Annotated in this window: 108 protein-coding genes, 3 pseudogenes and 1 riboswitch (2 of these 112 cut by a window edge); of the genes and pseudogenes, 25 read left to right on the forward strand and 86 right to left on the reverse strand. The window is 36.3% G+C overall.

Translation table 11 applies throughout. The features are described 5' to 3' along the window. On the forward strand, positions 1-323 hold the end of the coding sequence (locus tag ACQKMI_RS04400; RefSeq protein ID WP_427487478.1) for a DUF4097 family beta strand repeat-containing protein. The gene continues 343 nt to the left of window position 1, outside the view; only the last 323 of its 666 coding nucleotides appear in the window; the start codon falls outside the window, past its left edge; its stop codon occupies positions 321-323. 321 nt (positions 324-644) lie between these two features. Here ACQKMI_RS04400 and lepB read toward each other — a convergent pair whose 3' ends face one another. The 13 genes from lepB to ACQKMI_RS04465 all read right to left on the reverse strand — a co-directional run bounded on the left by lepB (position 645) and on the right by ACQKMI_RS04465 (position 13,061). Continuing rightward, positions 645-1,238, reverse strand: coding sequence for a signal peptidase I (gene lepB, locus ACQKMI_RS04405; RefSeq protein WP_427487479.1), 594 nt, complete (start codon positions 1,236-1,238; stop codon positions 645-647). Positions 1,239-1,478: 240 nt separating this feature from the next. After that, complete coding sequence (locus ACQKMI_RS04410) at positions 1,479-1,712, reverse strand: hypothetical protein (protein WP_427487480.1); 234 nt, start codon at positions 1,710-1,712, stop codon at positions 1,479-1,481. Between the two features lie 14 nt (positions 1,713-1,726). Next, entirely contained in the window at positions 1,727-1,930 is a 204-nt protein-coding gene (locus tag ACQKMI_RS04415; RefSeq protein WP_427487481.1) for a hypothetical protein, read from the reverse strand. A gap of 33 nt (positions 1,931-1,963) precedes the next feature. Beyond that, positions 1,964-2,620, reverse strand: coding sequence for a TetR/AcrR family transcriptional regulator (locus ACQKMI_RS04420; protein WP_427487482.1), 657 nt, complete (start codon positions 2,618-2,620; stop codon positions 1,964-1,966). Positions 2,621-2,840: 220 nt separating this feature from the next. Next, positions 2,841-2,978 carry a hypothetical protein gene (locus tag ACQKMI_RS04425; protein ID WP_427487483.1) on the reverse strand — a complete coding sequence of 46 codons (138 nt, stop codon included), beginning with the start codon at positions 2,976-2,978 and terminating at the stop codon, positions 2,841-2,843. A 441-nt stretch (positions 2,979-3,419) separates the two neighbouring features. After that, entirely contained in the window at positions 3,420-4,232 is an 813-nt protein-coding gene (locus ACQKMI_RS04430) for a helix-turn-helix domain-containing protein (protein WP_427487484.1), read from the reverse strand. Between the two features lie 33 nt (positions 4,233-4,265). After that, on the reverse strand, positions 4,266-5,786 hold the full coding sequence (locus ACQKMI_RS04435; protein ID WP_427487485.1) for an aldehyde dehydrogenase family protein: 1,521 nt from the start codon (positions 5,784-5,786) through the stop codon (positions 4,266-4,268). 14 nt (positions 5,787-5,800) lie between these two features. Then, complete coding sequence (locus tag ACQKMI_RS04440) at positions 5,801-6,346, reverse strand: hypothetical protein (RefSeq protein ID WP_427487486.1); 546 nt, start codon at positions 6,344-6,346, stop codon at positions 5,801-5,803. Positions 6,347-6,367: 21 nt separating this feature from the next. Further along, complete coding sequence (locus ACQKMI_RS04445) at positions 6,368-8,314, reverse strand: primary-amine oxidase (RefSeq protein WP_427487487.1); 1,947 nt, start codon at positions 8,312-8,314, stop codon at positions 6,368-6,370. Between the two features lie 429 nt (positions 8,315-8,743). Continuing rightward, complete coding sequence (locus ACQKMI_RS04450; RefSeq protein ID WP_427487488.1) at positions 8,744-9,289, reverse strand: N-acetyltransferase family protein; 546 nt, start codon at positions 9,287-9,289, stop codon at positions 8,744-8,746. A 20-nt stretch (positions 9,290-9,309) separates the two neighbouring features. Further along, positions 9,310-9,837: a cysteine hydrolase family protein gene (locus ACQKMI_RS04455; RefSeq protein WP_427487489.1), complete on the reverse strand. Its 528-nt coding sequence runs from the start codon at positions 9,835-9,837 to the stop codon at positions 9,310-9,312. Between the two features lie 294 nt (positions 9,838-10,131). Continuing rightward, complete coding sequence (locus ACQKMI_RS04460) at positions 10,132-11,064, reverse strand: stalk domain-containing protein (protein ID WP_427487490.1); 933 nt, start codon at positions 11,062-11,064, stop codon at positions 10,132-10,134. A gap of 224 nt (positions 11,065-11,288) precedes the next feature. Beyond that, positions 11,289-13,061 (reverse strand): glycerophosphoryl diester phosphodiesterase membrane domain-containing protein, encoded by a 1,773-nt coding sequence (locus ACQKMI_RS04465; RefSeq protein ID WP_427487491.1) that lies wholly within the window; start codon positions 13,059-13,061, stop codon positions 11,289-11,291. 257 nt (positions 13,062-13,318) lie between these two features. Between ACQKMI_RS04465 and ACQKMI_RS04470 the strand changes: the two genes are divergently transcribed. Continuing rightward, complete coding sequence (locus ACQKMI_RS04470; protein ID WP_427487492.1) at positions 13,319-13,537, forward strand: hypothetical protein; 219 nt, start codon at positions 13,319-13,321, stop codon at positions 13,535-13,537. A gap of 83 nt (positions 13,538-13,620) precedes the next feature. Here the strand turns inward: ACQKMI_RS04470 and ACQKMI_RS04475 are convergent, their stop codons facing one another. Both ACQKMI_RS04475 and ACQKMI_RS04480 read right to left on the reverse strand, forming a co-directional pair. Next, the gene (locus ACQKMI_RS04475) at positions 13,621-15,195 is read right to left on the reverse strand and encodes an amidohydrolase (protein ID WP_427487493.1); all 1,575 of its coding nucleotides are present in this window, start codon (positions 15,193-15,195) and stop codon (positions 13,621-13,623) included. 141 nt (positions 15,196-15,336) lie between these two features. Further along, entirely contained in the window at positions 15,337-15,906 is a 570-nt protein-coding gene (locus ACQKMI_RS04480; protein WP_427487494.1) for a biotin transporter BioY, read from the reverse strand. Between the two features lie 517 nt (positions 15,907-16,423). Here ACQKMI_RS04480 and ACQKMI_RS04485 point away from each other — a divergent pair. Together ACQKMI_RS04485 and ACQKMI_RS04490 are read left to right on the forward strand one after the other, a co-directional pair. Next, complete coding sequence (locus ACQKMI_RS04485) at positions 16,424-16,633, forward strand: hypothetical protein (RefSeq protein ID WP_079560252.1); 210 nt, start codon at positions 16,424-16,426, stop codon at positions 16,631-16,633. Positions 16,634-16,663: 30 nt separating this feature from the next. Further along, positions 16,664-17,623 carry a DUF2167 domain-containing protein gene (locus tag ACQKMI_RS04490; protein WP_427487495.1) on the forward strand — a complete coding sequence of 320 codons (960 nt, stop codon included), beginning with the start codon at positions 16,664-16,666 and terminating at the stop codon, positions 17,621-17,623. Between the two features lie 287 nt (positions 17,624-17,910). On the opposite strand, the gene ACQKMI_RS04495 is transcribed toward ACQKMI_RS04490, so the two are convergent. The 6 genes from ACQKMI_RS04495 to ACQKMI_RS04520 all read right to left on the reverse strand — a co-directional run bounded on the left by ACQKMI_RS04495 (position 17,911) and on the right by ACQKMI_RS04520 (position 23,110). Beyond that, positions 17,911-18,573 (reverse strand): TIGR04104 family putative zinc finger protein, encoded by a 663-nt coding sequence (locus ACQKMI_RS04495; protein ID WP_427487496.1) that lies wholly within the window; start codon positions 18,571-18,573, stop codon positions 17,911-17,913. Continuing rightward, a complete protein-coding gene (locus ACQKMI_RS04500; RefSeq protein WP_427487497.1) occupies positions 18,560-19,075 on the reverse strand; it encodes a sigma-70 family RNA polymerase sigma factor in 516 nt (171 codons plus the stop codon). The genes ACQKMI_RS04495 and ACQKMI_RS04500 overlap by 14 nt, the downstream gene beginning before the upstream one ends. 232 nt (positions 19,076-19,307) lie before the next feature. Then, the gene (locus ACQKMI_RS04505) at positions 19,308-19,484 is read right to left on the reverse strand and encodes a hypothetical protein (protein ID WP_427487498.1); all 177 of its coding nucleotides are present in this window, start codon (positions 19,482-19,484) and stop codon (positions 19,308-19,310) included. A 12-nt stretch (positions 19,485-19,496) separates the two neighbouring features. Next, positions 19,497-20,945 (reverse strand): diguanylate cyclase, encoded by a 1,449-nt coding sequence (locus ACQKMI_RS04510; RefSeq protein ID WP_427487499.1) that lies wholly within the window; start codon positions 20,943-20,945, stop codon positions 19,497-19,499. A 457-nt stretch (positions 20,946-21,402) separates the two neighbouring features. Then, complete coding sequence (locus tag ACQKMI_RS04515) at positions 21,403-22,611, reverse strand: hypothetical protein (RefSeq protein ID WP_427487500.1); 1,209 nt, start codon at positions 22,609-22,611, stop codon at positions 21,403-21,405. Then, positions 22,604-23,110, reverse strand: coding sequence for a sigma-70 family RNA polymerase sigma factor (locus tag ACQKMI_RS04520; RefSeq protein WP_427487501.1), 507 nt, complete (start codon positions 23,108-23,110; stop codon positions 22,604-22,606). The genes ACQKMI_RS04515 and ACQKMI_RS04520 overlap by 8 nt, the downstream gene beginning before the upstream one ends. A gap of 257 nt (positions 23,111-23,367) precedes the next feature. Between ACQKMI_RS04520 and ACQKMI_RS04525 the strand changes: the two genes are divergently transcribed. The 3 genes from ACQKMI_RS04525 to ACQKMI_RS04535 all read left to right on the forward strand — a co-directional run bounded on the left by ACQKMI_RS04525 (position 23,368) and on the right by ACQKMI_RS04535 (position 24,550). Continuing rightward, entirely contained in the window at positions 23,368-23,808 is a 441-nt protein-coding gene (locus tag ACQKMI_RS04525; protein WP_427413288.1) for a MerR family transcriptional regulator, read from the forward strand. Continuing rightward, positions 23,795-24,148: a DUF4260 domain-containing protein gene (locus tag ACQKMI_RS04530; RefSeq protein ID WP_427487502.1), complete on the forward strand. Its 354-nt coding sequence runs from the start codon at positions 23,795-23,797 to the stop codon at positions 24,146-24,148. The genes ACQKMI_RS04525 and ACQKMI_RS04530 overlap by 14 nt, the downstream gene beginning before the upstream one ends. A gap of 72 nt (positions 24,149-24,220) precedes the next feature. Then, on the forward strand, positions 24,221-24,550 hold the full coding sequence (locus tag ACQKMI_RS04535; protein ID WP_427487503.1) for a YrdB family protein: 330 nt from the start codon (positions 24,221-24,223) through the stop codon (positions 24,548-24,550). A 109-nt stretch (positions 24,551-24,659) separates the two neighbouring features. Here the strand turns inward: ACQKMI_RS04535 and ACQKMI_RS04540 are convergent, their stop codons facing one another. The 7 genes from ACQKMI_RS04540 to ACQKMI_RS04570 all read right to left on the reverse strand — a co-directional run bounded on the left by ACQKMI_RS04540 (position 24,660) and on the right by ACQKMI_RS04570 (position 31,283). Next, positions 24,660-25,607, reverse strand: coding sequence for an MBL fold metallo-hydrolase (locus ACQKMI_RS04540; RefSeq protein ID WP_427487504.1), 948 nt, complete (start codon positions 25,605-25,607; stop codon positions 24,660-24,662). 239 nt (positions 25,608-25,846) lie between these two features. Further along, positions 25,847-26,068, reverse strand: coding sequence for a hypothetical protein (locus ACQKMI_RS04545; protein ID WP_427487505.1), 222 nt, complete (start codon positions 26,066-26,068; stop codon positions 25,847-25,849). 11 nt (positions 26,069-26,079) lie between these two features. Next, the gene (locus tag ACQKMI_RS04550) at positions 26,080-27,147 is read right to left on the reverse strand and encodes a LolA family protein (protein WP_427487506.1); all 1,068 of its coding nucleotides are present in this window, start codon (positions 27,145-27,147) and stop codon (positions 26,080-26,082) included. 2 nt (positions 27,148-27,149) lie between these two features. Further along, complete coding sequence (locus ACQKMI_RS04555; RefSeq protein ID WP_427487507.1) at positions 27,150-28,595, reverse strand: HAMP domain-containing sensor histidine kinase; 1,446 nt, start codon at positions 28,593-28,595, stop codon at positions 27,150-27,152. Beyond that, the gene (locus tag ACQKMI_RS04560) at positions 28,592-29,290 is read right to left on the reverse strand and encodes a response regulator transcription factor (protein ID WP_427487508.1); all 699 of its coding nucleotides are present in this window, start codon (positions 29,288-29,290) and stop codon (positions 28,592-28,594) included. Before ACQKMI_RS04560 ends, ACQKMI_RS04555 begins: the two co-directional genes overlap by 4 nt. A gap of 340 nt (positions 29,291-29,630) precedes the next feature. Then, positions 29,631-30,647, reverse strand: coding sequence for an inorganic phosphate transporter (locus ACQKMI_RS04565; RefSeq protein WP_427487509.1), 1,017 nt, complete (start codon positions 30,645-30,647; stop codon positions 29,631-29,633). 15 nt (positions 30,648-30,662) lie between these two features. Then, on the reverse strand, positions 30,663-31,283 hold the full coding sequence (locus ACQKMI_RS04570; protein ID WP_427487510.1) for a DUF47 domain-containing protein: 621 nt from the start codon (positions 31,281-31,283) through the stop codon (positions 30,663-30,665). A 606-nt stretch (positions 31,284-31,889) separates the two neighbouring features. On the opposite strand from ACQKMI_RS04570, the gene ACQKMI_RS04575 reads away from it, so the two are divergent. Both ACQKMI_RS04575 and nhaC read left to right on the forward strand, forming a co-directional pair. Further along, a complete protein-coding gene (locus tag ACQKMI_RS04575) occupies positions 31,890-32,657 on the forward strand; it encodes a sulfite exporter TauE/SafE family protein (RefSeq protein ID WP_427487962.1) in 768 nt (255 codons plus the stop codon). Between the two features lie 122 nt (positions 32,658-32,779). After that, positions 32,780-34,162: a Na+/H+ antiporter NhaC gene (nhaC, locus tag ACQKMI_RS04580; protein ID WP_427487511.1), complete on the forward strand. Its 1,383-nt coding sequence runs from the start codon at positions 32,780-32,782 to the stop codon at positions 34,160-34,162. A gap of 64 nt (positions 34,163-34,226) precedes the next feature. Here the strand turns inward: nhaC and ACQKMI_RS04585 are convergent. Then, positions 34,227-34,340, reverse strand: a pseudogene (locus ACQKMI_RS04585) (IS3 family transposase); the annotation flags it as partial. Between the two features lie 3 nt (positions 34,341-34,343). Between ACQKMI_RS04585 and ACQKMI_RS04590 the strand changes: the two are divergent. Then, the gene (locus tag ACQKMI_RS04590; RefSeq protein WP_427487963.1) at positions 34,344-35,015 is read left to right on the forward strand and encodes a copper amine oxidase N-terminal domain-containing protein; all 672 of its coding nucleotides are present in this window, start codon (positions 34,344-34,346) and stop codon (positions 35,013-35,015) included. 701 nt (positions 35,016-35,716) lie between these two features. Here ACQKMI_RS04590 and ACQKMI_RS04595 read toward each other — a convergent pair. The 4 genes and pseudogenes from ACQKMI_RS04595 to ACQKMI_RS04610 all read right to left on the reverse strand — a co-directional run. Then, positions 35,717-36,232, reverse strand: coding sequence for a hypothetical protein (locus ACQKMI_RS04595; protein WP_427487964.1), 516 nt, complete (start codon positions 36,230-36,232; stop codon positions 35,717-35,719). Between the two features lie 745 nt (positions 36,233-36,977). Further along, entirely contained in the window at positions 36,978-37,907 is a 930-nt protein-coding gene (locus ACQKMI_RS04600; RefSeq protein WP_427487512.1) for an LCP family protein, read from the reverse strand. 30 nt (positions 37,908-37,937) lie between these two features. Next, positions 37,938-38,594: a helix-turn-helix domain-containing protein gene (locus tag ACQKMI_RS04605; RefSeq protein WP_427487513.1), complete on the reverse strand. Its 657-nt coding sequence runs from the start codon at positions 38,592-38,594 to the stop codon at positions 37,938-37,940. Between the two features lie 168 nt (positions 38,595-38,762). Next, positions 38,763-39,005, reverse strand: a pseudogene (locus tag ACQKMI_RS04610) (sporulation membrane protein YtaF); the annotation flags it as partial. Between the two features lie 516 nt (positions 39,006-39,521). Here ACQKMI_RS04610 and ACQKMI_RS04615 point away from each other — a divergent pair. After that, complete coding sequence (locus tag ACQKMI_RS04615) at positions 39,522-40,976, forward strand: copper amine oxidase N-terminal domain-containing protein (protein ID WP_427487514.1); 1,455 nt, start codon at positions 39,522-39,524, stop codon at positions 40,974-40,976. A gap of 142 nt (positions 40,977-41,118) precedes the next feature. On the opposite strand, the gene ACQKMI_RS04620 is transcribed toward ACQKMI_RS04615, so the two are convergent. Continuing rightward, entirely contained in the window at positions 41,119-42,090 is a 972-nt protein-coding gene (locus ACQKMI_RS04620) for a sensor domain-containing diguanylate cyclase (protein ID WP_427487515.1), read from the reverse strand. Positions 42,091-42,389: 299 nt separating this feature from the next. On the opposite strand from ACQKMI_RS04620, the gene ACQKMI_RS04625 reads away from it, so the two are divergent. Then, positions 42,390-43,148: a class I SAM-dependent methyltransferase gene (locus ACQKMI_RS04625; RefSeq protein WP_427487516.1), complete on the forward strand. Its 759-nt coding sequence runs from the start codon at positions 42,390-42,392 to the stop codon at positions 43,146-43,148. 92 nt (positions 43,149-43,240) lie between these two features. Here ACQKMI_RS04625 and ACQKMI_RS04630 read toward each other — a convergent pair whose 3' ends face one another. From ACQKMI_RS04630 to ACQKMI_RS04715, 18 genes are all read right to left on the reverse strand, one after another. Then, positions 43,241-43,654, reverse strand: a complete 414-nt coding sequence (locus ACQKMI_RS04630) for a GNAT family N-acetyltransferase (RefSeq protein WP_427487965.1) — start codon at positions 43,652-43,654, stop codon at positions 43,241-43,243. A 146-nt stretch (positions 43,655-43,800) separates the two neighbouring features. Beyond that, complete coding sequence (locus ACQKMI_RS04635) at positions 43,801-44,406, reverse strand: zf-HC2 domain-containing protein (protein WP_427487517.1); 606 nt, start codon at positions 44,404-44,406, stop codon at positions 43,801-43,803. Further along, on the reverse strand, positions 44,396-44,911 hold the full coding sequence (locus tag ACQKMI_RS04640; protein WP_427487518.1) for an RNA polymerase sigma factor: 516 nt from the start codon (positions 44,909-44,911) through the stop codon (positions 44,396-44,398). The genes ACQKMI_RS04635 and ACQKMI_RS04640 overlap by 11 nt, the downstream gene beginning before the upstream one ends. Before the next feature lie 199 nt (positions 44,912-45,110). Beyond that, entirely contained in the window at positions 45,111-45,434 is a 324-nt protein-coding gene (locus ACQKMI_RS04645) for a YnfA family protein (RefSeq protein WP_427487519.1), read from the reverse strand. Between the two features lie 256 nt (positions 45,435-45,690). Then, the gene (locus tag ACQKMI_RS04650) at positions 45,691-46,596 is read right to left on the reverse strand and encodes an aminoglycoside phosphotransferase family protein (protein WP_427487520.1); all 906 of its coding nucleotides are present in this window, start codon (positions 46,594-46,596) and stop codon (positions 45,691-45,693) included. A gap of 108 nt (positions 46,597-46,704) precedes the next feature. Then, positions 46,705-47,274 carry a hypothetical protein gene (locus ACQKMI_RS04655; protein WP_427487521.1) on the reverse strand — a complete coding sequence of 190 codons (570 nt, stop codon included), beginning with the start codon at positions 47,272-47,274 and terminating at the stop codon, positions 46,705-46,707. Between the two features lie 156 nt (positions 47,275-47,430). Then, positions 47,431-48,306 carry a LysR family transcriptional regulator gene (locus tag ACQKMI_RS04660; RefSeq protein ID WP_427487522.1) on the reverse strand — a complete coding sequence of 292 codons (876 nt, stop codon included), beginning with the start codon at positions 48,304-48,306 and terminating at the stop codon, positions 47,431-47,433. 135 nt (positions 48,307-48,441) lie between these two features. Beyond that, a complete protein-coding gene (ptsP, locus tag ACQKMI_RS04665) occupies positions 48,442-50,151 on the reverse strand; it encodes a phosphoenolpyruvate--protein phosphotransferase (RefSeq protein ID WP_427487523.1) in 1,710 nt (569 codons plus the stop codon). Continuing rightward, on the reverse strand, positions 50,148-50,414 hold the full coding sequence (locus tag ACQKMI_RS04670; protein ID WP_323646327.1) for an HPr family phosphocarrier protein: 267 nt from the start codon (positions 50,412-50,414) through the stop codon (positions 50,148-50,150). The genes ptsP and ACQKMI_RS04670 overlap by 4 nt, the downstream gene beginning before the upstream one ends. Further along, entirely contained in the window at positions 50,411-51,115 is a 705-nt protein-coding gene (locus ACQKMI_RS04675; protein ID WP_427487524.1) for a glucosamine-6-phosphate deaminase, read from the reverse strand. Before ACQKMI_RS04675 ends, ACQKMI_RS04670 begins: the two co-directional genes overlap by 4 nt. Positions 51,116-51,167: 52 nt before the next feature. After that, entirely contained in the window at positions 51,168-52,313 is a 1,146-nt protein-coding gene (nagA, locus tag ACQKMI_RS04680) for an N-acetylglucosamine-6-phosphate deacetylase (RefSeq protein WP_427487525.1), read from the reverse strand. Positions 52,314-52,526: 213 nt separating this feature from the next. Next, the gene (gene nagE / locus ACQKMI_RS04685) at positions 52,527-54,473 is read right to left on the reverse strand and encodes an N-acetylglucosamine-specific PTS transporter subunit IIBC (protein ID WP_427487526.1); all 1,947 of its coding nucleotides are present in this window, start codon (positions 54,471-54,473) and stop codon (positions 52,527-52,529) included. A gap of 245 nt (positions 54,474-54,718) precedes the next feature. After that, positions 54,719-55,642 (reverse strand): ABC transporter permease, encoded by a 924-nt coding sequence (locus ACQKMI_RS04690; protein ID WP_427487527.1) that lies wholly within the window; start codon positions 55,640-55,642, stop codon positions 54,719-54,721. Beyond that, positions 55,620-56,543, reverse strand: coding sequence for an ABC transporter ATP-binding protein (locus tag ACQKMI_RS04695; RefSeq protein WP_427487528.1), 924 nt, complete (start codon positions 56,541-56,543; stop codon positions 55,620-55,622). Before ACQKMI_RS04695 ends, ACQKMI_RS04690 begins: the two co-directional genes overlap by 23 nt. Before the next feature lie 5 nt (positions 56,544-56,548). Continuing rightward, positions 56,549-57,244: an ATP-binding cassette domain-containing protein gene (locus ACQKMI_RS04700; protein ID WP_427487529.1), complete on the reverse strand. Its 696-nt coding sequence runs from the start codon at positions 57,242-57,244 to the stop codon at positions 56,549-56,551. Positions 57,245-57,254: 10 nt separating this feature from the next. Then, entirely contained in the window at positions 57,255-57,611 is a 357-nt protein-coding gene (locus ACQKMI_RS04705) for a GntR family transcriptional regulator (protein WP_079560220.1), read from the reverse strand. Then, on the reverse strand, positions 57,608-58,378 hold the full coding sequence (locus ACQKMI_RS04710) for a hypothetical protein (protein WP_427487530.1): 771 nt from the start codon (positions 58,376-58,378) through the stop codon (positions 57,608-57,610). Before ACQKMI_RS04710 ends, ACQKMI_RS04705 begins: the two co-directional genes overlap by 4 nt. A 337-nt stretch (positions 58,379-58,715) precedes the next feature. After that, the gene (locus tag ACQKMI_RS04715) at positions 58,716-59,351 is read right to left on the reverse strand and encodes a hypothetical protein (protein WP_427487531.1); all 636 of its coding nucleotides are present in this window, start codon (positions 59,349-59,351) and stop codon (positions 58,716-58,718) included. Positions 59,352-59,673: 322 nt separating this feature from the next. Between ACQKMI_RS04715 and ACQKMI_RS04720 the strand changes: the two genes are divergently transcribed. Further along, on the forward strand, positions 59,674-60,057 hold the full coding sequence (locus tag ACQKMI_RS04720) for a hypothetical protein (RefSeq protein WP_427487532.1): 384 nt from the start codon (positions 59,674-59,676) through the stop codon (positions 60,055-60,057). Positions 60,058-60,316: 259 nt separating this feature from the next. Here the strand turns inward: ACQKMI_RS04720 and ACQKMI_RS04725 are convergent, their stop codons facing one another. From ACQKMI_RS04725 to ACQKMI_RS04770, 10 genes are all read right to left on the reverse strand, one after another. Then, positions 60,317-60,994 carry a hypothetical protein gene (locus ACQKMI_RS04725; RefSeq protein ID WP_427487533.1) on the reverse strand — a complete coding sequence of 226 codons (678 nt, stop codon included), beginning with the start codon at positions 60,992-60,994 and terminating at the stop codon, positions 60,317-60,319. Positions 60,995-61,386: 392 nt separating this feature from the next. Then, positions 61,387-62,937 carry a hydantoinase/oxoprolinase N-terminal domain-containing protein gene (locus ACQKMI_RS04730; RefSeq protein ID WP_427487534.1) on the reverse strand — a complete coding sequence of 517 codons (1,551 nt, stop codon included), beginning with the start codon at positions 62,935-62,937 and terminating at the stop codon, positions 61,387-61,389. Continuing rightward, positions 62,930-64,033 (reverse strand): DUF917 domain-containing protein, encoded by a 1,104-nt coding sequence (locus ACQKMI_RS04735; RefSeq protein WP_427487535.1) that lies wholly within the window; start codon positions 64,031-64,033, stop codon positions 62,930-62,932. The genes ACQKMI_RS04730 and ACQKMI_RS04735 overlap by 8 nt, the downstream gene beginning before the upstream one ends. Further along, complete coding sequence (locus ACQKMI_RS04740) at positions 64,030-65,298, reverse strand: cytosine permease (RefSeq protein WP_427487536.1); 1,269 nt, start codon at positions 65,296-65,298, stop codon at positions 64,030-64,032. Before ACQKMI_RS04740 ends, ACQKMI_RS04735 begins: the two co-directional genes overlap by 4 nt. Positions 65,299-65,431: 133 nt before the next feature. Beyond that, complete coding sequence (locus tag ACQKMI_RS04745) at positions 65,432-67,033, reverse strand: PucR family transcriptional regulator (RefSeq protein ID WP_427487537.1); 1,602 nt, start codon at positions 67,031-67,033, stop codon at positions 65,432-65,434. A gap of 508 nt (positions 67,034-67,541) precedes the next feature. After that, entirely contained in the window at positions 67,542-68,411 is an 870-nt protein-coding gene (locus ACQKMI_RS04750) for a hypothetical protein (protein WP_427487538.1), read from the reverse strand. 242 nt (positions 68,412-68,653) lie between these two features. Next, on the reverse strand, positions 68,654-69,412 hold the full coding sequence (locus ACQKMI_RS04755; RefSeq protein WP_427487539.1) for an ABC transporter ATP-binding protein: 759 nt from the start codon (positions 69,410-69,412) through the stop codon (positions 68,654-68,656). 3 nt (positions 69,413-69,415) lie between these two features. Next, positions 69,416-71,734 (reverse strand): ABC transporter permease, encoded by a 2,319-nt coding sequence (locus ACQKMI_RS04760; protein ID WP_427487540.1) that lies wholly within the window; start codon positions 71,732-71,734, stop codon positions 69,416-69,418. Next, complete coding sequence (locus ACQKMI_RS04765; RefSeq protein WP_427487541.1) at positions 71,719-73,029, reverse strand: MFS transporter; 1,311 nt, start codon at positions 73,027-73,029, stop codon at positions 71,719-71,721. The genes ACQKMI_RS04760 and ACQKMI_RS04765 overlap by 16 nt, the downstream gene beginning before the upstream one ends. Positions 73,030-73,031: 2 nt before the next feature. Next, positions 73,032-73,661 (reverse strand): TetR/AcrR family transcriptional regulator, encoded by a 630-nt coding sequence (locus ACQKMI_RS04770; RefSeq protein ID WP_427487542.1) that lies wholly within the window; start codon positions 73,659-73,661, stop codon positions 73,032-73,034. Between the two features lie 256 nt (positions 73,662-73,917). Here ACQKMI_RS04770 and ACQKMI_RS04775 point away from each other — a divergent pair, with 256 nt between their 5' ends. Continuing rightward, positions 73,918-74,781 (forward strand): pentapeptide repeat-containing protein, encoded by an 864-nt coding sequence (locus tag ACQKMI_RS04775; RefSeq protein ID WP_427487543.1) that lies wholly within the window; start codon positions 73,918-73,920, stop codon positions 74,779-74,781. 192 nt (positions 74,782-74,973) lie between these two features. Here the strand turns inward: ACQKMI_RS04775 and ACQKMI_RS04780 are convergent, their stop codons facing one another. The 3 genes from ACQKMI_RS04780 to ACQKMI_RS04790 all read right to left on the reverse strand — a co-directional run bounded on the left by ACQKMI_RS04780 (position 74,974) and on the right by ACQKMI_RS04790 (position 77,300). After that, positions 74,974-75,177, reverse strand: a complete 204-nt coding sequence (locus tag ACQKMI_RS04780; RefSeq protein WP_427487544.1) for a hypothetical protein — start codon at positions 75,175-75,177, stop codon at positions 74,974-74,976. Between the two features lie 172 nt (positions 75,178-75,349). After that, positions 75,350-75,757, reverse strand: a complete 408-nt coding sequence (locus tag ACQKMI_RS04785; protein ID WP_427487545.1) for a hypothetical protein — start codon at positions 75,755-75,757, stop codon at positions 75,350-75,352. 151 nt (positions 75,758-75,908) lie between these two features. Next, positions 75,909-77,300 (reverse strand): PLP-dependent aminotransferase family protein, encoded by a 1,392-nt coding sequence (locus ACQKMI_RS04790; RefSeq protein WP_427487546.1) that lies wholly within the window; start codon positions 77,298-77,300, stop codon positions 75,909-75,911. 212 nt (positions 77,301-77,512) lie between these two features. Between ACQKMI_RS04790 and ACQKMI_RS04795 the strand changes: the two genes are divergently transcribed. Beyond that, entirely contained in the window at positions 77,513-78,727 is a 1,215-nt protein-coding gene (locus ACQKMI_RS04795) for an MFS transporter (RefSeq protein ID WP_427487547.1), read from the forward strand. Between the two features lie 365 nt (positions 78,728-79,092). Here the strand turns inward: ACQKMI_RS04795 and ACQKMI_RS04800 are convergent, their stop codons facing one another. The 10 genes from ACQKMI_RS04800 to ACQKMI_RS04845 form a co-directional block, all read right to left on the reverse strand. After that, positions 79,093-83,568: an endonuclease gene (locus ACQKMI_RS04800; protein WP_427487548.1), complete on the reverse strand. Its 4,476-nt coding sequence runs from the start codon at positions 83,566-83,568 to the stop codon at positions 79,093-79,095. A 695-nt stretch (positions 83,569-84,263) separates the two neighbouring features. Then, positions 84,264-85,979 (reverse strand): FTR1 family iron permease, encoded by a 1,716-nt coding sequence (locus tag ACQKMI_RS04805; RefSeq protein ID WP_427487549.1) that lies wholly within the window; start codon positions 85,977-85,979, stop codon positions 84,264-84,266. After that, positions 85,954-87,213, reverse strand: coding sequence for an iron uptake transporter deferrochelatase/peroxidase subunit (efeB, locus tag ACQKMI_RS04810; protein WP_427487550.1), 1,260 nt, complete (start codon positions 87,211-87,213; stop codon positions 85,954-85,956). The genes ACQKMI_RS04805 and efeB overlap by 26 nt, the downstream gene beginning before the upstream one ends. Before the next feature lie 31 nt (positions 87,214-87,244). Further along, positions 87,245-88,111 carry an iron uptake system protein EfeO gene (gene efeO, locus ACQKMI_RS04815; RefSeq protein WP_427413231.1) on the reverse strand — a complete coding sequence of 289 codons (867 nt, stop codon included), beginning with the start codon at positions 88,109-88,111 and terminating at the stop codon, positions 87,245-87,247. Between the two features lie 162 nt (positions 88,112-88,273). Next, positions 88,274-89,473: an MFS transporter gene (locus ACQKMI_RS04820; protein ID WP_427487551.1), complete on the reverse strand. Its 1,200-nt coding sequence runs from the start codon at positions 89,471-89,473 to the stop codon at positions 88,274-88,276. 11 nt (positions 89,474-89,484) lie between these two features. Beyond that, positions 89,485-89,904 (reverse strand): MarR family winged helix-turn-helix transcriptional regulator, encoded by a 420-nt coding sequence (locus ACQKMI_RS04825; RefSeq protein WP_427487552.1) that lies wholly within the window; start codon positions 89,902-89,904, stop codon positions 89,485-89,487. Between the two features lie 215 nt (positions 89,905-90,119). Continuing rightward, positions 90,120-91,127: a FecCD family ABC transporter permease gene (locus ACQKMI_RS04830; RefSeq protein ID WP_427413226.1), complete on the reverse strand. Its 1,008-nt coding sequence runs from the start codon at positions 91,125-91,127 to the stop codon at positions 90,120-90,122. Next, positions 91,120-92,121 (reverse strand): FecCD family ABC transporter permease, encoded by a 1,002-nt coding sequence (locus tag ACQKMI_RS04835; RefSeq protein WP_427487553.1) that lies wholly within the window; start codon positions 92,119-92,121, stop codon positions 91,120-91,122. The genes ACQKMI_RS04830 and ACQKMI_RS04835 overlap by 8 nt, the downstream gene beginning before the upstream one ends. A gap of 25 nt (positions 92,122-92,146) precedes the next feature. Then, positions 92,147-93,064: an iron-hydroxamate ABC transporter substrate-binding protein gene (locus ACQKMI_RS04840; RefSeq protein ID WP_427487554.1), complete on the reverse strand. Its 918-nt coding sequence runs from the start codon at positions 93,062-93,064 to the stop codon at positions 92,147-92,149. Positions 93,065-93,078: 14 nt separating this feature from the next. Then, positions 93,079-93,867 carry an ABC transporter ATP-binding protein gene (locus ACQKMI_RS04845; protein WP_427487555.1) on the reverse strand — a complete coding sequence of 263 codons (789 nt, stop codon included), beginning with the start codon at positions 93,865-93,867 and terminating at the stop codon, positions 93,079-93,081. A gap of 148 nt (positions 93,868-94,015) precedes the next feature. On the opposite strand from ACQKMI_RS04845, the gene ACQKMI_RS04850 reads away from it, so the two are divergent. Further along, positions 94,016-95,062: an NAD(P)/FAD-dependent oxidoreductase gene (locus ACQKMI_RS04850; protein WP_427487556.1), complete on the forward strand. Its 1,047-nt coding sequence runs from the start codon at positions 94,016-94,018 to the stop codon at positions 95,060-95,062. Positions 95,063-95,142: 80 nt separating this feature from the next. On the opposite strand, the gene ACQKMI_RS04855 is transcribed toward ACQKMI_RS04850, so the two are convergent. Continuing rightward, complete coding sequence (locus ACQKMI_RS04855; protein WP_427487557.1) at positions 95,143-95,385, reverse strand: hypothetical protein; 243 nt, start codon at positions 95,383-95,385, stop codon at positions 95,143-95,145. A gap of 267 nt (positions 95,386-95,652) precedes the next feature. Between ACQKMI_RS04855 and ACQKMI_RS04860 the strand changes: the two genes are divergently transcribed. Further along, on the forward strand, positions 95,653-96,324 hold the full coding sequence (locus tag ACQKMI_RS04860) for a class I SAM-dependent methyltransferase (protein ID WP_427487966.1): 672 nt from the start codon (positions 95,653-95,655) through the stop codon (positions 96,322-96,324). Between the two features lie 165 nt (positions 96,325-96,489). On the opposite strand, the gene ACQKMI_RS04865 is transcribed toward ACQKMI_RS04860, so the two are convergent. Both ACQKMI_RS04865 and ACQKMI_RS04870 read right to left on the reverse strand, forming a co-directional pair. Then, the gene (locus tag ACQKMI_RS04865) at positions 96,490-97,089 is read right to left on the reverse strand and encodes a WHG domain-containing protein (RefSeq protein WP_427487558.1); all 600 of its coding nucleotides are present in this window, start codon (positions 97,087-97,089) and stop codon (positions 96,490-96,492) included. An 11-nt stretch (positions 97,090-97,100) separates the two neighbouring features. Beyond that, on the reverse strand, positions 97,101-97,817 hold the full coding sequence (locus ACQKMI_RS04870; RefSeq protein WP_427487559.1) for an MBL fold metallo-hydrolase: 717 nt from the start codon (positions 97,815-97,817) through the stop codon (positions 97,101-97,103). Positions 97,818-98,074: 257 nt separating this feature from the next. Here ACQKMI_RS04870 and ACQKMI_RS04875 point away from each other — a divergent pair, with 257 nt between their 5' ends. Genes ACQKMI_RS04875 through ACQKMI_RS04885 form a run of 3 tightly spaced genes read left to right on the forward strand, consistent with a single transcriptional unit; the run spans position 98,075 to position 100,936 of the window. Then, complete coding sequence (locus tag ACQKMI_RS04875; protein WP_427487560.1) at positions 98,075-99,205, forward strand: DUF418 domain-containing protein; 1,131 nt, start codon at positions 98,075-98,077, stop codon at positions 99,203-99,205. Positions 99,206-99,254: 49 nt separating this feature from the next. After that, on the forward strand, positions 99,255-100,334 hold the full coding sequence (locus ACQKMI_RS04880; RefSeq protein WP_427487967.1) for a histidine kinase: 1,080 nt from the start codon (positions 99,255-99,257) through the stop codon (positions 100,332-100,334). Further along, entirely contained in the window at positions 100,331-100,936 is a 606-nt protein-coding gene (locus ACQKMI_RS04885; protein ID WP_427487561.1) for a response regulator transcription factor, read from the forward strand. The genes ACQKMI_RS04880 and ACQKMI_RS04885 overlap by 4 nt, the downstream gene beginning before the upstream one ends. A 58-nt stretch (positions 100,937-100,994) precedes the next feature. On the opposite strand, the gene ACQKMI_RS04890 is transcribed toward ACQKMI_RS04885, so the two are convergent. The 5 genes and pseudogenes from ACQKMI_RS04890 to ACQKMI_RS04910 all read right to left on the reverse strand — a co-directional run bounded on the left by ACQKMI_RS04890 (position 100,995) and on the right by ACQKMI_RS04910 (position 104,891). Continuing rightward, positions 100,995-102,350 (reverse strand): PepSY-associated TM helix domain-containing protein, encoded by a 1,356-nt coding sequence (locus ACQKMI_RS04890; RefSeq protein ID WP_427487562.1) that lies wholly within the window; start codon positions 102,348-102,350, stop codon positions 100,995-100,997. A gap of 189 nt (positions 102,351-102,539) precedes the next feature. Next, positions 102,540-103,559 carry a 2,3-butanediol dehydrogenase gene (locus ACQKMI_RS04895; RefSeq protein WP_427487563.1) on the reverse strand — a complete coding sequence of 340 codons (1,020 nt, stop codon included), beginning with the start codon at positions 103,557-103,559 and terminating at the stop codon, positions 102,540-102,542. A gap of 17 nt (positions 103,560-103,576) precedes the next feature. Next, on the reverse strand, positions 103,577-103,957 hold the full coding sequence (locus tag ACQKMI_RS04900) for a hypothetical protein (protein ID WP_427487564.1): 381 nt from the start codon (positions 103,955-103,957) through the stop codon (positions 103,577-103,579). Positions 103,958-104,041: 84 nt separating this feature from the next. Next, positions 104,042-104,176, reverse strand: a pseudogene (locus tag ACQKMI_RS04905) (TetR/AcrR family transcriptional regulator); the annotation flags it as partial. 532 nt (positions 104,177-104,708) lie between these two features. After that, positions 104,709-104,891: a hypothetical protein gene (locus ACQKMI_RS04910; RefSeq protein ID WP_427487565.1), complete on the reverse strand. Its 183-nt coding sequence runs from the start codon at positions 104,889-104,891 to the stop codon at positions 104,709-104,711. A gap of 214 nt (positions 104,892-105,105) precedes the next feature. Next, positions 105,106-105,295: riboswitch (cobalamin riboswitch) on the reverse strand. A 393-nt stretch (positions 105,296-105,688) separates the two neighbouring features. On the opposite strand from ACQKMI_RS04910, the gene ACQKMI_RS04915 reads away from it, so the two are divergent. From ACQKMI_RS04915 to ACQKMI_RS04930, 4 genes are all read left to right on the forward strand, one after another. Next, complete coding sequence (locus tag ACQKMI_RS04915; protein ID WP_427487566.1) at positions 105,689-106,261, forward strand: TetR/AcrR family transcriptional regulator; 573 nt, start codon at positions 105,689-105,691, stop codon at positions 106,259-106,261. A gap of 16 nt (positions 106,262-106,277) precedes the next feature. Next, positions 106,278-106,670, forward strand: a complete 393-nt coding sequence (locus ACQKMI_RS04920; RefSeq protein WP_427487567.1) for a DUF5367 family protein — start codon at positions 106,278-106,280, stop codon at positions 106,668-106,670. A gap of 504 nt (positions 106,671-107,174) precedes the next feature. After that, on the forward strand, positions 107,175-107,537 hold the full coding sequence (locus ACQKMI_RS04925) for a VOC family protein (RefSeq protein ID WP_427487568.1): 363 nt from the start codon (positions 107,175-107,177) through the stop codon (positions 107,535-107,537). 1,072 nt (positions 107,538-108,609) lie between these two features. Then, positions 108,610-109,542 carry a C40 family peptidase gene (locus tag ACQKMI_RS04930; RefSeq protein WP_427487569.1) on the forward strand — a complete coding sequence of 311 codons (933 nt, stop codon included), beginning with the start codon at positions 108,610-108,612 and terminating at the stop codon, positions 109,540-109,542. A 59-nt stretch (positions 109,543-109,601) separates the two neighbouring features. On the opposite strand, the gene ACQKMI_RS04935 is transcribed toward ACQKMI_RS04930, so the two are convergent. Both ACQKMI_RS04935 and ACQKMI_RS04940 read right to left on the reverse strand, forming a co-directional pair. Next, on the reverse strand, positions 109,602-110,987 hold the full coding sequence (locus tag ACQKMI_RS04935) for a UDP-N-acetylmuramoyl-tripeptide--D-alanyl-D-alanine ligase (protein WP_427487570.1): 1,386 nt from the start codon (positions 110,985-110,987) through the stop codon (positions 109,602-109,604). A 148-nt stretch (positions 110,988-111,135) separates the two neighbouring features. Beyond that, a complete protein-coding gene (locus ACQKMI_RS04940; protein WP_427487571.1) occupies positions 111,136-112,530 on the reverse strand; it encodes a UDP-N-acetylmuramoyl-tripeptide--D-alanyl-D-alanine ligase in 1,395 nt (464 codons plus the stop codon). A 149-nt stretch (positions 112,531-112,679) separates the two neighbouring features. Here ACQKMI_RS04940 and ACQKMI_RS04945 point away from each other — a divergent pair, with 149 nt between their 5' ends. Then, positions 112,680-113,885, forward strand: coding sequence for an ATP-grasp domain-containing protein (locus ACQKMI_RS04945; RefSeq protein WP_427487968.1), 1,206 nt, complete (start codon positions 112,680-112,682; stop codon positions 113,883-113,885). Positions 113,886-113,982: 97 nt separating this feature from the next. Here the strand turns inward: ACQKMI_RS04945 and ACQKMI_RS04950 are convergent, their stop codons facing one another. Continuing rightward, positions 113,983-115,343, reverse strand: the 3' portion of a protein-coding gene (locus tag ACQKMI_RS04950; RefSeq protein ID WP_427487572.1) for a YheC/YheD family protein. Its footprint extends 922 nt past the window's final position; 1,361 of the gene's 2,283 nt are visible here — the last part of the coding sequence; its start codon lies off the right edge, out of view; its stop codon occupies positions 113,983-113,985.

Genomic DNA, 115,343 nt, shown 5'->3' on the forward strand with positions numbered 1-115,343 from the left:
ATGGATCTTCTGGTAATGTTACTGGAAAGGATTTAATTCAAAATGACATTGAAATACGTTCAAGCAGCGGTAATGTTAAACTTCATTTTATAGAATTGAATAATGATGTAAAGATAACAACTACAAGTGGTAAAGTATCAGTGAATTTTGATGAAGAACAGCCTAATTTAGAATTAGATATTAATACAAATAGTGGTAGACAATCAATTGACTTCACTCAATACGGCAATTCAAAGACAAAAAAAGGATTACAAGGTATTTCAGGTAATGGCGAGCATAAGATGCAAATTGGAACTAAATCAGGAAATATAGATTTACATTAATAAAGGACAGATAAATTTAAATGGCATAGCATATTTAAAGTTCAATATGCTATGCTATCTCTTTTCAATGAAGTGACACTTACTAAACATTCCCTTCCTTTTAGTCAATTATTGTTACCTGAGTGCATCTTGAGCAATCCCCGGATACCACTGAATCATAAATAATTACTAAGATTTTCACGAATGAAATGATACCCTTTGACTGTCTGCTTTCCACAGATGTTGATTTTACAAATGACAATACAAAAAAACCACTCATGTGGAGTGGTCATGTTTATTATCTTTATCAAGATTTAGACTTTGGATAAGTTTTGTTTAATTCTAGTTAAAGTTAAGGTCAATATGCTTAAGCGGCCAACAGACGATACTTGTTGTACCCATTATTTTTTCTTTTGGGATAAACCCTACCACAGGATTTCTACTATCATTACTTACACGACGATTATCACCTAATGCAAAGTAATGCCCTTCGGGTACCGTAGTTTCACCTAAGAGTTGGTCTAGCGTAAAATCATAAGTGAGTGATCCAGTATCTTTTAATTCCTTCTTGAATTGGTCTAAATAAGGTTCACTGAATTTCTCTCCGTTTATGTATAATTGATCATCCTTATACTCGATTTTATCTCCTGGTAGACCAATGATACGTTTAATAATATTTTCTTCTTCATTTTTGTTAAGAAGAACATTTTCAACAACGACAACGTCAAATCGATCAATAGACTTAAATTTCGGACCGATTCTGTTAATAATAACACGGTCGTGGTCTTCCAGTGTCGGCATCATAGAAGCACCTTTTACGAGTACTGGCGTAAATAAAAACTGTTTGATGACAAATGCCACCAATAAAGCGAATGCAATCGCCTTTATCCATTCGACTAACTCATTCTTTTGTTTTCCCTGTACTTTTTCTTCCAAAATTTCACCTCCTACTATTTCTCTTATTTAATACGAAAAAAAGTGGAAAAAGTTTCAATTTTCTATTCATATAATAAAATATTTATTCTCAAGAAACGTCAAGAAATCATTTTATGCGATTGATGCTATATCCGTTAGTATCGCTACCAGAAGCGATTAAACGACCTGAGCACTTTAAATTCAGCACTCAAGCCGCTTCTTACATCTTTTATTCCCCTGACCGGGTGTAATTCAGTCATTCTAATATTTTCTTATTTCATTGGTTGTTGCAATAGAACTTAAAATACCTATTGTCCCGAGAACTAACAACGATTTCGATGGTCCAATAATTCCCAATGTTAATCCTCCAACTCCTACGACAGTTGTAAAAAACCTACTATATTTCAGTTTTGATGTTGTTACTTTCGGCGTTTTCACATTTACCCCTACCATCTTATTTACCTTATTCAAAGCAGTATCTAATTGTTTAATCATTTAAATTACCTCCGTTAGAATTGATTCAATAAATAATCTATAACTGGATTAATTAATAGCAAGAAGCTAGAGGCCAATACATATATGCCATATTTTTTCTTTGTTAAAATACAAAACAATCCAATAATAAATACTACAAGTGCTAGTCCAATTGATATGTAGCTGAATATTCCTAAATTATTATTTTGTTGTAAAATATCTAATATTAAATTTTTCAAAGCAAATACCCCCAATTTTAATGTTTGTTTCTGCTAGTTAACACAATGGTCAATATTAGTATTTTTGTTTGCTAAAGAAGACGAATTTGCAAAAATTTTATCTATTGAACTTTCGAGTAGAAAATTGAATATTTCGCATTTGTTATAAACTAAATCTGAATTCATCGCTGCGGTATATAAAAGTGTACAAAAGATTCCATATGCTTTTTCCTTGGCAATTCTCAAATCTAGATTTGAACGCTCTAAAGCATCCTCAAAAAATTTCTTATCATTTTCTCTTAGACTTTCAATTTTTTCTTTAGGTAGCTTTTTTAAAAACAAATGGTAATCTGGATTATTGAAATTATATAATGTAGGATGCTTTACATACTCTTCAAAAAGCCCGTTCATAGCTCTTTTAAACCCTTCTACACCTGGGTTAGTCTTTATCATAGAGTGCCATAGTTCTTTTAATTGATTTTGAATCATTGACAGTACTTCTAGAAAGAGCTCTTCTTTTGATTTATATAGCCTGTAAAAAAATTCAGTTGATATGCCAACTTCATTCGTAAGAGTATCGATGCTAGTTAATTTGTATCCTTTCGTTTTCCAACTCTGAGCACAACTTTCACGTAACTTTTGTTTAAGTAATGGAATATCTTCCTCAGTAAAATTTTTAGCCTTTAGATCGGTTCCTCTAATTAGTATCATTTAGATCAGTCCCTTTCATTTCGTACTTTCATTGTAAGAATCGATATTCTCTTTTTTCTTACTAATTCCTTACGAGTTTATTAATTTTATAAAACTAAAGGTGAACCAACTGAAAAAGTAGAAATATGGATTAGGCTTAATCAAGCTGAAAAAAGCCCACCACAGTAGATTGTGGAAGGCAATAGAAATATTTTTATTCGAAACTTGTCCTTATAAATAGTTAAAGGGAGACAAGCTTGCCTCCCTCTTCAATATAGGGCGGTTTATCAAAATCCCCGCCTCGTGCCAATACTTCTACCGCCGTCATTTTCCCAACGATCAATGTCCCAAACAACATCAACATCTTCCCTGCCGTCATGTATTTCTCCGTTAGGAAGGGTACCAGTTCTTACTATAGAAATAATACATCATCCTTTTTTTATCAATTTCGCCTTGGCATAATTGAGTCTGGATTTTGAATTGTGTCAGCACAATTCATTCCTTTCAAAATCCATGACATCCGCCGGAGGCTTTATCTTCATTCAGTAGGTGTTTGACTGAATGAAGATAAATATTTCATGTTTCTATTTTATGTAATGTTTTTTGTTTTGTTCATCGCCAAATATGGGGGGGTGGAGCTAATAATCCAACCAGCCACAGAACATAGAACCATTTAAGTATCGCTGAACTGCTTGAAATCGTTGTTCAGCATTTACTTTTGTCATAAAAAACCCCCCGTAAAAGTTAGATTGATGTCTAACTTTTACGGGGCAGTTCACATTAGAATGTTTTTTATAAGAAAGAGTGAAAGCTTTGGCGGCTAATAAGACAGAAACTTTCGTTTTATATTTTTCCAACCTAAAAATTCTTTTATATATTCAGCCGGTGTTATGACAAGTAAGCTTTTAAATTCTTTGTAATAATGTGAAGGATCATAGTAACCATACTGGTCAATGTTTACAGGTGTCTCTTCAAAAGTAAAATGTTGAAGTAAGAGTTGAATACGTATGAATTTACTTAATTTTTTTGGTCCAAAACCGGTTTTTTTGTAGAAAAGTTCTCGGATATATCGCTCAGAATAACCTGTTTTATGCTGAATTACGTCTGGTAAGAACAGCCCATTATTTTCAATAATAGAATCAAAACAAGTAGTGAATATTTCATCACCCAAGCTTTTTTCCTTTTTTCGAGAGCCAAAATACTCATTACAAATCTGCACTCTTTGTTCGAAATCTCCTGCTTCAAAAACAGCTTGTATAAATTTAGAGTCTAGTGTGCAGCCTAATTCAACATTAACAAACTGATGTTGAACAATTTGTTTTAATGCGCAATTGTATTGAATAACTGTTTGTTTTGGATTTAAACGAACACCAAAATATTTACCTTTTGGGGTAAATGAATAAATTTCACGTGTAGTCGGGGTATTCCCTAAGACAACCTTTTGATCTTTGCCCATGTAAAACATTAAATCTTGGCAAGCATCAGGAATGACATGAATATCACTATTAATGTCTATTGGTTCAAACTCATAATAAAATAGTATATCCTGGTTTAACTTGCTGTTTGGAGTCAGTTCTCTATAAGAATACGTTTTTTGGACCAATTCAGGTTGGATTGGATAATAGCTACTCAATAAGCCGCCCCCTCACTTCACTCTTAGGTAAAATTAAAAGAATCCTTGCGCCTGTTCATTGTAACTAGCTAAGACACATTTAGTTGATTGATACGATTCTAAAGCTTTTAAATGATTTTCTCGACCGACGCCTGACTTTTTGTAGCCGCCAAATGCTGCACCAGCAGGGTATTGGTGATACGTATTTATCCAAACACGTCCTGCTTGGATCTCTCGACTCGCTTTATAGGTAACGTTTGTATTACGTGACCATACAGCTGCCCCTAATCCATACATCGTATCATTTGCAATTTCAATCGCTTCCTCGAAAGTTTTAAACGTAGTCACTGCCAATACAGGACCGAAAATTTCTTCTTGGAAAATACGCATTTTGTTATTGCCTTTAAAAATAGTTGGTTTAATAAAATAACCATCTAAATTATCAAGGTGATTTTCGGCGCCACCGATTAAACATTCTGCGCCATCTTGTTTGGCAATTTCAAAATAAGAAAGAATTTTTTTATGTTGTTCTTCTGAAGCCTGTGCACCCATCATTGTTTCAAGTTCGAATGGATCACCAACTTTAATTTGCTTTACTCGTTCAATGGCTTTTTCCATGAAACGATCATAAATAGACTCATGGATCAAGGCTCTAGATGGACAAGTGCAAACTTCACCTTGATTTAAAGCAAACATAACTAATCCTTCAATCGCCTTATCTAGATATCCGTCATCAGCATCCATGACATCTTCAAAGAAGATATTAGGAGATTTGCCACCTAACTCTAGTGTAACAGGAATTAGATTCTCAGATGCATATTTCATAATCAATTTGCCGACATCTGTAGAACCCGTAAACGCCACTTTGGCAATACGTGGGCTGGAAGCTAACTCTTTCCCTGCCTCTATACCAAAACCATTAATGACGTTTAATACACCTTTTGGTAATAGGTCTTGAATAAGTTCAACTACGAATAAGAATGATACCGGCGTTTGTTCTGCTAATTTTAAGACAACACTATTTCCTGCAGCAAGTGCTGGCGCCAATTTCCAAGCTGCCATTAAAATAGGAAAGTTCCATGGAATGATTTGCCCAACTACACCAATAGGTTCTTGGTAATGATAAGCTACGGTATCCTCATCAAAAGGTGTCATTTGCCCTTGTTGTGCGCGAATGGCACTTGCAAAATAGCGGAAATTATCAATTGCCAATGGAATATCAGCATACATAGTTTCACGAATCGCTTTCCCATTATCCCAAGTTTCTACCCTTGCAATTTTTTCAAGGTTTTCTTCCATACGATCAGCAATGGCTAGTAAGATACGTGCCCGTTCTGCTACGGGTGTTTTCCCCCAAGTTTTTTGGGCTTCATGAGCTGCATCTAATGCTAGCTCTACATCTTCTTTTGTTGAACGAGCTACACGTGTAAATACTTCTTTCGTGATAGGCGTACTATTATCGAAATACTCTCCATTTACAGGTGCTACCCATTCACCACCAATAAAATTGTCATATTTCTTTTTGAATTGAATGCCAAATTCTTCAATATTCGGTTTAACATTTACCTTTACCATAATGATCGACCCCTTTAATGATGATTATGATGCTGTTGTTCTTCTTTGACAGGTACCTCATGTTGAATCTCAAAACTACTTACTACTAGTACACAAATCATTAAACCAGCCACAATGAAAATATGCCTTGGAATGGCTTTTATAAAGATAGGAAACATCTCACGATTCCATACACCGATAGAAATGATAGCACTTACAATAAACATCATTGTAAAAAAGATAATGCTTAACGTTAAATATTGGGTAGTCATTAATGTTAGCATCGCGCCCATCATCGCTCCCATAAAACTAGATCCTACACTTTCCATGAATAGGTACATTGGTAAGCCTGTTGACAGTAAATAGCCTAATGCAATAGAAATAATAATAGATGCTATTGCACCTAGTACCATATCGGGAAGCCAAGTAGCCATATTCATCCCAATAGCAGTACTCATTGTCATAGAAATCAGCATTATACAGCACTTGGCCATGCCATGATTAGCAAAACGCTGTTTTAATAAACGATTAGTGATTACCGTAAAAGTAACAATCACCAACATGCTTAGGAATGGTAGCATATAATCACTCCTTTAAGAGTTTCATTGTATATGACAAGACGAAGTTGTGTGACACTTCTTGTCCGGTCTAGGAACGTCTAATGCTGGGTTTCGATCAAAGAATCCAACTGGTTTTAATTGGAAATTAATGTATGCAGTTGGCATTACAGGCCAATCTTCAGGGCGCGGGATATGATGATGGCCCATTGTGTACCAAACGACGATATCTTCATCATCAATTGAACGGTTATTCTCAACGTATTTTGGAAGTCCATCTCCTCCAGCATGTTGATTCGGATACATACCTGTTGCATATTTTTCATTTTCATCAAATTGCGTAACGTGTAAATGGTGTTTAAGGAAACCAGCACGTTTCATAACGCTTGCTTCTTCATGAGCAAATGGGAAGCAATTTTCGCCAGGCAAAATTTTATATCCAACAGGTTGATTCACTCGGTTAAGTGAGTTTTTATTGATAATTTTCCAAGTACGCTGCGTTTTTAAATCTAAATTACGTAACGCTTCCTTCTCCGTTTTAAAGATACGTGAAACAGGATAGAAACCATTGCTATTCGGATTGTGTTCTCCCAATGTTTCTGATACTGTTTCTGTTTCAACTACTGAGTTATTTTCACCGTCTAACATCGTATCTAGTCGGAAGTTAAAGAAGTGTTGATGATGTGATGCGTTTAATCCTGGAGAAATCTCAGATCCATATTTTGTTTGGATGCCATCTTCACATGTACCAGTGCTTAAAATACCTGTTAGTTTGACTTCAGCTTCAATCGTACCGTCTTGGTAGAAACTCCAATAGAAGCCGTAATCATAATTTCCAACTGTACAGAAGAATGAAATCACTAGTCGACGTGAGCGCCGTACTTCTACATGGCCTGTACGCCAATCTGTATGTTTCCAACCAATCCCGTAATCTTCTTCGTGTAAGCAAATCGCATTTTTGATCGTACGCGCATTTCCTTTAACATCAGCTACAACACCATCAAAGTATTGAATTTCGCCTAAGCAGTCGCAACCTAGTTCTAACGAATTGGCCAATTGACCCATTCCATATTCACCAGCATCAAAGGCATTTTGTGTGTTATGCGAAAATGTTGGTTCACCATAAGGGACAACCATTTCTGATAATGCTGCACGATAAAGAACTGGACGATCCTTGCCTTTGTCATGGTAATTAATTGTGTATAATACAAGGCCCTCACGCGGTGTAAATCCATAGCGGAAACTCCACTTTTGCCATTTGATCAAATTACCTTCAATTGTAAAGCTTGGACCTTCAGGTTGAATGATTTCTAATGGTTTTAAGTCATTTCTAAATACAATTGATTCATCAACTTCAGGATGGTAATTACCTGATGTTGTTGGAATTGGACGTGCCCCGTGATCTTCTACTTTGTAAACTTCCATTTTGTTTAGGTCTACATACGTTACAATACCAGTTAAAGGGTAAGCATATCCGTTATCTTCTAGTGAATGTTTTTGCCAACAAATCGCACGAAGTAAACGTTTACCTTCATGTTCCTGAACGCCAAAATTCCCCGCTGACCAAGGATCCACCATGATTAAATCAGGATTATCAATGCCACGTTTCTGTAAAGCTGCTACAAAATCAGGGTGGCTCTTTACTAATTCTTCACATTGCTCAAATTCCTCTAAGGCTACATTTGGTTGTACGCCAGGAATATATTCGTAGGAATCAACTTTTTCTGAAGTTAAATTTACAACTGCTTCAAAGGTTTTCAATTCTTTATCATCTAAAATCACTAAAAATACTTGGCGGTCTACAGTATTACCTGGTTTATAATTTAGTACTTCTGATTTTTTAGGTTCATGTAACATCACCGACATAAATCGTACATGTTCAGACAACTGTTGCTGTTCCTTGACTATTTGAACAGCTTTTTCAATTTCTACTTCAGATAATGGTGATAATGGGTGGCTTAGCTCAATGTTTGGATTAACCTTTACTGACATTCTATCAACCCCTTATAATTTGTTCTCTTTAATTATAATCAGAAAATTCAGTGAAGGGATTGTAAATAACGGCATTTTTATAGATAAGTCATTTTTAGCTAAAAATATATAATATTCTCTACTTTAAGCGCTATTTATTCTCATAGAAATACTAATTTAGCTATTTTACATAATCACTAGTAATCTACCAATCTATTTAGAAGCGAACAGATGGGCTACCACCATTTAGACCGTCTTCCATCTTGCCATAGCGATTCTCAATATACGTATCACAAACCCCCTTTAATTTCGTTAAAATTAAATATGCATACGTGTTTGTATAGGATCGTATGTCCAGGTCATTTTTTCGTAGCCAATTTACGAAGCAAGTTGTTTTTGGTGTAAAAAAAACAGCTAAGCACTATTTGCTTAGCTGGGTTTATTTTAAAATTATGCCTTAATTCTTCCCATTACAATCGTATTATAATAGTTGCCATCTGAAAGGAGTTTATCATTTTTTAAGACGCCTTCAACTTCAAAGCCAAGCTTTTTATAGAGCAAAACCGCTTTGTCATTTGTCTCTACAACAGTCAAGGTCATTTTTTTAATGTCATTAGCGTCAGCCCACTCTATCGAAGCTTTCATGAAATTTTTTCCTATCCCATAGCGCCAAAATTCCTTTAAAACACCTACACCAAATTCTACTTTATGAGCAATTCTTTTAAATGGTGAGCCCGCACATCTAGAAAATCCGACAATGCGATTATCGACCACTGCCACTAAACACAAATTTCTTGGACTTTCTGTGTCTTCCTTAATGATTGCTTCAAATCCTTTGGCATTGATAAAGCCTTCCCCTTGTTCCCTATCGAAGTTTTCCGTTTCTCCATCAAGTTGTAGTCTTAAATCTGATAAAGCTTGGGCATCTTCGACATTGGCGGATCTAATTGTATAGTGAAGTTCATTGACAATAAATTCTTGGCTGTTTATGAGCATTATTGAAACCCCTCTTTACTTTATTTGAAAAAAGTACATGGCTGAATGTTCACGAATCGATTGTGCCAAATGGACTCGTGGTGCTTTATAATTTGCTGTGCGGTTAATACGTGACTATGTAGGGTTGTATGTGCACCTTCAACTAAAATATTATGATGATATCCATGGCTGTAAGCATTTCGAATCGTCGTATCAAGGCAAAATTCTGTCTGAGCACCAGTGAAAATAAGCTGCTCAATTTGTTGTTCTTGTAAGTATTGCGCTAATTCCGTTTGATAGAACGCATCCCACGTTGTTTTTTGAATCACTTTATCCTCGGGTTGTCGCAGAAGTCCATGATATAGATCCCAGCCTGGCTTACCAAACGCAAAATCGTCATCCTTATTTGAATCCGTATGTTGGATGAAAATAATAGGGGCTTCACTATTCCGGGCCCAGGTTATTAACATATTAATATTATCTAACACTTTTTCATAATCAAATAAGTAGTTTTCACTATCCAAAAAGAATGCTTCTTGCATATCCACGATAATTAATGCCTGCTTCATATAGTTCCCCTTTAAGAATCTGACTTTAATTATCTTATTGTACAAAAATTCATTTTCTATTTAAAGAGAATTATGAGAAATAAATATGAATAGCTCATCAACATGACGTGTCGTTGATTTCCGTTCCGAAGAGCGCTTTCTTGGGTCCATTCAGTCGAAATGGAAATCAACTCACAATAAAAAAACCAACTACAATGCTAAGGCTCATTTTTATGTAGTTAGCGTTTCATTTTCGCTTCTAAAAAAGAAAAACCCCCTCCACAGCGCGATGCCATGAAGGGGATAAACAACATTTTATTTCATTAATTCTTCAACAAATTCAACTGGTACATATGTTTTTGTTGGTTCTAATAAAGCTGGTGCTACTTTAAAATAACGAAGTGCTTTATTATAGCCATATTCTTTTTGACCACGAGTAATTGTATAAGATAATGCGCCTTTAGAAATAATTGCGCCTTTTCCTGTTGATTCTACTTTAAAGCCTAACTCTTCGGCAATTAAACGTAATGGTACCATTTTAGTACCTTCAACCTCATAAAAGTCATTGTTAATAATTTCTTGTACAGCAGCTTTAGACGGATCTACATGACCAGGCTCTTGTGCAATCGTATCTAAAACAACAACTTTTGATGGTGGTGTTTGTGCTGGAATGCTCATTGTTGTAATTGTGTAGAACACTAGTAAATGTTGCTCTGCTAAATCCTTAGCTTTCACTTTTTTACCAGATAGGCTAAGTATTTCAGTTTCTTTGCCAACATTTAGTTTTAATGTGTTATCAGTATTCACTAATTCTTTATTGAAAAAGTCTACTTCAACAATTCCCATTTCTTTTGTTTCAACAATAATTACTTCAGGGTTATATTGTGGTGGATAGATCATAAGCATTGGCTTATTTGCATACGTGTAAGCTGTTATTTGATCACCCTTTTGTAGTTTAACTTCTTTTCCAGTATTATCGAAAACTAATGTCTCGTCATTTACGACAAAAACATTTGTATTTTCGTTCTCTTTCACAGTGAAATAGGTTGCATCCTCACGTTTTTCAACATTCTCAATTGTTCCAGCTATTTTAATAAAAGTAGGTTGAACTTGTGGATTTTGCTCCTTATTATCAGTAGCGTTCGTCACAACTGCTTCACCTTCGTTTGCTGATGCGGTTGGAGCTACTAAAGCGCCCCCTATTAATAATGCTGACATGGCAAATGGTACGACTTTCGTCATTTTCATAAAAAAGCATCTCCTTCATATCCCGAATTCATAGTAGTAGTCGGTTATAAAAGAAAAAGGTTACAATATTGCCAAGTTTTTTTGCATTCCCCTATAAAAGCCGCGATTCTTTTACGAAAAAGAATCGCGGCTTTCACTTATACTGTTTGTGTCGGTTCGCGGGTATTCACTCATCTTCCGCGGGTATTTCATTTAATCAGATGCTACATGTACTCCATATAAATTTAAAACATGAATTGAAATAGGTTTAGTATACGCTGTAAAAAGTATTCACGCTCATTTTGTTTCGTTCGTATATCCAAAGCTATATCGGGGAGATCGGTAATGACTCCATTGACATTTTTCCTAATAAATTCATGTATTGACTGATTATTATTCAATGTCCATACGAACAAATCAATTTTTTGTTGCCTCATCTCTGAGATTAGCTGGTCTGTCACCCATGCTTCCTCAAGCGAAATAAAATCAACTGTTTCATCCATCGGCCCGATATTTAATGCATAGACAATCCCAACACGTAAGTTCGGGGCCAATTTTTTTAACTGTGACATCATTTGTGGATCTGATGATTGCACATAATATTTATCGAGAACCTTGTAAGCCTTTAGTTTTTTTACTAACTTGGGCAATACATCTTCCTTTTCTTTACCATGAACTTTTAATTCAATCAGTAAGGAAACATTTAGTGCTTTTGCTATTTCAATAAAATCATCTAATGATGAAATTTTGTCGTTAAAGCCATTAGCATGAACTGTTAACGTCTTTAATTCACCGAGCGTCATATTGGCGATCACGCCATTTTTACCTGTAAGTCTTCTTAATGTTTGATCATGAAATACGACGAATTGTCCATCAACGGTTTGTTGAATATCGATCTCGATTAAATCTGCACCCGAACTTGCTGCACTGACAAGGCCGCTGATTGTATTTTCCACATTCCCTTTCGTGTAGCCACGATGTGCAATAATTTTTGTATCTGGTGCATAGACACTTTTCTCTAATGAAATAACATTCATCACACTTAATACGATGAAAACAACCACAATGATGAGAGTTAATGGCTTATTGCGCCTTTTCTTAAATTTCGGTTTAAACCAAGACTTGCTTAAAACATGCATATTATATAGAAAAGCTACCATTACTTGTGAAAACATTGCTTGTAGGAAACTAAATAACACTACAAATACCATTTCTAAAAAAGCGAGAGTAATTCCCGCTGTGACATGCGCTGTACTCGGTATCAAACGCTCCAAAATATATAATGGCAAGGTGCTTATAAGCGTAACTCCAAGCATTACAAGTAAAAGAACCGAAACAAGCATTGCTAATATTCCAATGAGTTCAAACAAGCCCCGCTTTGAAAAATGCCAGCTCTGTATGAATGAACGAATTATTGATATTTTTGGCTGGATTGTAAAAATCGGCAATGCCATAATGCTTCGTATCCCCACTATTATTAAAACAATTACAACAGCAGCATAAAGTAAACGACCAGAACGACTGCTCATTATTTCATCTGTCAAAAAATGAGGAATGGACATTATTTGGGTTAACGTTAGTGGAAATATAAATGAAGCTAATGGCCACAAAAGTGCAATATATATAAATAAAAAAATTACTTGAATACTAAAAAATGAAATAACCTTCCGATTAAGCTGCTGCCATATGTGTAGAAATCGATAGCGAGAACCTCTTTGTTGATGAAAGGCCATTAAAAAAAGAAAGCCCATTTCATAATAAATAAATAGCAAAATGAGCATTATTAAAAGAATGATCATTGAGATGACAAAGGGATGCCCCATAAAACTTTGAATATTTTGTTCAGTAATATGTGTGTATCCAGTAACTCGTAGCATTAGCTTAAATACGATAGCTGTTACAGGAACAATTAATAAAAACTGAAATAATCTAATCAGTGCGAAAACCTGTATATAATCAAAGCGATACATATAAATATTGTAGACGGCTTGTCGCATTACTTGTCCCGTTTTGTGCATTTACTCACCCCAGTCATACCTATCGTATCCCCTATCTTAAGCATCTTTGCGATTTTTATAAGCTCTTCCCTATAGGATATGTAAAGCCACTTATTTCAAATACTTTTAGCTCTTGAAATACAATTTGTCCCATATAATATGCGAGGAAAAATGATAAGATTTCTGTATTTATAGTGTCTAAAAATATTTTCTTGAAACTTTTTTGTAGGTAACTCGGTAAATAATAGAACCGATACAATTTAAGGGGGCAAATAATTATGAGACATACAGTGTTTAACTTTGGAGATATCATTAGTACAACCGTCATTCTTATAATTTTCTTCGCCATTTTTTTCGTGATGATACATATGATTAAAAAAATGAAATCGACAGTTCCTCTGCCTCCTGAAGAAACACTTCAGCAAAAAGTAGATGATTTAACAACAAGGGTGAAAACGCTAGAGCATCGAGTGGAAAGTTTATCAGAAAGACAGTAGCTCCAAATAAGAAAACATTAACGGGAAAGACCTCATTACAGCCAATCTCTTTCTTTTTGTTAAATGAAAAAACGCTGTAAAGTTTATTCTTTACAGCGTTTTTCATAAACGATACGGCCATCCACAACCGTATATGCGACTTTTACTTGTGGTAAGTTTTCAATAGCTATCGTAAAAAGATCCTCTTCTAAAATAGTGAAGTCTGCTGTGTAACCCTTTTCAATCTTACCTCGAATGTGGTCTTGAGCGATTATTTGTGCAGCTCCTACAGTATAGAGCCGTACTGCTTCAAAACGTGATATTTTCTCCTCTGGGCCGTAACCGTTATGGGATTCTCCAAAATTCCGTCTTGTTACTGCAGCGTATATACCATATAAGGGATTTGGTACTTCGATCGGAGCATCACTGCCACCCGCAACGACTAATCCGCGATCAAGTAGTGATTTTAACGGGTGCAAGCCTTTTGCTCGTTCCTCCCCTAGCCTAGCTAGTTCTGCCGTATACTCGCCCTGCACAAATTGCGGCTGCATATCCACTGCGACAGGCAACGTTGCAAGCTTTTCTAAAATTTCTTCATCAACTAAGCTACAATGAATAACACGATCTAATTGACCTTCCCGCGGCGGATAAGTAGCAAATACGTTTAAAATTGTTTCAATGGCTAAATCTCCAATGGCATGCACTGCCACTGTTTGTCCATGTTGACGTGCAAGTTGAACATATTTCTCTAATTGTTCTGTTGAATGGACAAGCATACCGCAATTGCCCGGCTCATCACAGTATGGTTCTCGTAAGGCTGCAGTACGTCCTCCAAAGGCACCATCGATAAAGATCTTCATTGCACCAAACTCTAAATAAGGAGAAGATGGTTCTTCCATCTTGGCAACTTCCTTAAATACTGTGTGGTGTTGTAATAAATGAACTTTAAACGATTGCTCTGCCTCGACAATCTTGCGAAAAGCATTTATTGGTTGAAGTGGAGGTCCGTAATAGCTTAAATCCTCAGAATGACCACCCACTAAGCCATATGATTGCAAAGATTTTATCGACTTCTCAAGAGCATCCTCCATATACTCGGGCGTAATATGTGGCATATGGTTTACAATCATATACAATGCTGCATCTTTTAAGACGCCTGTTAGCTGCCCATCCACCTTCTCAATGACGCCACCCTCTGGTGATGGTGTATTCTTTGTGATTCCTGCAAATGCCAATGACTTGGAATTAGCCAAAATTAAATGATGGCAGCTACGTTTAATTATTAAATGAGCTTCCCCTAGAGCATCAAGCTCAGCTAGTGTTGGAAAAATTGGAACTTCAAATTGTGTTTCATTAAGCCCTATTGCAATTACCCATTGATCTGTGGGAACTTCCAGCATCCTTTCACGAATAATGGCTAGTAGCTCGTCCTTACTTCTAACGTTCGATACATCAATATGCTTTAATTTCTCACCGTAGCCAATAATATGTAAATGACTATCGACAAAGCCTGGATACATCACATTTCCTTGTAAATGCCGAATAGAAGTAGCTTGTGGCGACAAGCTCTCAACTGAGCCTGTCGCCACAATTTTTCCTTCTTTAACAAGGACTGCTTCAACTGTTTCGCCAACTTGTGCCATCGTGTAAATTTTTCCACCTGTCCATAACGTTGCCAAAACAATTCCTCCTATGCAATCGCTTCTAATCAATTATGCCTCGGCATAATTTCGTCCGGAATCGTCCGGAGGCTTTGGTCCAACGTGATGTTGGTCACTCAGTCGTTGCCACAGGACGTGGAGGTCTTAGACTGAGTTCCTCTATTCAGCGGGTGTTTGGACCCCGCTGAAAGAAATTAAATGAGCTCGCTCTAGGCGAAGACGAACAATTACGCCAAACCATCCTGCCAGAACTGCTTTCACAATACCTACAATGATAAACGGTGCTGCACCACCCATAAATGCAGCTGTCCAAGTTAAATCTCCGACAATTTTTAACCAAGTCGTTCCAAATGCCAATGTCACAACCATCCCAATGATGTTCGAAGTAATAGCTTGGAAAATTGTAACACCGAATTTATCTAAATATAAGCCCATAATGATTGCTGTGACAAGGAATCCGACAATATAGCCACCTGTAGGGCCAACTAAGACCCCAAATCCTCCTGACATACCACTAAATACTGGAAGACCTGCCGCTCCAAGCAAAATATAAATCAATACTGATAATGTTCCAATTTTTGTCCCTAAAATCGTTACGACTAGGCCTACTGCTAATGTTTGCCCTGTAATTGGAATAAGTGGTAACGGAATCGTTACTTGTGCAAGAACAGCAATAATTGCTGCACCAAATGCCGCTAACACATAATTATATGTACTACTCTTTTTCAAACTAAATTTCCTCCCCTTGTGCGTTAACTATAGATGAAAATAAGTTAACACAAACATAAAGCAAATGAAAACTGTTGTCAATCTATTTCGAAAAATTGCTATAAAAAAAGAAATTACTATAGTAAACTAGCAATTTCTTATCATATGTCTTCATGTAATTTAAATAAATCAGGAACTATTTGATAAGAATATCACACCAACTAAAATCCAAATCCAAAAATGCTTATTAAAAAATGCGTAAATATAATTAGTCACATATGTATATTGAATGTACGATTCGTTAACATTCTACAATTAATGCTGGTTTTTTGACTATAATTAGTCAATTCGGATAAAAATCATTCGGAAAAAGACCCGTATTTTGAAAATGGAGAATAGGTATCTCAGTCTCCAATCGTGTGCAAGCAAGTAGTAGTAATTGTGCCAGCATATTAATAGTTGGAAGAACGCGCATTGTAACATTTTGGTTTATATGGTAACCTACTTAAGTATTTTTCCATTATTAAGGAGGTAAGTTATGTTACGCACTGGAATCATTCTTTTAATTTTAGGTTTAGGGGCATTTATACTGCCGCAATTCGGTCTACAATTCAAATTATTTACCGTTTTTAACGACATTTTTGGCGGAGGCGAAACCTATGTCGAAATTGCTCTTGCAGGTATAGGCGCCGTCCTAGTATGCATTCATTTATTTAAAGGAAAGAAGGACAAGTCGTCCGCAGCATAAGAACATGTGATTTTTGGGAGGAAGATATTTTTGAAATCGTTAATTGCAAGACTATTAAAATCAGTAACTGTTATGACTTTAATTATGATGGTGTGTGCGGTTCCCGCATTCGCCGAAGAAGAGCTAAATTGGGTCGAAGGTGGACAGAAAGTTGACGTGGGGACCAATTTAGCGGAACTGGAGTTAGACAGTGATTTTATTTTTCTTAATGCCGAAGATACGAAAAAGTACCTAACGCAGGGCGGAATGGAACCGAGCGGGTCAGAAATCGGCGTGGTTTTTCCAAAGGATGAAACTCAGACTTGGGCCGTTTATTTCGAATATGACGAATCTGGATATATAGAAGACGACGAAAAAGCGGAAATCGATGCTGATGCCTTGTTGGAAAGCTACAAAGAAGGTACTGAAGAAATGAATAAGGAGTTAAGCCCTGAAAATCAGTTATTCGTTGACAAATGGGATGTTGCTCCATTCTACGACAACCAATTACATAGTTTGTCGTGGTCTTTATTAGCGCATGATAATCAGAACAATGGTGTTATTAACTACAATGTGCGAATTCTATCCCGCCAAGGCTATATCTCGGCGATACTCGTCTCAGATCCGGCGAATTTGCAGGCCGATCGTATAGTGTTTAACAACAAGATACTAAAGCAGTTTAACTTAAAGCAAGGTCAGCGCTATGAGGATTTTGACAAAAAAACCGATAAGGTAGCTGAATTCGGCTTGACTGGTTTAATTCTCGGAGGAGCGGGTCTGGCAGTTGCCAAAAAAGCGGGCTTGCTTGCTATACTCATCCCTCTATTGAAGAAGTTTGGGATCATAATTGTGGTGGCCGTCGGCGCGATTTGGGGCTTTATTCGGAAAAAAACCGGATTGAAGAAAGATCAGTCGGAGGAACAATCGACACAATCTGAACAGCCAGAACAATCGGAGCAACAATCTGAACAACCGGCACAGGACCAGGAGATTGACAAGCAGAAAGTTTAATTTGCAAGGGTAGTAACCGCTCAATGTTTCGCATACGTGGTTATTAAATTGTTTCAAAAATAAGAATAATCAAAGCCCTTCCTAATCGCTCGATAGCCGAGTAATTAAGAGGGGCTTTTCATATCGTTTATTCATTCAAAGAATCCGATAGCGAATAACTATGGAGCCTCTGCTCTTTGAAATAATTGCAGCTCGAAAAGTCGTTACTCATATTAATATGTACTGCTCTTTTTCGAACTAAATCGCCTCCACATTTACGTTAAGAGCTAGCAATTTCTCTTTACAAATTACCAAAGAGGATCGTTGATAGGATCATCTTCTTGTAAATCAAATACATATGGTGCTAGTAGTCGAAAATAAATAAGAACTCCTGCCATAAAGAAAATAGTTCCAATAGAAATATTATCAAAAATCAAATGCATAAATACCATCAGAGGAATCGGGAACGTTAAAATACCACCCATTTTCATTGATTTTTTTGAGCGATATTGTTTTTTTCCACAATAAGGACATTCGATTTGTCCATTTTTCCGGTACATTTTTCGAGCTTGCTTCTCTGACCAAGTTTCCCCACATTCAATGCACACCGGTAGGCCATATCCTTTCTTTATTAACACCCATTTAATAAAAAAAGCAAGCCCCACCATAAAGCTAAAAAGCAATATACCTTTTACTAAATCGTATTGTAAAATTGACCATAGGCTCCATGTATCCGTTTCTTGCTGTAAACTAGCTGCCTGATGACTTCCTGAATGTTTATTCTGTGATAATAAATAACTAAAACCAATAACAAATAGCGTAAACGTTGCTAACACCACGCGATATTGCCACGGACTACTTCTTCTTTGTTTAGTTTTACTACGAGCTTTTTGGGCAATCATCAGTTTTTTTTCATCTGTAAGCTTTACTTCCCGAAGTTCTTTTAGCACATCTTCTTTAAATTGATTCATGGCGTAACACCTCCCAATCATAATCACCGATTGCTGTTGCAAGCTGCTTTCTAGCACGCTGTAATCTTGTACGTATGGTTGCTTCTGGACAACATACGAGCTGTGCAATCTCCACTGTCGTCATATCCTCAAAATAATAGAGAATCAGTACTTCCCTATAGGTCACGGATAATGTAAACAAAGCTTCTACTAGCTCTCTTTTTGTGGACTTAGCAAGCAATTCTTTTTCAGGCGTGACTGCTGTCGTTCGCCCTGTTATTTTTTCAAAGAGTGTCAGGCGTTTACTTTTCCAGCTACGCAAATAATCATGGCTTCGATTGACCGTCATTTTCACTAAATATGTACGTAATGATGATTCTTGACGAAATTGCTCTTGCTTTTGATAAAAGGCGATAAACACATCCTGCACAATGTCCTCAGCTGTTGCTTCATTTTTCACATATAAATAAGCAACCTTTAGTAAATAGTCACCGTGCTCTGCAATAATTTTTTCGATATCCATCGTTGTCCTCACCTTCTTTCTAAACTACTGACGGACCCCGCTTCATTTCCGATTCACTTTTTTAAAAAAATTTTCAAAAGAAAAGAATCTGCAAAACTCCAACGACTATACGTTGGAATGAAGCAGATCCTTTATGATTGATCTAACACTAACAATATCAATTATGCCTCTGCAAAATGACGTTCGAAATAGGCTTTGAGCCAACAAATGTTTTTTGTGCGAAAGCGCAGTGCTAACGTAGCGACAGCTGCTTCGCTTTCGCGCAGATAAAACCCTGTTGCTGCTGTCGCTTCGCTTTCGCGCAGATAAAACCCTGTTGCTGCTGTCGCTCCGAAAACACTTGTAGCTGACGTTTTTCTTTCGCTACATAAGACAGTGTTGAAAGAAGTTCTAGTCCGTCAGTACTCATCATCTGAGTTGTTTAGTTACGATTCCCAACACCGCTATATTGATTAAAAACAGTAATTTGGTTACGACCATTGCGCTTTGACGTATATAGTGCTGTGTCTGCATTATGGATAAGCTCCTCGACAGTGGCAATCTGGCCTTGTTTATTCGTACTTACGCCAATACTAAATTCCAACTGAACGGTCTCACCATTGATTGTTAAGGACAGGGAGTTTAATGTTTGATAGAGATTTTCGGTTATCGTTTGAATGGATGCACCCTCCTGTAATTGACAAAGAATAATAAACTCATCTCCGCCAAAACGAGAAACGATTGACTCAAATGATTGAAAATAATCCTTTAATGTAGTTGCAGTAATCGTTAAAGCATCATCACCAAATAAATGGCCATTTGTATCATTTATTTCTTTAAAATGATCTAAATCAATCATCATTAATGCTAATTGCTGATTTTCTACTGAAGCTTTCTCCAGCATTTTTTCTGCATTCTCATCAAAATAACGTCGATTATAAATATTCGTTAATGGATCAATGTAAGAAGTTTTTTCAAGTTGTTTCTTCTGGTCATCGTACTCCATCTCAAATAATACATGTGTATAATTTTCCCTTTGTATTTCTAGTAAAATGTTAATATATTCCTTTTGTATCGAGCACAATATTAGTTTATTCCCTTGCTCTTCTATTAACTTTACCAAAGAATTGTAGATCGTTTGAAGCATAGATAAATCATTATTTTGTAAGGCATAATGCTTTGACTTTTGGTACAAATCGATGGCCTCGCCAATGCGTCCCTGTTTTTCACAAAGCAATGCATAGGCATTCATAACCTCCAATTGTAACTTGGAATAAGGTGGTTTCTGAATCATCACCAGCAATTCCTGCAATAATTCATTCGCTTCATCAAATTCCTCCAACCAAATTTGTGCGACAGCTAAGTTTATTTTTGAATACATAATCCCTGTATACGGATTTTCATGTTTGGTCTCAAAAAAGTTAGCATAGTATAAGCTCTTTAATGCAAAATCCTTCGCTCTTTGATAGTTTCCAAAAGAGTTTTCTAAGTCGCTTAAATTATTATAAATTTTCCCTATACTTTCTATATGTTGAACACGTTCAGCAATTTTTAGAGCCTTGAACATAAACTCTTCAGATTTCTTTAAATGGCCAAATGTTCCCCAGTAGACGGCCGCTAAATTATAATGATGGATTAAATCGGTATCATCGCCATATTGAAAGGTTAATTCACGATATTGCTCAAGCACACTGATGGAAACTTGCAAATCACCTGTTTGAAAATAGCTTGCACATCGATATCGTAATAACCGGATTGCCTTTTTATACATACCAAGCGCAATTGCACTTTCAATTGCGGCACTACTTAATTCTATATATTCTATAAAGCGATTCGCATCATACAATTCATTTAGCGTAATCCATAATTCTTCAAACTCCTGTGTGTTCATACCGCCCCTCCTTAAAGTAACCCTATTTCTTTAATACTATCTTTATGTGCATAATATTACAATTCCTCAGACTCATTTATTTTCAAAATAATGAGTAAAATTAACCTTGATACAACAATCAATGATTCATTTCTCCTAAAAAGATGAAAGCCCCTCTGTAAAAATGACTCTTTTATTTAAGAAAGTACAAAAACTATTATTTCTCGACAAATAAAAACAGCCTCTTCTCGAAAGAGACTTGAAGAATGTTGGAATGAGTATAGGTTAATGCGGATCATCACAATAATGTGGGGTTGATTTAAGTTACGGCGTATTCTTGGGGCGCTCAGCGGCTACTCCAATCAACATATATATTAAAATACTTACATGAAAAGCCTCACCATGAAGACTTTACAGTTTCGCCGTTCTCTCAGAAAATGCTAAATGGTGAGGTCTGCCTATTTTATTATCATACCGCTTAATGTAAAGACTCTTCAATACCTAATAGCTTCTTTAACTCTTCCGACCTTTCTTGACTAAGATGTACCGTACCGTAACCCACTTTATACAAATAAAGTGATTGACCATAACTACCCCAGACATTTACACGAACTCCCTCTAGCATAAATGAATAATCTGGGGGGCTTCCTATATCTTCAATAGGCTGCCACTCTGTTTGTCGAAAGAATTGCAGGACTTCCTGTTCATTTTGAATGTTGAGCTTCGTCGTAACGGTTGGTTCAACAATTTCCACATGGTTTAATACGCCGTAGTGTGTGACACTTCCATTTTCATCAATGGACTCACTCCTATTTGATTCTATAGTGACATAATCTCCTTGCTTTACTGGGAAATCATCTAAAACCGGGTACCAAGTTGCTTTTGGGTACTTATTTATGATTTGCTCTTGCGAAAGTTTTTCTAAGTCCTCTGGAATAGCCCCATCAACAAATAGAAAGGCATTGGATTCTACTTTTATGACTGTTCCCACATACGTAATTCCATGTGAATTACTTGAATAATTCTTGATTTCATTTTGCTCCTGAAACGTTTTTACCTGCTCTGCAAAATGTTGATCAAAATAGCGGATAGCATCTTGAGCGGCTATTTCTTGTACTATACCGTTTGGGAGAGTCGGGTATTTCCCTAGGTAAAAGGAATCAAGCTTTTTTTTAGCTGTATACATCGGTAACAACGGCTCCACATACATTTTAAAGTAGTTCTCGATTCCCTTCTTTTTAAAAAGCTCAGCATATTCCGGTGATTGTTGTAACATAACAAGCTCGTCATAATGCTCCTTCCTTACAGCCTTTAGCTCTGCTTCAGAATATTGGAGACTAAGTGATTTCGCATAATAATAAGTGGCAACTACCTTCTTGTAACGTTCTATTGCCTCTTTTGTATAAAATTCCCCGTCTTGTTTGCCCCAATTGATGCGCACTATATTTTCAAAATGGGTAAGTTGTGTATCGTTAAACATATTTGCAGATTGTTTCGTTTCCTTATTCAGTAGCTGTACCATGACAAATCCAACGAAGCAAACCGTCACAATTGCCGTTAAAAGCGCGAAACGAATGGGCCTTTTAGGTTTGACATCTCGCTGCTGTAAGACACGATTTTTGACACGCTCTTTACTCTCTACCATATCCCCTGCCACTTTCACCAACTCTTTTTGCCATTCATTCATGTCCAAGCACCTCCCATTCCTCCTGCTTTAGTTGAGACTTTAAAGCTTCTCTTGCCCTTTTTAACCTTGTCTTAACGGTGTTTTCTACAATTCCTAGAACCTGTGCTATTTCGGCAATCTTCATCTCTTCATAATAGTAAAGAATGATTGGCTCTCTATATGTTAGCGGAAGTTTTAAAATAGCTGCCCCAATATGCGATCTTTCCTCCGCTTCAATCAGTGTATCGCGCTGTATATTAGCCTTCTCAGGGAATATTTTTTCTTGTAAAATTAATTTTTTATAATGCCAGCTTTTTAAATAATCCTTGCTTTTATTAATCGTTAATCTAGATAAATAAGCACGTAGCTGTCCACGTTCCTCATAATCATGCTGAGAAAATTTTATAAAAACCTCCTGCACGATATCCTCTGCCGCGTGTCTATTTTTCACATAAAAATAGGCGAGACGCAATAAATGCTCTGCATGTTCATCCATCATTTTTTCAAATATGCCGTCCACCTCCCCCTCTTACACTATAAACGACTGCCAATATATGACCGTTTCACTTAGTTATCAATTATGCCTCAGCATAATTGCGTCCGGAATAGGCTTTGTGCTTGCACAAAGCACTCCTTTCCGATTCCGTGACATCCGCCGGAGGCTTTAACTTCTTTCAGTGGGTGTCCAAACACCCGCTGAAAGAAGTTAAAGATTTTAATTATCGTATTGACCTTGGAGCATACTCCAATGTTAGGATAAGTTCAGGAGGTGCTCACATGCATATAAAACAGTTTGCAGCTAAGTATAATTTATCTACTGATACTGTACGTTACTATGAAAAAGAAGGATTACTACATCCAAATAAACAGGACAATGGCTATCGCGTGTATGATGTCACTTGTGAACATACAATAAAATTCATTTTAGTATTAAGACAGGTTGGCTTTACATTACAAGAAATCAAACAGCTCCTTACACTAGAGCAAAAGCCGATTTCAGATTCCTGCAATCAAGAAACCGTACAGCTATTCTCAGCAAAGATCGCCCATATTGAGCAGCAGTTATTTTTTTATCAGCAAGCACTACAATCCTTACAGCTCACTCAAACATTATTGGCTGAAGGAAAATATGCTGAAAATAAGTTAGTCATCGGCTCACTTATCGAGGATATGTATAATAAATTACAAGAAGGAAGTGTTCATCATGAAACTACGTAAAATTATCTCATTGGAATATTTAATAGCATTTTTAGTAACTGTATTTTTCTACCAACATTTTGAATTTTCGTTCCTATATTTTGTACTACTTTTATTACTACCTGATATAACGATGTTAGGCTACATAGTAAACACTAAAGTTGGCGCGTTATTTTACAATATTGGCCATAGTTTAGTCCTGCCAGCCATTCTCTTGATTTTAGGCTTTGTCACTGTATCATCACCGCTACTAATGGCCTCTATAATTTGGCTAGCTCATATATTTTTAGATCGTGCACTAGGCTATGGTTTAAAATATGATGAAGCCTTTACAAACACTCATTTACAACAAATAGCTTAAGTTAGAAATTACGACTCTATCAGTAAGCAGCATTTGAGATCATTTCAAAAACCGACTTTTCGGAGGGATCATATGGTGTTGAATTTAGTTCTTCGCTTCCTATTAGAAATTTGCGTGTTGATGGCTTTTGGATATTGGGGTATACAAACTGGGAAAGGCATGTTCTTCAAGCTTTTACTTGGAATTGGAGCACCCGCTTTGTTTGTAGTTCTTTGGAGTATGTTTGGTTCGCCCAAAGCAACATTTCCATTGAGTGGGATATGGCATTTTATGTTTGAATTCGTAATATTCTCTCTAGCAGTCATAGCTCTGTATGCTATAGGAAAAACACAATTAGCTACTATATTTGCCATACTAATCATTATTAATCAGATATTATTGTCCGTATTTCATCAACGCTAAAAAATCCACATTTAATTTCTATCAGCGGATGTCACGAAATCGGCTATGTGCAGCACAATGCCGATTTCGGACGCAATTATGCCGAGGCATAATTGATTAACGTGGATTTTTAGCTTTTTTGAAGGTATGTGTATATCGTTGTAAGGTTCGCTTTAATACCGTTTACTCCCTTCCACTCCCTATACTTTTTAGGTAAATCAAATTCAGAAATAAAATCTTCCAGTGACAACTTTCTTTGAAGGGCCTCTTTTGCGCGTTGAATCATGAAAGATAAATAATCAATTAACGTATCGCATAAAGTCAAATCTGCAACATTACCATGACCAGGAACAATTATATTTATATCGATTTGTTTAACTCGCTTTAATATGGTCAAAAATTCTTCAGGATTATAGATCGGTACGTGTAAATCTTCTGTCGCTAAATCCCCCATAAAAGCTATTTTTTCTTTAGGTAAGTACATCAATGTATCACTCGGTGAATGTCCCCCGCCTAAACAGTAAAATTCCACAGTTCTATCGGAACCAGTGATGGTCAATCTTTCTTCAAACAACATGGATGGTAACACAATCTGTAATCGAGATAAATCATCCAATACCTTCGACATTTCTTGATATTGGTTGATTAAACTCGCTTTTATAACGGTGTCCTCTGTTGAATCGATTTGATTTTTTAGCTGAAGCAGGTAATGTTTCATGTCCTGCTCTTCCTTCTCGTAGTCTTCAATTTTATTCTTTTCTTTGCACAATCTCTCCGTTACATATGTAGAAATAATTGTTGTATCTGAAAATATTTGATTCCCAAAAACGTGATCCCCGTGATAGTGACTGTTAATCACATACTTTACTTTCTTACCCGTTAAACTTTCTGCTTGGCGTCTTAACTCTTCCCCTGCTGAAGGCGTACTTAGCGAATCAAAAACAAGAAGTTCGTCACCTAAATCAATGATTCCCGCATTACCCCAAGCACCTTGACCTGGTTTAGCAATGACAGCATATACGCCATCACATAAGGTATGCAAAGTAAAATAGTTTGTTTCTACAATCACTTGTTCCATTTCAGTCCCCCTAGAAGTTTTTACATATTATAGCATTTGTACTTGTAGATAAATCAAGACAAAAAAAGAAAATCCACTCTTTTTCATTGTGGATTTTCCTCATAATCAATTATGCCTCGGCATAATTGCGTCCGGAATCGGCTTTGTACTTAGGCCTGCAGATGTCTTTTGTGCGAAAGCGCAGTGCTTAGACTGAGTTCCTCTATTTCAGCGGGTGTTTGGACACCCGCTGTAAGAAGTTAAATGAGTCGTTTAATCTTCATTTCATATAGCGCAACAATTAGTAAGCCACCAAGTATAGGGGTTAACGAGCTAAAACTGAAATAAAAACCTTCATCACTGTATTTTCCCAAGAAATGAAATTGCAGCCACTGAACGCCATATGTTTCACCTACACCATATAAAAAAACTGTGCTAAATAAAAACAATGCGAAACATTTTATAAATTCATTTCTTTTCATTACAATACACCTCATTTAACGATGGTCATTTGTTTTGCATAGGCTACAAGGTCTTCGACTGTTCGCTCAGGGTTATTATTCATAATGCTATATCGATAGCCATTTTCCTGCCAATCAATATAACGGAATTTTTTCTCATCCATAAAAGTTCCTTTTTGACCTCGGATGTCCCTTTCTTTTATACCTGGGAAAGTCTCATCCTTAGTATCATTACTAATAGCTTTTGAAACTGTAACAAAAATTTCTTGCTGACCATTCTTTAAATAAGTAAAGGTATACACCGAACGCTCTTCTTGCACACTCTCCAATGAAATATCATCCAAAGTTAGTCCATTTTCTTCAGGTACCATTAAAAATTCGCCAAGCTGTTCTTTCACTGTATCCAGTGTTACTGACTCAGGTTCAGGTACAGTAATTTCTTCTACTTTTGCATCCTTTGGAGCATCAATTGTAAATTGTGCATCGTCGATTTTGGCGTTTTCATCCATCTTCGTATACTCTGATGTCATTTTATTTCCAGCACTATTCGTTACTGTTTTTAACGTTACCCATGTTTTTTTATCAACCCATACTTCCATATCACCTAATAAAGTATCCTCTTTTTTGGCTTTCGCTACGATTTTATACGTATCTCTTCCAGCAATCTTCTCCTCCCCTGCAATTTTCACATCATGTGTATCCTTTACTAAATTAAATAGTGATTCTGCCTGATCTCTAGGCGAAGGGAATGCACCTAAACTTTCTTTGCCAATATCCATTTTATGAACAGTGTTTTTTACAACATCATACATAATAATCTGTGAACCATTGTTGACTGTGATGATATGCTCACCATTGTCAGCTGTTATCTCAATACGTCGTTTATCATCTTTAATCCACTCTTTGACTTGAGCCTTTCCACCAACATCATCCATATCCATCTTGTATTCAGCATAATAAGTAAGTGGTTCTTTCATTTCCTGCAATGCTTGATCGATAATTTCTTGTGGTGAATATGATCCCTCCGTGTTACAACCTACTAAGCCAAACGTTAGTGCGGCAACTAAACCTGCTGCACGTAATGATTTTTTCCAATTCATGATTAATTCTCTCCTTTAATTGATGGCAACCAGCCAAGTACAGCTGTTCCATAGCCCTCTTTCGATACAAGTTCTACTGTCCCACCATGTTTTTCTATTATTTGTTTTGCTATATTTAATCCTAGTCCAGTGCCGCGCTCCCCAGCCTTTGTTCGTGCTGAATCCGCTTGGTACATGGGCTCAAATAACTTCTCAATATCTTCTTTATTAATACCCTGACCGCAATTTTGCACAATAATATACATACCTTCTTGTTTTGTCAGTGCAAGCTTTACAAAATCAAAGCACCACGTAGGACACTTCCTAGTATTTAAGGCTGCTAAACCTATCGTTGTACCTACTGCTCCATAGCGCCAAGCATTACTCATTAAATTATCGATCACCCTTTGAAGCTGCTTCGGATGCACTGCATACATACCCTCTATGTCACAAGTAACTTCAAGCATAAACCCTTGATCCTTGCATAACTGCTCATAATCAGACAGCGCCATTTCAAAAAACTCCGCCCCATCTACTTCTATAAGTTCTAAATGATAGCTTGTAGATTGCAGTAAAGTGTACATTAGTAAATCCTCTAACATATGCTTCATCGTTTCAGATTTTGTTAAAATAATCTGTCGATATTCGTCTTGCTGTTCTTTCGACAAAGCCTTGCCTTGTAAAGACTCGGCATATGCTTGTATAGCTGTAAGAGGTGTTTTCAAATCATGGGAAATACTTGCAATCATTAACTCCTTTTGCTGTTGTTCCGTTTTTAAGTGCGCACGTGCAGTTTCAATTTCGTCCTGCATGGCAAGAAAAGTTTGAGCAAGTTCCCCAATTTCATCTTTTCTTGCTACTAAATTTGATTCCACATGCTCCCCTTTTGCAAAAGCACGCATTTGCCGCATCAGTTCATGTAACGGTCGATTTAATTTACGGTTAAGCAGCATCATAACTGCAAAATAAATAAAGAGAAATAACAATATAGAGCTAGCTATTACAAGCCATGAACGACTTTCTACCCCTTTTATCCAATCCGTCCTAACTAATTGAATCTCATAAACCCCAAGCAATTCTCCATCTTGATAAACAGGTTCTTTATAAGTAAAGGCATTGTAATTTTGCTTTAGCTCATATAAACCTTTAAAAATACTATCTTTAGTATCAAACCCCGATTTCAATGGATTTGAGGAATACAAAATCAAGCCTGATTTCAAGTAAAGTGTAATTGCAAGACGATCATTCGTTAGTGCTTCAACATCTTTTATATCCGCATTTTTTGTATAATACATAGGATTTTCGAGAACAGATTTTACTTGATTGAGCTCTGTTAATTTTTCGAAATACTCAGCAACGTTTTTATCTTGATAATAGGCATTAATCCACACATAAAGGCTATAAGCACCTGTTATCGGTAAAACCATCACGATGAAAAAAGTGATGAGTAACCATGTTTTAATCTTCATAATAGTTCACCGATAAAGCGGTAACCTTTGCCCCATACTGTTTGTATATAATACGGGGTTTTAACTGGATCTTTTAGTTTTTCTCGTAGTGCCTTTATATGTACTGTGACTGTATGTGTTTCATCTACGCTTGCCTGTTGCCAAATATGCTGATATAGCTCTTCTTTTGAAAAGGTTTGACTTGGATTTTTCGCAAGTAGTTTTAACAGGGCGAATTCCTTCTGTGTTAAGGCTAGCTCTTTATCATCAAGCCGCACTGTTTCCTTTTGCCAATCAATTTTTAAGCCGTGTACAAAGGATGTTACATCTTCTGTGATTTCTTTTTTCGTAAAACGTTTCCAGCGACGTAAGTGTGAGGCGACACGCGCCTTTAACTCCTCTAAGCTAAACGGTTTCGCAATATAATCATCAGCGCCTTGCAAGCCCTCAACCTTATCAGCCTCTTCATTACGCGCACTCATCATTAAAATAGGTACATCACTTTCCCAACGAATATTTTGGCAAACAGTTAGACCATCCATCTCAGGTAACATCCAATCGACTAACACTAAATCGAAAGAATCTGCTTGAAAATCAGCTAGCCCTTCAAGTCCTGTTGTTGCCCAAGTAATTTGGTAACCCTCTTGCTCAAGCGTTTCTTTCACAATACGTCCAATCGCCGTATCATCCTCAATCAGTAATAGCTTTTCTTTCATCTGTTTTCCTCCTGCATTAACCTTACTATGTAAAAAGACTTTTTTTCTGAACTTTATACTTTCTTTATAATTACCATAGATCTGGCATTTCGTCACTTCTCTTTTATATCCGCCGTTTGGTGTGAGCAATCCATCGCTTGCATTTGTTTTCGTCGATCTGGGCTGGCTTTCCGTCACCTGCATTTCTTTCCGTCGTTCTGAGAGGAATATCCGTCTCTTCGCCTTCTCTTTCCGTCGGTCTGGGCTGGCTTTCCGTCACTTGCCTTATCAATCCATCAATCCTATCCAATTAATCAAATAAAAAAAGGAATGCACGCAATTTGTGCATTCCCTCATTATGTTAGAACAATAAACTTAAGATAAAATAAATAGCTGCAGCCATGACTGCGGAAATTGGCATTGTGATTACCCATGTTGTCACAATTTTTCGCGCCATGCCCCATTTAACACCTCTTACTCGATGTGCTGTACCTACACCCATAATAGATGAAGAAATAACATGTGTAGTAGATACTGGTAAGTGAATTAATGTCGCACCGAAAATGATGGATGCAGAAGCAAGGTCAGCTGCAACTCCGTTTACTGGACGAATTTTCATAATCTTACCGCCGACTGTTTTGATGATTTTATAACCACCTACAGAAGTACCAAGACCCATCGCACATGCTGCTGCAAAACGTACCCAGAAAGGAATATCGTCTGTGTGATGCAGGCCTCCTGCAATTAACGCTAGCGTAATAATCCCCATCGCCTTTTGCGCATCGTTTGTACCGTGAGTAAATGATTGTAAAGCTGCTGTACCTATTTGCATTGTCCGGAAGCCTTTATTCGTTCGATATAAATTCATATCCTTAAATAGTACTTTAAATAATGACATCATTAAGAAACCAGCTGCAAACGCAAGTAATGGTGAGAAAATAAGCGCTTGAAGGATTTTTATAAAGCCACTGTAGTTCAATACATTAAAGCCGGCTGCCGCGATTGCAGCACCTGCCACAGAACCGATCAATGTATGCGATGAACTAGATGGAATTCCAAAGTACCAAGTTACTAAATTCCATGTAATCGCTGATAATAATGCCGCTAAAATAACGACAGAACCTGTAGTATCTCCAGTAAAAGCATTTAAGCTGAACGGGTCAACAATATCCTTTGTTAATGCTTTTGCTACCCCAACGAATGTTATAGCTCCGATGAAGTTCATAATTGCAGCCATATAGATTGCTGTACGTGGCTTCAATGCCCTTGTTGATACAGAAGTTGCGATCGCGTTGGCTGTATCATGGAAGCCGTTAATAAAATCGAACACAAGCGCGAATATAACGACTAATATTGTTATCAGTAATATCGTATCCATTTCGTACTCTCCATCTTACGCGTTACGCATAATTATTGTTTCAATTGTATTTGCTACAGTTTGACAGTAGTCTGCAATGTCTTCAAATTGTTCGTATATACTCTTGAAGATCATGATGCGCATCGGATCTTTTTCTTGAATAAATAATTGCTTCATTGAAGAGCGGAAAATTTCATCACATTCACGCTCATAGTCCTTAATTTGAATAGCATGTTTACGCATTTCAACAAGCTTTCTACTATTTAATAGCTCCATGGCTAGGACCATTTCGTCTGTACTTTTCGCAATATATGTTAAGAATTGACGCATCGGGTCTGTAACTTCTGTTAAATTATACATGTCAAAATGAGCAATACAGCCTTCCATTCCATCAATGACATCATCCAATTTATTAGCAAGTGCTAAAATATCCTCACGCTCGATCGGTGTCATAAATGATTTATTTAGCATGACGATAAGCTCGTGAATCAATTTATCTCCACTTGTTTCATATCGCTTCATTGTGTCTGCGATTTCTTTTAGTGAATCTATATTTTCAATACGTGCGTTATGAGCGTAATAAATACCTTCTTTAACGTTTTTGGAAATGTTTAACAATGCCTTAAAAAATGGATCTTGCTTGTTTGAGTTGAACATTGTGTTCCTCCTGTTGAATGAATATTGTCGATTTCTGCAATCATCATAACAAAACTTTCACATATTTCTACAGATTTTTAAACAAAAACGAGTTGAATTTACAAAAATGTAATATATAATTTGCCACAATTATTTCTAGGTACTTTTCCAAGTTGAAAACGTTGGAAACTCGATAACAAAAATTATCGATTTTTCTTTAAATATACCCAATTTTTCTTTTATTTTTATAAAAATACTTGAAAAACTTTTTTTCTTTCTATTTTTTTCATCTTTATAAATGTTAAGGAATTGTAAACGATATTTACAATCAATTATGCCTCGGCATAATTGCGTCTGGAATCGGCTTTGTGCTTGCACAAAGCACTCCTTACCGATTCCGTGACATCCGCCGGAGGCTTTGGGCCAACGTGATGTTGGTCACTCAGTCGTTGCCACAGGACGTGGCGTTCCTAGACTGAGTTCCTCTATTTCAGCGGGTGTTTGGATACTCGCTGAAAGAAGTTAAAAAGAAAAGTTACATTGTCATTTATTACAATTCGCAGTACTGTTATAAGAAAAGTGTAACTTACACAATATGCGTTAAAGAAGGTTGTGAGTATCATTCATATGGACATCGATTTACTATCACTTGTCATACTTTTAGTACTGGGCTTTATCGCATCCTTTTTAAATGCGATTGTCGGTGGCGGAGGATTAATTTCATTGCCTGCGCTTATGGCGGTTGGTTTACCGCCAAGTACAGCGATTGCCACAAACAAACTCGCAAATACAATTAGCAACGGGACTAGCATGTTAACTTTTTTACGAGCTGGCAAGGTCGATGTAAAAAAGAATCGAAAAATAATACCTTTTATTTTTATTGGTTCGTTCATTGGTGCCTATACTGTGCATCTTGTATCACCAGCTATTTTAAAGCCCCTAATGCTTGTTATGCTCGTCCTTGTTACCACTTATACGGTTTTTAAGAAAGATTGGGGACAGCAACCTGAAGAACGGAAATTAAGTACTAGGAAGAAAATCATCTTTGTTGGCGCTTTTGCAGCTGTTGGCTTTTACGATGGTTTCTTCGGACCTGGCACTGGTTCTTTTTTTATTTTCATTTTATTAATGACGGGCAATGATTTCTTGCAGGCCGCTGGTAATGCTAAAGCCTTCAATTTCACATCGAACTTAGCTGCACTGGCTATGTTTTTACTATTAGGAAAAGTTAATTTTTTATATGGCCTACCGATGGGCTTCGTCATGATTTTCGGTGCCATAATGGGTTCAAAATTTGCGTTGAAACGTGGGACAAAAATGATGCGTATTATTTTTATCATCATGACTTGTACATTAATTGTCAAAAATGCATGGGATTATTTTAGTATCCATTAAGGAAAATACTATCTATTTAATTGACAATATTTATCAATCGATTGACAAAATTTATTAGCGTGCTATAATACTTTTGGGCTTCACCGCATTGAAGCGGAGAAGTAACTGTTAGGAGGATTAGCATGTTTCGAATTGAAGCAAAGAGTAACCCTCGATTTATCGAGGCTAGCTTTATTATAATTTTAATTATTGCCATGATGGCATTCAGTATTGGGTATTTAAAGGCGACACCCCATATACCTATTTTTCTTGTCATTTCACTTTTAATTGCCTATGGATTACTAAAGAAAGTTCCATTCCGTGAGCTTGAAGCTGGTATGATTGCTGGTGCAAGTGCTGGACTTGGGGCAGTTTTTATTTTCTTCTTTATCGGTATTTTAATTTCGAGTTGGATTATGGGTGGTACAATTCCAACACTGATCTACTATGGCTTTTTAACAGTTTCACCAAGCTTTTTCTTTGCCATCGTATTTTTGATTTGTAGTATAGTTGGTGTTTCAGTTGGTAGTTCTTTAACTACTGTAGCAACAGTGGGCGTTGCCTTTATGGGAATCGCCGGTGCAATGGACATTTCTTTAGCTATAACGGCTGGTGCAATTGTTTCTGGAGCTTTCTTTGGAGATAAAATGTCTCCCCTTTCGGATACAACAAATCTTGCATCTGGTACAGTAGGTGTAGATCTTTTCGAGCATATTAAAAATATGGGTTGGACAACGATTCCAGCTTTCGTCATCTCATTCGTCCTTTATGCAATCATATCGCCAACAGGTGGAAATACTTCATTTGATACAGTTGAGCAATTTAAAGAGGGATTACTGTCAACTGGACTTATTCATTGGTATACATTATTGCCGATTGTTGTTCTTGTTATTATGACTTTTTATAAAGCACCTGCACTTATCACACTCGCAGTCGTCTCAATTATTGGCGTTGGACTTGCCTACATACAAGAACCGATTGCCCTATCCAATGTCTTTAAAATCCTTTTTGAAGGCTATGTATCTAGTACGGGTAATAAAGGTGTAGATGCTTTACTGTCTCGCGGTGGTATGAACAGTATGCTATTTACAATTGCCTTAGTCTTATTAGCATTAACAATGGGCGGTCTTCTATTTACGCTCGGCATTATTCAAAGTATTTTAGCGAAGGTGGAGAGCTTATTTAAAAGTGCTGGCTCTGTTATTACAGGTGCAGCCATTACAGGGATTGGTGTAAACACATTAATTGGTGAGCAATATTTATCCATCCTACTAACTGGTGAAGCATTTAAAGCACAATTTGAGAAGGTAGGACTTGCACCTAAAAATTTATCCCGTGTTATGGAGGATGCTGGTACTGTAGTCAATCCTCTAGTTCCTTGGAGTGTTTGCGGTATTTTTATTGCTAGTGTACTAGATATACCAACAACATCTTACCTACCATTTACCTTCTTCTGTCTACTCGGACCAATTTTGACAATCATCTTTGGTTGGAGCGGAAAAACATTAACAAAGCTTGAAAAATAAGATTGGTAGCTGATGAATTTGAACTGCTCCCTGTCAAGTAGACAGTGGAAATAATAAAAATGCGTTAAGCGGCTTGTGCCCTGAATTCTAAAGGGCTCAAGCCGTTTAAATGTTTCTGATAACGATCATGATTATAAAAATCAATATAGTCATCAATCGCTTGTTTTAACGCCTCATATGAATCGTACTTGGCGTAACGTTAGTACCACTGCAAGGCGTATTTGAAACATTAGATGCAACAGTGAACTGGAATGCGAAAGATAAAACGATTACAACGAAAAATAGCACGAAAACGGTTTGGCTAATGGTCGGGTCAAAAAAAGCAAAAATTAACGGCAACCCATTAGCTGTGTCAGTAGCACCGATTATAAAATCAGGGATAACATTAGTGCCATTACGCTTTATTAGTGAAGCATTAGGGGCGACAGTTTCTTGGGATCAAGATTCACATGATGTATCAATTTATCCAGAAGGATCTTCGCAAGGAGAGCGCTCACATTGGTTAGGCTATTACTATAATTCAGGCTTTACAGGATCAGGTGTAGAAACATCACTTCGTATTGATAAAGTGACACCGACAAAAATTACTTTTACATCTGTTAATGGCTATCGCTATGACCCTACAAATGGAAATTTATTTGGCTACCAAATGCCATGGCATTATAACTATACAACACGTGACGCACAGCTAATTTCTGATGATGTGGCATCATATGAGTTAAATGGCTTCTCAATTGATTTAGTTAAATATTATGATGAAATCCATGTTGAAAATATGTACGGCTCTTGCAATCATTTAGGCCTTGCCGAATATGAAGGCGAATATACGGAATATCGAAAGGTAGAAAAGTAAAGTTAAGCACTTATAAAAAGCTACCGGAGGCATCCTAACATTAAATTTAGGAATGCCTCCTTCTATTATGTTTTTATACCAATCAATAAAATTCTTCTTTTTTAAGTGTTTATCATTTAAACAAACTCTCTCTGTATCTTAATTTAAATCCACAAACGTAGGCGTAAAAAACTTACCCTTCTATATGAAGTTACTTAGTTAAATTTCAAGCTAACCTTACAAAAAAATGAAATAAGTCATAAAGAACATTAATAATTAATGTTCTTTATGACTTATTTAAAAAAACCGCACTTACTTATGATACGGTTCATCGTAACGTATCTAAATGAGGTTTTCGATCAAATGTACTCATACATTATTCTGGCCCTAAGCATGTCAGCTATTCGCTATTAGTCGCTGCTTTACTATCATCTAAAAAGAGAGATAGAACTGCATTTACGTTTCCTATAGGTAAAAACTATAGAATATTCATTCTATGAAAAAGGAGAATAAATATTTACTACCCATTCTTTCAATGGTTAACTTTACTGCCGAGTCTAAAAAACTAGAAATATGATATGGCCCAGATGTTATCCTTCTGATTAAATAAAAAACTGATTCTTAACTATCTATAAGCTATGGGATCAATTCTCTTTAAGTTTACGTAGATAATTATATTTTAATCCTTTTTAACTTTTCCAATGAATTGTTACTTTGAATTGTTACTTTTCCTCTTGATCACCATTCTCACCCTCATTTATTGCACGACCGCCTCCACCAACCGCATGCTGCTGCTTCGTATTAGAACTTCCTATGGCTGAATTAGTTCCTCCCGTACTATCTAAACCGCTTCCGCTTGCTACCTGAGTAGCTGAGGACTGTTTTTGACCATTATCTATCTGATTATTGATGATGATAACAATTTCTTCGTCACCATCCGAGTCTAAATGCTGTTCGTGAGGTTCAGTCTGCTCCCCCTCCATACCGCTGTTTCTAGCTACCCCTTGTGCTCCCACACTTTGCTGTTGATCGGTATTCGAGGAATCTATTGCAGCATTACTACCAGCTGCACTATTTCTTCCTGCCCCACTTGCAATTTGCGTGGTATTAGGTGCACTAGTGAACTGATTATTTATAACAATTACAAGCTTTAACTTATCCGATACAGGAGAATCAGTCCTAATTTCTTCTCCATCTTTTTTTACAATAATCCTTACTTTTTCATTTTTACTTTCCACACCGCTTTGTAATTCCTTGGAATTAGACTCATCATTACTATCTTTATGACCTCGTTGATTTGACATTATACCACCATCTTTTCAATTTAGAATAATATATCTTATTCGAAGAAGAAATTTAGATATAGTCAAATACATTAATTTTACTATAGTATTATTTGGACAATATCTTTGTGTATAGCATTCTACAAAAATCTTCCCATGGCGAGGTGTATGTCTAACCTCATTATCTAATAAATTGTTCACGTATCGCTCCAATAAGTCCGAATCATCAATGACATTTTGACGGAATTCTTTGGTTTAAATCAATTTTTTAGAACCTTGCTATCCAGAGGAACTTCTATCCTCTGCTTTATCACTATTCTGTTCTCATAAGGAGTTCATTCTTTTTATACGGCCAAACAACAAAAAAACACTTATTCCACTATTTGGGGAGGTGCTGTACTATTTTTCTAAAAAACCTCACTTACTTATGATACGGTTCATCGAAATTAATGTTAAATTGACGTTTTCCCTTTCTATATGATCAAAACATGATTGAAGGACGGTTATTGAATTTGCTTGAACAAAAAATGAAAGAATTTTAGATATGTAGCATTAGTGATTTTTGTCCAAAAAAAAGATAGAAATGATGTAGGAACTAATAAAATAACAAAAGAGTATGTTTTGAAAAAGTTGTTCAAAACATACTCTAATTTTAATGTGTATTTCCTGCTAACTACTTAATTCGTTTGAAGAAACGGCGTCATTTTTCACTGTCCTTCGATGATAAAAACTCCTCTAATGCCTGTTTGTTCTTATCTAAGTTAATATCTAAAACATCTCCTACATTCGTACGTTTATCTTCATAAGAGTCTGCAACAGGAATTCGTAAAGTGTCCATACTAGATTTTCCATTCACAATCCCTTTTCCAATAGTAAGGATTGTTTTATTATCAACATTTGTATCAAAGTATGAATCTGCAACACCAAGTAATTTTGGCAAATTCATTAAGCTTGAAACACCGATTTGTTCTTTCACCTTCGTTAAAACCTCTTGTTGGCGTTCCACTCGTCCAAAATCACTTAAACGATCGTGGCGGAATCGTACATAGCCTAATAAGCCGTCACCATGTAAAGTTTGTTTTCCAGGATGTAAGGTCATACCAATTCCATAGGACATTTCATAAGGAATATCAACTTCAATCCCATCCGGTGCTAAAAGATCTATAATTTTAGGGAATCCTTTAAAATCCACGAGAGCATAGTAATTAACATCAATATCAAAATTTTGCTTAATTGTTTTCCTTACAAGTTCAGGACCTCCAAAAGCAAAAGCAGAATTTATTTTATTCATTCCGTGCCCTGGGATGTCAACATACGTATCTCGCATGATAGAAATAAGTTTTACATCATTCGTCGTTTGATCATAGTGTGCAATCATTAACGTATCTGATCTACCATCCTCGTCTCTAGCGTCACTTCCCATTAATAGCACATTAATTTGACCAAATTGCACATCCGCACCTTCAAATGGGTCATACGCCTTTTCGTTATCTTTAATATGACTATCGTCTGCCATAGCCAATCCGCTGTTGTATTGGTAAACCCCATAAATAATCCCTGTTACGATTACTAATGCGAATGCTAAGAAGAAATTCCTTAGCCATTTACGGCTCTTTTTGCTTCTTTTCATAAATAAATCCACCTATCACTTAAGTCTAAGTTATTTTTTTAGTAATGCCTTTGTAGTAAGTTGCACAGCTATTGCATCGTCTAAATAACCAATCGGAAATAAATAATCCGGTATAACATCTACAGGGATTATAAAATATAATAATGTACTTCCAATTATAGTTAGTTCAAAAATTGTGCCCCTCCCCAATGTGAATTTCTCGTATAACTCTTTTAATTTGCTTATAAACGGACCTATGCTTCCTACACTCTTAATTTTTTCATCAAAATCCTTAAGTATCGAATTTTTACCTTCTTCTGTTTGCGCATAGAGTCCATAGCTTTCTAATTTCTGTTCAACATTTGCCACCGAAAAATCATCATCGTACACATTTGAAGACTTAAGAAAAGCTTGTATTGAGTCAACAGACGTATGGATATCTGAATCTGGTTCTGCTTCTGGCTCTTCTTGTCTTTGTTCAATTGGGTATCCTGCTGCTTCAAAAAGATTGATTAACGGAACACCAAGGCAGTCAGCAAAATTTTCTAAATGTTGTGGTGTCGCCTTTCTTTTTCCATTTATTATCCGTGAGATCGTAGCTGTGTCGACTCCAGTGAGTTCACTAAACTTCCGCATAGATAATGAACGTTCTTTCAACAACTCCCTCAGCAATAAACCAAGAGTACTACTGTTTCTCTGTTCAGCCATTTTCGATTCTCCCTTCTTACAATGACTAACATGACTTCACGCAGCCGTCTAATATGAATATATCATTCTCAAAAAGTGTATTATTACGTTGACATTTTGTCAACACTTTAGATCAATTATGCCTTTGCATAATTGCGTACGGATCCCTCCCGATTCCGCTGAAAGAAGTTAAAAGAATGCTGCAAAAGCGATTACTAATAAAATGACTCCACTAATAATTGTTCCAAATTGCCCTAAAGTAAATGAACCGATTCGAACATCTGCTACTTTACTTCCTACCTTAACCCCTATCCAAACAGTAATAAAACTACCAATTGCAGCAGTTATCGAGATGACAAGCGGTGAAAGACCAAGTAATCCTGCACCTACCCCATTCGTAAGTGCATTCGCCGATAAGGCAATGCCAAGAAAAGCAACAAGACCTTGGTAACACAATACAACGCACTAAATAATATATCTAAAACTTTGAAAAATATTGGCTTATCACCATTACATGAGGGTGATATTTTTTTGTTTAGCTTGGAAGGCTCACCCTCCAAAGCAAACAAATTTACACACGCCAAAAAGACCTAACGAAATATACATTCTTTCGCAAGGTCGGTTTGGATATAACCATTATTATCTGCACCTTAATCCACCATATATTTAGGGTAAAAAGTCGCTGGTTGTCCATCTATAATAAACTGCCGCATAAAATGTACTATCCTACTACATTATTCATTAACATTCATCAATAATTTATTAAAAATTAAAATTTATACTATTTTTTTATAAAGGGAAATTTAATTTTCATTAGCTACTTGGCATTTTTCACTTTAAGACATGCCTTTCAAAACTAGGATAATATATCCTTTTATTGATTTAATAGTTATTTATCTGTATGTTTTTTGTATAATAATACAATATAATTTTAAAGGAGTGGCATTATTGAAAAAACATATTTTAAGTTTATTTCTTGTGATGTTTGCTATGATTGGATTTGCTTCAACAAGTCATGCATCAAGTACGGTTAATTTAGAATCTGGCAACACACATTCAAACGCCCTAACATCTTCAAATGAATCACAGTGGTATCAAATTAATACTAAGCAAGATAATAGTGATCTTAATATTTATTTAGAAAATACAACTGCGCCAATCAGATTCTCTCTATATGATAGTAATAAAAATTTAATTGCTTGGAATGTCTCATCTTCTTTCCAAACTTTAAAAGCTGGTACATACTATATTGAAGTTAATGCTTACGATTGGGGTAATAGCTATTCTAGCGGTTCTTATGAAATTAAAGCGACGTATAGTAGTGGAAATGTAACTCATGATTCGACTACATTTGAACCTAATGATACGCGTGAAAATGCTTTCCCTATTCAGTCAGGAAAAAAGATTTCTTCTTTAATTTCAAATAATAATGATGTTGATTTTTACAAATTTACTACGACTGTAGACAATGGTGATGTTTATATTTATTTAGCAAATACATCTGCACCAATCAAATTTAACCTATATGATAGTAATAAAAATTTAATTGCTAGCAGTAACTCATCTCTTTTCAAACCTTTAAAAGCTGGTACTTATTATATTGAAGTTTATGATTTCTATTGGGATAATCACTACTCTTCTGGTAAGTATGATTTAATTGCGACTTATTCTACAAATTCTAAAGAGCACAATCCATCAACATTTGAACCTAATGATACGCTTGAAAATGCTTTCCCTATCAAATCAAATGCTCCAATCAAATCTCAAATGTCAAATAGCAATGATATTGATTTTTATTCAATTACGTTAAATAAAGAAGGAAATGTTAACATCTCGTTATCCAATACTTCAGCGCCAGCACGTTTTAAAATTTATGATGCAAATAAAAAATTGTTGGATTCTAGCTCACAGTCTTATTCAAAATATTTAGCAGCCGGCACATACTATATCGAAGTTTACGCTGACTATTGGGGTGATCAATACACTTCTGGTACGTATACTTTAACTGCTGGTTATCCAAATGCAACAACAAAAAGCAACGAGATTTTATTATATTTAAATAGTAAAACAGCCTATATTAATGGTAAAAGTAAAACACTTGCTGTTGCACCTTTCACTAAACAAGAAACAACCTTAGTTCCTTTACGCTTTGTAAGTGAAGAGCTTGGTGCAAAAGTTAACTGGAATTCTAAAAATAATGAGATTACAGTACAGTTAAACGGTTCAAAAATCGTATTAAATACTGATAGCTATTATGTAACTGTTAATGGCAATTCTAAGAGACTTCAAGTAAAACCTGAAGTCATTAATGGCACGACATTTGTTCCACTCCGCTTTGTAAGTGAAGAACTTGGTAAAAGTGTACTATGGAACGCTAAAAACAAGAGCATTTTAATTAAATAATTACAATAAAAATCTCTAGTAAACAAGGTGCTTACTTTGTTTACTAGAGATTTTCTATTGTTGTCAAATTTAATCTAGATGGTTCTTTTAATAAACCGCGTTTTTTTATGATACGGTTCTCCGTAATGCATTTAAGTGCGGTTTACTGCGTCAAAATAAAAGGCTCAACCTTTTCGTTTAATAATTTTCTTTTCTTCTTATTTTCATACATCTTCTCATCTGCTTGGCTAAACAACTGCTCCATAACGCCGTAAGAGGAGTTGCTATATTCATATCCGATAGAAATTTTAATCGATGAGAACGGCAAATCTTTATAGTCTTTTTGCATTTTCATCTCAACGTTTTTTAAATATCGCTCGACTTGTAAAACGCTTTTATTTGGAATAAGAATAGAGAATTCATCACCACCGATTCTTGCTATAAGCATGTCATTATCTGCATAAGCTTCCAAACAAGCCGCTGTTTCACAAACTAATTTATCCCCCATTTGATGTCCGTATTTGTCATTAACCCATTTCAGCTCATCTAAATCTGCTAGGACTACTGTAATCGGGTCGTTGCGTTCGTTAAAATGAGCCATCTTTGCTTGAAAATATTCACGATTATACAAATTTGTTAAGGCATCATGCGTAGATTTGTACTCTAATTGCTGTTGTAATACGATTTTATCATTAATATTTCTAAATAAACCTTGTACAGCTACAAACTTGCCATCTTTATAAACAGGTGTAGCATATTCTTCAGACCAAATATATTCCCCTAGATGATTTTTTAAGCGTACTGTAATAGGCTGGTTAAAATTAAGTGTCCCTAATGTTTTCTTTACTAAGATCTCATAATCATCTGGATGGACGATTTCAAAAACTTTATCAGGATCCTGTACATGGTCCCTTAATGCATTTGGACCAAGGAGATTATTGACAGTAGGACTTAAATATAGATATTTCAACTTAGGATACGTCTCACAGTAATATAAAATATCACGTATATTTTCAACCGATTCCACCAGTGGTTCTAATAACTCTACTTTTTGTTGTAGTTTAGATTTTTGATAATGTAGGCGTAAACATATTAGTAAAAGTCCTATTATTATGCCCCCCAAAAAAATCCACATAAAAAAACCCGCCCTCATTTAAATTGTGCAATTAAACTTTGTTATTTAATTTTCTCGAAATAACAATCGCATCCACTTTCCGAATTTTGCAATATAAAGTAAATTATACCTCCAATTCACCTATAACAAAAGACTTATATATTATTTTTGTATAATGCTTCCATTTAACGAAATAAAAAAATGAATTAATTGAGAGATGACATTCTCCCTATATTCCAATTTAGAATCAAAACTAATCATTTTAAGCATTTCTGTTCAATTAAACTCTCTGTTATGCTCAACCAAAGGAGATGAGGGAAATGACAACAAAATGGAATGCCAATTTATATGATAAAAAACATGACTTTGTTTCAAAATTTGGAGGAAGCTTAGTGGATTTGCTTGCCCCACAAAAAAATGAAGACATTTTAGATGTCGGCTGTGGTACAGGTGATTTAGCCCATGAAATTGCAGCTCTTGGTGCCAATGTTCTTGGGGTAGATTCCTCCCACGACATGATTACCACTGCACAGCAAAAATACCCAAACATTACGTTTCATATAATGGATGCAACAGCACTTCACCTAACAAATCAATTCGATGCAGCCTTTTCAAATGCTGCATTACATTGGATGAAACAGCCGGATGAAGTCATTAAAAATATTTACACTTCACTTAAACAAGGTGGCCGTTTCGTCGCTGAAATGGGTGGACATGGTAATATCGCTTCTATTGTTTGGGCGCTTCAAAAAAGTATGGAAGAATATAAACTACCCTATATAGAGGAAAATTTCCCGTGGTATTTTCCAACTGTAGAAGAATACCAGTCGAAGTTGGAAGGTGCAGGTTTTACAGTTGAAATGATTTCACTATATGAACGACCAACACCGCTTCAGGGCGAGGATGGGCTACGGAATTGGCTAGTGATGTTCAGTACTAATATGCTCCAGCATTTATCAGAAACTGAAAAAGAACAGATTTATGCAAAATGCGAACAATTATTAAAGCCAACGTTTTATCAGGAGCATCGATGGGTTGCTGATTATTGCAGATTACGCTTTGTATCTGTAAAAAAATAATAATCATTTCACACATAAAATCGCAGAAAGCATTGACGAATAATTAAGCACGAAAAAACGCTTGGAAAATATCCAAGCGTTTTTCTATCTATTTATTTGTTTGAAACTCCTGACTGCATTTCGTAATTTCTAACGAGCATACCGTTTGATTTGATCATGCCAAACTCCTCATAATAAGGAACTAAGTCATCGTCACAACACAAATCAACCATATAAATATCATCAAGTTCCTGTAACATTTGTTTGACTAATTCCTTGCCAATACCTTTGTTTTTATACTCTGACAAAACTTCAAGAAACGGAATGAAGGCAGATAGAACTCCGTCGCTAATCGCTGTAATAAATCCAACTACATGGTTCGTATGATCGTCTAAAGCAATAACTACTTTACTACTGTTTTTTAGCAACTTTAAGTGAGTTTGAGGATTTGGAGGATTCGGCCAATCCACAAAAAAGCCAGTCAACATATCATCGGAAATTCCATCAAGAGAATTTTTGTATATCATCATATATCAGCTCCTAAATTATTTTGAAAGTTTTTAGGTAGATGATAGATATCAAAAGTAAAGTAGCAAAATTGCGACCTCCAAACTTTTTGGCATTACTTATAAATATTCGATTCATATTCTAAAAACCCTCTAATATGTTATTTTTAAACTACATTAATGAAAAATCGGCCTTTTTTTGCTTTTATCTCGAGGTAATAGTTTACGTTCTTCTTTAATCCCTCCAATTTCTTGCTTTTCCCGGGCGATATGTGAAATTCATCTACTATAACATGACCATTTGCATCTTTAATTCTTAGAAGTACTTCACTATTATTATTTGCATGATTAACGATTTCTTTGTTCCAAAAGATACTATCGAACTTTATATAATCCTTATCGTCAAAATATAATGTATTCCACTCTTCTTTATCATCTGTTAAATTGACAGTAGCAGTACTCATTGGAAAAAAGATTTGACGTACAGCTCCTACTTCTTGAACGACTAGAGAGCCTATAATTGTGATAATAAAAGTAATCAAAATGGAAATAAACACTTGAATACGACGCTTTTTATTAATTCTTTTAAAAGGCGCCTTTGCTACCATGACTTCTTCTGCCAGAATAGTATTTGTTGGCTGCTCCATCACTTCTAGGTACAATCGGCACTCTTCACAATGATGGATATGTTCCTCGACAACTCTAGAAGTATCTTCACTACAAATACCATCAATATAAGAGGGGAATAAATCTTTTATTATATTACAGTTCATCCTGATCACCTCGGACCCTTTCTACCAATTTTAATTTGGCTCGATAATAGGTTACCCTTGCCCAGTTCTCGCTTTTATCGAATATCTCTCCAATTTCCTTAAAACTAAGATGGACGGAAGTTCTAAGCAAAAATATTTCACGATACGGTTCTTTTAAAAGATGAATTTCTCTATGTAATAAAATAAATGTATTACGTTTTACAAGCTCCACTTCTGGTGATGCCGCATTAGATGGAACATCCAACCCCATTTCCATCATTTGTTCTACACTACTAAGACTATAACGTTTTGCCTTTTTTAAATGGTTATAGTATGTATGCTTTGCAATTTGGCATAACCAAACAGACATCTTACATTCACCGTTGTATCGGTCAATTGACTTCACAGCTTGATAAAATGTTTCTTGCGTCAATTCCTCAGCTAAATCGACATTCGTTGTTAAACAAATAAGAAACCGTTTTACTTCATCTGCATAAGATTTGTAAATTTCACTTAAATCCTCCACTTTCCTCCCCCCTCTCTCTAGACTTCTAACGGTGGACACTTATATATAGCTATTAAAGATGATTCGTTACAAAAATTTTTATTTTTTTCAGCAGGTGTTTAGACACACATTAAAATAAAAAATAAAAAATCCTTCACAATGATGATTTTACTCAAATTGTGAAGGCTCATAAAAATAGTAGAAGGTCCCATTCTCCCCATCATGAACGAGGTAATAAAATCACCATTACACCAATCAAACAAATACCTGCTCCAACCCAATCCAAAATGTCTGGTTTTTCTCCGTCTATTCCCCAGCCCCACAAAATAGAAAGGACAATAAAGACACCTCCGTAGGCTGCGTAGACTCTTCCAAAGGTTGGGAAGGATTGAAAAGTAGCGACAACTCCATATAAAGCCAACGCAATCCCACCTAAAATGCCCCAGTAAAATGGTTTACCTTCTCTTAACCAAAGCCAAATTAAATAGCCGCCTCCAATTTCGCCAATACCTGCGAGGATAAATAATAATGTTGCACCAATCATTTTTTTCACTCTTTCTATATATATTTAAAAGAAAATTTGCTTTATCTGCTTTATTATACATAAAAGCACATTCCCATTAACGAAATCAAAAAAATTCGCTTATCTCCTGTGCAACCAAAAACAAAAGCAAGAGGTTGTTTATTTTAACGGGAGAAATGCGAAATATTGTAAGTAGATTTCACTTATTGTTTTTTACTACAATCCCCTTTCTTTTGCAGTCTTTGAAGGAGAATTGTTCATTATAGTTGTCTTTGAATTATTTATACCAACATGGTTTTACATTAGTAAAATACTGATGATCCTCTAGGAAAATATGAATTCTATTTACCATATTATCCATATCTTCTGGTATTGTTTTTAATGTCCAAACAACTGTTGAAAATACACACATGGCTAAATAAAGACTATATAAAGTCCAAAATTCATTACTTGGTTCTTCACCATTAAAATAACCTTTTATTTGACCAATGGAAAAAGGTACGCTTATATTTCGTGTGAAAATACCGATTTTCACAAATTCATGAATCGGATCACCCCAATCATATCTCCCAAAATCAATAATTCCTTTGAATTTCCCTTTTTGTGCAATTAAATTACTGGGATGATAGTCATCATGTTGAAATAGATTGGGTCGATTCTCCATCAACGACATATGATTGTCTATAAATTGTAGGATTTTTTCATCCCGATCAATTTTTATTGGGCATGCTAGATATGTCTTTACATAGTGTCTATGCTTTATACTTTTCCGTTCATACCATGATTCTATATGTTTTGGTGCTTGTAACTTATGTAGGTTCAAGAGCTCTTGCCCTGCCTCAAACCCTAATTGATATTGTTCTTCTTCTGTTAATACTAACAATTCATCTTCAACATCATTTCCATCCATATACGTGGTTACCATATAACCGTGACCTTGCATCTTTCCAATCTCAATCGCTTTTATTGTTTTAGTTGTATAAGTCTCGATTGTTTTTAATAGTGCGAATTCCTTTTCTTTAACTTCAAATTGACCAATTGGGAACACTCGTATCATATATTTTTTATCGTTATTTTTAAGAGAAATGCAATACTTTTCATCTGAAGAAAACCCCTTATTCATTCTCTTCAACTCTCGATAGTCTTTAAGTAAAGGTATTTCATCCAACAATTGTTCAATCATATATTTCCTCCGCTACTTATTCTAAGCCCCTCGTGGTGCTATTTATTCTTATATTTGTTATGGCGCTATAATAAGGAAACTTACGATAGGAGCCTATAATAATAGCAGTCACTTTTCATTTTCATAATACATATATAAAGTCCCAGAAATATCAGAAACGTAAGCAGTTTTAGATTCAACAATTTTTCTCGTATTTAGTAAATAAGCATGAACTTCATCAAAATATTTTTGACTCTTTCCGCTAGAAGTTGTTTTGAAAATTAGCAAAGCGTTATCAACTTTGCACATAGTTTTTGCTTGTGAAAGCAATTCCTCAATTCTTTCATGATTTCGAACATTCATTATCCCAATAATATTAGATGGAGTATACTCACGTTCACAAAAAAGCTTGTCCAAAGTTTCTTCATCTTTTTTGAAATAGTTTTCACGTTCTAGGTGTAATACAAAGTCATGCCAATACTCGCCATCATAATTATCCCACCATGTTAAGTCCATTGGTCTATTCGTAGCGTTACAAGTGTCTTCTGTGTATGGAAAAAACCCCAACATTGAACCTAACCTTGAAAAATGCCCGATTTCAGTCATAGTAAATGAGTGCTTTCCATGATGTATTGTTAGATTAAAAGTATGATAGTTTCTAACATATCCATCAAACAATTTCATTAAATCCAATTTCATGACAATAACCGCCTTTCAATTATAAACCCCAACCGCATGTCAATAATTCTCTTTCTAAAGGTAATCTTTACGATTATCCTTACTAGGTTAGGGAGGTGTTTTAAAATAAAAACAAAGCCCAAATGTTTTTAATCCAACATTTTCAAGCATTATTTATTAGTATTCTAGTGATATCTTCCCTTCGTAGACGGAATGACAAACTGCTAAAAACGCCTCTATATCCGCTGTTACATATTTCGATAAAAAATAGGTATTCGAAACAATATGGGAACATTCCTTTAACGAATAACTATGAAGCAATTGCTGGTGAGATTCTGCCTCTATTACACTTTTTGGTAAAAAGGCAATCCCTAATCCTTGCTTGACAAAGTTTTTTATTACTTCTGTTTGATTAATATTCATTATTTTATAGCCTGGAAATTGTTGTAGTACTTGTTGTATGTCTTGCCAATAAGGTGCATATTCATGTGTTAATATTGTTTCCTGCTGTAAAAGAGTCCGTGCATCTGTCGCCTTTTTGGATATCGGAGCAATCAATTGAAGCGGTTCCTGTGCGAGAAGGATCGTGTTAATGTCACGTGTCGATGTTAATTTTGATAAACCGATATCTATTTTGCCTGCATGTACACCTTCCCCGATTTCATTGGACTTTAACAATTCGATCGTTAGTTGAATGGAAGGGTTTTGCTGCTGAAATGCATGAATGATGACTGGCAATGTAGAATTGGCGATTTGTGGTGCAACACCAATTGTTAACTGGGACGTGAAACCATTCAAAAAGGAAACTGTATTTTGTAAACTTTCATCAATCGTTGCCATTATTTTCTTTGCGTGTGGAAGGAAGTGAGCACCGATATGATTTAATTTCACTTGCTTCCCCTGTCTTTCAAAAAGTGTTGTTTGTAGTTCTTTTTCTAAATGCTGAATATGCTTCGATATTGTTGATTGTGTCATAAAACGTTGTTCTGCCGTCTCACGAAAATTCTCTGTTTTCGCAGCAACTATAAAAGTTCGTAACCATTCTGTTTCCATAAATCGGCCTCTTTAGTTTTTCATTCATTATATCGAAATCTATTTTCAACTTACATCCTTTTCTAACAAAATATTCACAAAGATTATTCATATAAAAAAGTAGTTGAAGATCTCCATCTTCAACTACTTTTTCAATTAATGAATAGCTTGCTTCACTCTATCTAATATTTCATCAGATGTCGTTAATTGTAATGCTTCTGTTGCTAATGCTCGCATATCCGCAACGGATAAATGTTTAATTAAGGAACGCGTTTTTAAAATGGATGTTGCACTCATAGAAAATTCATCTAGACCTAAACCAAGTAATAGCGGTACAGCATATTCATCCCCTGCCATTTCACCACACATACCAGCCCATTTCTGTTCTTTGTGAGCCGCATCAATGACCATTTTAATCAAACGTAAAATCGCAGGATTATAAGGTTGATATAAATAAGATACTTTTTCATTCATACGATCCGCTGCCATCGTATATTGGATTAAATCATTTGTACCAATCGAGAAGAAGTCCACTTCTTTCGCAAAAACATCTGCCATCACTGCTGTTGATGGAATTTCGACCATAATACCAATCTCAATCTCACTTACCGCTACGCCTTGTGCAAGTAGGTTTTCCTTTTCTTCTAAAAGAATCGCTTTCGCGTCACGGAATTCTTGCAAAGTCGCGATCATAGGGAACATAATTTTTAAGTTACCGTAATTGGATGCTCGTAGTAATGCACGCAATTGTGTGCGGAAAATGTCTTGATACTCTAAACATAGACGAATCGCACGATGGCCTAGGAACGGATTCATTTCTTCTTGGAGTGGTAAATATGGTAAATGTTTATCTCCACCAATATCGAGTGTTCGAATGACAACCGCTTTACCGTCCATTCCTTCTAAGACCATTTTATATGCGGTAAATTGTTCTTCCTCAGATGGTAAGTTGTCTCGTCCCATATATAAAAATTCAGTACGATATAAACCGATTCCTTCACCACCGTGACGTAGAACACCCTCTAAATCACTTGGTGACCCAATGTTTGCGGCTAACTCAACTTGAACGCCATCTTTGGATATCGTTTTTTCGTTTCGTAATGTTGCCCATTCTGCTTGTTGTGCAGTAAAGTCTTCCGCTTTTTTTCTATAGGTTGCAACCACATCTTCTGTTGGGTTCACAAGTACATCCCCTGTTAAACCATCTACGATTAATAAATCACCATCTTGAATGGCCTCAGTTGCTGTACCTGTCCCTACAACGGCTGGAATTTCTAGTGAACGTGCCATAATGGCAGAGTGTGATGTACGACCACCAATATCTGTTGTAAAGCCCAGTACAAAGTTACGGTCCAATTGTGCTGTCTCAGAAGGAGTTAAATCAGTTGCTACAACAATCACCTGTTCATTAATATTGCTTGGATTTGGAATATGTACACCGAGCAGATGCGCTAAAACGCGGTTTGACACGTCTTTAATATCTGCAGCACGCTCACTCATATATTCGTTATCCATACCTTCAAATAATGATACAAACATCGTTGAAACTTCATTCAATGCATATTCAGCATTCACAGCTTCTTCAGCAATTTTTTGTTTGATCGGTCCAATTAATTCTGGATCTTTTACGACAAGTAGATGTGCACCGAAAATAGCTGCTTCTTCTGCCCCTAACTTTTCGTGCGTTAGCTGTTGAATAGCGGCTAACTCTTCTGCTGTTTTTTCAAGCGCGGCCATTAAGCGTTGCTGCTCTGCATCAATATCCTGAATAGTTGTTTTCGCAAACGATAAATCCGGTTGTACTAAACAATAAGCTTTTGCAATGGCAATGCCGTCAGATGCGGCAATACCTTTGAGTTGGATCATTGTGCTAGCCCCGTTTCTGAAATTAATTTTGTTAATGCAGTAAACGCTTGTTCTTCATCCTCCCCCTCTACGTGTAATGTAAATATTGAACCTTGTTTTAGGGCTAATCCCATAACACCTAAAATAGATTTTAAATTGGCCGTTCTTTGTTCTGTCTGTAACTCGATAGAAGAAGCAAATGGTGTAGCTGCTGCTACTAATTGGCTAGCTGGACGTGCGTGAATACCTAGTGGGTCTACTACTGTAAATTGTTTTGTTTTCATTGTTCATTCTCCTCTTTTTGTAAATCTGTTAATATAATGACATTAGGATGTTTTGTTAATGCACTTGCCGGGACATCTTCTGTATATTCAGACGCAAGCACGCGTTCTACTACATCACGTTTTGCTTCTCCAACAGCGATTAACAAAATGCACTTAGCGCGCATGATCGATTGAATCCCCATCGTAAATGCTTCGGTTGGAACGTCATCAATTGAATCAAAGAAACGTGCATTCGCTTGACGTGTTGATTCTTCAAGCGTTACAAGATGTGTTAACGAATCAAATGATGTGCCTGGTTCATTAAAACCGATATGTCCGTTTTGTCCGATCCCAAGCAATTGAAAATCTAATGGATGCTGCTGTAATAATGATTCATAGCTTGCCGTTTCCTCTGTAGGATTATTAGCTAAACCATTCGGTAAATAAGATTCTTTAAATGGTTTGTTGCGGAATAAATGTTTGTACATATAATATGCGTAACTTTGGTCATGTTTAGCACTTAGTCCAACGTATTCATCTAGATTAAAGCTAATACAATTCGTGAAATCGATATCAGTCTCACAAATTTTACTGTATAACGGTTCCATTGTACCACCTGTAGCTAGACCGAACGTTGTTGCACCCTCATTTTTAGTATTCACGATAATGTCTACTGCACGAGCGTATAAATCCTCTTTTGAAGCAAAACGTTCCAATCTCAATTTCCTATTCCCCCTAATTTACTTTTTATCCTAACAACTAGTATACGAAATCTTAGGCTTCGTAGATTACCTCGCCAGCCTTAATTGTTTGTTGCAACATTAAGTGTTCATCCAGAATCACAACATCTGCATCAAATCCTTGTTCGATTTGTCCTTTGTTCGTCAGTTTTAGTTGTTTTGCTGCATTGTAGCTCGACATTTTAACAAGTTCTTCTAACGTGCAGTTCGTGATGAGTTGCATATTCCGTACAGCTTGGTCCATTTTTAATACACTTCCAGCAAGGGCTCCATTTGATAAATGTGCTCCACTTTCGGAGACGTGAACCATTTGACCACCTAAGTCATAATCTCCATATGGCATCCATTTTGCTCGCATTGCATCGGTAATTAAAATAATACCATCTGCTCCTTTTAAACGATATGCCATATTCACGGCGTCCTTGTGCATATGAATAAAATCAACAATGATTTCTGCCTTAAGTTCCTCTAATAATAATACGCCACCAACAACACCTGGATCTCGATGATGGAATGGGCGCATTTGGTTGTATAAATGCGTGCCTTGTGTCGCACCATGACGAACCGCTTCTTTCATTTGTTCAAATGTTGCATCAGAATGACCAATTGATACGACCACACCGCTTTCTGCAATTGCTTGAACTACCTCAAATCCATTTGGTTCTTCTGGCGCCATTGTAATTTCTTTAATTTTATTGGCGCTTATATGTTGCCACTTTTTAAAAACAGCGAAATCAGGTGGTACAACATGTTCAAGCGGCTGTGCACCTACACGCTTTTTCGATATAAAAGGACCTTCTACATGAATACCTAGAAGTTCTGCCTCATCTGGATTTGAAGTAAACTGCGCAATATTTTCAATGGCACGTTCAATATTTTCATAGCTTTGTGTCATCGTCGTTGCTAAAAAGCCTGTTGTGCCTTCTTTTGCAAGTGATTTCGCCATCGTATGAAGACCTTCATTTGATGCATCCATCGTGTCCATTTGAGCAGAGCCATGAATATGCATATCGATATAACCAGGGAATAAAAATTTCCCTGAACCATCTAATAGTTGCGCATGATTTACGTTAATTCGCTGCGCAATCAGTGCAATTTTCCCATCCTTCATGAAAACATCGACACATTCTTTACGTCCGGTTGCATTGACAACTGTGATGTTACGGATTAATAAATTCATTAAAAACATCTCCTGGGATTGATAGAAGATACTGTCCTAAAAAATAGTATGTTTGAAGCGATCCTATCAATGCTAATATTTTGATATAGCGGTAATATCCGCGTAAATTCCTGTGGGATAAACATATGCTTTCCCACAGAAAGTAAAGCGGATTTACGATTAGAGCATGTTCATTTTGTTAGATGGACCTTTTTAGACAGCATCCCTTATTTGTTACTTCTTCGTCGAAATAATGTTATGAGAACCTGCTCGTTGGAAACCAGTTTTTTCAAGTGTAATTTCTTGCCCCATTAAACTTGTGAAAACAACTGGTGTGACGATAGACGGTACTTTGTCTTTAATACCCTCAAAATCAACTTTTAATAATGTATCGCCACGTTGAATTAATTGCCCTTCTGTCACCATTGCTTCAAAACCTTCACCATTTAAAGTGACCGTATCTAAACCGACATGAATTAATATTTCTACACCCGTTTCAGATTTTAAGCCGATCGCATGCTTCGTTGGGAAAAGCATTACTACTTGACCATCAAATGGCGCATGAACTGTACCATCCTTTGGATGAATACCAAAACCTGGCCCCATTATACCTGACGAGAACACTTCATCTGGCACGTCAGATAACGGTATTAAATCTCCTGTAATCGGCATTTCAAAATCATTGGAAGGATTTATTCCTTCTGCTGCTGTTGCTTCTTCAACAGGCGCTTCTTTTTGTACATCTACATTTGAAGGCGCTGGATTCCCCTTTTTCAGGCGATCTTTCATGGCTTCTGCCAAAAACTCTACAGAAGTACCGATAACCACTTGTACATTCGTCTTACTGATACGCATAACACCACGTGCGCCCGTTTGTTTTAATGTTTTTTCATCCACCTGATTCGCATCACCTACAGTCATACGAAGACGTGTTGTACAGTAATCAACTTGCTTAATATTTTCTTGTCCACCCAATGCTTCGATTGTATGGAAAGCACGTACATCTAAATCATCCGATACAGCTGAAGCAACATCTGCACCTTCTTCATCATCGTCTTCACGACCAGGTGTTTTTAAATCTAATTTCTTGATTAAGAAATAGAAAACGACAAAGTAAATAGCCCCGAAACCTAAGCCCAAAGGAAGTAATAGCCATGGATTATCTGCTAAACCAAAGTTTAAAAGGTAGTCAATTAAACCTGCGGAAAAAGCGAAACCATCACGGAATCCAATAGTATAGGCAACGGCAAGCGAAATACCTGTTAAGATTGCATGGATCCCATAAAGTACTGGCGATAAGAACATAAATGTAAACTCAATAGGCTCTGTTACACCTGTTAAAAATGCTGTCAACGCGATGGATACGAACATACCACCGACTACTGCACGATTTTTCTTTTTCGCTGCAAAGTACATCGCAAGACACGCTGCTGGTAATCCAAACATCATAATTGGGAAGAAACCTGCTTGGAAATGTCCTGCTGATGGGTCTCCTGCTAAAAATCGATGAATATCTCCTTTGACAAGTTCGCCTGCAGCATTTGTAAATTCACCAAAGTCAAACCAGATGATTGTATTAATAACATGATGTAGACCGACTGGAATTAATAGACGATTTAAGAAGCCATATAACCCAACACCAAGTGATCCAGCGCCGATTAACCAGTTCCCTACTGAATCAATACCACCTTGAACTGGTCCCCATACAACAGCTAAAATACCACCTAAAATCGCCATCGTGATGGACGTTATAATTGGCACAAAACGCCGCCCTCCGAAGAATGACAGCCATTCTGGGAATTTTACATTATAGAATTTGTTATATAGCAAGCCTGCTGTAATACCTGCAATAATACCACCGAATACCCCCATATTCAGTTCTTCATTTACAGATCCTAGTACCGCGACTAACACTAAATGTGCAATGGCGCCCGCTAATGCTGCACCACCACTATTATCGTGTGCTAGGCCCATCGCGATACCGATCGCAAATATAATAGGTAAATTACCCAAAATCGCATCACCAGATGCTGCCATAATACTTGCAATATGCTTAATAACGTCATTTGACACTGCACCAAGCATGTCGTCAGAGCCTAAGCGTAACAATATTGCGGCTGCTGGTAATGTAGCGATTGGAAACATTAACGACTTACCGATTTTTTGTAAGAAAGCTAACATCATTTATCCCCCTTTGGTATAGTTGTCTAGACCACTTAATAGAAAAAAAAGCGTTTTCATTAAGTTGCTTTCAATTATATTACCACTCGTACAAAAAATAAACATTATTTTTGAAATGAAGGAAGGAATTCAACGATTTTAAATCCTATTTCACATAAGCATGATTTATTTATAGGAACAAAAACGTAGCCCAATTGGAAGCTTTTCTTCAAGCCAATTGGACTACATTTCATTAATTCTTTTATTTACGCAGTGACGTCACGTTTCATAAAGGAGATATAGCTGATCACAAGGAAAAGAACAGCATAAATCGCAAGAATCGTGAGTGAGAATGGCATCGTTATGCCGTCTAGTATTGAACTACTACGTTCATATTGTGTTAAATCTGAATGAGTTAACCAAACATATTTAACGATTTTATATTTGCTTAAGAACATCACAATCATTCCGCCAGTAAACGATAAGAACATTGTTAAGCCAATTGCCAAAGAGCTTGAACGGAAAACGGAGCCCACTAAGAAAGCAAACAACATTGACATGACAAAGTCTCCGCCAGAAAGTAAATAGTGATTGGCCAAATCATTCCATACTGCTTTTTCAACAACCTGACCGTTGACTATTTCTAACTCAGCACCAGTTGTACCACCAAATAGTATAAGTCCAACTAGAGCGCTAACTCCGACATTGACAACATATAATAAGAGCCCAAATATGAAAGTCGTAAGTAATTTTGAAGTTAATATTTTTGCCCGTGAAACAGGACGTGTTAATAACATTTTAATCGTACCAGTAGAGAATTCACTAGATACAATACTTGCGGCAACAATAACTGTAAATAATGTTACTAAAGTCAGCATACTACCGGTAAATGACATAAAGCCTGCTAAGTCTTGAGTCGGTACATCGTTTGCTAATCGATACTCAGAAATGGCTATTTGCTCTTCATAGTAAGTTTTATCCTCTGCCGGTAAATTGTCATCATTTATTATATCTTTATAATTATCAATCGACTTCTGTTCACTTTCCTGCCACGTACTACCCTCTTTTGTTTCATAGTATTTCATCATAATACCAGGACCAATAATAAAGAGGATTACTAGCGCGACCATTGCCCAAGTTCCTTTTTTATGCCATAGTTTCATCCATTCATTTTGAATTAGCTTCAACAATTTGGCCACCTCCTGTCATTTCTAAGAATTGATCCTCTAACGTTTTTTGGTGCGGTTGTACGGCAAATAATTGAATTTCTTCGTTAACAAATTGGGTAATGAGTTTCGGAATGTCCTCTTTCTTTATTTCCACTACATAACCGTTATTTTCCGCCACAAAGTTGTAATCGAGCTTTTGTAGAAGAGCTGCAGTCTGATCATTTGGTGTAGCTTCAATATAATAAAACGAAGATGTTTCAACGTTAATATCACGAATATCGATGAGTTTGCCATTTTGTATGACAGCTACTCGATCACACATTAATTCAATTTCGGATAGTAAATGGCTGGAAACAAATACAGATACGCCATCCTCCGCCGCAATTTTACGCAAGTACATACGAAACTCGCGGATACCTGCTGGGTCTAGACCATTAGTAGGTTCATCTAAAATTAAAAATTTTGGTCGATGAAGGAGTGCTTGAGCAAGTCCTAAACGCTGACGCATCCCTAGCGAATACGTCGAAACCTTTTCATGAATACGATTTTCAAGGCCGACCTGTCTCACTACCTCTTGAATCCGCTCTTTTGTAACGTTTTTATGCATACGTGCAAAGTGCAATAGGTTTTTATAGCCCGTCATAAATTTATACATTTCAGGATTTTCTACAATTACACCGACTTTACTAATCGCTTCCTCATAATTGTCCTGTAAGGAAAGACCATCAATAATGACTTTCCCTTCTGTTGGATTCATAAGACCTGTCATCATACGAATTGTCGTCGTTTTCCCTGCGCCATTCGGTCCTAAAAATCCAGTGATTTGCCCAGGATATAAATCAATATTCAATTGCTGAATCAATTGCTTGCCACCAATAGTTTTTGACAAATTTTGCAATTGAACAATTGGTTGTGTTGTCATAAATTTCACCCTTTCTTATAAAACGCCTTCATCCATTGCACAGCATCCTTATTCGAAACATCTCGAATCGTCTCTACTTCTTCATGTGCCATGATCGAACCATTTTGCAATAAAATGATTTGATCTAGAATAGGCTCTACCTCATATAACTCATGCGTTGATAACAATATTGTTTGGTGTTCAATATCTGTAAATTGAATTAACCCTTTAATTAGCTGTTCCCGAACAATTGGATCCAGACCAGAAAATGGCTCATCCATCAAATAAAAAGGTACTTCTCGCCCAAGCGTTGCGGCCATTTTCATCCGACCACGGTTCCCCTTTGATAATTGCCGTAGCTTGACATTTTTATCAACTTGTAAAAACTCTGCAACGATACAAGCTTTATCATACGAAAAATCCTCGAATTGAGAGGCATAGTGCTGAAAAAGCTGCTCACCTGTGTAAAAATCAAAAAATAAATCAATATCAGGTAAATAGGCAATTTCATCAGCACTTCTACGTGTAACAGGCGTTCCATTTAGCAATACCTCACCACTTGATGGACGTAATAGGCCGGCCAACACTTTTAATAGTGTCGACTTGCCACTACCATTTTCCCCAACAAGTCCAATGATTTGTCCAACAGGGATGGAAAAAGACACATCTTGTAAAATAGGCTTTTTCATATAACGAAAAGAAACATTCGATAGCTGTAGCATTTATTTCACCTCACGATTTATTTTGTAAAACAACGAGCATCTCATCCTTTGAAAACCCAAGTGCTTCAATAGAAGTTAAAAAATGATCTGCCAGTTGATTTTTCATATCTTCCCGCAATAGAGCAATTCGCCCATCATCGGTTGTAATAAATGTACCTTGCCCTCGTTTGGTTTCCGTTATATTCATCGCTTCTAACTCCTTATACACTCGTTGCACAGTATTTACATTGACACCTGTTTCCACTGCATATTCTCGAACCGAAGGAAGTCGATCTCCAAGCACTAGCTTCCCTTTCAAAATGTCCCCACATATTCGATCTACAAGCTGGCTATATATGGGCTTATCACGTGAAAAGTCGATTGTCATCGTAAAACCACCTTTTCAAGCCACTTTGTCGCTATGGTAAATAAGATCGCTACAAAAATAATCGTTGCTACTTCTTCTACGGCATAAAATGAGCCTAAAAGTAGCTCCGTCGTTGGTATTTTCGGGAAATATTGATCCAACCACGTTAACGGAATCTCCACATGATGGAAAATATTATCATATAATTCACTTTCTGTAAATTTAAACCATAAATCCATGCTGAAGAAGAAGGTAACCATAGTAATAACAATAGAAAATCTACCAATTAAATGTTTCATTTGGAGATTAAATGCTAAAAATAATACCATTATTACAAACATCATCAATTGAAGAATTACAATAATTGCTACAATAAACAACAGAAATAAAAGTACTTGGGCGAAGTTACCAACAAGTTCATCTTTGACTTTGTAAATAGCTATACTCACAAAGATTAAATTAAAGATAGCGTATCCTATTAAGGAAAATACGATTTTCACACCTACAAGCTGTGCGATAGAGCTAGTTGAATGTAGCCATATCTCTTTGCTTTTTAAGTCATGACGCATACTAGCTAGGAATTGTAATATCGAAAAAAATCCACCTAATATAAGTACTAGTATTGAGAAAGCAAATGACAGCTGATTTTCCATCGTAAATCCATCATTTAACCGCCTTATTAAATATGGAACTACCATCGACAGCATGATCCCGATAAAAACCCCTACAAATAGCCATGTCCGATAAAGCACCCATTCTTTTTTTAAAAGCCCTGCGAATTTTTTCAACATAAACACCTCGTGTCATAGTGTACTAGTTGAATAGTACACTATGACTTTTATGTTTGCAAGTATTAAATACAAAAAAAAGGAAGAACCTTTAAATAAAGAGCTCTTCCTTCATAAAGTTAAGTTAAAAAAGTATGCCTCTTAAGCAAAGCGAGGGGGTGATTTCCGTTCCGGCTGGGGGCGTCCAATGAGCCGCTTGGGCCGATACGAAGTTGATCTTGATGGCGTTATAACAGGGCAAGACGATATTTACTTGCACGCTTCAGGGTTTTTCTGAGGTCACTCAGTCTTCACTCCGATCACAAGAGCAAGTAAACCTATGTATATATTTTGTTATTTATTCCACCTCTATCGTAAATCTATACGCTGTCTCTAATGGATAAAAACTCTTTTCGTTCATTACATTAGTGGGATTTGAAATAATGATTGCTGAATATTCATACATACCTTTTTCATTAGGTACTTTTACAGAAAAAGTTCCATAATCTACTTTTTCCGAATTATTTTCTATCAATAAATAATCATTATCATTCATCTTTACTTGCTTCCACTCAATCATAGAAATAACCAAATAATCTTGTATATTTTTATCATATTTCCCTGAATAAAATGCTAGTTTTAAATGTTCTCCTTGTTTTGCATTAATAGAGTAAGGAGGAAATAATACTTCTTTTGATTTTTTGAAATCATTATTAATCATCAACCCTTGAAACTGTAAATCAAGTTTATCTAAAGGCTGCTGATAATTTTTAGTCAATGTCTTTTGCATATTCTGTTTTTGGTTTCCTTCAAAATAAATTGTATATGGCAATGTCATTCCATATGAATTAGTTGTAGCTTTAATTATTTTTGCATTTTTTTCAGGTGATGCATAAATTGCAACAATTAATTTATGGATTTTATTATCTTTGTTTAATTTTTGATCTAAAGAAAAAATAATATTTATTGTTTTACCAGTTTCTAAATCAAACATATAAGAACTAGCGTAATGATCTCTTTCAACCGAAAACTTAGTTTCTTTAAAATCAAATAGATAATTTGATAGAACAATTAGAATGTAAGGGAATTTGCGATAAAGTAGTCATTATAAGAATCCTTTATTGGTGTTTGTTTAGTCGCAATACCTTAACAGAAATGGATTCTTTTTCATCTTTTAAGTAAAAAAGAGAATCCCGCAGAAAAGCTAATAGATCAATTCTCTTGCGGGATTTTGTATGTTGATGAATAATCTAGGGATACTGGTATAAATCCCCTTAACGTGATAAAATAAAAGATTAAAAAGGGAGGAATAAACTTTGTCTGAAACAAAAAAAAATCAAATGATGTTTTTGTCTTCCGGTATTTTGGGAATTGGAATGGGCATTTATTTAAACTATAGAGATATACTTAACGGTGATTTTCCCGATTTCATTATGCTTCTAGCTATGGGGCTAAATCAACTGATGCTAGCATACCTTTCACCACATATATTTCCTAAAGATGATCGTTCAAAAAAAATTATAGGAAAAGCAATGACAATTAATTATTTCGTTTTGTTCGGCACATTAACCATTCTTATTTTACTAACAAGTTCATTTGGACCTTTATTAATTAACTCGACACAAGTACTCAGTATTATATTTTGTATCATGGTTCTTACTATTCCAGGAACAATGATTATTTATTCTAAACTAATGTAAGTATTAACAGTCTACCAATGAGCATTCATTATTATTTTGAAATCTTATCCTATGATGTAAGAATCAGAAAAGGAAAAAGCAGATCAAAATATATTTTAAAATACTGTATATCAAACTTTTAAAAAATACTGTATATAATCCGAATAGATTACATACAGTATTTCTATATTAGTCAAGCAATAAAAACACTATAACACCAGCAATAACTAATCCTATAATAGTGGGTATAATTTTAGTTTTAAGAATAAAATCACCTCTTTTATTGTGGCGTTATATTATAGACCATCGCCCAAGTCATATCAACTATTACTCCAGTACTATTTGAATTATTCGCATAAACACGTGATGAGTAAAGAGCGCAATATGCTGATGAAACTATACTAGCCCAACCCATTCCTGGAATCCAAATTGATAGAATGCCAGCTCCCGCAGCTCCTGCAGCTACACTTGCTAAATCAGCTGCAAATTTATCGGCATCGCATGAATTAAATTTACTACTTTTCCCCCACCAATGACTTACAGCTTTTTTTGATACTCCATTACATTTAGCAAATAAAGATATCTCACCATTTAGTAAATTATAATCAAAATTAGTGATTTCTAAATCAGTGATTTCCAAATTTTTATTTGCTTTTAATTTACCTTCTTTTATTTCTAAATTAAGAGAATCGAAATATCTTTGCTGACCATCTAATAGCTCTAATTTAACGCCATCTTTAACAGCACTTGTTGTATCTAAAATAAATAATCCTTCATGATTGACAGAGACATATTTCTCCAAAGCAGTTATTTCTTCAAATGTATATTCACCTTCAATATTTTTTGTTTGAATAGTTGAGTCTATATTCCCTGCTGCAAATGCATTAGAATCTGAAAATGAAAACATCGAAATGAATAAAACTAATGATAATATGAAACTAAATGATTTCTTCATCATCAAATATCACACTCCTTCTTTATTTTTCCCGGGTATACTATTGCGATATCATTAGCTATATGTGTTTCAAAATCAAGTTTTGTTGAAAACTGAGTAAAAATTGATAAAAATCAGAAAATTACTCCAACTCTCGAAAAAGTGAAATTCCCTATGATATTACTACTCAAAAAGTAACAAATAATCTCAATATATTTGTTTCAGTCTGTGTTTTTTGATTTATACAGGGTTTTGTAAAAGATACAGCACGTAAAACAATCACAAAAATAACTCGTTATTTTATAAAAAAAGGGCAGTAACGACAAGAATTTGTTTCCTGTCGTTACTGCTTATTTCTTTAGATTGCTGTCATTGATATGAAATATTATCTATTTATTCAGTGATTTAAGCGACATCTAACCCATTTTCCCAACTACTTTAACCTTTAATCTCGTTGCATTTTCTGGGTGATAAGCAAGGGGTGTTTCTTCTACTTCCACTAACTCGATTGTCTCAGCAAGAGCTCCTGCTAAAACAGCTTGTTTCACTGCTTTTGCTTGAGCATCCTTCAATGAAATCTCACGTGGCTCTTTAGAATAAATATAAATCTGTTCATATTGACCACTAATTTGAGCAATAGACGCACCAATCGCATTAGCTACAGTCCCATTTTCAAATTTAACAATATTGGAGACTCCTCGAAGAGCATCAGGAACAATAATACTGCCTCCACCAACTAAGACAAGCTGAACATCTTCTGATGAAGTTTTCATTTTATCAATGGCTTGCTCAATTAACAATGATATTTCTAATTGAGCTTCTTTTGCAAACGCTTCATCAATATCCGCTACTAAACTACGATTACCAACTTCAGTTAACCCAAGACGAACTGCAATGTCTGTTGTTGTAAGCGTATTCCCTCCAAAAACAAGTGCTTCTTCAGTGATTTTGTAACCGACGCTATCAGGCCCAACCGTAATTTTCCCGTTATTTACTCGAACAATACTGCCTCCACCTAGCCCAACAGAAATAATATCTGGCATTCTAAAATTTGTGCGAATATCCCCTACTTCTACTGCTACAGAAGACTCCCTTGGAAATCCATCCTGCAAAACCCCAATATCAGAGGTAGTTCCACCAACATCTAAAACCATTGTATCTTTGATTTTAGCTAAATAAGATGCGCCACGTATGCTGTTCGTCGGTCCACATGCAATCGTTAAAATCGGGAAATGTTTAGCATAATCGATGGACATTAAAGTTCCATCATTTTGGCATAAATAGACTTTGGCATTGAATATCCCTTCACCTTCTAACGCACGAACAAAGCCTGTCGTTGTCGTTTCAATTACTTTGCATAATGCCGCATTTAAAATGGTTGCATTTTCACGTTCAATTAAACCTACTGAGCCAATCAACGACGAGCAGGAAATTGGGAATTCTTCTCCATAAACTTCTTGTATTAGACTGCGAACCCGCATCTCTTGATCATTTTTAATGGAGGAAAAGACGCCAACTATTGCTATTGAGTCCACTTTATCACGCCAGTCCTCTAAAAGCGTTTGGATTTCGGCTTCATCAAGCTCGCCTAAAAGTTGACCATCGTATTCATAACCACCATGGACTAAAGCATAATTTCCCGATAGTTTTTCAATCATGTCTTTTGGCCATGCAGTATATGGAAGTACAGAGGCGGTTGCTGGATACCCTAGACGGATTACACCGACTTTCGCTAATTTTTTACGCTCTACAATGGCATTTGTACATTGCGTTGTTCCTAACATTGCATGCGTAATTTTCTTTTTATCAATGTTCGATTCTTGTAATAAGTTTCGTAAAGCTGTTTCAATGCCTGTTTTAATATCTACACTCGTTGGCGATTTAACACTATGAACGAGATTGCTATGTTCATCTAAAATAATGGCATCCGTATTCGTCCCACCTACATCAATTCCAATCTTATACATGTTCAGCTACCACCTTTTTAACCAATTCTTCAATTGGAGCATAGTCGTAATCATAACCAAAATAGTTTGGACCTACTGTTTCTATTCCTTTATCAGTTCGCCATTTTTCATTGGCTGGCAATCCAATTACTCGGACACGCTTACCGTATTTTAAACTTTCCGTTGTTACTGGCAATAAAGTTTCATAATCTACTAAACAAATTAAATCTGGGGTCATTGCTATGACTTGATCATTTTTCTCAGCAATAAGATTTTCATTTTGAAAATGAACCTTCATATTTTCATTTTTATTGAATTCCATACCTTCCAAATTCATTTTTCCAAGGTTAAATCCACCCTTCGTTTCTCGAATTACATCGACAATTTTACCTTGGAATAATTCATAGCCAGAAACTAGCTGTAACAATTCATGAAGTTTATCTTTTACATTTCTATTTTTGGACGCAATAATTTCACCGATTTTTTCTGAAAGTGTAATGATATGATGAACGCCGCTCTTTTTAATCTGAGCTCCAGTCGTTGGGTACAAGCTAACTAAAGAGCTAGCGCCCATTTCAACTGTTGCTGAACGTGCTATTCGTTCTGTCCATTTATTATTAATCGTTTCAAAAATCCCGATATTTCCTTTTTCATCAGTAATGGCCATTGGTGTTGCAGAAATACCGTCCAAATTAAACGTCACCATTTGCAATTCAGGGAATGCACGACCCATGCCATCACAGTCAATGAGTGGGATATCTAGTTGTGCCGCTACGACAATCGGGATCATTGAATTCACTCCGCCTGCTTCCATTGGATATGTTCCTGTAATCTTTTCTTTTCCAATATACTTCGCTAGTTTTTGAAAAACTTTAACAAACTCATCTCCTCGCGGAAATTTCTCGACTAGAACAGAAGGTGCCCCCATCATAGCAGCTGGAATGAAAAAGTCTTCATCTTCAATTTCATCCACTGAATACAATTTTACTGGCCCATTTTTTTCAATAGCAGAAAGAGCCATCATCTTCCCGATATAAGGGTCCCCCCCTCCGCCTGTGCCTAAAAAGGCTGCTCCAATCGCAATATGTTCAATAGCTTCTTTATCTAAATATCTCATCTATTTTCCTCCAATATGACAGTCTTTTGCATTGTTAGACGATAACCAAAATAATAAATGACAAATGAAATAACAATTCCAATTAGAGGCTGATTAGGTAATTGCGGCATGCTTGGGAATAACGATAAAACAACTGGAATACTTGCAATAACTGCCCCAACTAGCCACGAGAAAACACCTAAACGATTGACACCGTCAACTTCCTTCCAGCTTGTTTGATCCCCTTTATTTATCACCCAATAAGAGGCAATCATAACGCCTGCAACTGGAGGAATCATCGCTGATAAAATCGACATTATCGGTGTAAAGTAATTTAAAATACCGATCACGGCAAGTACGGTCCCTACCGTTCCAGCTAGACCAATCGCCATTTTTTCTTTGTCCTTGGAAATGTTAAAAACATTAATTAAGGCGATTCCTCCAGAGATTGCATTAACCAAATTGGTTTTCCATGTAGCTAAAATCAAAGTGATTCCACCGATTAATGGAGTGACAATATTCAGAAAGACAGCAGTAATATCACTTGTTTGATAAGCGATTGTTAAAACGGCTCCAACACCAATCATCAATACTCCAGCTGGAATGATGCCAAATGTTGCTGCTTTAAAAACATCAGATCGTTTTTTGGAATATTGGGAATAATCACCCGCGATTACTGCCCCAAGTGCAAATGAACCGATCGTAATAGCTAGTCCATCCGAAAAACTCATGTTATTTTTAGGTTTGTAGTCCAACATAAGCTGTAGATTGTCTCCAGATAAAGCTTGCACTAAACCTAGTAGACAAATAACAATTAAAAAAGGAACTGCAATATAACTTAAGACTCGTAGCACTTTGATGCCATAAACAGCTGAAATTACCATCACCAAACCACTAAGTAAAGAAGCTATGGGAATAGGTACATTCATATCATACGCTGCTAATAAATTAGCTAGCGCAACTCCGCAAACATTGGCTTGAATGCCAAACCAACCTAAGCAAGCAATCGCCAAAATAATAGAAAGAATCGTCCGTGATCCTTTTTTACCAAACACTTGTCCAGCGACATGAACGGTTGGCTTTCCTAAATCACTACTTTGCATTCCTTGAAAAATCATGATGATTACTACAATTGCATATCCAACAAAAGACACGGCTAATGCCTTAAATAAACCCATACCAGAAATCAATGCATTCCCAACTAATAAGCTTGGTATACAAATCATTGCTCCAGCCCAAATAATCCCTAAACTATACCAAGACTGACCTTGCCCATCTTTCTCCATATCGTCCCCTCCTTTTATTGTTAGATCATTAATTAATGTTTTTTATTATAAAAGAAGCTATGGACGTACGTCTTTTTCAAAAATGAAAAAAAAGTCTGAATTTTTATCTTTTCGGACAAAAATTCAGACTTTTCTAACCATTTATTAGGCGATAAATCATGCAGGACATATATACATCGTAAAATTCCGAATAAACCGTTACATCGTTTCCGATTAGTTCACTAATTTTTTTGATACGATACTTTACTGTATTTTTGTGAATGAATAAATTTTTTCCACATTCATCAAAACTACCATTTGCATCTAAAAGAAAAGCCATTAATGTATTTAGGGACTCTTTTTCATTTAAAATCGGCTCAATCACGGAAAGGGATTCTTCAATCATTTCTTCTCCCTGTTTACTTAAATCTATGGCTCGCTGCATCGATCGAAGTTCAGCGGCAGTAAACAATTTGCGCATTGGATAGATGGTATGAACTTTCTCTCCTACTTGATTCACCAATTGATACATTTGACGTACAGCTTTAGTATTTTTCATTTTAGGTGAGTAAACGATTTCTGATATTTGGGAGTAGTAATTAGTTGTTTCAATAAACTCAGTAGCTATCTCATATTCATGAAGTTTGTACAAGCCATTTCCTAAAAGAACAATAATACAACGATCAATGCATTGAATCACTGTCGTTTGATAATATTTTGAAAGTTGCTCTTCCAGTTCATCCCTAATTTTCTTCTCTTCTGATAAATCGTTAATATAAATTAACCACATCATTTGAATAGCAGAAACATCGATATTTAGCATGTTAGCTAGTCTTCGCATTTTGTCGCTTTCATCATTAATAATCGCTTTTATTAATGCATATTCACTCACCTCATCATGCTTGTTTCCCCAAAGATTTATGGCCACTTGGACAACTTCACTTATTTTTTCAATAGTCTTTGCTGGTAATGGTGTGTTCTCTTTAATAACAAACAGATAAAGCTGTTCTCCATTTTTTTGCTGAATACTTTTATATTCAACGACACACGTTAAATTGCTTCTTAGTAATTCTAGTTTTCCCTTTTCCTTACTCAGATGACCTTGTGAAAATTCCTGTATGACTTGCGAAACATCTAAAGATGAATTTCTAGGCCACATCACTTGGTTGACAATATCAAAACTACTATTAGTCAGTACAATATTAGCTTTCAGGCGATCAGATAGCATTTTCAGTGTGATTTCTACACTTTGTAAATGCTCTGGTAGCAGGGAAACCTTTTCTAAAGTTTCCTTCACAAACTGATCATTGACAGCCTGATTACTAACTATCGCTTCCATCACTTCATAAATTACTTCATTATAACGTAGAGAGTAATCATTTTTTGGCATACAAATAATGATAAAACCTTGAGAGTCTGCTAATTGCAGTACCTCCTCTGGAATTTCAGGCAAAACAATTCCTACATAATATAAAATAAGACCCAATTCGCCAAGATCATGTAAGTGTTGAATGGTTTTACATTGTTGTTCAACACTATCTCTAATTGAATAAAAAGAGCTAATAACAAGCTCTTCCGCATACCACTCTTCCTGAACAGATTGGATAATCGTAGATAAAAAATCTACATTCGAAACTTCTAACACAGATAAAGAGGAGACCGTACGATTAAGATTAATTTTACCCGTTAATACTTCTGCCCCTCTAAATGATGGCAATTGTAGTAAATCTTTTACCGTTACCCCATTTTCCTTCACCACTACTTCTTATTATATTTTTTATGTACTATCAGGTGTGTATTTTAAAAAAGTCAATAATTAACCTATATTTACCCAATCAACACACCACGTTTTTTAAATAATTTCCAATAACTCACTTTGAATATCTTACCGTTTTTTCTTTTTCATTTCTTCAATTCTATCAAATAAAATACCCATTCCCAACAGTATGAAACCTATAGAAAATAAATATTTAAAGTAAATAGAACTGTTATATCCTAATGCGTAGACTAATCCAATTAAAATACAGATTATACTGAAAATAATAATGCTATTTCCAGCTTTCATAAAAGGCACATCTCCTATGATTTTATTTTAAATATACCTTAACCTTCAAAAATGAAAATAGTTGTTTCACCCAATCATTGTACTATAATGTTTCTGAAACGGACTCAACATCTGAATCAAGTTTCTTTTATAAAGTTCCTGATTTGCTGAATTTTTCTTTACGATATTATTTTACTTCATGTGTACTTATAGAAATAAATTATTCCATAGTGAAAAATTTCGGGTCAATTTGATCAATAACTGAAGTAACAGTATAAAAAGATCTTATTTTCCTTTTGTCCTCATATGTTAATTCCGTTTGACTATTGTTAATAAAAACTACCCAATCATTTTCTATCTCACTTATATTCTTTCCATATAGTTCCTCTACTTTTGAACCCAAGTCCTCTTCGTTGTATAGTTGTTCAAACTTTTCTAATCCATAAGTGTCAATTAAATAAGTAATAAAAGAAGCTGAATGAATATAGCTCATCCATTGAAGAGTGTACTCTTTTTGGTTTGTAAGGGCCGGGCGAAAATAGGCATCGTCTTGATTCAGGTCTATCAACTTGCTAATTGGTATGAATTTGTTTGAATCGATAAAGTACTTCATAAGCTTATGGGTATATGACTCATTTTCCCCATACTTATCTGCCATATAAGTAGCAAAACCCTCCTGCGTAAAATAGCCCCTGCTTTTATCAAAATTGTTACCATAACCAAGTAAGGAATGTGTTAGTTCATGGACAAGTGGATATTGGTTTTCCTTAATGTCATATAATTGAAGTTCCGATTTCAAACCCCAAGATACTCCATTTCCTTCATTGAGAAATACATTTATTCTCTCGGATGGAACATATGCAGTATGAATTGAATTCTGAATTTCATCATAGGCATTAAGGAGTTCGTCTTTTATTGATTCTACTTTTTCTTGTGGAACCTTTATTTTATTTATAATCTCAAAGGTAATTTTCCCATCCGGTGTAACAACAATATTTTCATCATTTTTTCCTTTTGGAACAACTGTATCCTGAGTACAGGCTGTTAATAAGAATATAAATATAAGGAAGAAGCTTCTAGACTTAAACATATTACCTCCTAAAAATCTGTATTTTTCAGTTAATACGAGAATTCACATCCAAAAGTTTCATTTTTTTAAGTATTCAAAAATAAACAACTATTTTTTTTCGTACACATAAAAGCAGAGGTTGGTTTGTAAACCAATTCCCCTGCTTTTCTCTAAAACCAATCATTTATTGCCAACTCGGTACGTAACTACTCTAGAAATCTTTCATTTTCATTGTCAGATTCAGCGTTAGTTAATACAACAACTCATATTCCTATTTCCCACATTCTCTCCGTTACTTTCCCTATTCTGCCATCAATATCTGTACCGTCAAACTTCGGAAGCTGTAGCTCACTGACGATTGTTCCGTCGAGCATGAACATTATGCGTTCCGTACGCGCCGCAACCTTTGCATCGTGAGTGACAAGCATAATCGCAGTACCGCCCGCGTTAATTTCAGAAAAAATGTCCATGATCTCCTGGGCTGATTTCGAATTAAGTGCACCTGTAGGCTCGTCGCCGAAGATGATTTTCGGGCTGTTCAAAAGTGCACGACATATCCCCGCACGCTGAAGCTGACCTCCCGAAACTTGTGTAATGTCCCGCTCTTCAAGCTCCGCGATACCTACCCTCTTCATAAGCGCTCTTGCCTTCTCTGAAATCTTTGCAACGTTTTTTCTGTTATCGCGAATTGATGGAAGAATAATATTATCTAGAATATTCAGATTTTTAAGCATAGTTGGCTGCTGAAATACAAAGCCCATTTTAGTTCTACGTATGTCTGAAAGTTCAACCTCCCCGACTGACGATATATCACTACCATCAAACATAACCCTTCCACCATCAACGTTGTCCATGCCGCTCAATGCAAACATGAGCGTTGATTTTCCCGAGCCCGAGGGTCCCATGATCGCAACAAACTCACCCTCGTTTATTTCAACGGACACACCGTCGAGAACATTGTGTTTTTCATCGCCCTCGCCGAAAGATTTTACAATGCGTTCACCGATTATAAGATTTTTCATAAGCTACTCCTTTATATTTTCGGATATTTTTATTTTACCAACGCCCGATGTGCCAATGATGGTCGTGAAAAGTACCGAGCAAATCATCAATAACGGACAAAGCACGTACGCCGAAAGTGGATTGATTGTAAAACTGAACGATGACGCCCCAAACGTGGAGATAATTGCACCTGCAAGTACCTCTCCGAGAGTGTTTGCCAGGAGCGTACCAACAATTATTCCGATAATTGATACAAATACCGCTCGCGAACCATACTGCATCATAATATCAGAGTTTGTAAAACCTAGTGCTTTCATGACAGCAATCGAATATCTATCCTTTGCGACAAGCATTTTCATAAACAATAGTGTCACTAGGACCGTTATTATGACCGCAATAGCAATTGCCGCAATGGACGCCTTTTCAACTGATTTTATTGTCGAACCGAATGTTTGTTTAACAAATTCATCAATATTGGAGATTTTAGCAAAAGTAAATCGGTCCGCATACTTAGAGATTTTCTCATCGACAAGGGTTTTATCGGAAAGCTTTGCACAAATAACGCTCCACATTATATTATCTGAACTGTCGGCAAAAATAGCCTTTGCAGTTTTGCCACCGTTCGTAATGTCAGAATAAATGCCACTTACCGTGAGTTTACTCTCCTTCCCCTTTATTACGACCTTTATGGTATCCCCGACCTTTTTGCTCATTTCATCAGCGTTCAAAGCCGATAGTGCAATTTCGTTTTCTACAGCGGGTGCTCTGCCATCGGTATATTCGATAGGGAATATCGAATGGTCGCCAAGTTCGATTTTTATATTTTCCTCCGAACCGTCTTCCATTTTTGTTTTGAATGTCTTTGTTGTAAGGATGGTATACTTTGAAATGGAACTGTCGCTGTTCATATAGTCTAAAACTTCTGCAGCTTTTTTAGAGATTTGATCAGTTTGTTGAATATCAATACGAATATCGTAGTTTCCAATACCCATATATTTAATGAAGCTTGTTGAGGAAATCGTGTTGTAAAGGTTTTGTGGAACAATAATGATAAATGCTGAAATGACAAGTACTGCAAGCATTGTGGCATACAGTCTTTTCCTTGCAAGAACATCTTTGATACCAAGGAAAATATTCGTATTAAACAGCTTATTTTTGTTCAGGCTAACACGCTTTGCGCCTGTGCTTTTTTCCTGCGAAATGCCAAAGCGTATTGCTTCTGCAGCAGATATTTTCCGGAAACGTCTCAGCACTCCGCTTACATAGGCTATTATTGCGAGGTATACAAGTAAAATGCCAATGATCCCTAAAACCGTGGCAAAAGAAGAGTTTTCACTTTCCCCCATATAAAGCCGAATGTTTTCAAGAAGCATGTTTTTGAACATCAACGAAAGTGCATAACCGAGAATACTTCCTCCTGCCGCAATTACTGCGTACTTCGCAAGATAAATTTTCTTAATGTCGGAAAGGCGCAGTCCTATTGCCTTCATAACACCAATTTCACGGTAATCATCTTCGATTTTCGCAAGGAGTGTAAAGCGTATACACATAAATGCAATAGCAACGACCAAAACGCTTATAAGAAGTATAACTGCTATCATGATCCCGTCAGAAAACGCGTTAATTGTTTTGAAAAGTGGATATGTTATCGTTGGTCCGTTCGCTTCAAGACCTGCGGAAGCATAAGCCGTTTCAAATTCACCGAGCGCCGATAAATCCTTTAATCTAAACTCAATTAAATACTCCATACTTCCAAGACCTTTTATTTCGGCGTAATCATTTTCACTAACGAGAAATCTTTTTGAAGAAGACAGCATAGAATTCATCTGTGAATCCCGGAGGAATCCTGCTACAGTAAATTCCTTTCCACCTATTACGGCTTTATCACCGACCTTCGTCGTGGTGTCCTTCATATAGTTTATTGGAACATAAAGCTCGCCATCGGATACGTGTATAATGTTTCCATCAAGATCAAGTAGATAATCAAATTTTTCACTTTGCATGCTAAAACCATTGTCTTGAACATTATTCGCAAGTGAACGATCACCTAAAATAATTTGACTGTTATCCAAGTTGAGAAACTCAAGCACTTGAAATTCATCGACATTGCTGTTTTGCTCAGCGAAATTTGCAAGCCGGACAGTATCGATATCCCCCGAGTGCATTTGCATAAAATGCGGTGTTTTCGCCTGATTCATAAGTGAATCGATAGCACCAGAAAGATTTATGATAAGTATCATCGATAAAGAAACGAGCATAGCCGCGGCAGCGACAAATAACGTTGTTGTCAGCGTTATCAGTTTGCTTTTAGAAATGTCATTACGGATTAATCTGAAATACATACGTCACCTCTGTTTTCAAGCTTTTTCACTGATTTCAAGTTGAACAATATGAATGAAGTAATACTTAATAATATTCCAGCGATTATGATGAGTAAGCCCGTTCCTCTGCCTTGACCTGTACCGGTAATTTTCCCTATGCTGTCAGCAAGCAATCCGCCGTCAACTAGCAAAGGAGTGAACACATAATCCGCAAGTACTCCCGAAAGCGCATAGGCCGCTAAAAATCCAAACTGTGAAATGACCCCTATAAGTGACCACGCTCTGCCCTGAACGGCATTATCAATGTTAGTACGAACAAGAAAATCCAATGTTGAGTTTGCAAATGGCATCATAGCAAAAAAGAAAAAACCTGAAATACAGATCAGCGCTATATTTTCTCGAAGTCCGAATATCGCCATAAATATCCCTTCAAAAAACAGTGCAAACGAAAGAATTTTCACATACCCTTTTTTTATCGGAAGAAATCCGATGATCACACTGGATACGAGCATCCCCGTAGCGACAATAGTTTCCACCGTTCCTATTACAGAACTATTCGTAAAAGTAAGCAACATCGGAATGGACAGTGTTTCAATAATGCCAAGATAAAATGTCAGCACTGATGTCATGATGACAAGAACGAGTATACCTCGATTTTCAGAAACTGCACGCCAACCATCTTTGAACTCCTTGAAAAATGATTGTGTCTGTTCGTGTTTCTTTGAAGCAAGACCTCTTCGTACAGCAAGCGCTGATATAACAGTTACAAAAAATGTACAGATGTCGATGACAAGCAAAAGCTTTATATCCGAAACGGTGAGCAAAAATCCCGCAATGATGGGTGAAATCAAAAATTTCGCAGAACCCGCTACCTGGACTAAACCACTTGCCTTTGTGTATTGTTCCTCGGTCAGTAAATCCGTAACCGTAGCCTTGTATGCGGGATCAAGCAATGATGAAAACACCGAGCTTATTGTAACTCCCACACAAATCTGCCATAGCAGTGCTTCCCCGCTAAGCATACAAATAAGAATATACACAAGTCCTATCGCTGAAAGACTGTCGCCTAACACCATTAAAAGTCTTCGATCATAACGATCCGCAAGCACTCCCGCCACTGGGCTTAATAGAAGCGAAGGCATAAACGCAAGTAAGGTGACAAGTGCCATTGCCGATGCCTTACCCGTCTGCTGGAAAACATAAATACCAAGCCCAAATGCTGTAAGCCCGCTTCCTATTGTTGAAATCAGCTGTCCTGACCAAAGCAGAAGAAATTTTTTGAAAAAACCTTCGGAATCAGCCATCGTTGTTTCCATTTTTATTCACCCCCATTACCAAACATTTTCATCATGTACATAAGGCTTCCACTTTCAACACCGAGCAGTCTTTCTACGTTGAAGACAAATGCTGGTATACGAGAAGCACGTTCTTCATCGGTCATCTCGACCATATCATCATCAAAAACGGTATTCGTATAGGCTACAATCATTTCCATACATTCATACGGATACGGAGTACTGAATAATCCTTGCTCAATACCCTCACGGATTATTTCCGTCAATATCGGTGGCAGACCGTTCATAATAACCTTTTGTATTTTCTGATGCATAAGCGCGTTTTGAGGCTTATGTATATGGTCAATAATTTCCTTACCGTTTCCGCCACTGATATTTAATGCCGTTACAACACGGATAATACGCTCGTTAACAGGGATGCTCTTATTTACTGCAATTTCTTTTGCAGCACCTAGAATTTGGGCATTATACCGCTCAATTAAAGCGTCCATAATATCCTCCTTCGACTTGAAGTGATAATACAGCGTTCCCCGTGCAATGCCAACTTTTTCAAGAATATCGTTAGTACTTGTGCCATCAAAGCCCTTCTGACCGAAAAGCTCATCAGCCGCATCAAGTATTTCATTTCTACGCTCTATCGCTTCTTTTCTCATTTTTACTCCTCCTCACTAGACCGACTGTCTGTCGATAAAATTATAGCATTTTACAGTAAATTGTCAATACAGTATTCCTTTTTTGTAAAAAACTATCATTTCTTCTAATCATATAGAGTTGAACGATAAACATGTTATAGAGAATATTGAGGCCTCCTCGATATGTAGAAATCCCCCACACAAAAATATCCTTTTAATGATAATAAGTGATAGAATTAAATGTAAGAAGTTTATGCGTTAAGAGAGGAAAACAAAAATGTCTGAAGTACAAAAAATGGATTATACAATAGGAAAAAAGATACGTGAAAGCTTACAGGCAGATTGCCAAAGCTGTTTTGGTCTATGCTGCACGGCTTTAAATATTGCTGCTTCTAGTGACTTTGCTATTCATAAAGCAGCTGGGACACCTTGCCCTAATCTACAATCAGATTATAGCTGCCAAATTCATAGTAACCTTAGGGATCAAGGGTTTAAAGGATGTACAGTTTTTGATTGTTTAGGAGCAGGACAAAAGGTTTCACAAACAACATTCCATGGACAAGATTGGCGACAATTCCCTGAATTTTCCGAGAAAATGTTTCGTGTCTTTCCGATTATGGAACAGCTTTTTGAAATGATTGCCTACGTAGCAGAGGCTTTATCGTATAAGGTAGATTCATCCCTCTATAACAAACTACATATACAATTAGAACAGCTACAGCGTGCAACAGAGCTAGAAGCTGATGCATTACTAGCAATAGATATTCCTACTTTCCGACTGCCTGTGAATGTTTTACTGTTAGAAACAAGTGAGCAAATTCGCCAAAGCTTGATTGTAAAGATTGGAAAAAACGCTCGAAAGTATGACAATCGTGGGGTTGATTGGATGGGGAAGAATTTTAAAGGCAAGGATTTAAGAGCAACTGATCTTCGAGGATCTTATTTAATTGCTGCCAATCTACAAAATGCAGATTTAAGAGGGGTTGATTTTATTGGCGCGGACTTACGTGATGCCAATTTACGCGGAGCAGACCTTTCAACAAGTATGTTTTTAACCCAAATGCAAATTAATTCAGCGCAAGGCAATCATCAAACAAAATTACCTTCCCACCTGAAACGTCCTTCTCATTGGGATCACTAACTTCTAAAAAATAGCAATTGAATGGTAATTTAATCTGCAGACACCGCCATTTGAGTTAACACCACAAAAACTTAAATAAAACCATTTTGAAAAAAGATAAGTCAAAATGGTTTCTTCTCTATTAGATGTATGTCTTGTTTGTTCAATTTGTGCTAAGTTCTTCAACAAAAACATCCATTAATTGAATAAGAGTTATTTCTTCTTTCTTGTTTGAATGTATTTTTCCGTCAATAATCCCGCATTAAACACCGATAAAATCATGTTGAAGAAAAATATTACTCGAACGACTGGATCCCTCTTGTCAGCAATAAACTCAATACTAGAAAAATTAACATAAACAAAGCCAATAGCAACAAATATAGATAAGATAAATTGCCCTTTTAAAGACTTAATCATAAAACTCCCCCTATAACTATTATTGAACTATCCTGCTCCGTTAGTTGAAGAAATTCATGTTAATACCCAATGTAAGCTAAGTAAGTAAAATAGAAAAATAGTACTCCTAAAAATAACATTATTATTTTCTATTCTGTAAAGGAAGATTTACTGTCTTTTTAACACCCTTTTCTTAATACTTTTTTATTTTTTTTAGAATTATATAAAGAATGCCGTTTAAAAAAAGTAAAAATATACATTGCACAAATGTGATGTACAAGATCATTAAAAAATCTGCGTGTAACACCAAGGTTTCGCCAGGAGGCTTTTCTTTAGAAGGGTCTATAATTAGAACAAATGAAACAATAACGGATAAAAAGTAAGCAATATAAGCCCAAAGCATATGCTCATAAAATTCACGTTTGAATTTACTAAACCAAAGAACAATATTGATAAATACAATAATTAAAGGAAAAATTATAAAGTTAAAAAGTACTATATCAATTATGTTGAATAGCATTAAATCATAAATGATTGGAGCTATACAAACAAGAATAATATTTGTAACAGCTACGATGATCGAGTTTTTGTATTTATACAATTTTTAACTCCTTTTACTTTTTTATCTTCCAGATTACTTAAACCAAATAAAATAATAAAGGTTTTCTTTCTTATTTTATTTGGTTTAATCCTCTAATATACAAGATTAGGAGGCTTCTATTAATACCGATGTGGTGCTACCCCTAAGTAGATTACAACCAAATTTTTGCTAGTTGAGATACTCCTTTTATGATCTCTTCTTCACTTAAATTACCCAATCCAAGTAGAATATGTGGATATTGTGGTTTATATTTCGAGAAAGTTTGTGAGCAAGGATTAACTGCTATTCCATGTTCATATGCCCTTTCAATTAGCATTTTTTCACTCATTTTTGTTTTAACTTCAATAATAACGTAAATTCCCGAGCTACTACCTTTTATTTCCACATAATCTTTAAAGTGTTTTAGTAATTCCCTATTCAATATATTCATTTTACGTTTATACAAAGCTTTCATCTTCCTTAAGTGTGAGTACCAATATCCCTCATTCATAAAGGTCGCCAATGTTCTCTGATGAATTGATGAGGATGTTTGCTCAAGCAAAGGAAGGATCTTTTTATATTCACTTACTAGCCTCTTAGGCAAAACCATATAACTAACACGGATAGAAGGTAACAGTGCTTTTGAAAAAGTTCCCAAATATACTACCCTATCATTAGAATCTAAACTTTGAAGTGACGGTATAGGTTGATGGATGTAACGAAATTCACTATCGTAATCATCCTCAATAATATATCCTTCCACCCTTTTTGCCCATTGAATTAACTTTAATCTTTCATTGACGGGGATAGTTACTCCATATGGAAAGTGGTGAGTAGGAGTGACATATAAAAGTCTAGAAGGTGACTGTAAAAGGCGATCGACTTGAATGCCTTGTTCTGTTACCGGGATTGGATCAATGATAAATGATTGAAGCGCAAATAGTTCCCTTGCCACATTATATCCAGGGTCTTCTACTGCCAGATATTGATAGTCTTGCTTTAGCAACAGCGTCAAAAGTAATAATAAGTGTTGTGTACTACTGCCAATAATAATCTGTTCAGCAGAAGTATTAACCCCTCTTGATTGAAACAAGTAATCTGCTAGTGCCTTTCTTAATTGAATGTCGCCTTGTTTTTCTCCGTATGAAAACATACTAGAGTCTTTAAGGACTTTGTTTGTAAGCATTCTCCATGTTTTCAAAGGGAAGTTCTCTTGATCCACTGTCCCGATTTTAAAGTCAATCGTTTTTATGTCAGTTTGATTCTTTTCATGATGCTGTTCTTTTATGGGTTCATAATTAAGCGTCTCATCCGATATATTTGCATCTACAAAAAACCCCTTTTTGTTCTCACTTCGAATATACCCTTCCGATTGCAATTGTTCATAAGCTAGCTGAGTTGTATTTCTGCTGACCTCTAGTTGGAGAGCCAGTTGCCTAATCGATGGCAACTTTGTATTCCACTCTAATTTACCAGATAAAATCTGAGTTCGTATGTATTGATAAACTTGTTGGTACATAGGAATATTACTTTCTCGATTGATATTAAAAATTAGCTCATTCATTATTGAAATACCTCATCTGTCATTTGTGTTTATTGTAAACTGTACCTTTTAGAAATGACAGTATAAATGAATAATGAATTTAGAAAAAATTTTGATTTGGAAGGTAATATTTATGTACATATTTTGTTTGATTGTAAGGAGACTCAACTTTATAGCAGTACAAATTCAAGGAACCTACACAAGGAATTTAATAGTTGTAGGAGGTGGAAATATTGGATAAACCCCGATTATGGACAAGGGATTTTATCAGTATTGCCATTACTAATTTTCTCGTGTTTACAACATTCTTTTATTTATTGGTCACACTACCGATATATGCTTTACAAGAATTGCATGGTGCCGCAACTGAAGCAGGACTTATTACTACAGTTTTTTTGATTGCATCCATCCTAACACGCCCATTTGCAGGTAAATGGATCGAAAAGGCAGGAAAGTATATTGTTTTTATAAGTTCCCTCATTGTTCTTTTCGCTGCTTCAACTTTGTATTTTATTCCGCAATCTTTGATTGGCTTACTAATGCTACGCTTTTTTCATGGAATTGGCTTTGGAATGGCCACAACGGCCACTGGAGCAATTGTGGCCGATCTCATACCGGAATCTCGCAAAGGAGAAGGAATGGGGTACTATGGGCTAACACTAAATCTTGCTATGGCTATTGGTCCCTTTTTAGGTTTGACTGTTATGCAACAAGAAGCGACAAATGTAATGTTTATCATAAATGCATGTTTTGCTCTCTTTGCACTCGTTGCAGGATTATTTGTTAAATTACCTAAGAAAGCTTTTATGCCAGAACGGGAAATTGAACGAAAAGCAAGCATGAAAATAGGAGATTATTTGGAAACTTCCGCCGTTCCTGTATCATTGGTTTCAGCTTTCTTTGGACTGATTTATTCAGGAATTATTTCCTTCGTATCCTTATATGCTAAAGAGCAAAGTTTAGTGGAAGCTGCTGGTTATTTCTTTGTTGTGTACGCAGTAGTCCTTTTAATTTCGCGTCCTTTTACTGGAAAATGGTTTGATTTATTTGGGGCAAATACGATCATTTATCCCGCTATTTTATGCTTTGCAGTCGGTACGTTCTTACTGAGTGTTTCGAATACGCCCTTGTTATTTCTAGCATCAGCAGCCCTTATTGGTGTTGGATGGGGAACTGTCTTTCCCAGCTTTCAAACCATTGCCATTCAAGTAGCACCTCCTAAAAAGAGGGCATTGGCTACCGCTACATTTCTTTCTATCTATGATTTTGGGTTCGGCATTGGATCATTTATCTTTGGTATTGCCGCAGCTAAAATTGATTATGGATCAATTTATTTTTATTGTTCATTCCTTATAATAATCGGAATTGGTGTTTATTATTTATTGCATGGTAGACTATCTTCACATTCTATTGTGAAGAAGGTAAAGAATATTGGCCAAACGCAATGATTCGTAAATATGTTGCGTTGTTGTTATGCAGAAAAAAACAGAATAAAAAATATGGTCATTTTCACGATATTGAAGTGTAAATTCGATTCTTCATTGAAAGTTTCGGATGGTGTTTTGTGAAAACGTATATCATGTGAATATGTTGATTGGTCGTCGTGAAACTGAGAAGCTCTCACTTCAAGCTTTGCTAAGTGGCGAGTAGTTCACTATGTAGGTTATTAATCAAATTCTTCACTGCATAGCATTTCAAAGTATTCCATGCCGAATTCGATGAATCTACTGAAAATGCACTTTTGAAAAGAATATAATAAAAACGCCACTTCAACTTAAACCTTGAAGTGGCGTTTTGAGTACTTTTCTTTAACTTACCATATCTTCTCCACCCATTCAGGATGGTCTATAAATGGATTTCGATTGCCTTGGATTTCGTAAATTTTTTCATTTCTTTGTTTTTCATATTCATCTACAGGATCTTGCTTATGCCATTGTAAAAGAACAGAAAGTTTACCGTGATAAGGAGCTGTTCCATTATTAACTTTGTCGTTTAATTCAAGATCCACCTTATCTCCAGCTTCATAACGTGTTGCCATATATAATAGTATACGTGCTACATCACCTTTTACGCGATTAGGTGGTTCGAATGAATCTGAATCTTTCAAGCAACCATTACATCCAGCCACTGGACTGCCACCATTGTCAAAGTCTAAATTTCCTCTTGAGCTATTAACTTGTACATCGGTTGGTCGCAAGTGATGGATATCTGTTCCTGGTCCTTTGGTTGTCCCAAAGTTACCGTGTGATTTTGCCCACGTATGCTCTCGGTTCCAGTTTCCTACATTGCCACCATTGTTTGTTTTTGGACTAGATTTCCCAGAGTAAAATAAAATGACATTACTCTGATTACTAGGATCTTCATCCGTATACTTTAATGCATCCCAAACCTCATCATAAGAAAGTACCTTTTGTTCAGAAATGATATCATGAAGAGCCGTTTTCAGTGCTTGGCCTTCCTTGTTATAAGCACCTGTATAATAATCATTAGCAATGACTGTCACGCTAAAACTTGTAGTGACACTTTTCTTTCCATCAGATGCTGTAACGCCAACAATATGACTACCCTCTTCTAAATTGAGTGTTAATAACTTTCCATTTATAGTGCCTTTTGTGGCAGTAAATGAAAGTTCATCGCCATCAGGATCGGAAAAATGATTTGTTAAATCAATTTTAATTTCCTCTCCAATAGCTACAGTTTTGTTGGTAATAGGCTCTTTAATGATTGGTTGATTGTTTTCAGCAGGCAAAGAAGGATTTACAATGGGTTTCCCCTTCGAATTTGTAAATTTAATTTGCTCAGGAGCTGCACCCTTTTTATAAATTATCGATTGTATATCTAAATTTTCAGCGCCTCTAATTTCACTGACATATGGACCTTCAATTGTGAGTGTTTTCACGCTATTGCCTTTAAGGTCGATAATCATCCCTGCTTTCACAGGACTAAGGATAACATCAGTCGTCTTAAAACCTTCTCCATGTAGTTCTGCATAGCCACCTTTAAGGAACACACCTTTTGGAATTTCCGATTGAGCATCTAAATGAAGTGCAATACTAGGTTTATTGATTGTTAATTTGTTCTTTTTGAAGTTCTTATAGTCATATACTATTTCTGGTTTAATCGGTTCAACATTTGAATTATTATTAACATCAATTTGAACCATTACTGGATCATGGTCACTTGCACGACCGGCCATGTCCGTAAAATCAGCATTAATATGAAGAATATCCACATCTGTTTTCTCTGCCAAATTGTTTGACACTAGAATATGGTCTAATACTTGTGAATTCCCCTGATATACATATGTGTAACGATCAGAAGCATCTACTTTATTAATCATATTCGTCATCAATTGACCTTCATGGATTTTAAGCGCATCCGCAAATTGATAATCATTAAAATCACCTAAAGAAACAATGTTTGCATCTGGATTTTTTGATTTAACGTCTCCAACAAAATTAGTAACAATATTGGCGATTTTTTTACGCTGCACTTCGCTTCCATACTGTGGAGGCTGAATCGAACCAAATAATGGAGTATCTCCACTTTTAGAATTCCAATGATTTGCGATCACAATTACATCTTCATCTTGGAATTCAAATTGTGCCGCTAAAGGTTTGCGACTACTATTAAACGCTTCATTTGCTGGATCAATACGCCCAGGGTTCACTGTTAATTTCCCATCTTTATAACCAACAGCCGTTGTAGCATCCCCTGCCGGAATACCTTCCTTTAACTTCACTCGCTCTGGATTATAAAGGAAGCCAACTCGAATATTCGCATCTGGTGCTCCACCATCTTGATTGTTAATTGGATCGATATTAACATACTGATACTCGACACCACCTACACCTTTAATAGCGTCAATTAATCTTTTATAACTTTGATCCGCTTTTGAATCTCCTGCAGATGGTCCGTTATTATCTTGCACCTCTGTTACACCAACAATATCAGGACTGCCCATATCAATACCAATGGCTCTTGCTAATTTTTTCGCTTTATCATCAGTAGTAGAAGTTTTGTTATTAGAGAAGTTCTCCAAATTATATGAGGCAATTGTTAACTTATCTTCTGCCTTTACTATTTTTGTTGTCTCAGGTGATGTATTTCCTTTTTCATGAGCTGCCTTCATTTCATCTAAAGAAGCATAGATTTTAAAGTTTTGATAGGAATAGCCTACGATACCAGTAATTGGCCCTTTAAATTTATCACCTGTAGCCACTTCAAAATCACGTGCTGCTCCATTCGGTTCTAGTCGGAATTGAACTCTGTTTGGATTTGCATTTTCTTTCTCATGCAATACCCCACCGTGAATTGTGTTTGTTGGTTCACCCTCAAGTACTGTTACTAAATCTCCATGCTCCTGTGGTGCTACCGCTTTTACGTTTCCAACTTCTACTCTCATGCCTTCGATACTTTCCCAAAAATCAATAGCGTCGATTGTTGGATTAAAAATTTCAAGCTGATCACTGTCGATCTTACTAAAAGACATTTTTAACTTATCGATTCCAATTGCTTTTGGTAGGGCTACACTACTTTTAATGACTTCTACTTTTCCGTCTTGATCATCACGAACATTAATTTGTGTTGTTTTTAAATCTGTTTGCTGCCTGTCATCATAGCCATCGTATGCATATTCGCTTACTTTACCTTTAACAGATACTAAATCCCCTACCTTTATTGGCCATGGTTTTTTTCCGCTGTACAGAAAAATACCTTCAGAAGTATTCGGATCATGATCAGCCAATTCATCTGGTGTTTGAATCGTATAATACCAATTATTATTTAACGTAAATGAATACGTTACGATTCCTTCAATTCCTTCAACTGTTTTACCATCAAATGTTGTAGCGTGCCCCGCACCTTGAATATCATGAATTTGTAATTTATCTGCAATGCTATAATCAAATGTAGTTATATCACTAAATGAGCCATCTTTAGCTTTAACGATTGTTTTTAATGTAGTATTTTTGCTAATCTCAATTGGCGCCTCATATTTAAGACTTTTATCAGTTGGCTTCGTGCCATCTAATGTGTAATAAATTTCTGCATCTGCTGTCGGTGTTGTTAAAGTCACTGTTGTTTTGCCAACAAACGTCCCACTTCCAGGTGATGCGGTTGCAGGTTTAAGTGCTAAGCTATCCTCCACAATATCTTCTTTTGATCGAGGAATGATTTGATAGTCATTATCGAACTGCTGAACAATACCCGTGATAGATTCATAGTTTGTACCGACAGTTAAACCAAGCGAATTTGTTTCATCTCGCACAAGGAAATTCGTTCCGTCACTTGCAGTAAAGTTTGCCCATCCAGCCCCCTGTTGAACATCTGTTAGCGTAACATTTTTCACTGTTACGAGCTGTGATTCGCTATCTTCATTTACTTGCGCACCTGTTACTACCTTTGGAGCAGGTACACCAACATTATCAACTTTTTCAACGATGGTAGCACCATCTAATTGTAGCAAACCACGATAGTCTGCTAACTTCCCTTTTAACGTAACTTCATCCCCGACAGACATAGCTAGACTAGTAGGTCTTACCGCAATACCCCCTGTCCCATCTTGGACCGAAAACGTATTTTTTAAGCCCGCTGCAACTCTACCTTTGATCGTTACCGTTTCACCTACACTTTTATTCCGAGCATCTCCAATTGAAAGAATTGCCGGTACTTCGGGGTCAACAGGTCCACCTGAATTGCCATCCATTACGTGTTGGCCTAAATTGGAGAAATTATCTACCGGGAATGAATCCCATTCCGTTGCTGCATTAAAAGGATCATTATTAATTGTATCCCCCGTCAATACTGAACTCTTTCTTACTAAAGTTACATCTTTAGCAAAATCTGCTGAAGAACCAACTTGTCCAATGGAATCGACTATGTCACCAGATTTCCTTAATACGACTGGATCATTTCCATTGAAATTAATAACCGTTATGTTTTCTAGATTTCCTTTTGCTTTAATGTTTGGATCTGCATCTTTATGATGTAAAACATACGTAGCACCGTTTTCTAGAGTACCTGTCAAACTTACTTTATTCTTCGCGCTTGCTTCTCCGTTCGTATGAAGCTCTAACGTATAATTACTTAAATCAACCGCGGTACCTGTACCATTATAAATTTCAATTGCTTTATTGAAGGAAGTTCCTTCAATATACTCTGAAATGATTAAATCCTTTGCAAGTGATTCAGCATTTACAGTGATTGGTGCTACAGGTGCGGCAATACTTGCGACTAAAGTTGTTGCTAAAAAGGCGTTTATTGGTTTCTTCCAATTCTTCTTTGACATCAAGTTAATTCTCCTTTCAGTTTTAAGAATGATCATTTTTTTCAAAAAATACTTTCGTTTTGGGCATATACCGTACAGACGACATTTATCGCATACGTTATGTCGTAAACAGTCGAACTATTCGGAACATATTTCCCCATTACATATATATGTAAACATATTATTATTAATTCACTATTTTTATAGTATTTATATTATGTAAATGAATTGTAATAATAGAAAACACAACTATTACAGGGAATTTAACAATTTATAACATAATTTTAACATACAAATTAAAATTAACACTCACCTAATTTGCTTAATTATAAAAAACGGGCTAATTGATTTACGCCAAAAAAAATAGTCTCTTAACAAGTTATTTGTCAAGAGACTATTTTCTATCTTCCTACTACTTTTAATCTAGCAACACCATTTCGCGGAGGCTACCTTTTGGCCCAAGCGGTTCATCTGAAGCCCACAGGAAGCTTTGCTCTGTGCGAAAGCGAAGCGTCAGCGGCAATTGTTTTATCTGCGCGAAAGCGAAGCGTCAGAGGCAAATGTTTTTTCTGTGCGAAAGCGAAGCGTCAGCAACAAAGCGCCCAGTCGGAACGGAAATCAACCCAACACTTTGTCGAAAAGCGATACATTACTGCAGATGACACCTTATCACAATAAAAAAGAGCAGATGAAAGTATATTCATCTGCCCTTCTATTTATTTTTGTTTCTTTTTATAAATGATCGTAACGACAACAAGTAAAAGTAAAACCGCTTGTCCAATCATTGTTTCTACTGTTGGATAGAAACCAATGATGTTGACAACTGGCAAGCCATCTACAATTGTTGTTGAAACTGAATCCCTCAGCTGCAATGTATGCAGACTGACACCAATAATTTTAAATGCCAATACGTAGATTAACACCGTTGCCACTGCGAAAAATTTATGAACTGGAATTTTTCCACTTGCTTTAAATAATACAAATGCAAAAATAGCTAATATCACAAGTGCTACTACGATACCTAACACAAACTGAGATGTCTCCATTTTAGGTGCAATTCCTGCATAAAAGACAAGTGTTTCTGCCCCTTCACGGAAAACAGATAAGAAGCTAACTGCTGCCATCGTAAACACCGAGCCCGTTGAGATAGCGTTACCCATTCGTTTGGAAATATAGCGATTCCAGCTTGTCACACTCGATTTACTATGGAGCCAAATACCTACTCCAATCATCATTGCAGCGGCTAGTAAACCAATATAACCTTCCATGAGCTCCCGACTTGTATCAACTGTCGCTGATTGGAAAATTGTCGACATTAAAACAGCAGCTATTCCTGATAAAAAGATCCCTACAAATGCACCAACATATATCCATTTGCGCATTGTTTTTTGTCCAGATTTCTCTAAGAACGATACTAATGCCATAATAATAAGCAGTGCTTCTAAGCCTTCTCGCAGTAAGATTAATGCTGCATCCCACAGCGTATAATCCGAGTCACCTTGAATCAGCTCAATTTCAGTGCGGAAATTATCCAGCTTACTTTTTATTGCTTTAACATCAACGTTAGATTTCAATAAGTCACTAACGATGATTGGCATATCACTTTCAATTTTTGTATACAGGCCGCCATTACGTGTTGAAATATCTATTTCTACACTTGGCCATATTTTAATGAACTCTCGAATTTTATCAGATGCAGCCTTGTAGTCACCTGCATCGATAAAATCATTCGCCTCATCAATATAAGCAAGCAATGTTGCTAAAGAATACTCTCCTTCTACAACTTTCGCTGTATCATTACCTGCTACAAAATCTTCAATTGTTTGTTTTAATTCTGCATATTGTGATTGCATTAATGCTACATCTGGCTCTTCAGAAGCAAGTGAGATTCGTATAAAAGCCATCTGTGTTTCAATTTGGCCGTACATAGCAATACTTTGCTCTCGTACAGGACGTTCGATTTTTTTCCATTTAGCATTAAAATCCTTATACGCTGCGTCGATTGTAGTTAAATCACCACTTGCTAAGGCATCTTCAAATGCTTTCATGATTGGTTTAAATTTCATGCCGAATTCTGCTCGCTGTGCCGCTTCATCTACAGGATTCTCAAGCTTTTCTAATGCACGTAAGGAATTAGACAATTGAGACAGTGCCTTTAAACGTTCATCCTTAGCTGTAGCTTCAACTGCTTGTACAAGAATATTATCAACTTTTTCTTTTGCTTCCTTTTTCTCAGATGTGACCGACGCCCAGTCTGTAGAAAACTGTTCAAGGGCTTGCTCAGCTTCAGATTCCTTATCCTGCTTCGTATTCATTAGCGCATCACTAATAGAAATGTATAAGTGACTATAAGATTGCGCTGCCTGTACTGGTACAGCAAATGCCACTAACAGGCAAAGTACTAAACTACAGCGTGTTAAAAAGTGCTTCACCTATATAACTCCCCTTTTGTACACCAGGGAAACAAGCGAACACTGCGCTGCCTCGATGTGTAGTATACTCATTCATTTTATCCATACGTCCTAAGCTATTTTGAACTGTTATAAATTGGGCTGGGTCTTTTTGAAAAGAAACAAACATGAGTCCCGCATCATGCGCACCTGTGTTCGTCATCACACCTGATGCATAAGAGTAAGAGCGACGTAAAATACGTGCACCTGATTTACGTGCCAAATGCACATGTGACGTATCTGGCATAATATACTTACCGTTGCTATCCTTCGCCTCTACATCGAAATCATCGAACTCTTTCTTTTTACCAAAAGGTGCACCACTATCGCGATAACGACCAAATGTTGCCTCCTGATCTTTCAAAGATGTGCGATCCCATGTTTCAAGATGCATTTGAACTTTACGTGCGACTAAATAAGAGCCACCTTTTAACCAGCCTTTATCGACCCATACAACTTTATTTAAATCTTTGTCATCGGCAGTCGATGGATTTCCAGTGCCATCCTTGAATGCAAATAAATTTCTCGGTGTTCCTCCACCAGCTGGGAATGAGTTAAAGCCTGCTTGAGACCATTTAATTTCTACCTTACCAGATGCTGCACGAACTAAGTTACGTACTGCGTGGAATGCCACCTGTGGGTCATCCGCACATGCCTGAATACAAAGGTCTCCACCTGTAAGTTCTTTTTGAAGCTGATCTTTTGGGAAATGTGGTAAATCATTTAATTCTGCAGGCTTCAAATGTTGGATACCAAGCTTATCAAACAAAGATGGGCCGACACCTATTGTGATTGATAAATTAGAAGCGTCTAAACCTTCTGCTTCACCTGTATCTCCTGTAGGAACTCTAGTATTTGTTGTTAAATCTACCATTAATTCACCATTCATTAAACGTACAACAAGAGGTGTCCATTTTTTGAACAACTCTTGTAGGTCTTTCTTTGATGTAAATAAAACATCTAAAGAAGCAAAATAAATATTTGTCTGAACTGGTGTAATAATGCCAGATTGATGTTTTCCATAAAAATCAATTTTATTACGTGCAGTCGTGCTATCCGCAACAGGCTCGAACACATCGTAGCCCATTACTTTCATAACACCGCCTAAGCCTGAAGCACCGATAGCTATACCAGCTGCTCCGATACCTGTTAGCTTTAACATGTCACGTCTTGATATTTTTTTATTCATCCATTTTTCATCATTTGACGCTGTCATTTATTATCACTCCAAAAATTACTTTAAAATATTACTCCAAAATAATACCCATTTGACTTAATGGTTCTCCAAGTTGATTAACTGCTGCTGCAAGTGCTTTTGTGTCTTCTTCAGTTAATTTTTCGTAAGAAACATATCCGCCATCAGCAGTCGCATGCTTCGCCAATAAATCATCTACTGCTTTGAATTTTTCATCTAATGTTGCTACTAAGTCTTTGTCTTTCGCTTCTAATTTTGAACGTAGGATTTCAAAGATTTTTTCTGCACCTTCAATGTTTGCTTTAAAGTCATAAAGGTCTGTATGAGAATAGATTTCTTCTTCACCAGTGATTTTAGATGTTGAAACTTCATTTAATAAGTCAACCGCACCTGTAATCATTAAATCTGGTGTTACTTCTACAGTTTGAACTAATGCATGTAATTCTTTTGCGTCTGCTAGTAATTGATCTGCAATTGCCTCGTAGCCTGCAGTTTTATTTTCTACCCAAAGCGCATGTTCCAGCTTATGATAGCCTGACCATTCTTCTTCGCCCTTGCCTTCTTCTTGGATATCAGCTAAACGACCGTCAATACGTGGATCCAGGTCACCAAAGCTCTCTGCGATTGGCTCCGAACGCTCAAAATACATACGTGCCGGTGCATAGGCTGCTTTTGCTTTTTCAATGTCACCAGATTTAAATGCATTGACAAATTTTTCTGTTTCTATTAAAAATTGATCCATTTGCTCTAATGCAAATGTTTGATAGGCTGTTAGTTCAGTAGATAAATCAACTTTTGTAGCTTTTTCTGCTTGCTCTGTTTCAGGCTTATCTTCTTTTTTAGCTTCATCTGTATTACCACAGCCAGTCATAAGAATGCCCCCTGCGACTAATACTGACAATAATGATGTTTTTTTCATGCTAAGTACCTACTTCCGAAATAGTTTATATTGAGAATGATAATGATTATCAACTATAATTGCAAGAAGTATTTTCATTTAAAGAAAAAAACGACATTTTATAGTTGATCTAATTAGATAACTAGAAAAATATCGTTTTTTCCACAATATAATCATTCTAAACTATGAGATTTTTGCCTGTTTTATATTTTCATATTTTCCATATAAGAAATAATAAAGGATAATTGACACTAAAATAACAAATACCATCGCAAAGAAAATGGCACTGTACCCCGACGTCGGAACAAAGAATCCTAAGAAATAAGGACCAACACCTAAACCTAAATCATATAAAATAAAATATGTCGATGTCGCAAGTCCTAAACGCTCATTTGGTGTAACTTTAATAGCTATTGCTTGCGCTACTGAATTGAAATTACCATAACCAATCCCTATGCACGCTGCGGCTAATAAAAATACAACACTACTTGTCGCCGAACTAAAGGCATACATTCCGATTGCAAAAATAACTAAACAAGGGTAGATAACAATGTTCGCACCTCTAGTGTCTAGTAATTTCCCAGTAAAAGGGCGTGTCGCTAAAATAACAATTGCATATATAATAAAGAAATAACTTCCCGCTGTTACCAAATCAAGCTCTTTTGCATAGAACGTCATAAATGACATAACCCCTGAGTAGGCAAAGCCAATAACAAGCGCCACAAAAGCAATTGGTACAGCACGCATTTCGATAAAATTAGTGAGCTTAAAGCCTGTTTTCTCCGCCATCTCTTTGGCCTTTTTCGGTGCATCTGGAACAGTTACGATAAAATACAACAAAAAGCATACTATAGCTAATACGGAATCGACAGCAAAAATCATCCGATAATCTTCAAACAACTGCGTTAGAAGAATACCTATAAACGGTCCGATAGCAGTAGCTAAAATAGCACTCAAGCTGTAATAACCAATACCTTCTCCTCGACGATCAGACGGTAAAATTTGTGCAATAATTGTTCCTGTCGCCGTACTAGCCATCCCAAGTGCAATCCCCTGTACTAAACGATTGACCATTAAAAGCGGCAAATTTGTCGCGATAAAATAAGACATCGTTGATAGCATAAACAATAATAATCCACAAAATAATGTTTTTTTGCTACCCCAATCCCCAATAATACGTCCTGTCCCAAGACGACCAAATAAAGTACCAATAATAAAAATACTCGATACAAGCCCTGCCGTACTAGTCGAAGCTCCAAAATGCTCAACCGCATAGCCTGCAATCGTTACCATCAATAAAAAAAATATTAATGTAATGGTAAAATTAATAAGTGAGACGATTAAAAAGTCCTTCGTCCAAAGTTTATGTCTAGTTGCTTCCACTTTTTTCTCTCCTACCGATTGATGTTTGCACAAATGTTCGCTATCACTTGTGTCGCAATTTCAATATCCCGCTCTGATACCCCTGCGAGTGCCTGTTCCATAGTTGGTTTTAAATGCGCTTGAATTTCTTGCACAATCTCTTCACCATTAGCCGTTAATTGTACAAGCTTTTCGCGCTTATCCCTACCCGCTACCGTTTCCACGTAGCCAAGCTCCACAAGCTTTTGTACAAGCCTTGTCACACTCGGCTTTTCAATAAACATGAAATTCGCAATATCAACAAATGAATGTGACCCTTTATCCTTCAATAACCGAAGGAGAGCCCATTGAGAGCTATACAGCTGATATTTCCCTAACTGCACATTCACTAGATTGATAAACGGTCTGTACATTAAGCGGTACTGATTAAAAAATTCTTGTTCGATCGTCAAAAATACCACTCCTTTTTAATTAGTTAGCCTAACTAACTATATACCCTGAGTTTTTATTTGTCTAGTAGGAATTAGCGAGAAAACAGGCATTTTGAACGGGCTATCCGTCGATCTGGTTGTTCTATCCGTCGTTTTTGAGCGCTCTATCCATCTTTCTTCGTCATACTAAGCCCCCTGTCCATTCATAAAAAAAACAACTGAACAGCCAAAGCCATTCAGTCGTTTTTTCGTAATAAATATAAAAAATACGGTGCGCCGATACATGCTACGACAATACCCGCTGGCACTGTCGCACTCGAAAGAGCTACGCGGCCGATCGTATCCGCTAGCATTAGTAAACTTGCACCGATCAACAATGTGAGTGGTAAAAAGAGCTGGTAGCGTGGGCCGACAAGCTGCTTTGCAATATGGGGAGCCATCAGACCGATAAAGGCAATGCCCCCTGTGATCGATACAGCTGCCGCAGCTAATGCGACAGAGACTACTAATAATTGCAAACGCTCTCGGCCGATATTTAAGCCTAAACCAACCGCCGTTTGTTCGGTCATCGCAAGTACATTTAACACATTTGCTTTATACAAAATAAATGGAATGCCTAGCACAAGCCAAGGTAATAAAGCCCAGAAAAATGGCCAATCTGTTCCCCAAACATTACCCGCAAGCCATTGTGCGATAAATTGCACATCACTTCGCTCAGCAGAGGAAATTAATATTATCATTACACCAGATAAGGCAGAGGCTACACCTACTCCGACTAAAATGAGTTGAACCGGCTGCACACCCTCATTGCGCTTATAGGAGAAAAAGTAAATACAGAGTGCCGTTAATAAAGCGCTGACAAATCCTATAAGTGGTAACACATACGCGAAATGAGGTAAATCACCATTAACAAGGAGATAAAATAGAGTAATCCCTATACCTGCTCCAGCATTAATCCCAATAATACCAGGGTCCGCTAAATCATTACGTGTCACTCCTTGCAAAACGGCACCAGCCAATGCTAACGCCATTCCTGCTGCTGCCAGCACAAACAATCTCGGCAAGCGAACAGAAAACAAGACGAATGATTCTTTGAAGCTGCCATCTCCAAGCAAAATCGGTATTATGCGATCAATCGAAACCGAAGCTGCGCCCATTGAAATACCCATTACAAAAATAGCTATTGTTAATAGCATCCAAACCATTAGCCATCTACGTTGCTTTTTTCGTCCGATATTAAACAATTTGACGACCTCCCTTCCGAACAAGAAGTAAGAAGAATGGAAGGCCGATAATTGAAATAATGGCAACTACCGGTGTTTCATATGGAGCATTAATCATTCTACCCGCAAAATCCGCTGTCACCATCAACCACCCACCGATAATAGCACTCATCGGTAAGACAAATCGATAGTCGGTCCCAACCATTGCGCGGACCACATGTGGTACCATTAGCCCAACAAATGCTAAATTACCTACTAGCGCAACAGCGGAGCCTGCAAGAACTACAACTACAAACATCATAATTCCTTTAATGACTGTTGTTTTTTGTCCTAATCCAACAGCTACTTCTTCATTTAAACTTAAAATGGTTAGCTGACGACTAAACACAAAAGCGATACCTAATCCGATTAAAATAACAGGCACAATAATTAAAGCTTGCCATGTAGTGCCAATTAAACCACCGCTCGTCCACATCGAAACATCTTTTGAAATTTGAAATAAAATGCCCGTACCATCTGCTATTGCTTGTAATAAAGCAGATACAGCTGCCCCAGCTAAGACTAACTTTAATGGAGAAAAGCCATTCTTCGTTGAAGCGCCAATACCATACACTACGATCATCCCTACACCCGCACCTACGAAACATGCAAAAATAAACATATAATACGAGGTATTTGGGATAAATGCCATCGTTAATGCCAGTGCCGCATTTGCACCTGCTGTAAGGCCAAGGAGCCCTGGGTCTGCTAATGGATTTCTAGTAACCCCTTGCATAATAGCTCCAGCAACTGCAAGTGCACTACCTACAAAAATAGCAGCAATTATACGAGGAAATCGAATTTCACGTAATACAGAATAGTGCTTGCCACCGGCTTGTCCGACAATCGCTTGATAAACATCTTGAATACTCGTACTAGCCGCGCCGATACAAAGCGAGATCGTAACTGTTACCGCTAATAAGATCAGTGTAAGCAACACCTGAAGCCAAAACGGAAAATATCGAAACTTTATCATTTGTCTTCGCTACTCTCTACTGAAATTATTGTAAAAATTTCTGTTCAAAGAAATCTAGTTGATATTCTAAAGTTTTCGGATCATTAAAGTAAAATGCATTGCCATTCACTTCAAATAAATGACCATTCTTCACCGCTTCTAAATCCTTAAACCACGCAGCATTTTGAATGGCGCTATCCTCACCTTTAAACGTACTAAAAATCACATAGTCACCTGCATATTCATTTAATACTTCAGTAGAAATTGCGAAATAACCTGGTTTTAAAGCATCTGCTTTTACTTTTTCAGGCATTTTCAAGCCCATTTCTTGATATAAAATTTCTGTTCCACGACCCCAGTTATCTCCATACACATACATTTGTTTATTAAACATTTCTGCGACTGTAACCGTTGCATCTTCGCCGATTTTTTCTTTAATTTTTGTACCCGCTTCTGCAGCACGCTCTTTAAAATCTTTTACCCAATCATTAGCTTCTTTTTCTTTATTCACAACTTTACCGATTTCGATAAATTGCTGTAAATAATCAACTTTTCCATAAGTGAACAACACTGTTGGTGCGATTTCAGCTAATTTATCCGCATTTTCAATACCATTTAAACCAATAATCAAATCTGGCTCAAGCTCTATAATTTTTTCGATATCCGTATTCTCAACAACTACTGCATCTTTAATATCATCTTGGAAGTTTGGATTATCTGCAGCCCATGAATCAATCCCCACAACATTAACGCCAAGCTGTAGTAAATCCCCAACAAATGAAGATAATACAACTACACGTTTAGGGTTTGCTGGCACTTCAATAGGACCAGATTCTGATTGATACGTAATCGTTTCTGCAGATGCTTTATCTTTAGAGCCCTCATCCGTCTTCTCATCTTTATTGCCGCACGCTGCAAGCATTAGTACGACCATCATAAACATTGGTAATAGCCACTTTTTCATAAATATATCTCCTTTTACACTGTTTGTAGTAAGTTATATGTAATGCACATTGGCTTATCTGTACGTGGATCCTTACCAATGACTGCATCAATATTAAACACTTTTTCTAATACTTCAGGTACTATAACTTCCTCTGCAGTACCAAACTTCACAAGCTCTCCTTTTGATAGCGCAACAATATAATCTGAAAACCGTGCTGCCTGGTTTAAATCATGTAGCACCATAACAATTGTGCGTCCTTCTTCTTCGTTAAGCTTGTTAAGTAATTCTAAAACCTCTAACTGATGCGCCATATCTAAATAAGTTGTTGGCTCATCTAAAAAAATAATATCGGTTTCTTGCGCTAATGCCATCGCAATCCACACTCGTTGACGCTGTCCACCTGATAAAGCATCAACTGTGTTCAGACGAAAGTCATCCGTTTTAGTTACCTTTAAGGACCAGTCAATCATTTCTTTATCCTTTTGCGATAAATTACCGAAGCCCTTTTGATATGGAAATCGACCGTATGATACAAGCTCTTCCACTGTTAAACCATGTGCACTTTCCGGACTTTGTGGCAATATGGCCAGTTCTCTCGCTAATTCTTTTGTATTCATCTCGGAAATATTTTGACCGTCTAATATGACTTGTCCACTCTTATGCTTCAAAATCCTTGTAATAGCCTTTAAAAGTGTAGATTTGCCACAGCCATTGGAACCAATGATGGTCGTTATTTTACCGTCTGGAATTTGTAGCGATAAATCGTGCACAATCGTTTTGTCCTCATAGCCGATACGAATCGATTCAACTTGTAAACGCACAACGTAACCTCTCTTTCCTTTTTGTTCTTTCCATGCTATGATAACGACTAACCGATAATGATAATCGTTATCAATAGATTTAGTCTAGTTTTCTTATAAAGTTTTGTCAAACACTTTTTTATTATTTTTTTAGGATGTGGTGATATAAATGCAACATTTATACGATGTAACTATTATTGGCGGTGGTCCTGCAGGCCTATATAGTGCCTTTTATAGTGGTTTACGAGGATTGAAAACGAAATTAATCGAGAGTCAACAACAGCTTGGTGGTAAAGTTTTGCTTTATCCTGAGAAGCTAATTTGGGATATTGGTGGTCACCCCCCTGTGTTAGGCGAACAATTTGTGAAACAGTTAATTGCACAAGCAAAAACGTTTGATCCTACTGTTATAACGGGTACAAAAATCGATTTTATCGAGCGCCAAGAAGATATTTTTGTTCTTCATACTGCACAAGGAGATAAACATTACTCTAAAACCGTTCTTTTGGCCGTTGGTGGTGGTATTATTAATCCTCAAAAGCTTTCACTAGAAGGTGCAGAAAAATATGAAATGACTAATTTACACTATACCGTACAGTCCTATCGACATTTTGTGGACAAGGAAATTATTATTTCGGGAGGTGGAAATGCAGCGATCGACTGGGCAGTTGAACTAAGTCCAATCGCTAAAAACGTAACTGTTGTTTATCGTAAAGATACGTTATCAGCCCATGAGGCAACGATTCAAGAAGCTTTAGATGCAGGAGTAAATATTGAATGCAATACTAGTATTTCAAAACTAATGGCTAATGCTGACAAAACAGCGATTCAATTAGTGACATGTGAAAATACAAAAACAAAACAAAGCTATACGCGTCAAATCGATGAAGTCATTGTTAGTCATGGCTATAACAGAGAAGCATCATTAGAATTGGATCAAGCGCTCACCATTCCTAAAAAAGATAATTACTATTTTGAAGGGAAAGCAACGGGAGAAACTACACAGCCAGGAATTTTTGCAGCGGGTGATATATTAGCGTTTGAAGGGAAAATTAATCTCCTTCTAGGGACTTTCCAGGATGCAGCCAATGCCGTGAACTCTATCAAAACGTATTTAGAGCCTACTGCCTATCGCCATGGGGTCGTGTCATCACATAATGAAATATTTAAAGAGAAAAATCGCTCTATTATAGATAAGCACCTTATATCAAAATAAATATTAAATGCAATTAATCACAAGAACCCCTCTTAAGAATTTACTCTTTAGAGGGGTTCTTGTTATATCCAGATCATAAACTATCTAAAGAAACTTAAAAATGCGCCCATTTGTCTTAGCATACCAACTCCATTTGTTATTGTCCCCGCGTGGCCCATAATTGTATTTAAATGCTGTGGTAATCTTCCAAATCTAGAAGGTTGGGGTTGTTGATTAGGATGAAAGAAAGGTTGCTGTCTTCTACCTTGCATAGGTGGGCCAAAACCTTGTCTATAGCTTGGTGGAAATGGTCTCATTCTAGAATTAGGCGGATAAAATGGCATGAATTCACCCCCTATCAAATATCTTTTAACTAGTATACGTTTGTATTTTTTTATTGTTTAGACTATCGGAGAAGTTGCTGAAAAATAAAACACTTATGTATTGTAAAAATCTTAAAATCTATAATTATTATTTATCTCTTCCTTTTCTGTAAAGGTTCTTCATGACAGCTTTGTCTCTTCAGGAACCAACCTATTTTTAATTTCATATTATACAAAAATACGAATAAAGAAGGGATTCCGATTCAAAATTCAATATATCTAGAATTTCTGTCTAAATTTGGTGTTGGCGGTGCCCATCCTGGTGGTCTTAATCTAACAAAGGAACTATTCAATGCAGAGAGCATTAGCGAAAATGCCTACATTTTGGATGTAGGGTGTGGTACAGGCCAGACCGCGGCCTATTTGGCGGAGCAATATGAAGCAAAAGTAACAGGTATTGATATCAATCCCGAAATGGTCGCAAAGGCTAAAAGGAGAATGAAAAAAAATCGTTTACCCGTAAAAATAATTCAATGCTCTATAGAACAAGTACCATTACGTGATCATACATTTGATTTTATTATTTCTGAATCTGTTCTTTCTTTTGTCAATAAACCTAATGCCCTAAAAGAAATTTTTCGTTTATTAAAGAATGGCGGTCGGTTTATTGCCATTGAATTCACCATCCATCAACCACTCGAAGAAAAAATTGAAAAGGAAATTTTACAGTTTTATGGATTTGATTCTTGTTCAATGAAAAAAGATTGGGTAGCTTTGTTTAACGAGGCTGGTTTTAATAATATTCGTATACAAAAAAATAAATCCATCTTCTCAATTCCCGAACTTCATTACTCAAAGGATATTGCACCTGAACTTTATAAGGTCATGGATAAACACTTTGATATGAACTTAAAGTATGAAGGGATTTTAGACTATAGAATTTATTCATGTACTAAGTAGTTTGGAGATTTATTTCTAAACTGAATTTAAATGAAAAAGAGTAGCAGACTCGTTCAAAAACAAAACTCCTACTCCAACATCCTAGGGAATTAGACGATGAAGAATACCAAAACGTCTAGTTTCCTTTAACAATTTATGAAAGACTCCGAACTGAATATAACTTCCTTAGTCATTCATTTCCATATATTTATCTTCATTAATCGCAACCGTATGAATGCCCTCAATAAAAGTATTGATTAAGATTGTAAAGCTTTTATTGATGTCAAGAGGCATCCCAAATCCCCCCATCTGTTCTATCGAAGTGAATCCATGTAGAATACTTCGTAACCCTCTGACCATATGAATCGCAATTTCTTCTTGCAAATGATAGGCATCTAGCACTTGAAGTACAAGTTGCACGACAGATTCATTGGCTTTTTGTAGCTCTTGATCGTTAGCATCTGGAAAGCGAGTGCTAGCATCATACAACCCCGGATGCTCTCTAACTAGTTGAAGATATGCTTTACTAATTGCACGAATGGCGTCATCACCCGAACGTCCTACTGCAGCTAGTAGCATATATTCATGTAGTTTTTTTACACCTTGAATAGCTAATTTCTGTTTCAATTCATTTAAGCCATCAAGATGGTTATACAAGGACGGTGGCCGCACTTCCAATTTTTCAGCTAATAGCCCAATTGAAAGCTGATCCAATCCTTGTTCATCAGCTATCTCTGTTGCCTTTTGTAAAATAATAGATAAATCTAACTTCATTCGACGGGACATTTTTTCACTTCCTATTTTGATTGTAAAAAGCTTTTTTTTGCTTCTGCTATGGCAATGTTCAAAAGTTCCTGCGGTTGCTTTAACATCTTCCCATGCCCCACAGCAAGTAAACTTGGATTCAGACCGCTTAATTTTTTTGCACTTTTAAGAGCTGTCTCTTTATCCCATGTAGCTAGAGCAGGAAACGGAAACAACGGATTCATCATTCCCGATACTATTAGCTTCCCTCTCGTTACAAGGGCATCACCAGCAATTAAACTTCTATTACGCGTGTCGAAAAGAGATATGGAACCAGGTGTATGCCCTGGAGTAGCAATCACTTCTAAGGAACCTACACGATCACCTTCTTCAAGTAAGACATCCGGTTTGGTTTTAATATTTTTTGGAATGCCTCCTCGAATAGGTGTGTTTTTTTCATTTGGTAGCAAGGTGCTATTCCCTTCCAGTAGAAGCGCATCTCTAGAAGAAATGTACACCTGACTATCTGGTAATAATTCTTTTAACGTATCTAGCGCTCCTATATGATCACTATGTGCGTGAGTAAGGATAATTTTTGTAATCGGTTTACCAATATTTTCAGCCGCTTTTATTATACTTTTTGCACTATAGGGTAGTGCTGCGTCGATAAGGGTCAGCTCATTTTCTTCTTCTACCAAATAACAATTAACAGGAAAAATCCTCGGCATAAATGACATTTGAAACACTGTACCAATGTTTTCGATTTTCATTCTAAATCAAATCCCCTTTGAAAACTAATTATATTTCCATTTTAACTAATTCAATTAGTTTTCGCAATATTTTAATAAAAAACATTTAAAATGAAAAGCTAATGGCTTTTTTTACGCTAAATCATTTCCAGTATTTAATCCCCTGTTACACCATAAAATGACACCTGTCATAAAGAACCTTTGACTGGTGTGAATATGTTTTTTCCTTTCGATTTCTTATCATTGTTATAAGAAAACAAAGAAAGAGTGATTACATGATGAAAGTTCAACAAAGATTACCCTTAATCGATATGTTACGAGGCTTTGCTGTATTAGGGACACTTGGCACGAATATTTGGATTTTTGCTTATCTTGGAGATATTTCATATATAACAACGAGTAATTATTCAGGTTGGTGGTCATTGAACGACTTTTTACGAATGGCAGTCCTATTTTTCGTAAACGGTAAACTCCTTGGTTTATTAACGATCATGTTTGGTGTTGGTCTGGAATTAAAATATCAGCAAGCTTTGCGAAAAGGAAATGCTTGGCCAGGAATGTATATTTGGACCATTGTATTTTTGTTTATGGAGGGGCTTATCCACTTCACCCTAGTTATGGAATATGATATTTTAATGAGCTATGCTGTGACAGCCATCATTGTTGCCTTTATTGTTAAATTTGGTGACAAAGCGATTAAACGTGCGTTATACGTTTTTGGTAGTTTCCATGCAGTAATGATTCTGCTAATTTTAGTCAGTGCATTGCTGGGTGCTAACGCTTCCTTTGCTAGTTTCGATCCTGTCGTTAGTCTTTATGAGAATGGAACTTGGTTTGAACAAATACAATATCGTTTAACAAATTTTCTTTATTATAGAACGGAAGCTATTTTTATAATCCCAATGAATATCTTTTTATTTTTACTTGGGGTTAAGCTGATGAGAAATGGTGTATTTTTGCAAAATGACAAAGGACGCCAGGCGCGTCAAAAGCTATTTAAAATCGGTATTTTTATTGGAGTACCTTTAAACCTTCTAATCTTTATTCCTGGAGGTGCATTTGATTTACCTGCTCGATATTTATTTGCACCAATCCTATCTATTGGTTATATTGGAATATTAGGTAAAATGGTAGAATATAAGAAGCTTGAGTGGTTATGGAAGAGATTTGGTGAGATTGGGAAAATGTCTTTAAGTTGCTATGTGCTCCAAAATACTATTGCATCTATTATTTTCTACGGCTGGGGCTTAGGTTTAGGTGGAAAATTGAATAGCATTGAAGTTATTGGTATTTGGTTAACCCTTTCCCTTCTCCAACTTTTCATTGCACATATTTGTATCAAGCATTTTCATGTTGGACCAATGGAATGGATTCGGAGACATGCTATTCAAAGTGTCACGCAGAAATAATCGACAAAGGTTGGTGTGAACTATAAAGATTTATCCAAGAGATCAGGCAATACATTATCTAATTATTGATGTAGTTTCGTTAATTTTTTTAGTCACCAAAGTATTAGGATCGCATTCTCAATTACCATTATTGGCTAAAATAATAATCCTTATCTTATTTTTAGTAGCTTTCTATATTGCTTTATGGAATCGAGATTGGCGTTTACTATTTGCTTCCTTAATAGGCTTTACTCTTATTATCATACTGAGTATTTACGAAGGTTCCGCTATGTTATTTTTTGGATTTATTTTTGCTGATTTAATTGGGCGAGCTAAAACGAAGTGGCATATCGCTTTAGGAATGTTTGCCATTGCCCTTATGTTTTTGATAGTTATTTGGTTTGAATCAGGAGCAACTCTCAAATTAGAATCTCAAGTATTTATACCCGTTATGATTATTCAGCTACTATTTCCAATGCTAATTTACTACGTAGAAAAGTCCAAAAAGTTACAATCAGAATTAATAGAGGTAAATACCCAGCTTGTTCAGCAAGAAGAAAGACAACGTATTGCGAGAGACCTCCACGATACGCTTGGTCATACATTGACAATGATTAAAATAAAAACCGAATTAACTACAAAATTAGTCGATAAAGATACGATGCGTGTAAAAGATGAACTAAATGATATTTTAGACACAACACGAACAGCGCTAAAACAAGTACGAGAATTAGTCTCCGATATGAATTTTATTTCGTTAGAAAGTGAGCTTATTCATTGTAAACAGCATTTACAAACAGCGGATATCTCAATAAAAATTAAAAATAGCTGTCCAAAGCTTCTACTAGCTAGTGTGGAAGAAACAATGCTGTCCCTATGTATTCGGGAAGCAACTACAAATATTATTAAACATAGTCAAGCAAAAAAATGCCAAATAGATATCAATACTATAAATGGAATTTTAAAAATAAACATTGTTGACGATGGTGTCGGCTTACATATCCAAGGGCATGGGAATGGACTTTCATCGATGAAAGAAAGAATGAATGCTCTTCTAGGAACTGCTTCCATTGAGAATTTACCGACAGATGGAACAATTGTGACGTTAACACTGCCTATTCAACACTACAGATTGGAGCCAACTACATGATACGAGTATTACTAGCAGAGGATCAACAAATGTTACGTGGCGCCTTAACTTCCTTGTTGTCATTTGAGCCTGATATAAAAGTGATCGCAGAAGTTTCAGATGGTCAAAAAGCGTGGGAATATATTCAACATGAGCTACCAGATGTATGTGTTTTGGACATCGAAATGCCGAATCTTTCTGGGCTTGACCTTGCTGAAAAAATTAGACAGGCAAATTTACCGTGCAAGGTGATGATTGTTACTACCTTCGCACGTCCTGGCTATTTACAAAAAGCGATGGATTGTGGGGTACATGGTTATTTATTAAAAGATGAACCTATCGACTATTTAATTGAAACAATAAGAAAAGTAATGAATGGTGAAAAGATCGTCAGCAGAGATTTAGCCGCTACGTTGTTTATGAAAGAACAAAATCCGCTAAATGAACGTGAAATTGCTGTTCTGCAGCTTGTAAAAGAAGGAATCACAACAAATGAGATTAGTAAAAAACTATTTTTAACGAAAGGTACTATTCGAAACTATTTATCCACCTCTATTCAAAAACTTCAAGTCGAGTCTAGACAACAAGCTGCTCAAGTCGCCAGTGATAAAGGGTGGCTTTAGAAAAAGAAAAGCGATACTGCATTCCTTATCTAACAGGATACAGTATCGCTTTAGCATATTAATTGGCTTCTTTTTTATTTTTAGAGACCAAATTTATGATTATTTCTACAAGTACGACAGCAATTAAAGAAAGTCCAAATAGTGGCATCAGTATTCCTAAAATGATCATGAACATGATAAAAGGAATAGATACCTTTTGAGAGATTTTAGGTGGTGCAGATAGCATACCTTGTTTCTTTCGCAGTAGCCATGTTCTGAATCCCCAAGCAATAACTACTAAAAATGCTAGACATACTAGTAAATTGATTAATTTATTTGGCCAACCAAACAAATGACCTTCATGTAAAGGAATACCCCAAGTGAACCATTTAGCAAGAATGCCATAGTCCTCATAGCCAACCTTGTCTATAAATTTCCCGCTATATTGATCAAAATACATAGTCGTTTCATCATCCGGGCTAACATCAAGACCTGTTACACCTGTGTTACTAGATTTCGCAACCGTATAAACACCGTCTTCGCTAGTAGGATAAATAATAGCGTATGGTTTTGAGATATTCATTGCATCAATTTCTTGTTGTAGCTTTTCCACACTTAGTTGGTTAGGGTTAGCAACATAGCCTGTATTTCCTCCCCCGTGATGGGCTGCATGTGCCGAGTCTGACATTGGAGGAGTTTCTTGACGAGTAGCCCAAGGAATCTCACTTACATCAGATGTAGGTGGCTGCTGTTGCAATAATGGCGTGCCGAAAGAAGGATGATCTTGTGAAGCTTGGTAAATATATTTCCCCATAAACGCAGACCATGGTAAGCCTGTGAAAATAATAACAAGCATTGGAATCGTAATAATTGTCCCAACAAGGGCATGGAATTTTCTACTCTTTTGACGTTTGTTTGTCTGCTTCGTTTTCTTTAGTAGTTTTCCTTTAAACGTCATGTAAATGCCTGAAAGCATTAAAAAGATAGCCCAGCACGCAGCTAATTCAACTAAATAATTGACAACCGTTCCTCCAATAAATAAGGAACTATGGATATTTCTAATAATATTCCCAAATGTGTAGCCAGCATCTTGACCACCAATAATTTGGTTATGATCATCTAAAAACACATATTTTTCTTTGCCATCTGCATTTTTCATCGATAAACGTGTATTGTATGGTTCTTCTAACTCAATAATTTTATTTGTTTTGTAACCAGCATATGATTCTTCTGCAAGTTTAACAGCATCATCAATAGATTGTACCTCGGTTTTTCCACTTTCACCAAAAAAGTATTTATCATATAACTGATTTTCAACATCAGTATAAAATAAATAGCCTATACCACTTAATGTTAGCGAAATAAGCAGTGGGGTAATAAATAATGCGGCATAAAAGTGCGTTCGCCAAAAGCTCTGATAAAACGTGTTTTTCATGTTGTATTCTCCAATCTATAATAATAAGCGCAAAATTATTATATAGATAAAAAGTGAAATATGAATGAAGTCCTAGGGATTATTTTATGACAATTATATGTATTCCTATTAATATAATACGTTTATAAGAAATAAAGAGTAGCCAAACGCAATCATTTTCAGTTTGGCTACTCTTCTTTTTCTATACTATTACAAATTCATATTCACAAGAATTTTACATTGGCTACGATCTTTTACAAGTGCTTCAAAGCCTTTTTCAACAATATCATCTAAGCTAATTTGACTTGTAATAACGGCATTCCCATCAATTACACCTCTTGCAAGTAAACGAATAACTTCAGGGAATATATTTAAATAAGCAAATGAACCACTAATCTTTATTTCTGGTGAAACGATTGTATTAGGATTGAATTCAACAGGTCTTTCCCAAACACTGACGATTTTGAATTCGCCACCTGGATGTACAGAATTTACGCCACTTGTAAATGTAGCTTGAACACCAGCTGCGTCATAGGCTACTTCGACACCTCCGTTTGTTTTTTCACGGATAAAGGTAGCTGCATCTGTTTCAATTGGATTAATGACATAAGTTGCACCTAGCTCAAGTGCTTTTTGACGTCTTTCATCTGAAACTTCTACAACGAAAATTTCACTAGCACCCGCTGCTTTTACTGCTTGTAAAACCAATAATCCAATTGGACCAGCACCGAAAATAGCTGCTGTATCACCAAGTTTTAGCTGACTTTGACGCACTGCATGTACGGCAACTGCTGTTGGTTCGACAAGTGCCCCTAGCTCTAAGCTCATATTATCTGGTAATTGATATACATTTTCTTCTCTGACAACTGCATATTCTGCAAAACCGCCAGAAATTGTATACCCATATGACTGACATTTTTTACAAAGGTTCGAGTAGCCACGTTTACAGTTATCACATTTCCCACATGGAATTGGTGGTTTAACAGCAACGCGGTCACCTACTTTTGTATGTATCACACCGTCCGCAACTTCAACGACCACACCTGCAAACTCATGCCCTAGTACTGGTTGTGTACGGAACGGATAGGCACCCCCTACGTATTCATGCATATCACTACCACAAATACCTGCAAACTCAACTTTTACTTTAACCATGCCATTTTCTAATGCTGGAAGTTCTGCTTCTTCAACTCGGATATCATTTATTCCATATAATTTTGCTGCTTTCATTGTTAAAACCTTCTTTTTCATTTTTTTGTATGAAGCCCATCTAATACGAAGCTTACTGCAAGATCCGCTATATATTCAGGTGTTGTATCAATCGATGAACGATTTAAAAATGGATTATTATAGGAGAACATTAACGTTCCCATTACAAAATTTATTGCTATATCAATCGATTCAAAATCAATTGTCTTTTGCTCTTTACAGGCTACTAAAATAGCGCGGAGTTGCTCCCAAGATGGTAAAAAAACATCCTTTAGCATTTCTAATCTAGGACTATTCATGACAATTTCTTGCTGTAAAATATCAATCAATTCATGTTCGTTCGTTCGATAAAGGACAAAATTTCTGCAAAAACTTTTAAGAGAATCTAATGAATCGTTCAAGTCGTAGTTTGCATTCATAAAGGTGTGGCGAAGAGGTTCAAATAAAGCATTAAAAACATTTTCTTTCCCACCAAAATGATATGAAACTAGGGCAAGAGAAACATTCGCCTCTTCACAAATTTGCCTTACAGTTGTCCCATCAAATCCCCTTGAAGAAAACAGAGATTTTGCGGCCTTTAAAATTTGTTCCTTTACTTCTTTATTTTTCTCGTTTTGTACATCTAATTTTTTATTGATTTAACTCACCTCTTTTTTGAACAAACGTTCAAAACAACTGTTCAACGAAATCATACTCTTGTATTTTTAGTATGTCAATTATTTTGCACGTTGTTTGAGAATCTCGCTATGAACGAATTAAAGAAAAAAAGGCTACTTATTGCCCCGTAAAATGGTGAACATTAAGTAGCCTTTTATTTTATTCCACTTTACCAAGCAGTAGCCTACCAGTATTAGCCCGATTAGTGTTCACTTTACCCCGCTTTAACGGGCAGTACTACTCCAAACTTTAATATTAAGCTATAGCGAAGTAGTTACATGGGGTTTAACTGCCCGTAAATGCCCGATTGGTGAACACTAATAATCAGTGGGGATAGTGCGTCCCCACTGATTAAAGTTTCACTTTATCCCGCTTTAACGGGCAGTACTACTCCAAACTTTAAATTTAAGCTATAGCGAAGTAGTTACATGGGAATTAACTGCCCGTAAATGCCCGATTGGTGAACACTAATAATCAGTGGGATGAAAAATCCCCACTGATTAAAGTTTCACTTTACCCCATTAGTTCTTTCATTACATTCTTATATGCTGTTAAAATATCATTTTCATGAACAGCATCCTGCCCTACATACTGTTCAACTAGCTCCCCTAATGTGTGAGAAGTACTTGTATACTGCTTTTCCATGATTTCAAATTTTAACAGACTTTCATAATACTCGATTACTTGTGGATTCATGTGTAACACTCCTTCATTTTTAGCATAAAAAAACATCTTTCCTTCTACAGAAAGATGTCTACTATTACAAATACACGACATAATACGGTGATTGCCATGGCGAAAAAGGCTTTCTATTAATAATAGAAGCTTTCTTTTCAGCAATCATCGTACTATGAGCATGCAGGAGAAGTTCTCTAGTCACACTCAACACCCCCTATCCTCGTAGGTTTTTTGGTTGTACTAGATAAAGGCAGGTCTCCTGGCTTATGTTCATCACACCTTTCACCTTCCCATTACAAGTCGTAACAGTGGTCTTTTGAAACGTGCTCCCATTTACAGTTGCGGGACAGCGTCGGATTTGCACCGATCTTCCCTTTTAAACAAATCAAAATATGATTTGTACCTCTATCTTATTATTCCGTTTTTATTATTATACCATAGTGGTTTGTGTTCATTGACCTATCCTAATAGATTACTAATAACGATTGTAATGGAGTCAATTTATGACCTTTCATTAAATTAGAGTATTCTAGACAGATTTTCTCTGTGTTTCATCGTTGATAATTAAAGAATAAGGTTCTATCGTTTATAGACGTTATCGACTAGCTTCGAGGTAACGATCAATCTCTTTCAATGCGCATCTACCATTTATCTACCAAACAATACTTTCCTATGGTTATGCTTTCACACCCTCTCCTATGGCACCACACATAATGTGTATCCACCAATGTCAAAAACAAACTTGTAAATTAAGGAATATTTTGTTATTTTATAGTTAGTTATTCAACTAACTAATATTTAGGAGGTGAATAAGAATGGCAAAACCTACTGGTATCGAAAAGTCAGATTTAATAACGGCAGCCAAGCAAAGTTTAGTAGAAAAAGGGATTGAAAAATTCACATTAAAGGCTGTTGCGGAGCAAGCTGGTGTAACACAAGGAACTATTTATTATCATTTCAAATCAAAAGAGCAGATAATTCTCGAAATTGTCCAAGACATCTGTGAAAATTCTTGGAATGAGATGTTGACGATTGATCAACAAATGATTCAATCTGCACTTCTCTCTGCAAAAAGTCGATATGAAAATGATGCCTTTTATCATAAATTATTTTTCACTTTAATAGTCTTTAGCTTTACAAACCCGGCTATTAGACAGCAAGTTGGACAAATTTTAGCGGCTGAAAATGAACATTTATGTCACGTTTTAGAGAAACTATGGGATACATCACCAATTGATGGTGTCTCAGTGGAAACGTGGAGCATTTTTCTCAATGCCCTTATTGATGGTTTAGCCATACAAGTGATGATGCAAGACGATTTCGATGTAGATACATTCTATCAACAATTAGAAAAAATCTTACAGACACTGTATTGTCTTGGAAAATAATTTGAGGAGGAACACAATGCCATTCTTTTTATGTTGGGGATTTGCGATTTGGCTTGTAGCAAGTGCTGTATTCCGATTAATGGGGCATTACTTTTTTATCCTTGAAAAACCTTTATTCATGATGACCGCTTTCATTTTAGTTATTCCACTCATTTGGATAGCGACAATACCTATTTATTCTTTGAAAAAGATAAAGGGTTCAGAGCGATTACTAGCCGCAATCTGTATCGCATTACCTGGAATGCTCATCGATGCAATCGTATTATTAGTTTTCGACAATGTTTTTCCGAATTTATCAGCTGATGTAGATCGTTATTTCGCTGCATGGCTTCTATTAGCCTATTCCCTATTACTTATTACTGGTTTTACAAAGGCATCATTCGTGAAGAAAAAAACTATTCATTCGTGAAAATCAATTATGCCTCGGCATAATTGCGTTCGTAATCGGCTTTGTGCTTAGGCCTGCAGATGTTTTTTGTGCGAAAGCGCAGTGCTAACGTAGCGTCAGCAACACGAGGGCCGACACGATGTCGGTCATTTCGGTAATGCCACAGGACGTGGCGTTTTTACCGATGCTGGTTAGTTAGCCGTTATCGCATGAATGCGATGATTTTAGGCTAACATCCTATGTGAACTCCATTCCGATTCCGTGACATCCGCCGGAGGCTTTGGGCCAACAGATGTTTTTTGCGCGAAAGCGTAGTGCTAACGTAGCGTCAGCAGCAAGACGTTGGTCACTCAGTCTTGTTGCTGACGCTTCGCTTTCGCACAGATAAATTGCCACAGGACGTGGCGTTCTTAGACTGAGTTCCTCTATTTCAGCGAGTGTTTAGACACCCGCTGAAAGAAATTAAAGGGTTTTCCATTATTATCCTAGAAGTAAGTATTAATTAGAATTAAAGGAGGAGAAAAAATGGTTATAGGCTTACATCACGTTCAAATAACAATTCCAAAAGGTGAAGAAGAAAAAGGGAAACATTTTTACTGTCAAGTATTAGGATTAAAAGAACTTGAAAAGCCTGATTCGCTTAAAGGACGCGGTGGATTCTGGTTACAAGTCGGCAATAAAGAGGTACATGTAGGGACAGAAGATGGCTTTGATAGATTAACGACAAAAGCTCATATTGCCTATCAAGTTGAAAATATAGAAGAGTGGAAAAAGACATTAGCCGAACATCATATAGAAATTTTCGACGCAGTTCCTATTCCTCATTTTGAACGCTTTGAATTTAGAGATCCATTCAGTAATAGAGTGGAGATGATTCAGGAAATTTAAAGGTTATCTCTTGTACTCCTGAAAATATTAGCCAAGACTCTACTCAATCTTGAATAAAAGTACTTGAAAAATATTATGATGAAATAAAGTATTCAGCTTCGGCAAAGCGAGGGGTTGATTTCCGTTCCAACTGGGCGCTTTGTTGCTGCCGCTTCGCTTTCGCACAGAGCAAAGCTTCCTGGGGGCGTCCGATGAGCCGCTTTTGGTGTTGCTGTCGCTACGCTTTCGCACAGATAAAACATTTGCTGCCGCTACGTTAGCACTACGCTTTCGCACAGAAAACATTCGCTGCGCTCCAGGGTCTCGGGCCAACAGGATGTTGGTCACGAAGGCGTTTCACAGGATGTGATGGTTTTAGCCTTCGTTCCTCTATTGCTAATCCCCAAGGAGTCGCCCAGTCGTAACAACCAATTCACCTAGCATCTCATACTATTTTATTATGATATAAAGAAATATCAGCAACAATGAATTTTCTGTGCAATAGCGCAGCGTAACCACAAATATTACATTAACCATTTTATTTTCTACTGTTAATCAAGAACTCGATTCCGCCCATCCATCTTTCTGTTATACGCTGAGCTAATTCTCCAATAAAGTAACTAATTATTGGAAAAAAAATAATCGCTGAGCACCCACCCCATAGCATAATATTAAATGCCCAAGCTCGTTTCAGGGTAAGTGTAAAGATGAAAATCATTTTAAAAAAACAAAACATTTGAAGACAATAAATAAGTGATTAGGATGACCATTCTCATTTGAATCCGATTCAATGTCCCTCTACCCTACTCAAAAGCAGTAGTTGTCTTTCACTGCCTCCTTCTAGCGTTTCGAAAGGCTTTACGGCACCTATGACCTTTCGTTTCTACAAATACTTCACCCAACTGAAACATTTGTAATAAAACTGTAAATTAAGGCGATGAAGCCTTTTATATCAGGTGTTTACAGCGAATTCCCATTCGTCGTGGTAACAATTACCTCCAAGAAGCCTTACTTTTTCATGCTACGATTAATTCCAGTGGAAAGCCAAAACAGGGTTAATCTTAACAAATAGCTTCAGGAGGAATTTAACAACATGAATAAACGATTTTTAACAACAACATTAGCATTGACGATAGGTTTTAGCTCAGTGGGGATAGTACAGCCAACTGTTCAACCTATAGAAGTTGAGGCTGCAACAACAAATGCCTATAATAACTCACAAGCAGTTAATGCGAAAGCAGATCAATTAATTCAAACTGGAAAAAGCTTAATTGGTCAGGCGACATACAGTAATACAACATACAAGGCTACGTATCCATATAAATTTTCTTGTGCTTCTTTTATCATGTACATTTTCGAGAAAAATGGTGTAGACCTTGCAACCTATAATGAAGATTATATGTTACAACAAGGAACATCTGTTAGCAGAAGTCAATTACAAAAAGGTGATTTACTATTCTTTAAGAGTAAAAAAACTGGGACAGACCCTGACCACGTTGGTATGTATATCGGGGACAACAAAATGATTCACATGGCTGATTCTAAGCAAAATATTGTTATTTCTGATTTAAATGGCAAACCATATTATACAGATAATTATGTAGGGGCCCGTAGAGTATTACCTACATTACTTTCAGCTAATCCTGCAACGAAAGGCGATAAGATTGTTGAAAACGCCTTTAATTATAAAAATAAAGTAACTATGAGCTCTACAAATAATGAAGCCAGTCTTCGCTTTACAGCACCAGGATTTGTAGACTTTGTCTATCGTAAGAGTGGAGTTAAACTTGGTACAACCACTTTAAAAGAACAAATGAATGTTGGCACAACGGTTTCACGTGCCAATTTGAAAAAAGGTGATTTAGTGTTCTTTAATAGTGTTATAGGCTCTAAAACTCCTTCACTAGTAGCTATCTATGCAGGAGATCAACGTATTATCATTCCAAGTTCTAGTGGTATAACTACAAGAGTACTTATGGTTGACTATTATAAAGAGCATTATATTACAGCAAAACGAGTTTTTTAAGACAGATTTAAATTGGATATAGAAAAAAGAAGCTTTCCTTAAGGAAGCTTCTTTTTCTATTATATATTTTTTAACTGATTCGCAAATTCAATCATAGATTTGCTGGACATTGGACCTTTAATAAGAACAACGGTTTCACTGTCAAGCTTAGGCTTTAGTACATCTAAAACTCCTGTAACATCTTGAAAAATATGAACATCTGCCTTTGTGCCTTCCTTCAACGCTTGGTTCGCGATATTCTCGGCTCTTTTGCCAATTGTAATAAGCGTATCAATGTTTCTTTTCGCGACCATTGTGCCAATCTCTCGATGATATTTTTCTTCGAAACTACCTAATCGCTTAATGTCACCTAAAATTAGAATTACTTTTTTCCCTATTCCAATCGTATCTAAAACCTTTAGTGCTGCTTCAACAGAAGTCGGGTTGTTTGTCCATGTATCATCTACTATCGTACTTTCACCGATACCAGTAGAAATCTCTAAGTGCCGTGCCATCGCTTTGAACGTTCTTAATTGTGAAATAGCGACAGCAATGGAAAGTCCCATTTCCTTTATGGCAGCTATAGCCGCTAATGCATTATATACTTGGTGTTCTCCGTATCCTGGAACAAATACATTGTACTTGTCATTTGACACTTTTAGTACAAATTTCATGCCGCCTTTTGTGAATTGGATATTCGTAGCTTGATAATCTGAATTTTCGTGAACGCCAAAGGTAATAATCTTCCCTTTAAATTTATGCAAGGGGATCTTTTTAGTGTTTTCATCATCACCATTAATGATTAATGTGCCATCTTTTTTTATTCCTTCTAAAATTTCTGCCTTTGCTTTTATATACCCATCAAGATTAAGACATCCGTCTAAATGATGGACACCGATATTCGTAATAATACCAATCGTCGGCTGATAGATCATACATTGGTGTTTAATATTCCCACTATTCCCCAAACCTAATTCAAAGATAGCTGCTTTTGTTTCCTGATCGATTCCAGTCAAGTACGGTAAGGATTGCCGTGGCTCGTTTTTACTACTTACAGATGCTTGAACATTCCATTCCTTACTAGCTATGTGTTTAATCATTTCTTTTGTTGTCGTTTTACCACATGTTCCGGTCAAAGCAACGACTGGTATTTGAAATAGATTCCTGTAATATTCAATGAATTTCCAATAGGCCTGCACAACACTCTTGACGCGAATAACGGTTGTATTCTTCAGCGATTTTTTCAATTCTTCTGATGATTTATCCGAAATGACTAGAGATGGGCCCTTTCGATCTATCTCGTGCCAGTTGATTGTATCACTTTTACTAACAAACATAAGTGTATGATGTTGTGTCAGTTCATGTCGGTTATAATAAATTGCATGTTTTACTGACCAGAGTTCAGAACCGCTTATTAATTCTCCATGCAATAATTTTCTTATATCGCTAACACTTATATGTTGCAAGTTAACTACGCCCCCTTTCTATAAAGTATATTTCTGTATAAATGAGTTAATATATGACCACGCTTCTGCATTTCTTAGCAATTAGCTATTGGCATGCTCAATCTAGTAAATGATGAAAAATAACATTTATTTAGGTGAAAAGAAGAATCTATTCAGAAGTAGATAATTTTTTTATTTTTAAATCATCTGCCAACTTCGAAACTTCCTTACTGTACATATCTCCTTTAATGAAAAGAACCGTATTTTCATCTACAATATCTTCTAACAACGTATAGACGCGCGTACTATTTTTAAAAATATACACAGGTGAACTCAGTCCTGCCTCAATGGCATGAAGCGCCATAATGCTTGCATGTTCCCCTATCGTAATAAGTACATCGACCCCAATTTCACTAATTAATTCTCCCGCTTGCTCGTGAATAATATATCCCCAAGACCCTAAATCTGTGATCGTTCCAAGAACGGCAATCTTTTTCTTACCTTCTCCGAGAGCATTCAAAACCTTTAATCCTGCCTCCAAAGAAGTGGTCGTAATATTCCATGTATCATCTATTAATATGGAATTATTAATACCCTTAAATACTTGAAGCTGCTTATTCAATTTTTGGAATGATGGCAGTTGCTTTGCTGCCAACGAAATCGGCAAATCCATTTCATCAATAGCTGCAATAGCAGCAAGGGCATTATATACTTGGTGCTCGCCAAAACCTGGTACAAAGATTTCATAGAGTTTCTTCTTGTGATGAACGTTGAACAGCATACCATTTTTGTGGTAGCGAATATCACTTGCTCGAAAATCACAAGATTCATGCTTACCTACTTTTATGATATGTCCTTGAAACTTCGATAAATCTAATTTATTTGTGTTGATATCTTCAGCATTAAGGATTAATGAGCCTGTGGGACTAATAATGTCCAACATTTCACCCTTTGCTTTGATATACCCCTCTAAAGTTTTACAATAATTTAAATGATGTGCTCCTATATTTGTAATAATCCCAATAGTCGGCTTGAAATATTCCCCCGCAAGTTTGATGTCCCCCGGTGAACCGACAGCAGTTTCAAAAACGGCTGCGTCGGTATGATCATCAATATTCAGTAAATATTGTAAAGAAGCAGTTCTAGAATTACTACTAAGTGGCGTGGATACTACATTTTTTTCTGCTGAAAGTATATGTTTGATCATTTCCTTTGTCGTCGATTTACCAGAAGTACCAGTAATAGCTACGATAGGGATATCAAATTGATTGCGATAATAATTTACAAATTTCCAATATGCCTCATCTATATTATTTACTTTAATGATGATGATTTGCTCAGGTATTTCCTTTTGACTGTATAGTCTATCTGTTACAAGCACTATAGGATAAAGTGTCCCCATGTCTTTCCAGTTGACAATACGCTTATCTGTAAAAAGGGCGGTATTTGGTTTTTTCACTTGCTTCAGTCGATAAGCTCCATGTTGAATCAACACTTCCTCCGACCCTTGCACTAAATGGCCTGCAGTAATGACTGTTAAATTCTGCACCGTAAGAGGCTTCATATTATTTTTCCCTCCTTTCCACTCTAGTATATGTACCTTCTTAAAAGTTGCTTGGATGTATACGAGATACATAACTAGAGGAAATCTATTTTTACGCATATATATATAGTTGATAAAGCATCTAAGTACCAATAGAAGGAGTGATATACCTGAAAACGATTATATTTATCGGCACAAACAAATCCGGGTCAAGTCGTGAAGCAACAAGAGCAGCAGAAAAATTAGGTTATTTTACCGTCCTATTTACAAACAACGAAAAGCAGTTACAGCAGAGAAAAGCCTACCCAGATATTCATAAAATGATTCTTGTTGATACTTCGAATATAGAAGACATGAAAGATGAAATTTATAATTTAACTAAAACTGGGTTAGAAATAAAATCTATTGTTAGTTTTGTTGATCCTTTTGTCCATATAGCTTCAATTTTATGTGATGAATTTTGTGACAACTATACATCTTCAACAGCTATTGAAATGATGGAGGACAAAGAAAAAACTAGAAATTTTTTAAAGAACCAGCCTTATTCTCCTAAGTTTTTTCTTCTCAAGCCAAATGAGTCCTTCTCTAATAACATGGCATTTCCACTTATTGTGAAATCTCCAAAATCAACAGGCTCCAAAGATGTTTTGTTAGCAAACGACTCAGACCAACTGGAGAAACACTTGAGCCATCTGCGAAGCAAAAATCCTCGTGAAACAATAATGATTGAAGAATATATCGAAGGTCCGCAATATTTAGTAGAAGCACTTGTCTATAAACGGCAAGCTAATATCATCGGTATTATTGAACAAGAAATTACTCAAGGTAAACGTTTTATCATTACTGGTTATGGTGTTCTCGTTAAAGCTCCAAAAGAAATTCAAGCTGGTCTTGAGGAAGTTCTCCAATCTATTGTAAAAGCGTTTAACATCGAAAATGGTGCTCTGCATTTAGAGCTTCGTTTAACAAAGAACGGATGGAAGCTTATTGAGATTAATCCACGAATCTCAGGGGGAGCAATGAATACTATGCTTCACGCCGCTTTTGGATTTAATTTAGTGGAAGAAACACTTAAATTATTTTTAGGTGAGCGCCCCGATATCAATCCAAGGCATAGAAAGTTTGTCTATACAAAATACGTCATTGTTGAAAGTAAAGGTATTTTAGAAAAAGTTATTGGAAGAAATAGAGCAACGAATTCACCGGGAGTTGTGGATGTATATGTGAAGCCGAGAAGAGGGACATTTCTAACCCCTCCTTTATCGATGGGACATCGTTATGCATATGTAATTGCGGAAGGTGCGACATTAGCTGAAGCTAAAAGTAAAGCGATTAACGCCGCGAAAGAAATAAAGTTCATTCTAAAAGTATCATAGATTTAAGATGCTTTCTGAAATTGCTCTCATTATTTAGCTACTAAAAATATCCCGAATAATTGTCCCCTTTCAAAGGCCAATTATTCGGGCTTTTTATTTATTCTTTAAATGTTTGATCTAAAAATTTAACCGTATCGAACATGTTCGTTTTACTAGCACCTTTTACTAAAATGGTGTCGTGAGGTTTTATGACTTTCTCTAAGAGAACATGCAAGTCTTCCTTATTAAGGAAATGATAAATCTTTGAAGGATCCATCCCTTTAGCCTTCGCTGCCGCTCCCATTTCCTCCGTTCTAAAACCATAGGTGATGAATAAATCAATGTCTTGCTCATAAATGTATTCGCCTAATTTACGATATTCCTCTTCTCTCAAATCGCCTAATTCTCGCATTTGACCGATAATAGCAACTTTACGTTTCTTTGCTATATTTGTAAGAACATCAATAGCCGCGCGTACGCCCTGTGGATGGGAGTGAACGGTATCGTCAATAACCGTAATGTCATCGCTACAGTTATAAATGGTTAGTCTTCTAGGTGGTTTTTTGAAATTTAGTCCTGCTTGAATATCTGCTGGGCTAAATCCTAAATAATCTGCAACCGCAACGGCATTCAGCGCATTATAAACATGATGCTCTCCTAAAATCGGGATATACATGGCCATTTCCTGTCCTTGTAGCTTTATTTTAAAGGTCATACCGATGTCTTTATATTGGATATCATACGCTTTATAGTCCGCATTGCCATGAATACCAACCGTTAAGATTTTTCCTTTAAACTGCTGCATCTCTAAATATTTCGAATTTTCATCGTCCTTATTTACGATTAATAAACCATTTTGGTCCATGCCATGTATTAATTCCGATTTTGCCTTGGCCACTCCTTTAATATCTCCATCAAAGTTGCCCACATGAGCTAAACCGATATTTGTGATAATACTAATATTCGGTTGAATAATGCTACAGTGATTCGTTATGATACCTGGATAAGCCATCCCGTACTCAAGCACAACTGCCTCATGCGAAGCATTTATTTCCTCTTTATGTTTTATCGTATGCTCTGTTGTATTCCAATAATCTTTTGACTCAAAGATATTCCATTTTACCGATAAAATGGAGGCTAGGAATGCTTTTGATGTCGTTTTTCCAGCACTGCCGGTAATCGCGATAATCGGTAAAGCCTTTTCTTTTGCTAAAGTTTTTTCTTCTGGTAATGCTTTTTCTTCTGGTAAAGCCTTTTCTTCTGGTAAAGCCTTTTCTTCTGGTAAAGCCTTTTCTTCTACTAACTCCCTTTCTTCAGACGAATCCTTATTTTTCCTATATTTTCTAATTTCCCTTTTAATCTGCTGCTGGTTCTTAGCAAGGTACATTGCATACCTTATCGTATTGATGACCACATCTAATTCTAAATAAAAGGCAGGAGGGCAACCTGGTCGCCAGTTTACTTCATACATCCAGATTT

It is taken from the genome of Lysinibacillus sp. NPDC097214, from assembly GCF_050277945.1.
In the GTDB taxonomy this organism is placed as follows: Bacteria; Bacillota; Bacilli; order Bacillales_A; family Planococcaceae; genus Lysinibacillus; species Lysinibacillus xylanilyticus_B.

What these genes read in the sequence shown, in the direction of transcription:
- ACQKMI_RS04450 (WP_427487488.1), bottom strand. Translation starts at nt 9,289, where the DNA reads ATGCTCATAAACAGCCAAGAATTTATTGTCAATGAACTTCACTATACA.
- ACQKMI_RS04770 (WP_427487542.1), bottom strand. Translation starts at nt 73,661, where the DNA reads ATGAGAAAAGAAGCGATAGAGCGTAGAAATGAAATACTTGATGCGGCT.
- ACQKMI_RS04465 (WP_427487491.1), bottom strand. Translation starts at nt 13,061, where the DNA reads ATGCACAAAACGGGACAAGTAATGCGACAAGCCGTCTACAATATTTAT.
- ACQKMI_RS04500 (WP_427487497.1), bottom strand. Translation starts at nt 19,075, where the DNA reads ATGGATATCGAAAAAATTATTGCAGAGCACGGTGACTATTTACTAAAG.
- ACQKMI_RS04655 (WP_427487521.1), bottom strand. Translation starts at nt 47,274, where the DNA reads ATGAAATTGGATTTAATGAAATTGTTTGATGGATATGTTAGAAACTAT.
- ACQKMI_RS04660 (WP_427487522.1), bottom strand. Translation starts at nt 48,306, where the DNA reads ATGGAAACAGAATGGTTACGAACTTTTATAGTTGCTGCGAAAACAGAG.
- ACQKMI_RS04800 (WP_427487548.1), bottom strand. Translation starts at nt 83,568, where the DNA reads ATGTCAAAGAAGAATTGGAAGAAACCAATAAACGCCTTTTTAGCAACA.
- ACQKMI_RS04760 (WP_427487540.1), bottom strand. Translation starts at nt 71,734, where the DNA reads ATGTATTTCAGATTAATCCGTAATGACATTTCTAAAAGCAAACTGATA.
- ACQKMI_RS04850 (WP_427487556.1), top strand. Translation starts at nt 94,016, where the DNA reads ATGCAACATTTATACGATGTAACTATTATTGGCGGTGGTCCTGCAGGC.
- ACQKMI_RS04470 (WP_427487492.1), top strand. Translation starts at nt 13,319, where the DNA reads ATGAGACATACAGTGTTTAACTTTGGAGATATCATTAGTACAACCGTC.
- ACQKMI_RS04555 (WP_427487507.1), bottom strand. Translation starts at nt 28,595, where the DNA reads ATGAAGATTAAAACATGGTTACTCATCACTTTTTTCATCGTGATGGTT.
- ACQKMI_RS04565 (WP_427487509.1), bottom strand. Translation starts at nt 30,647, where the DNA reads ATGGATACGATATTACTGATAACAATATTAGTCGTTATATTCGCGCTT.
- ACQKMI_RS04885 (WP_427487561.1), top strand. Translation starts at nt 100,331, where the DNA reads ATGATACGAGTATTACTAGCAGAGGATCAACAAATGTTACGTGGCGCC.
- ACQKMI_RS04440 (WP_427487486.1), bottom strand. Translation starts at nt 6,346, where the DNA reads ATGCTACCATTCCTAAGCATGTTGGTGATTGTTACTTTTACGGTAATC.
- ACQKMI_RS04620 (WP_427487515.1), bottom strand. Translation starts at nt 42,090, where the DNA reads ATGTGGATTTTTTTGGGGGGCATAATAATAGGACTTTTACTAATATGT.
- ACQKMI_RS04420 (WP_427487482.1), bottom strand. Translation starts at nt 2,620, where the DNA reads ATGATACTAATTAGAGGAACCGATCTAAAGGCTAAAAATTTTACTGAG.
- ACQKMI_RS04625 (WP_427487516.1), top strand. Translation starts at nt 42,390, where the DNA reads ATGACAACAAAATGGAATGCCAATTTATATGATAAAAAACATGACTTT.
- ACQKMI_RS04630 (WP_427487965.1), bottom strand. Translation starts at nt 43,654, where the DNA reads ATGATATACAAAAATTCTCTTGATGGAATTTCCGATGATATGTTGACT.
- ACQKMI_RS04715 (WP_427487531.1), bottom strand. Translation starts at nt 59,351, where the DNA reads ATGTTTGATTTAGAAACTGGTAAAACAATAAATATTATTTTTTCTTTA.
- ACQKMI_RS04635 (WP_427487517.1), bottom strand. Translation starts at nt 44,406, where the DNA reads ATGAACTGTAATATAATAAAAGATTTATTCCCCTCTTATATTGATGGT.
- ACQKMI_RS04725 (WP_427487533.1), bottom strand. Translation starts at nt 60,994, where the DNA reads ATGATGAAGAAATCATTTAGTTTCATATTATCATTAGTTTTATTCATT.
- ACQKMI_RS04670 (WP_323646327.1), bottom strand. Translation starts at nt 50,414, where the DNA reads ATGAAAACAAAACAATTTACAGTAGTAGACCCACTAGGTATTCACGCA.
- ACQKMI_RS04940 (WP_427487571.1), bottom strand. Translation starts at nt 112,530, where the DNA reads ATGAAGCCTCTTACGGTGCAGAATTTAACAGTCATTACTGCAGGCCAT.
- ACQKMI_RS04650 (WP_427487520.1), bottom strand. Translation starts at nt 46,596, where the DNA reads ATGATTGAACAATTGTTGGATGAAATACCTTTACTTAAAGACTATCGA.
- ACQKMI_RS04455 (WP_427487489.1), bottom strand. Translation starts at nt 9,837, where the DNA reads ATGAAGCAGGCATTAATTATCGTGGATATGCAAGAAGCATTCTTTTTG.
- ACQKMI_RS04515 (WP_427487500.1), bottom strand. Translation starts at nt 22,611, where the DNA reads ATGAATGAATGGCAAAAAGAGTTGGTGAAAGTGGCAGGGGATATGGTA.
- ACQKMI_RS04910 (WP_427487565.1), bottom strand. Translation starts at nt 104,891, where the DNA reads ATGAATCCACAAGTAATCGAGTATTATGAAAGTCTGTTAAAATTTGAA.
- ACQKMI_RS04790 (WP_427487546.1), bottom strand. Translation starts at nt 77,300, where the DNA reads ATGAATGAGCTAATTTTTAATATCAATCGAGAAAGTAATATTCCTATG.
- ACQKMI_RS04930 (WP_427487569.1), top strand. Translation starts at nt 108,610, where the DNA reads ATGAATAAACGATTTTTAACAACAACATTAGCATTGACGATAGGTTTT.
- nhaC (WP_427487511.1), top strand. Translation starts at nt 32,780, where the DNA reads ATGTTTCGAATTGAAGCAAAGAGTAACCCTCGATTTATCGAGGCTAGC.
- ACQKMI_RS04920 (WP_427487567.1), top strand. Translation starts at nt 106,278, where the DNA reads ATGCCATTCTTTTTATGTTGGGGATTTGCGATTTGGCTTGTAGCAAGT.
- ACQKMI_RS04835 (WP_427487553.1), bottom strand. Translation starts at nt 92,121, where the DNA reads ATGATAAAGTTTCGATATTTTCCGTTTTGGCTTCAGGTGTTGCTTACA.
- ACQKMI_RS04865 (WP_427487558.1), bottom strand. Translation starts at nt 97,089, where the DNA reads ATGTCCCGTCGAATGAAGTTAGATTTATCTATTATTTTACAAAAGGCA.
- ACQKMI_RS04545 (WP_427487505.1), bottom strand. Translation starts at nt 26,068, where the DNA reads ATGAAAAGAAATGAATTTATAAAATGTTTCGCATTGTTTTTATTTAGC.
- ACQKMI_RS04915 (WP_427487566.1), top strand. Translation starts at nt 105,689, where the DNA reads ATGGCAAAACCTACTGGTATCGAAAAGTCAGATTTAATAACGGCAGCC.
- ACQKMI_RS04535 (WP_427487503.1), top strand. Translation starts at nt 24,221, where the DNA reads ATGGTGTTGAATTTAGTTCTTCGCTTCCTATTAGAAATTTGCGTGTTG.
- ACQKMI_RS04890 (WP_427487562.1), bottom strand. Translation starts at nt 102,350, where the DNA reads ATGAAAAACACGTTTTATCAGAGCTTTTGGCGAACGCACTTTTATGCC.
- ACQKMI_RS04570 (WP_427487510.1), bottom strand. Translation starts at nt 31,283, where the DNA reads ATGTTCAACTCAAACAAGCAAGATCCATTTTTTAAGGCATTGTTAAAC.
- ACQKMI_RS04735 (WP_427487535.1), bottom strand. Translation starts at nt 64,033, where the DNA reads ATGAGATATTTAGATAAAGAAGCTATTGAACATATTGCGATTGGAGCA.
- ACQKMI_RS04895 (WP_427487563.1), bottom strand. Translation starts at nt 103,559, where the DNA reads ATGAAAGCAGCAAAATTATATGGAATAAATGATATCCGAGTTGAAGAA.
- ACQKMI_RS04900 (WP_427487564.1), bottom strand. Translation starts at nt 103,957, where the DNA reads ATGAATGCAAACTACGACTTGAACGATTCATTAGATTCTCTTAAAAGT.
- ACQKMI_RS04780 (WP_427487544.1), bottom strand. Translation starts at nt 75,177, where the DNA reads ATGATTAAGTCTTTAAAAGGGCAATTTATCTTATCTATATTTGTTGCT.
- nagE (WP_427487526.1), bottom strand. Translation starts at nt 54,473, where the DNA reads ATGTTAGCTTTCTTACAAAAAATCGGTAAGTCGTTAATGTTTCCAATC.
- ACQKMI_RS04730 (WP_427487534.1), bottom strand. Translation starts at nt 62,937, where the DNA reads ATGTATAAGATTGGAATTGATGTAGGTGGGACGAATACGGATGCCATT.
- ACQKMI_RS04700 (WP_427487529.1), bottom strand. Translation starts at nt 57,244, where the DNA reads ATGCTACAGCTATCGAATGTTTCTTTTCGTTATATGAAAAAGCCTATT.
- ACQKMI_RS04605 (WP_427487513.1), bottom strand. Translation starts at nt 38,594, where the DNA reads ATGGCTGAACAGAGAAACAGTAGTACTCTTGGTTTATTGCTGAGGGAG.
- ACQKMI_RS04485 (WP_079560252.1), top strand. Translation starts at nt 16,424, where the DNA reads ATGTTACGCACTGGAATCATTCTTTTAATTTTAGGTTTAGGGGCATTT.
- ACQKMI_RS04410 (WP_427487480.1), bottom strand. Translation starts at nt 1,712, where the DNA reads ATGATTAAACAATTAGATACTGCTTTGAATAAGGTAAATAAGATGGTA.
- ACQKMI_RS04560 (WP_427487508.1), bottom strand. Translation starts at nt 29,290, where the DNA reads ATGAAAGAAAAGCTATTACTGATTGAGGATGATACGGCGATTGGACGT.
- ACQKMI_RS04645 (WP_427487519.1), bottom strand. Translation starts at nt 45,434, where the DNA reads ATGATTGGTGCAACATTATTATTTATCCTCGCAGGTATTGGCGAAATT.
- ACQKMI_RS04870 (WP_427487559.1), bottom strand. Translation starts at nt 97,817, where the DNA reads ATGAAAATCGAAAACATTGGTACAGTGTTTCAAATGTCATTTATGCCG.
- nagA (WP_427487525.1), bottom strand. Translation starts at nt 52,313, where the DNA reads ATGAATTTATTAATCCGTAACATCACAGTTGTCAATGCAACCGGACGT.
- ACQKMI_RS04425 (WP_427487483.1), bottom strand. Translation starts at nt 2,978, where the DNA reads ATGACGGCAGGGAAGATGTTGATGTTGTTTGGGACATTGATCGTTGGG.
- ACQKMI_RS04495 (WP_427487496.1), bottom strand. Translation starts at nt 18,573, where the DNA reads ATGAATCAATTTAAAGAAGATGTGCTAAAAGAACTTCGGGAAGTAAAG.
- ACQKMI_RS04540 (WP_427487504.1), bottom strand. Translation starts at nt 25,607, where the DNA reads ATGGAACAAGTGATTGTAGAAACAAACTATTTTACTTTGCATACCTTA.
- ACQKMI_RS04765 (WP_427487541.1), bottom strand. Translation starts at nt 73,029, where the DNA reads ATGGAAACAACGATGGCTGATTCCGAAGGTTTTTTCAAAAAATTTCTT.
- ACQKMI_RS04550 (WP_427487506.1), bottom strand. Translation starts at nt 27,147, where the DNA reads ATGAATTGGAAAAAATCATTACGTGCAGCAGGTTTAGTTGCCGCACTA.
- ACQKMI_RS04855 (WP_427487557.1), bottom strand. Translation starts at nt 95,385, where the DNA reads ATGCCATTTTATCCGCCTAATTCTAGAATGAGACCATTTCCACCAAGC.
- ACQKMI_RS04575 (WP_427487962.1), top strand. Translation starts at nt 31,890, where the DNA reads ATGGACATCGATTTACTATCACTTGTCATACTTTTAGTACTGGGCTTT.
- ACQKMI_RS04445 (WP_427487487.1), bottom strand. Translation starts at nt 8,314, where the DNA reads ATGTCAGTAAAGGTTAATCCAAACATTGAGCTAAGCCACCCATTATCA.
- ACQKMI_RS04750 (WP_427487538.1), bottom strand. Translation starts at nt 68,411, where the DNA reads ATGTTTAAGTCTAGAAGCTTCTTCCTTATATTTATATTCTTATTAACA.
- ACQKMI_RS04460 (WP_427487490.1), bottom strand. Translation starts at nt 11,064, where the DNA reads ATGAAAATGACGAAAGTCGTACCATTTGCCATGTCAGCATTATTAATA.
- ACQKMI_RS04600 (WP_427487512.1), bottom strand. Translation starts at nt 37,907, where the DNA reads ATGAAAAGAAGCAAAAAGAGCCGTAAATGGCTAAGGAATTTCTTCTTA.
- ACQKMI_RS04755 (WP_427487539.1), bottom strand. Translation starts at nt 69,412, where the DNA reads ATGAAAAATCTTATAATCGGTGAACGCATTGTAAAATCTTTCGGCGAG.
- ACQKMI_RS04695 (WP_427487528.1), bottom strand. Translation starts at nt 56,543, where the DNA reads ATGACAACACAACCAATTGTTCAATTGCAAAATTTGTCAAAAACTATT.
- efeB (WP_427487550.1), bottom strand. Translation starts at nt 87,213, where the DNA reads ATGACAGCGTCAAATGATGAAAAATGGATGAATAAAAAAATATCAAGA.
- ACQKMI_RS04775 (WP_427487543.1), top strand. Translation starts at nt 73,918, where the DNA reads ATGTCTGAAGTACAAAAAATGGATTATACAATAGGAAAAAAGATACGT.
- ACQKMI_RS04525 (WP_427413288.1), top strand. Translation starts at nt 23,368, where the DNA reads ATGCATATAAAACAGTTTGCAGCTAAGTATAATTTATCTACTGATACT.
- ACQKMI_RS04875 (WP_427487560.1), top strand. Translation starts at nt 98,075, where the DNA reads ATGAAAGTTCAACAAAGATTACCCTTAATCGATATGTTACGAGGCTTT.
- ACQKMI_RS04510 (WP_427487499.1), bottom strand. Translation starts at nt 20,945, where the DNA reads ATGAACACACAGGAGTTTGAAGAATTATGGATTACGCTAAATGAATTG.
- ACQKMI_RS04840 (WP_427487554.1), bottom strand. Translation starts at nt 93,064, where the DNA reads ATGAAAAAGTGGCTATTACCAATGTTTATGATGGTCGTACTAATGCTT.
- efeO (WP_427413231.1), bottom strand. Translation starts at nt 88,111, where the DNA reads ATGAAAAAAACATCATTATTGTCAGTATTAGTCGCAGGGGGCATTCTT.
- ACQKMI_RS04740 (WP_427487536.1), bottom strand. Translation starts at nt 65,298, where the DNA reads ATGGAGAAAGATGGGCAAGGTCAGTCTTGGTATAGTTTAGGGATTATT.
- ACQKMI_RS04705 (WP_079560220.1), bottom strand. Translation starts at nt 57,611, where the DNA reads ATGACAATCGACTTTTCACGTGATAAGCCCATATATAGCCAGCTTGTA.
- ACQKMI_RS04530 (WP_427487502.1), top strand. Translation starts at nt 23,795, where the DNA reads ATGAAACTACGTAAAATTATCTCATTGGAATATTTAATAGCATTTTTA.
- ptsP (WP_427487523.1), bottom strand. Translation starts at nt 50,151, where the DNA reads ATGATCCAACTCAAAGGTATTGCCGCATCTGACGGCATTGCCATTGCA.
- ACQKMI_RS04505 (WP_427487498.1), bottom strand. Translation starts at nt 19,484, where the DNA reads ATGAGTACTGACGGACTAGAACTTCTTTCAACACTGTCTTATGTAGCG.
- ACQKMI_RS04435 (WP_427487485.1), bottom strand. Translation starts at nt 5,786, where the DNA reads ATGGTAAAGGTAAATGTTAAACCGAATATTGAAGAATTTGGCATTCAA.
- ACQKMI_RS04925 (WP_427487568.1), top strand. Translation starts at nt 107,175, where the DNA reads ATGGTTATAGGCTTACATCACGTTCAAATAACAATTCCAAAAGGTGAA.